Source organism: Actinomyces weissii (assembly GCF_016598775.1).
Taxonomy (GTDB): Bacteria; Actinomycetota; Actinomycetes; order Actinomycetales; family Actinomycetaceae; genus Actinomyces; species Actinomyces weissii.
This window is the reverse complement of the sequence record NZ_CP066802.1, coordinates 288,358-403,700: the sequence shown is the minus strand read 5'-3', so window position 1 is coordinate 403,700 and position 115,343 is coordinate 288,358. Positions and strand designations below refer to the sequence as shown.

The 115,343-nt window shown below is 70.0% G+C and carries 90 protein-coding genes and 7 tRNA genes (1 of these 97 running past the window's edge); 33 read left to right on the top strand and 64 right to left on the bottom strand.

Features of this window, described 5'->3' with window-relative positions; genetic code table 11:
- Nucleotides 1-338: 338 nt before the first annotated feature.
- The 3 genes from JG540_RS01685 to JG540_RS01675 all read right to left on the bottom strand — a co-directional run bounded on the left by JG540_RS01685 (nt 339) and on the right by JG540_RS01675 (nt 6,098).
- A complete protein-coding gene (locus JG540_RS01685; protein ID WP_234042857.1) occupies nt 339-1,763 on the bottom strand; it encodes an NUDIX hydrolase in 1,425 nt (474 codons plus the stop codon).
- 1 nt (nt 1,764) lies between these two features.
- Nucleotides 1,765-3,981, bottom strand: a complete 2,217-nt coding sequence (locus JG540_RS01680; protein ID WP_407648347.1) for an RNA degradosome polyphosphate kinase — start codon at nt 3,979-3,981, stop codon at nt 1,765-1,767.
- A 1,442-nt stretch (nt 3,982-5,423) separates the two neighbouring features.
- Entirely contained in the window at nt 5,424-6,098 is a 675-nt protein-coding gene (locus JG540_RS01675) for a hypothetical protein (protein WP_200276362.1), read from the bottom strand.
- 330 nt (nt 6,099-6,428) lie between these two features.
- Between JG540_RS01675 and JG540_RS01670 the strand changes: the two genes are divergently transcribed.
- The 4 genes from JG540_RS01670 (at nt 6,429) to JG540_RS01655 (ending at nt 8,828) form a co-directional block, all read left to right on the top strand.
- Nucleotides 6,429-6,502, top strand: a tRNA-Lys gene (locus JG540_RS01670).
- A gap of 528 nt (nt 6,503-7,030) precedes the next feature.
- Nucleotides 7,031-7,618 (top strand): Panacea domain-containing protein, encoded by a 588-nt coding sequence (locus tag JG540_RS01665; protein WP_200276360.1) that lies wholly within the window; start codon nt 7,031-7,033, stop codon nt 7,616-7,618.
- Nucleotides 7,615-8,007, top strand: coding sequence for a type II toxin-antitoxin system death-on-curing family toxin (locus JG540_RS01660; protein ID WP_200276358.1), 393 nt, complete (start codon nt 7,615-7,617; stop codon nt 8,005-8,007). Before JG540_RS01665 ends, JG540_RS01660 begins: the two co-directional genes overlap by 4 nt.
- A gap of 704 nt (nt 8,008-8,711) precedes the next feature.
- Nucleotides 8,712-8,828 (top strand): type II toxin-antitoxin system prevent-host-death family antitoxin, encoded by a 117-nt coding sequence (locus JG540_RS01655; protein ID WP_200277965.1) that lies wholly within the window; start codon nt 8,712-8,714, stop codon nt 8,826-8,828.
- A 572-nt stretch (nt 8,829-9,400) separates the two neighbouring features.
- On the opposite strand, the gene JG540_RS01650 is transcribed toward JG540_RS01655, so the two are convergent.
- The 10 genes from JG540_RS01650 to JG540_RS01605 all read right to left on the bottom strand — a co-directional run bounded on the left by JG540_RS01650 (nt 9,401) and on the right by JG540_RS01605 (nt 19,977).
- Nucleotides 9,401-9,658, bottom strand: a complete 258-nt coding sequence (locus tag JG540_RS01650) for a GlsB/YeaQ/YmgE family stress response membrane protein (RefSeq protein ID WP_200276356.1) — start codon at nt 9,656-9,658, stop codon at nt 9,401-9,403.
- A gap of 253 nt (nt 9,659-9,911) precedes the next feature.
- On the bottom strand, nt 9,912-11,420 hold the full coding sequence (locus tag JG540_RS01645) for a DEAD/DEAH box helicase (protein ID WP_234042854.1): 1,509 nt from the start codon (nt 11,418-11,420) through the stop codon (nt 9,912-9,914).
- Nucleotides 11,421-12,582: 1,162 nt separating this feature from the next.
- Nucleotides 12,583-13,197, bottom strand: a complete 615-nt coding sequence (locus JG540_RS01640) for a DUF4870 domain-containing protein (protein WP_200276354.1) — start codon at nt 13,195-13,197, stop codon at nt 12,583-12,585.
- 254 nt (nt 13,198-13,451) lie between these two features.
- Entirely contained in the window at nt 13,452-13,997 is a 546-nt protein-coding gene (locus JG540_RS01635; RefSeq protein ID WP_200276352.1) for a hypothetical protein, read from the bottom strand.
- A 175-nt stretch (nt 13,998-14,172) separates the two neighbouring features.
- Nucleotides 14,173-14,592, bottom strand: a complete 420-nt coding sequence (locus JG540_RS01630; RefSeq protein WP_200276350.1) for a DUF4870 domain-containing protein — start codon at nt 14,590-14,592, stop codon at nt 14,173-14,175.
- Between the two features lie 498 nt (nt 14,593-15,090).
- Entirely contained in the window at nt 15,091-16,128 is a 1,038-nt protein-coding gene (locus tag JG540_RS01625) for an SDR family NAD(P)-dependent oxidoreductase (protein ID WP_200276348.1), read from the bottom strand.
- 81 nt (nt 16,129-16,209) lie between these two features.
- A complete protein-coding gene (locus JG540_RS01620) occupies nt 16,210-17,082 on the bottom strand; it encodes an EamA family transporter (RefSeq protein ID WP_200276346.1) in 873 nt (290 codons plus the stop codon).
- A 167-nt stretch (nt 17,083-17,249) separates the two neighbouring features.
- A complete protein-coding gene (locus JG540_RS01615) occupies nt 17,250-18,191 on the bottom strand; it encodes an endonuclease/exonuclease/phosphatase family protein (RefSeq protein ID WP_200276344.1) in 942 nt (313 codons plus the stop codon).
- Entirely contained in the window at nt 18,191-18,739 is a 549-nt protein-coding gene (gene msrB / locus JG540_RS01610) for a peptide-methionine (R)-S-oxide reductase MsrB (protein ID WP_200276343.1), read from the bottom strand. Before msrB ends, JG540_RS01615 begins: the two co-directional genes overlap by 1 nt.
- Nucleotides 18,740-18,789: 50 nt before the next feature.
- Entirely contained in the window at nt 18,790-19,977 is a 1,188-nt protein-coding gene (locus JG540_RS01605) for a mechanosensitive ion channel family protein (RefSeq protein WP_200276342.1), read from the bottom strand.
- 275 nt (nt 19,978-20,252) lie between these two features.
- Between JG540_RS01605 and JG540_RS01600 the strand changes: the two genes are divergently transcribed.
- On the top strand, nt 20,253-20,591 hold the full coding sequence (locus JG540_RS01600; protein WP_200276341.1) for a PadR family transcriptional regulator: 339 nt from the start codon (nt 20,253-20,255) through the stop codon (nt 20,589-20,591).
- Entirely contained in the window at nt 20,591-21,676 is a 1,086-nt protein-coding gene (locus JG540_RS01590) for a permease prefix domain 1-containing protein (RefSeq protein WP_234042853.1), read from the top strand. The genes JG540_RS01600 and JG540_RS01590 overlap by 1 nt, the downstream gene beginning before the upstream one ends.
- Nucleotides 21,677-21,829: 153 nt before the next feature.
- Here JG540_RS01590 and JG540_RS01585 read toward each other — a convergent pair.
- From JG540_RS01585 to JG540_RS01565, 5 genes are all read right to left on the bottom strand, one after another.
- Nucleotides 21,830-21,902: transfer RNA gene (locus JG540_RS01585), tRNA-Phe, on the bottom strand.
- Nucleotides 21,903-21,953: 51 nt separating this feature from the next.
- Nucleotides 21,954-22,027 (bottom strand) — tRNA-Asp (locus JG540_RS01580).
- A 516-nt stretch (nt 22,028-22,543) separates the two neighbouring features.
- Nucleotides 22,544-22,616: transfer RNA gene (locus JG540_RS01575), tRNA-Phe, on the bottom strand.
- 51 nt (nt 22,617-22,667) lie between these two features.
- Nucleotides 22,668-22,741 (bottom strand) — tRNA-Asp (locus JG540_RS01570).
- Between the two features lie 38 nt (nt 22,742-22,779).
- Nucleotides 22,780-22,852 (bottom strand) — tRNA-Glu (locus tag JG540_RS01565).
- 156 nt (nt 22,853-23,008) lie between these two features.
- Here JG540_RS01565 and JG540_RS01560 point away from each other — a divergent pair.
- From JG540_RS01560 to JG540_RS01505, 12 genes are all read left to right on the top strand, one after another.
- Nucleotides 23,009-23,401 carry a metallopeptidase family protein gene (locus JG540_RS01560; protein WP_200276339.1) on the top strand — a complete coding sequence of 131 codons (393 nt, stop codon included), beginning with the start codon at nt 23,009-23,011 and terminating at the stop codon, nt 23,399-23,401.
- A 199-nt stretch (nt 23,402-23,600) separates the two neighbouring features.
- Nucleotides 23,601-24,449, top strand: a complete 849-nt coding sequence (locus JG540_RS01555) for an ABC transporter ATP-binding protein (RefSeq protein WP_200276338.1) — start codon at nt 23,601-23,603, stop codon at nt 24,447-24,449.
- The gene (locus JG540_RS01550) at nt 24,446-27,010 is read left to right on the top strand and encodes an ABC transporter permease (protein ID WP_200276337.1); all 2,565 of its coding nucleotides are present in this window, start codon (nt 24,446-24,448) and stop codon (nt 27,008-27,010) included. The genes JG540_RS01555 and JG540_RS01550 overlap by 4 nt, the downstream gene beginning before the upstream one ends.
- A gap of 39 nt (nt 27,011-27,049) precedes the next feature.
- Complete coding sequence (locus JG540_RS01545) at nt 27,050-28,312, top strand: glycoside hydrolase family 3 N-terminal domain-containing protein (protein ID WP_234042852.1); 1,263 nt, start codon at nt 27,050-27,052, stop codon at nt 28,310-28,312.
- A gap of 447 nt (nt 28,313-28,759) precedes the next feature.
- Nucleotides 28,760-29,197, top strand: a complete 438-nt coding sequence (locus JG540_RS01540) for a phage holin family protein (RefSeq protein WP_234042851.1) — start codon at nt 28,760-28,762, stop codon at nt 29,195-29,197.
- Nucleotides 29,190-29,774 (top strand): hypothetical protein, encoded by a 585-nt coding sequence (locus JG540_RS01535; protein WP_200276336.1) that lies wholly within the window; start codon nt 29,190-29,192, stop codon nt 29,772-29,774. Before JG540_RS01540 ends, JG540_RS01535 begins: the two co-directional genes overlap by 8 nt.
- Nucleotides 29,771-30,106 carry a DUF3618 domain-containing protein gene (locus tag JG540_RS01530; protein ID WP_234042850.1) on the top strand — a complete coding sequence of 112 codons (336 nt, stop codon included), beginning with the start codon at nt 29,771-29,773 and terminating at the stop codon, nt 30,104-30,106. The genes JG540_RS01535 and JG540_RS01530 overlap by 4 nt, the downstream gene beginning before the upstream one ends.
- Before the next feature lie 166 nt (nt 30,107-30,272).
- Complete coding sequence (locus JG540_RS01525) at nt 30,273-30,479, top strand: DUF3073 domain-containing protein (protein ID WP_200276332.1); 207 nt, start codon at nt 30,273-30,275, stop codon at nt 30,477-30,479.
- A 342-nt stretch (nt 30,480-30,821) separates the two neighbouring features.
- Entirely contained in the window at nt 30,822-31,490 is a 669-nt protein-coding gene (locus tag JG540_RS01520) for a TetR/AcrR family transcriptional regulator (RefSeq protein WP_200276330.1), read from the top strand.
- Nucleotides 31,491-31,500: 10 nt separating this feature from the next.
- Nucleotides 31,501-32,997 carry an MFS transporter gene (locus JG540_RS01515; protein WP_200276328.1) on the top strand — a complete coding sequence of 499 codons (1,497 nt, stop codon included), beginning with the start codon at nt 31,501-31,503 and terminating at the stop codon, nt 32,995-32,997.
- Nucleotides 32,994-35,387, top strand: a complete 2,394-nt coding sequence (locus JG540_RS01510; protein WP_200276326.1) for an ABC transporter permease — start codon at nt 32,994-32,996, stop codon at nt 35,385-35,387. Before JG540_RS01515 ends, JG540_RS01510 begins: the two co-directional genes overlap by 4 nt.
- 3 nt (nt 35,388-35,390) lie before the next feature.
- Nucleotides 35,391-36,296: an ABC transporter ATP-binding protein gene (locus tag JG540_RS01505; RefSeq protein ID WP_200276324.1), complete on the top strand. Its 906-nt coding sequence runs from the start codon at nt 35,391-35,393 to the stop codon at nt 36,294-36,296.
- A gap of 19 nt (nt 36,297-36,315) precedes the next feature.
- Here JG540_RS01505 and JG540_RS01500 read toward each other — a convergent pair whose 3' ends face one another.
- The 4 genes from JG540_RS01500 to gdhA form a co-directional block, all read right to left on the bottom strand.
- The gene (locus JG540_RS01500) at nt 36,316-37,908 is read right to left on the bottom strand and encodes an RNB domain-containing ribonuclease (RefSeq protein WP_200276322.1); all 1,593 of its coding nucleotides are present in this window, start codon (nt 37,906-37,908) and stop codon (nt 36,316-36,318) included.
- Nucleotides 37,909-38,137: 229 nt separating this feature from the next.
- Nucleotides 38,138-38,566 (bottom strand): sterol carrier family protein, encoded by a 429-nt coding sequence (locus tag JG540_RS01495; RefSeq protein WP_200276321.1) that lies wholly within the window; start codon nt 38,564-38,566, stop codon nt 38,138-38,140.
- A 45-nt stretch (nt 38,567-38,611) separates the two neighbouring features.
- Nucleotides 38,612-40,951, bottom strand: coding sequence for a bifunctional metallophosphatase/5'-nucleotidase (locus JG540_RS01490; RefSeq protein WP_200276320.1), 2,340 nt, complete (start codon nt 40,949-40,951; stop codon nt 38,612-38,614).
- Between the two features lie 193 nt (nt 40,952-41,144).
- Nucleotides 41,145-42,482, bottom strand: a complete 1,338-nt coding sequence (gene gdhA / locus JG540_RS01485; RefSeq protein ID WP_200276319.1) for an NADP-specific glutamate dehydrogenase — start codon at nt 42,480-42,482, stop codon at nt 41,145-41,147.
- A 450-nt stretch (nt 42,483-42,932) separates the two neighbouring features.
- On the opposite strand from gdhA, the gene JG540_RS01480 reads away from it, so the two are divergent.
- Nucleotides 42,933-43,880: a hypothetical protein gene (locus JG540_RS01480; RefSeq protein ID WP_200276318.1), complete on the top strand. Its 948-nt coding sequence runs from the start codon at nt 42,933-42,935 to the stop codon at nt 43,878-43,880.
- Nucleotides 43,881-44,023: 143 nt separating this feature from the next.
- Here the strand turns inward: JG540_RS01480 and JG540_RS01475 are convergent, their stop codons facing one another.
- Together JG540_RS01475 and JG540_RS01470 are read right to left on the bottom strand one after the other, a co-directional pair.
- Complete coding sequence (locus JG540_RS01475) at nt 44,024-44,779, bottom strand: CDP-alcohol phosphatidyltransferase family protein (RefSeq protein ID WP_200277956.1); 756 nt, start codon at nt 44,777-44,779, stop codon at nt 44,024-44,026.
- Nucleotides 44,780-45,009: 230 nt separating this feature from the next.
- Nucleotides 45,010-47,343, bottom strand: coding sequence for a glycogen debranching protein (locus tag JG540_RS01470; protein WP_200276317.1), 2,334 nt, complete (start codon nt 47,341-47,343; stop codon nt 45,010-45,012).
- A 403-nt stretch (nt 47,344-47,746) separates the two neighbouring features.
- Between JG540_RS01470 and JG540_RS01465 the strand changes: the two genes are divergently transcribed.
- Nucleotides 47,747-48,376, top strand: coding sequence for an HAD-IA family hydrolase (locus JG540_RS01465; RefSeq protein ID WP_200276316.1), 630 nt, complete (start codon nt 47,747-47,749; stop codon nt 48,374-48,376).
- A gap of 121 nt (nt 48,377-48,497) precedes the next feature.
- Here JG540_RS01465 and JG540_RS01460 read toward each other — a convergent pair whose 3' ends face one another.
- Nucleotides 48,498-48,905, bottom strand: coding sequence for a TM2 domain-containing protein (locus tag JG540_RS01460; RefSeq protein WP_200276314.1), 408 nt, complete (start codon nt 48,903-48,905; stop codon nt 48,498-48,500).
- Nucleotides 48,906-49,134: 229 nt separating this feature from the next.
- Here JG540_RS01460 and JG540_RS01455 point away from each other — a divergent pair, with 229 nt between their 5' ends.
- On the top strand, nt 49,135-50,559 hold the full coding sequence (locus tag JG540_RS01455; RefSeq protein WP_200276313.1) for a glycosyltransferase: 1,425 nt from the start codon (nt 49,135-49,137) through the stop codon (nt 50,557-50,559).
- 859 nt (nt 50,560-51,418) lie between these two features.
- On the opposite strand, the gene JG540_RS01450 is transcribed toward JG540_RS01455, so the two are convergent.
- A complete protein-coding gene (locus JG540_RS01450) occupies nt 51,419-53,263 on the bottom strand; it encodes a phosphoenolpyruvate carboxykinase (GTP) (RefSeq protein WP_200276311.1) in 1,845 nt (614 codons plus the stop codon).
- A 179-nt stretch (nt 53,264-53,442) separates the two neighbouring features.
- On the opposite strand from JG540_RS01450, the gene JG540_RS01445 reads away from it, so the two are divergent.
- From JG540_RS01445 to JG540_RS01435, 3 genes are all read left to right on the top strand, one after another.
- Nucleotides 53,443-54,288, top strand: coding sequence for an LppM family (lipo)protein (locus JG540_RS01445; protein WP_200276309.1), 846 nt, complete (start codon nt 53,443-53,445; stop codon nt 54,286-54,288).
- Between the two features lie 64 nt (nt 54,289-54,352).
- Nucleotides 54,353-54,529: a hypothetical protein gene (locus JG540_RS01440; protein ID WP_200276307.1), complete on the top strand. Its 177-nt coding sequence runs from the start codon at nt 54,353-54,355 to the stop codon at nt 54,527-54,529.
- Nucleotides 54,530-54,691: 162 nt separating this feature from the next.
- Nucleotides 54,692-55,297, top strand: a complete 606-nt coding sequence (locus JG540_RS01435) for a hypothetical protein (RefSeq protein WP_200276305.1) — start codon at nt 54,692-54,694, stop codon at nt 55,295-55,297.
- 129 nt (nt 55,298-55,426) lie between these two features.
- Here the strand turns inward: JG540_RS01435 and JG540_RS01430 are convergent, their stop codons facing one another.
- Nucleotides 55,427-56,713, bottom strand: a complete 1,287-nt coding sequence (locus JG540_RS01430; protein ID WP_200276303.1) for an adenylosuccinate synthase — start codon at nt 56,711-56,713, stop codon at nt 55,427-55,429.
- 178 nt (nt 56,714-56,891) lie between these two features.
- Here JG540_RS01430 and JG540_RS01425 point away from each other — a divergent pair, with 178 nt between their 5' ends.
- On the top strand, nt 56,892-58,286 hold the full coding sequence (locus tag JG540_RS01425; RefSeq protein ID WP_200276301.1) for a hypothetical protein: 1,395 nt from the start codon (nt 56,892-56,894) through the stop codon (nt 58,284-58,286).
- Between the two features lie 181 nt (nt 58,287-58,467).
- Here the strand turns inward: JG540_RS01425 and JG540_RS01420 are convergent, their stop codons facing one another.
- From JG540_RS01420 to JG540_RS01330, 19 genes are all read right to left on the bottom strand, one after another.
- On the bottom strand, nt 58,468-59,112 hold the full coding sequence (locus JG540_RS01420; protein ID WP_200276300.1) for a MusI family membrane protein: 645 nt from the start codon (nt 59,110-59,112) through the stop codon (nt 58,468-58,470).
- A 107-nt stretch (nt 59,113-59,219) separates the two neighbouring features.
- Nucleotides 59,220-60,089, bottom strand: a complete 870-nt coding sequence (locus JG540_RS01415) for a carbohydrate ABC transporter permease (RefSeq protein ID WP_200277954.1) — start codon at nt 60,087-60,089, stop codon at nt 59,220-59,222.
- A 44-nt stretch (nt 60,090-60,133) separates the two neighbouring features.
- Nucleotides 60,134-60,979, bottom strand: coding sequence for a carbohydrate ABC transporter permease (locus tag JG540_RS01410; protein WP_200276299.1), 846 nt, complete (start codon nt 60,977-60,979; stop codon nt 60,134-60,136).
- A 135-nt stretch (nt 60,980-61,114) separates the two neighbouring features.
- The gene (locus tag JG540_RS01405) at nt 61,115-62,488 is read right to left on the bottom strand and encodes an ABC transporter substrate-binding protein (protein WP_200276297.1); all 1,374 of its coding nucleotides are present in this window, start codon (nt 62,486-62,488) and stop codon (nt 61,115-61,117) included.
- Between the two features lie 288 nt (nt 62,489-62,776).
- The gene (gene fbaA / locus JG540_RS01400) at nt 62,777-63,799 is read right to left on the bottom strand and encodes a class II fructose-bisphosphate aldolase (RefSeq protein WP_200276295.1); all 1,023 of its coding nucleotides are present in this window, start codon (nt 63,797-63,799) and stop codon (nt 62,777-62,779) included.
- A gap of 93 nt (nt 63,800-63,892) precedes the next feature.
- Entirely contained in the window at nt 63,893-64,594 is a 702-nt protein-coding gene (locus JG540_RS01395; protein ID WP_200276293.1) for a TrmH family RNA methyltransferase, read from the bottom strand.
- Nucleotides 64,594-65,163, bottom strand: a complete 570-nt coding sequence (pyrE, locus tag JG540_RS01390) for an orotate phosphoribosyltransferase (RefSeq protein ID WP_200276291.1) — start codon at nt 65,161-65,163, stop codon at nt 64,594-64,596. Before pyrE ends, JG540_RS01395 begins: the two co-directional genes overlap by 1 nt.
- A gap of 92 nt (nt 65,164-65,255) precedes the next feature.
- Complete coding sequence (locus JG540_RS01385) at nt 65,256-66,008, bottom strand: TlpA family protein disulfide reductase (RefSeq protein ID WP_200276290.1); 753 nt, start codon at nt 66,006-66,008, stop codon at nt 65,256-65,258.
- The gene (gene ccsA, locus JG540_RS01380) at nt 65,995-66,909 is read right to left on the bottom strand and encodes a cytochrome c biogenesis protein CcsA (RefSeq protein ID WP_234042849.1); all 915 of its coding nucleotides are present in this window, start codon (nt 66,907-66,909) and stop codon (nt 65,995-65,997) included. The genes JG540_RS01385 and ccsA overlap by 14 nt, the downstream gene beginning before the upstream one ends.
- Entirely contained in the window at nt 66,896-68,371 is a 1,476-nt protein-coding gene (locus tag JG540_RS10525; RefSeq protein WP_200276288.1) for a cytochrome c biogenesis protein ResB, read from the bottom strand. The genes ccsA and JG540_RS10525 overlap by 14 nt, the downstream gene beginning before the upstream one ends.
- Before the next feature lie 11 nt (nt 68,372-68,382).
- Nucleotides 68,383-69,078, bottom strand: a complete 696-nt coding sequence (locus JG540_RS01370) for a cytochrome c biogenesis CcdA family protein (protein ID WP_200276286.1) — start codon at nt 69,076-69,078, stop codon at nt 68,383-68,385.
- Between the two features lie 3 nt (nt 69,079-69,081).
- Nucleotides 69,082-69,924, bottom strand: coding sequence for a tetratricopeptide repeat protein (locus JG540_RS01365; protein WP_200276284.1), 843 nt, complete (start codon nt 69,922-69,924; stop codon nt 69,082-69,084).
- Between the two features lie 46 nt (nt 69,925-69,970).
- Entirely contained in the window at nt 69,971-71,362 is a 1,392-nt protein-coding gene (locus JG540_RS01360; RefSeq protein WP_234042848.1) for an ammonia-forming cytochrome c nitrite reductase subunit c552, read from the bottom strand.
- Nucleotides 71,363-71,440: 78 nt separating this feature from the next.
- Nucleotides 71,441-71,998, bottom strand: a complete 558-nt coding sequence (nrfH, locus tag JG540_RS01355; RefSeq protein ID WP_234042847.1) for a cytochrome c nitrite reductase small subunit — start codon at nt 71,996-71,998, stop codon at nt 71,441-71,443.
- Between the two features lie 103 nt (nt 71,999-72,101).
- Complete coding sequence (gene tpx, locus JG540_RS01350) at nt 72,102-72,599, bottom strand: thiol peroxidase (protein WP_200276280.1); 498 nt, start codon at nt 72,597-72,599, stop codon at nt 72,102-72,104.
- 174 nt (nt 72,600-72,773) lie between these two features.
- On the bottom strand, nt 72,774-73,625 hold the full coding sequence (locus tag JG540_RS01345) for an SDR family NAD(P)-dependent oxidoreductase (RefSeq protein ID WP_200276278.1): 852 nt from the start codon (nt 73,623-73,625) through the stop codon (nt 72,774-72,776).
- 121 nt (nt 73,626-73,746) lie between these two features.
- The gene (locus JG540_RS01340) at nt 73,747-74,691 is read right to left on the bottom strand and encodes a carbohydrate ABC transporter permease (protein ID WP_200276276.1); all 945 of its coding nucleotides are present in this window, start codon (nt 74,689-74,691) and stop codon (nt 73,747-73,749) included.
- A 10-nt stretch (nt 74,692-74,701) separates the two neighbouring features.
- Complete coding sequence (locus JG540_RS01335; RefSeq protein ID WP_200276274.1) at nt 74,702-75,673, bottom strand: carbohydrate ABC transporter permease; 972 nt, start codon at nt 75,671-75,673, stop codon at nt 74,702-74,704.
- Nucleotides 75,674-75,812: 139 nt separating this feature from the next.
- Nucleotides 75,813-77,183: an ABC transporter substrate-binding protein gene (locus tag JG540_RS01330; protein ID WP_200276272.1), complete on the bottom strand. Its 1,371-nt coding sequence runs from the start codon at nt 77,181-77,183 to the stop codon at nt 75,813-75,815.
- Nucleotides 77,184-77,544: 361 nt separating this feature from the next.
- Here JG540_RS01330 and JG540_RS01325 point away from each other — a divergent pair, with 361 nt between their 5' ends.
- The gene (locus tag JG540_RS01325; RefSeq protein WP_200276270.1) at nt 77,545-78,348 is read left to right on the top strand and encodes an exodeoxyribonuclease III; all 804 of its coding nucleotides are present in this window, start codon (nt 77,545-77,547) and stop codon (nt 78,346-78,348) included.
- Nucleotides 78,349-78,779: 431 nt separating this feature from the next.
- Here JG540_RS01325 and JG540_RS01320 read toward each other — a convergent pair whose 3' ends face one another.
- From JG540_RS01320 to JG540_RS01305, 4 genes are all read right to left on the bottom strand, one after another.
- Nucleotides 78,780-79,643: a serine hydrolase domain-containing protein gene (locus JG540_RS01320; protein ID WP_200276268.1), complete on the bottom strand. Its 864-nt coding sequence runs from the start codon at nt 79,641-79,643 to the stop codon at nt 78,780-78,782.
- Nucleotides 79,644-79,653: 10 nt separating this feature from the next.
- Nucleotides 79,654-80,445, bottom strand: a complete 792-nt coding sequence (locus tag JG540_RS01315) for an NADPH-dependent oxidoreductase (protein ID WP_200276266.1) — start codon at nt 80,443-80,445, stop codon at nt 79,654-79,656.
- A 532-nt stretch (nt 80,446-80,977) separates the two neighbouring features.
- Entirely contained in the window at nt 80,978-84,799 is a 3,822-nt protein-coding gene (locus JG540_RS01310) for a family 20 glycosylhydrolase (protein WP_200276264.1), read from the bottom strand.
- 318 nt (nt 84,800-85,117) lie between these two features.
- Nucleotides 85,118-89,596, bottom strand: a complete 4,479-nt coding sequence (locus tag JG540_RS01305; protein ID WP_200276262.1) for a beta-galactosidase — start codon at nt 89,594-89,596, stop codon at nt 85,118-85,120.
- Between the two features lie 242 nt (nt 89,597-89,838).
- Here JG540_RS01305 and JG540_RS01300 point away from each other — a divergent pair, with 242 nt between their 5' ends.
- A complete protein-coding gene (locus JG540_RS01300; RefSeq protein ID WP_200276260.1) occupies nt 89,839-90,519 on the top strand; it encodes a 3'-5' exonuclease in 681 nt (226 codons plus the stop codon).
- Nucleotides 90,520-90,725: 206 nt separating this feature from the next.
- Here JG540_RS01300 and JG540_RS01295 read toward each other — a convergent pair whose 3' ends face one another.
- The 4 genes from JG540_RS01295 to JG540_RS10225 form a co-directional block, all read right to left on the bottom strand.
- Nucleotides 90,726-93,929: an exo-alpha-sialidase gene (locus JG540_RS01295; protein ID WP_200276258.1), complete on the bottom strand. Its 3,204-nt coding sequence runs from the start codon at nt 93,927-93,929 to the stop codon at nt 90,726-90,728.
- 346 nt (nt 93,930-94,275) lie between these two features.
- A complete protein-coding gene (locus JG540_RS01290; RefSeq protein WP_200276256.1) occupies nt 94,276-95,379 on the bottom strand; it encodes a hypothetical protein in 1,104 nt (367 codons plus the stop codon).
- On the bottom strand, nt 95,376-95,996 hold the full coding sequence (gene dcd, locus JG540_RS01285) for a dCTP deaminase (RefSeq protein ID WP_200276255.1): 621 nt from the start codon (nt 95,994-95,996) through the stop codon (nt 95,376-95,378). Before dcd ends, JG540_RS01290 begins: the two co-directional genes overlap by 4 nt.
- A 64-nt stretch (nt 95,997-96,060) precedes the next feature.
- Nucleotides 96,061-96,558 carry a TM2 domain-containing protein gene (locus JG540_RS10225; protein ID WP_234042846.1) on the bottom strand — a complete coding sequence of 166 codons (498 nt, stop codon included), beginning with the start codon at nt 96,556-96,558 and terminating at the stop codon, nt 96,061-96,063.
- Between the two features lie 299 nt (nt 96,559-96,857).
- Here JG540_RS10225 and JG540_RS01275 point away from each other — a divergent pair.
- Nucleotides 96,858-96,931: transfer RNA gene (locus tag JG540_RS01275), tRNA-Gly, on the top strand.
- 825 nt (nt 96,932-97,756) lie between these two features.
- Here JG540_RS01275 and JG540_RS01270 read toward each other — a convergent pair.
- Complete coding sequence (locus JG540_RS01270) at nt 97,757-98,488, bottom strand: M50 family metallopeptidase (protein ID WP_200276254.1); 732 nt, start codon at nt 98,486-98,488, stop codon at nt 97,757-97,759.
- Nucleotides 98,489-98,928: 440 nt separating this feature from the next.
- On the opposite strand from JG540_RS01270, the gene JG540_RS01265 reads away from it, so the two are divergent.
- The gene (locus tag JG540_RS01265; protein ID WP_200276253.1) at nt 98,929-99,612 is read left to right on the top strand and encodes a TetR/AcrR family transcriptional regulator; all 684 of its coding nucleotides are present in this window, start codon (nt 98,929-98,931) and stop codon (nt 99,610-99,612) included.
- Nucleotides 99,613-99,805: 193 nt separating this feature from the next.
- Here JG540_RS01265 and JG540_RS01260 read toward each other — a convergent pair whose 3' ends face one another.
- The 9 genes from JG540_RS01260 to JG540_RS01220 all read right to left on the bottom strand — a co-directional run bounded on the left by JG540_RS01260 (nt 99,806) and on the right by JG540_RS01220 (nt 109,354).
- A complete protein-coding gene (locus tag JG540_RS01260; RefSeq protein WP_200276252.1) occupies nt 99,806-100,795 on the bottom strand; it encodes a hypothetical protein in 990 nt (329 codons plus the stop codon).
- The gene (locus JG540_RS01255) at nt 100,792-101,844 is read right to left on the bottom strand and encodes a vWA domain-containing protein (protein WP_200276251.1); all 1,053 of its coding nucleotides are present in this window, start codon (nt 101,842-101,844) and stop codon (nt 100,792-100,794) included. Before JG540_RS01255 ends, JG540_RS01260 begins: the two co-directional genes overlap by 4 nt.
- Complete coding sequence (locus tag JG540_RS01250) at nt 101,841-102,899, bottom strand: vWA domain-containing protein (protein ID WP_200276250.1); 1,059 nt, start codon at nt 102,897-102,899, stop codon at nt 101,841-101,843. The genes JG540_RS01255 and JG540_RS01250 overlap by 4 nt, the downstream gene beginning before the upstream one ends.
- The gene (locus JG540_RS01245) at nt 102,893-103,420 is read right to left on the bottom strand and encodes an alpha-amylase (RefSeq protein ID WP_234042845.1); all 528 of its coding nucleotides are present in this window, start codon (nt 103,418-103,420) and stop codon (nt 102,893-102,895) included. The genes JG540_RS01250 and JG540_RS01245 overlap by 7 nt, the downstream gene beginning before the upstream one ends.
- 2 nt (nt 103,421-103,422) lie before the next feature.
- Nucleotides 103,423-104,439, bottom strand: a complete 1,017-nt coding sequence (locus JG540_RS01240; protein ID WP_200276248.1) for a DUF58 domain-containing protein — start codon at nt 104,437-104,439, stop codon at nt 103,423-103,425.
- Nucleotides 104,440-104,458: 19 nt separating this feature from the next.
- Nucleotides 104,459-105,814, bottom strand: coding sequence for an AAA family ATPase (locus JG540_RS01235; RefSeq protein ID WP_407648331.1), 1,356 nt, complete (start codon nt 105,812-105,814; stop codon nt 104,459-104,461).
- 192 nt (nt 105,815-106,006) lie between these two features.
- Complete coding sequence (locus JG540_RS01230) at nt 106,007-107,146, bottom strand: LmeA family phospholipid-binding protein (RefSeq protein WP_200276244.1); 1,140 nt, start codon at nt 107,144-107,146, stop codon at nt 106,007-106,009.
- Nucleotides 107,133-107,933, bottom strand: coding sequence for an FHA domain-containing protein (locus JG540_RS01225; RefSeq protein ID WP_200276242.1), 801 nt, complete (start codon nt 107,931-107,933; stop codon nt 107,133-107,135). Before JG540_RS01225 ends, JG540_RS01230 begins: the two co-directional genes overlap by 14 nt.
- A gap of 41 nt (nt 107,934-107,974) precedes the next feature.
- Nucleotides 107,975-109,354 (bottom strand): FHA domain-containing protein, encoded by a 1,380-nt coding sequence (locus JG540_RS01220; protein WP_200276240.1) that lies wholly within the window; start codon nt 109,352-109,354, stop codon nt 107,975-107,977.
- A gap of 154 nt (nt 109,355-109,508) precedes the next feature.
- On the opposite strand from JG540_RS01220, the gene JG540_RS01215 reads away from it, so the two are divergent.
- The 4 genes from JG540_RS01215 to JG540_RS01200 form a co-directional block, all read left to right on the top strand.
- Entirely contained in the window at nt 109,509-110,678 is a 1,170-nt protein-coding gene (locus JG540_RS01215) for a variant leucine-rich repeat-containing protein (RefSeq protein WP_200276238.1), read from the top strand.
- A gap of 349 nt (nt 110,679-111,027) precedes the next feature.
- The gene (locus JG540_RS01210) at nt 111,028-112,308 is read left to right on the top strand and encodes an MFS transporter (protein ID WP_200276236.1); all 1,281 of its coding nucleotides are present in this window, start codon (nt 111,028-111,030) and stop codon (nt 112,306-112,308) included.
- 257 nt (nt 112,309-112,565) lie between these two features.
- Nucleotides 112,566-113,789, top strand: coding sequence for a glycosyltransferase 87 family protein (locus JG540_RS01205; RefSeq protein ID WP_234042844.1), 1,224 nt, complete (start codon nt 112,566-112,568; stop codon nt 113,787-113,789).
- A 491-nt stretch (nt 113,790-114,280) separates the two neighbouring features.
- A protein-coding gene (locus tag JG540_RS01200) for an App1 family protein (protein WP_200276232.1) crosses the window boundary here: on the top strand, nt 114,281-115,343 show its 5' portion. Its footprint extends 35 nt past the window's final position; the window shows 1,063 of its 1,098 coding nt (coding positions 1-1,063); it begins with the start codon at nt 114,281-114,283; the stop codon falls past the right edge of the window.

Here is a 115,343-nt window from a genome sequence, read left to right as displayed (position 1 = left end):
CGACGGCGGGGCTGGCCTGGGGGCGACGGCGGGGCTGGCCTGGGGGCGACGGCGGAACCCAAGGCGGGGCGTGCCCCCGACTTGTGCATTTCGGCGCGAGTTGTGCCGAAATACCGCACCACTCGCGCCGAAATGCACAAGTGGAGGCGAGGGGTAGGTGAACATGGATCGCTTGAGGCGCTTGTGGCCCGCGTGGGAGATGCCGCCCACGAGACCGGGACATTCTGTGTTGTCTCAAGAGGGAAGAGCCGCTTCAGTGACGCACCGTCCCCTTCGGTCACGAACCAGCCGAAGACACCCCAGCGAGACGTCCTTATGAGCCACTACTTAGGTCACCCTTACCGGTCTCGTGGGCCATATGTCCCGGTCTCGCGGTACATATGTCCCGGTCTCGCGAGAGGGGGGTGGTGCTGCTCGATAGCAACCACCTGCACCCGACCACGCGATTCTTGTCCGACCGTTTCCAGGCCCCCCGGCGTCAGAGCCTCCCTGCCCTCGCTGCCCCGCTCCGGGCAGCCAGCAGTCTCGGCCAGGTGCAGCACCAGCAGCTCGCCGGTCTTCAGCCACGGGTCCGCGTCTGGCAGGGCCTCCGCCACCGCCGCCGTCGCGTGCTCCGCCACCATCGTCAGCACGGTAGGCAGGGTCGGCCGGTGCAGGCACACCACCGTCACCCCCGCACCGGGTTCCGGGCCACATCCCACCACGACGTCCTGCAAGTCGTCGCGCGCCGTCGCCCCCGCACCAGGTCCCGGGCCACATCCCACCACGGCGTCCTGCAGGTCGTCGCGCGCCGTCGCCCCCGCACCGGGACTATGACTGCTCCCAGCCAGCAGCCTCTCCAGGAAGTCCCGCACCGCCGCGGCGTCCTGGGCGTGGGCTCGCTCGGTCAGGCAGTCCGCCGTCGTCGCCTCCAGCCCAGCCGCCTCCAGGTACGGGCGGACCGTGTCCAGGCAGCGCCGCCAGGGGCTGGTCACCACCTGGGTCACGCCGTAGGCCGCCAGCTCCGGCACGACGGCGTCCGCCCGCTGCTTCCCGGTCGCGGTCAACGGGCGGCTGCGCTCCAGCTCCTCCCCCACCCCGTTCTCGGGGCGGTTCCAGGTGGAGCGCTTGACCGCTCGCGCGTGCCGCAGCAGCACCAGGGTGCGGGTGGCCAGCTGGGCACCCTCCCACAGTCCCACCAGCTGGTCCAGCAGCTCTTGGTCCAGGCGGTGGGTGAGGCGCTGACGGGCCTGCGCCGCCCCCACCCAGGCGACGCCGTCGATCTCCTTGGGAGAGGCTGGCTTGACGGCCCGCTGCGCCCGCCAGGCCGGGTGCCCCGGAGGTACCTCCTGGGCGGCCCAGTAGCTGACCGCCTTGAGGCGCCCGTCAGCCAGCGGGTAGCGGAGGGTACCCAGGGGCCGCCCCAGGACTATCTGCGCACCGGTCTCCTCGGCGACCTCCCGGACGGCGCAGCCGCGCAGGGACTCCCCGGGGTCCAGCTTGCCCTTGGGGAAGGACCAGTCCTGGTAGCGGGGCCGGTGCACGAGCAGCACCTCCAGCCCCGCCCCGGTCTGCCGCCAGACCAGGGCCCCGGCGGCCAGCACCAACTCCTCACGAGGAGCCCGCACCGCCTCCTCACAACCGCCGGGCACCGATCCCTCACGCCCTACCAGCGCTACACCCTCAGGACCGCCTAGCACCAGCTCCTCGCGAGGAGCCCGCACCGCCCCTTCACAACCACCGGACACCGCCCCCTCACGCCCAGCCCGCGCGCCGTCGCCCACCTCAGTGGCTGCCAGCGACGCGGGCGCGGGCCTGAGCCATGAGGGTCGCCTGGATGTCCTCCAGGGGCTGCCCCTGGGAGTCACGGTGGACCCGCTTCCAGGAGCCGTCAGGCTGCAGGTGCCAGGAGGAGACGGCGTCGGAGGCGCTGTGGGTGACCAGCCACTCCAGCTCCTGGAGCATGGTGGGGTCGGTGATACGCACCAGGGCCTCCACCCGCCGGTCCAGGTTGCGGTGCATCAGGTCAGCGGAGCCGATGTACAAGGTGGTGTCGCCGTCGTTGCAGAAGGCGTAGACGCGGGAGTGCTCCAGGTAGCGGCCCAGGATAGAGCGCACCCGGATGTTCTCGCTGAGCCCCGGCACCCCGGCCCGGATGCCGCAGATGCCGCGCACCACGATGTCCACGGGCACCCCCGCCCGGCTGGCCCGGTACAGGGCGTCGATCACGCGCTCGTCCACGATGGAGTTGACCTTGATCCGCACCCAGGCGTCCTTGCCCGCCAGCTTGTTGGCGATCTCCTGCTCGATCAGCTCCAGCAGGCCCCGGCGCAGGGAGCGGGGGGCCACCAGCAGGCGCCGGAAGCGGGCGCGGGGGGCGTAGCCGGAGAGCTGGTTGAACAGGGTGGTCAGGTCCTGGGCGACGTCGCGGTCGGCGGTCAGCAGCCCCAGGTCCTCGTAGCCGCGCGCCGTCTTGGGGTGGTAGTTGCCGGTGCCCACGTGGCAGTAGCGGCGCAGCCCGTCATTCTCCTGGCGCACCACCAGGCTGAGCTTGCAGTGGGTCTTGAGGCCCACCATGCCGTAGACGACGTGCACGCCGGCGCGCTCCAGCTTGCGCGCCCAGCCGATGTTGTTCTCCTCGTCGAAACGGGCCTTGATCTCCACGATCGCCACCACCTGCTTACCTGCCTCGGCGGCCTCGATCAGGGCGTCCACGATCGGGGAGTCCCCGCTGGTGCGGTACAGGGTCTGCTTGATGGCCAGGACGGCGGGGTCGGCGGCGGCCTGGGAGATGAACTCCTGCACGGAGGTGGAGAAGGAGTCGTAGGGGTGGTGCAGCAGGACCTCGTGCTTGCGCACCTCGGCAAAGATGTCACCGGGGGTGGAGGACTCGTGGGCGGCCAGGCCCTTGGGGGTGACCGGCACGAAGCGGGGGTACTTCAGGGCGGGCACGTCCAGGTCGTGCAGGATGTTCAGGCAGCGCAGGTCCAGCGGGGCGGGCAGGGCGAAGACGTCGGAGTCGTTCAGGCCCAGGGCGCGCACCAGGTAGCGGCGCACGAAGGGGCTGATGGTGTCCTCCACCTCCACGCGGACCACCGCCCCGAAACGGCGTCGCTCCAGCTCCTTCTCCATGGCCTTGAGGAGGTTCTCGGCGTCGTCCTCCTCCACCTCCAGGTTCTCGTTGCGGGTGACGCGGAAGGTGTGGTGCTCGATCACGTCCATGCCGGGGAACAGGTGGTCCAGGTGCTCGGCGATCACCGCCTCCAGCGGGATGAGCACCGTGCCCTTGTCGTAGCCCTTGTCGTATGCCTTGTCGGCGCCGTTGGACTGGTCGCGTCCAGGCACCGGCACCAGGCGGGGCAGGGAGGCGGGCACCTTGACCCGGGCGAAGTGCTCCTTGCCGCTGCGCGGGTTGCGCAGGAGCACCGCCAGGTTCAGGGAGAGCCCGGAGATGTAGGGGAAGGGGTGTGAGGGGTCCACGGCCAGCGGCGTGAGGACAGGGAAGATCTGGTTGCGGAAGTAGCGGGACAGGCGGTGGTGCTGCTCCTCGTCCAGGTCCTGCCAGCTGAGGATATGGATGCCGTGTCCTGCCAGGGCGGGGCGGATGTCGTCACGCACCAGGCGGGCGTGGCGGGCGGTGAGAGCCTGGGCCCGCTCGGTCAGGAGGGCCAGCACCTGGTGCCCGTCGAGCCCGGAGGCGCGCACCGGGGTGATGCCTGCGGCGATGCGCCGCTTCAGCCCGGCTACGCGCACCATGTAGAACTCGTCCAGGTTGGAGGAGAAGATCGCGGCGAACCAGGCCCGCTCCAGCAGCGGCAGGTCCGGGTCCTCAGCCTGCTCCAGGACCCGCTCGTTGAAGTCCATCCAGGTCAGCTCACGGTCGGCGAAGCGGTCCTTGAAGTCGCTCAGGGGCGGCAGGTCAGCCTCCGGGTCGGTGACCTCGACCGCGGGGGCGACGGCGTCGGTGCGGCTCCCGGCAGCGTCGTTCTCAGCGGGGGCCAGGCCGTCGGTGGCCTTCTCGCTGGCTGCGTCTGCCGGACTGCTGACCGCCGGGCTGGGGCTGGCTGCCTGGTCCTGCACGGACTCCCGCGGGGCGGCCGCCGGGTCCGTCTCAGCAGCGACCGGTTCCGTGGCGACGGCGGGACCCTCACCTGCCGTGGGACTGGACTCCGGGGTGGTGGAGGTGCTGTCGCCGGTGCTGGGGCCGGAGCCACTGGCGACGCCGTCCTCACCTGCCGGGACGGTCTCGCTGCTGGCGGGCGGCGTCTGCGGGGGGAGGCCGTGGCTGTCCAGGGTCCTGGCGGTGGCAGCCGGGTCCGGGGAGGCGTACAGGGCGGCGCCCACCGGGGGGTGTGCTACCTCGGCGACGGCCAGGACCTCGTCGATGCTGGCGGCCCCGTCCGCGGCGGTGAGCTGGGCCAGGGCCCCGGCCCGGCTGAACACCACGGGGCGCCCCGGGACGATCAGCGCGCCGCCGCCCGCGAAGGCCAGGCGTGGGTTGAAGGTGTCGTCATCCAGGCCGTTCGGCGGCAGGACGGGGCGCGGGTGCAGGTCCGCAGGCGTGGCGCTGAGGGCCGTGTCCCGGACGGACGATAAGGGACCTGCCTCCGGGGCGGGCTCGTCCTGGGGCTCGGCAAAGTCCTCGTCCTCGTACTGGGGGCCGGAGTCGTCCGCGAAGTCACGCGGGTCAAAGGACTCCAGCACGTGCTCCTCCCCCAGCTCCGCCAGGTCAGGGAGCCCGTGGGGCGGGAGCGGGGCAGACGACTCCGGGGCGGCGGGAAGGTCCTGGGCGGCAGGCGTCTCCGGGGCTGCAGGCGGTTCCTGGGCAGTAGGAAGCTCCTGGCCCTCCTCGCCAGCGGGGGCCGGAGCGGGCGCGGTCTCCGCAGTCGGCTGCGGGGCGTTCAGGTCGGTGAGCACCCCGGCCCCGGCGGCGACGGCGTCCAGGTCGTCCGTCTGGACGGGGACCTCAACCACCAGGCCGTGGGTGGGAACAGGCGCCGGGGAAGGCTCTGCGCTGCCAGGCTGCGGGGCGGGCGGCGTCGCCTCTGGACGGTCCTGGGCGGTGGCCTGCGCGCCGGTGTCTACGTCGGCTGCGGTGGGGGCGTCATCCGTCTGGGGCGCCTGCGGGGTGCTTTGAGGGGACGTCTCCGCCGGGCGGGGGGCACGGACCTGCTCTGCCGCGCGCCTGTAGGCCCCTACCCAGTCTCCGGCTACCGGGGGCTGGGCGGAGTCGGCTCCGGCGGAACCGGGCGTGTCGGGAGGGTTGGGGGCGGCGTCGTTGGCGGCAGGAGTCCTCATGCGCCAATCGTGGCATGTACCGGCGGAGTTTGGGGGAGCGAGCCGCTATCAGGACACCTTGGCTGCGGCGAAAGCGCGTCGGGGGCCGTGGCAGGCGTCCTGCACGGGACTAGCCGCGTCAGGAGCGGCCGCACCGGGCGGGGCGGCTAGCTGAGGGTCCCGGCCTGCGCGCGGTGGGCGGCGTCGGCGAGCTCCTGGGCGGTGCTGCGCAGTGCGGAGTCGCGGCGGGTGACGTGGTCGGCCAGGTCGTCGGCGTCGTCGTCGATCCAGGTGTCCTGGGAGCCTGTGGCGAGGGCCCGCAGGAAGCCGGCGGCGAGCAGGCAGACGGGGGCGAGGGCCTGCACCCCTTGGGACTGGCCGCGCAGGACGGTGTCGATCTGCGTGCGCACCTGCTCGGGGGCGGGGGCGCGGCGGGCCTCGGTCAGAGCGGTGTGCAGGCGGGCGAGCTCGGGGGCATCCTCCTGCTGCCCGCTGAGGTCCACGACGGTGGCGTAGCGGCGGGAGACGAGGTCGAGGTCGCGGCGGATCCACTCGCGCAGCAGGAACAGCCGCCACAGGGTGCCTGGGAGGGTGCCTGCCGGGGAGTCGGCCCACAGCTCGGCCACCTCGTCTACCCCTTGGGCGGCGACGGCGACGACGCCTGCGCGCGTAATGGCCAGCGGCTCCTCGCCGGTAGCGGGGGCGTGGCTGGGGGCGTCTGCACCGACCAGGAGCTGGGCGGTGCGGTGGGCGAGCTCGGAGGTGGCGGCGACGTCGGCCGCGCCCTCGATGGACTCCGCGACCTCTGGGTCCAGGCGGGCGGGACGGTGGAACTGACGCATACCGCTATTAAAGCGCGGCTTGCGGGCTCGTGGCAGGGCGGGGTGCGGTGGGGGCTGACGGGAACGGGCGGGGACGGGCGGGGGACGGACCGCCGCCCAGCGGGGAGGCGGGAAGGGGGCTGTGGGGGCGGGCTGATGCCTTGAGCCAAGGAGTACGGGGGGGGTGGAGGCGAGAGGCGGACGGCAGGCGGCGGTGCGGCCAGGCCCGGCAGCGTGGCGGGTGGGGGCAGAGGGACAGGGCGGAAGGTCAGGCGACGGTGCGGCCAGGCCCGGCGGGGAGGCGGAGGAGGGCCGGTGTGGTTATGCTTGGGCTCGCCGCCTCGGCGGCACGCCCCCTTAGCTCAGTTGGTCAGAGCTGCGGACTTTTAATCCGAAGGTCGTGGGTTCGAGCCCCACAGGGGGTACCGGTTGGAATAACGCGGAAACGGGGCGGTGCTGACGAAAGGTGGCACCGCCCCTAGCTGTCTCAACTGACGCTAGCGCACGCTATATCCTCTGTATCCCGAACCGGATGGCTGCCGGTATGGCTGCCGGTATGGCTGCCATCGGATGCCGGGAGACGGAGGGGCGACACGATGGCCAGAGGCAGGGGCGAGGGATCCATCTACCGCGACACCCTCCGGTGCCTGGCGCGCCTCCCTGCCTTCCAGGAGCGCTCCCTTCGCGCTCTCGAGGCCGCACTCGCAGGGTAAGGCGCCGCTACCGGCGCGGTGACGTAGGAGGGGTACGACCCAGGTGAACCGGTTCCCTCCAGTGCCACGTCCGCCATGCTCGACCGTGCCAGATGAGCTCACTGAGGTGCATGCATCTGATGAGAAGATCGCGCACGAATCACGCTTTTTCCCCTGTTCGCGGCACCCGCTGCACCCGTACCATTGAGGAAGCGATGGTGGACACACCACTTGCTGCGCGACAGGAGAGGGGGGACTGCGATGACTATCGCGAACACGCCGTTCAGCGCTACGGTGCCTGCGTCTGCCGAGCTGCTTGCCGCCGCCAAGTACATCAGGGAGCTCGACCCCTACTACACGATGAAGACTCGTGTGCAGAAGCTCCTCTACTTCGTTCAGGGCTCCTACCTTGCGCAGACAGGCAAGTCGATGTTCCGTGAGACGCCTGAGGCCTGGCGGCACGGGCCCGTGTACCGGCCTGTCTACGACGAGTTGACCCACCGCCAGGGCAGCGGGATCGCTCAGGCCAACACCGGCATCCTGACGGACGGTCAGCGCGCTCTCATCCGAGCGGTAGTTGATCGGTACCGTGGCTGCACGGCCAGGGAACTTGTTGACCTCACTCACCAGGAGGGTCCGTGGGCCGACGTCTGGGGTAACCGCGCCGACGATGCCAGAGGGAATGATCCGATCAGCGTCGAGTCGATGATGCGCTACTTCTCACAGCCGGGGAAGGCAACCATCGTGCCCGCAGTGGTGCAGGAGTCCCGCTGGGAGGAGATCCCCGACGGCTGGTTGGAGCAGGAGGAGACCCGCTGGGCCGACCTGCTCGAGCGTCTCGCTTCGTGAGGACTGACGGCGAGCAGGATCTCGTCGAGTTCGCAATCAAGATCAACCGCCGCGCGTGCGGTGCGAGTCACCGCGTGCTCGACGAGGGCAAGTTGCGCGGAGCGTGCGGCCGCCCGTACGCCACCTTCGACGGGGCACCCATCGAGACAGTGATCGCGCGACGCGCGGCGGCGCTGCTCCAGGGCATCAATCAGGCTCACGCTTTCGCCGACGGCAACAAGCGTGTCGCCTGGATGTGCATGCTGTACTTCTTGCGCCGATCAGGGTTAGACGTGCAGGACACACCAGCCGATGAGGCGGAACGGTTTGTTCTTGCGGTAGTCGAACACACCATCGCGTTCGATGACATGGCACGCTGGATCGCCGACCGGGTCATCGAGTCACGGTGAGCACGAGGAGGGGCTCCACACCAACCAGGTGCGGAGCCCCTCGAGGCCTCGCTCGCTGGGTAAGGCGAAGCCAGCCAAGTAGTCAGCGCAGGGTGGCTCGGAAGTCAGCCACGATCCAGGTGGGGACGTCGAGCTCGACGCCGAGGGCGCCGATACTGGGCCCGACGGCGTTCTCGGCGGCCGCGTACTGGCTAGGGGTGAGGAGTCGGCGGGCGACGGCGCGGTTGGTACGGGCCGCGACGTGGCGGGGTCCTGGTGGCCGTCGCGCCCTGCCGCCGCGTGGGCCATCTCGTGCAGGAGGACCGGGGCTGCCTGCCAGTCCTCCAAGCAGCGGCCCAGGAGGATGGTGCGTAAGTCGTGGTGGTAGCAGCCCGCTAGGCCGCCTGGCAGTCTGGTCCAGGTCACGGCCACGCCCATGGTGACGTACTGGCACGTGAAGGTCTCCAGGTCCGGGCGGAACACCTGGCAACAGTATTGCTACCCTCTGACAAGGTTCAGGTACCTGGGCAGTGGTGTAGGCGCCTGGTGGGTGCCCAGTCGCCGTTAGTCACTCTCAGGCCGCCCGCTGGCTTTAGATAGCACTTGGGTCCCCTCTCCCATGTCGTCCTCGTCCCGATCGAGCTCGGGGCGCGCGTTCGTGGTGCCATGGTCGGCGTCGATATTGGCTTCCTGACCAGGCATGACGCGCAGCATGTCTAGCTGTACTGATCGGAGAGCGCATCGGAGTGACCCGCAATGGCCGGTTGACTGCTGTTGTGGTCAGTGTGGCCGATCTGGAGGCACTGGAGGAGCTCAAGATGGCCCAGGACCTGGCCGCCTAGCGTGAGGCCAAGGCCAACGACGACGGCCTGCGCGTCCCCCTAGAACAGCTGCACACCGACCTACGCCCACGACCTACCACGTCAACCTCACCGCAGCAGCCATAACAACCGGTCCCCACCCAGCCGCTTCGGCACGCGCAACCAGATAGCGCCCCGCAAGCCCGACCGGCTGCTCATAGGCCGCACAGCCTCCCTGGTCACCACCTCCCACGGGCCGGCCGCGTGGACGCGCCTGGCCCCAGCGGCGCCGGTGGCTCGCCTCAGCCGCGCAGTGCTCGGCTACTGCGGGACACGCGTCACCCAACGCCTGGTCCTGGGCAGCATGGAGGGCAAGTAGGACCCCCCGCAGCGCCGTCAGGCCTTCCTGGACCGGGCGGAGAAGGCTGGTGCCCGGCAGGCGGAAAGGCTCCGAGCCAGCCAACGCACCCCGTAAGCACCACCCCGCCGCAAGTAAGCGAGACGGCCCCGGCGTCCAGGGAGGGCCAATCCACCCCCCGGACTCCGGAGCCGTCTCATGCAGGTCTGCTAGGTCAGCCCACGCCTACAACGGGCGCACGCTCACTTGCTGCGGCTCACTTGCTGCGGCGCAGCCCCAGGTAGACGCTGATAGCGCCCATGGCGCACACCACGGAGGCGATCCAGCGGATCCAGTCGATGCCAGGGGTCTCAGCCACACCCAGGATCCCGGCGATCCAGCCGCCCAGGAAAGCACCGACGACCCCCAGGGCGATAGTCCACATGGGCGAGATCTGCTCGTCGCCCTTCCTCAGGAACTTGGCGATGACGCCGATTACGCCACCGAACACGATCATGCCGATCAGCTCGCCCATTTGCTCTCTCCGTTCATCTCGCTCCAGGTGCCCGCAGGGCGTGTCCCTGCCCCAGACACCTAAATCTGTCCTTCATGTTCACGCCGACCATACCATGAGAAGTTGAAGCGTCACCGAACCCCGGCCTGCCAACTGGTCGACCCTGCCCGCACCCAGCCCACTCACTGTTCTGCTTCAACGCGCAGCACGGTTCCAGCCACGTCCGGGCTCCCACAAAGCCGACCAGCGCAAGGCAGGTCAGCACAAAGCCGACTCAACGGGCGCTACGGTGCCCGCCACCACGGCGCGTCCCGGCCGCCGGACGCTGGCTGCGCACCTTGCCCCCGCCTTTCGCCCCGGTCTTAGGAGCAGTCTGCCCGCCAGCACGGCCACCGGCGCTACCGGCCCGCCCAGCACCGCCACCAGCAGCCCCGGCCCGCGCCGTACCTCCACCAGTGCTCCCAGCCCGGCCGGCACCACCCTTGGCCCCTGCCCGCTTGGCCGCCGTCGCCGTGCGCTTGGGGGCGTGCCCGCCGCGACCAGCCAGGCCCTTGGCGGCCACCGGCGCCCCACCGCCCTTGATCGCCACGCCCGGCGGCATCTGCTCCACCGGGACGGGCTGCGCCACCTGGCCCACCAGCTCGGCCACGGCGTCGTCGTCGGGGCGGACGCGCTCAAAACCGGCCTTGATCTTGGCCTTCTTGAGCAGCACCTCCACGTCCTTGCGCTGCTCGGGCAGCACCAGCGTGACCACCACGCCGTCCGCCCCCGCCCGCGCGGTGCGCCCGGAACGATGCAGGTAGGCCTTGTGCTCAGCGGGCGGGTCCACGTGCACCACCAGCTCCACGCCGCTGACGTCGATGCCGCGCGCAGCGATGTCGGTGGCCACCATGACGTGCACCTGACCGCTGGCGAAGGCCCCCATGGCCCGCTCCCGGGCGTTCTGACTCATGTTGCCCTGCAGCTCGACGGCGGGGATGCCGTGAGCCACCAGCTTGCGTGCGATCCGGCGGGCCAGGTGCTTGGTGCGGGTGAACAGGATGCGCTGCCCGGTGCCGGAGGCCAGGCGGGTCATCACGCCGTCCTTGGCGGTCTTGTCAGCCACCAGCCAGACGCGGTGCTCCATGCTGGCCACCGGGGACACGGCCGGGTCCACGGCGTGCTGCAGGGGCGAGCTCAGGAACTCCTTGACCAGCTTGTCCACGCCGTTGTCCAGGGTGGCCGAGAACAGCAGGCGCTGCCCGTCGGCGGGGGTGGCGCGCAGGATGCGGCGCACTGAGGGCAGGAAGCCCAGGTCAGCCATGTGGTCGGCCTCGTCGATGACGGTCACGCTGACCTCGTCGAGGTGGACCAGACCCTGGGCCATCAGGTCCAGCAGCCGGCCGGGGCAGGCGACGACCACGTCCACCCCCTTGGCCAGGGCCTGCTCCTGGGGCCGCTGGGAGACCCCGCCGAACACGGTGGTGACGGTCATGTCCACGGCGGCAGCCAGGGGGCTGAGCACCTCCGCGATCTGGTTGGCCAGCTCGCGGGTGGGGGCGAGCACCAGGCCGATGGGATGGCCGGGGCGGGCGCAGTCCTCTGCGGCCAGGCGCTGCACCAGGGGCAGGCTGAAGGCCAGGGTCTTGCCAGAGCCGGTGCGGCCCCTGCCCAGGACGTCCCGCCCAGCCAGGGTGTCGGGCAGGGTGGCGGACTGGATGGGGAAGGGGCTGGTGAACCCGCGGCGGTTGAGGTCAGCGACCAGGTCAGGGTCGACGCCGAGCGCGGCGAAAGTGGTGGGCACGGTGGTCCTGTCGTTCAGGCCGGGCACCCAGGCACCGGGCCTGGGGCGCAGCGGTGCGGTGGTGCCGGTATCAGGGCTCGACGTCGCAGGCCGCCAGGGACCTGCCGGAGCCGGGGCACCAGCCTGGCCGCAGCAGGATGCTGGGCCGGGGACCAATTGTGCCTTGCCGGGAGGCCCTGCGCCATGACCTGGCTCTCCTGCGCGTCACCGGCCCCGCGCTGGACCGGGGCGACCCCTCGTGGAAAGCGGCCCGCGGAAGAATGGTATCCCGTAGAAGGGCATTATCTTGCCCTGGCTGGCCCACACTCCCCCGACCACGCTCAGGACCAGGTGGGCCAGGGACAGCACCCAGATCCCTGATCCCACGATCCCTAAGAGCAGTAAGCCGGTAAGCCAGGCGGACGGTCCTTGCTCTACTGCCACCACGCCTACGACAACAAAGACTCCTTGCAGCAGGAAAATCCCCAAGGTAAATGTCAGCCCCCAGCTGGCGGCCTGCCGGGCCTGGGTCCGCCCGAGCGCAGAACCTTTCCGGCTCCAGAGCAGACCGGCAACCAGCTGCACCAGCCCCGCAGAAATCCCCACGACGTCGGCAATTAGAGACCTGAACAACATTAGCGCAGGAAGCACTAGTATCAGCCCCAGGAACCAGGGAGCAGGGCAGACGCCCTCATTCTGGTTCTGCACACCGGCAGGTGGAAGGGCTGGAATACCGGCAGGCTGAGGGGTGCCCGACTCAGCAGGTTCCCCCAGGGGCACCGCACCGCTCTGCGGGCCGGGCAGGTCATCAGGCTCAGGGGATCCCGCCAGCTGCAGACCGCCAGGCTGCGACGACGACGTCGGGGTCTGCTGCGGCTGGTTGGCGTACTCAGGGTAGGTCATCATGCCTCCAGATCAGGACTGCCCGCCTGGTCAGGCGGGATAACACGACCACCTGGAACTATGTCAGAACCACCTGCCGTACAGGACGGTTGTGGATAACTTTGAAGCAAGCGGAGCGCCCAGGCACTAATGCCCTGATGTGTCAGGGCTGAGCGCTCCAGTCGGTGCGGTGGACGTAGCCGCACTGGCAATGCCCTGATGTGTCAGGGCTGAGCAGATAGGCCAGCACGTGCCCGGGCAGTCCCAGCAGCCAGGACCAGCCCACTACCCTAGGGGCCGCTCAGCGGAAGAAGGGGATCCCGTAGAAGGGCATCGTCTTGCCCTGGCTGGCCCACACTCCCCCCACCACGCACAGGACCAGGTGGAACAGCGTTAGCAGCCCGAGGGCGGCCAGCGGGATACCCAGAGGGAAGAACTCCTTGACCGGCCCGTCCTTCGTGAGTGCAAGGAGCATCCATACGTATGCCACAAACAGCACTAGAGAGCACAGGAGGTAGGTCAGCCCCCAGCTGGCCGCCTGCCGGGCCTGGGCGCGCCCGGTAGTCGCTCCTTCCACCTTCCAGCTCAGACCAGCGATCACCGGGCCCAGCCCCCCAGAAAGCCACCCCACAACAGGAATAGGTACCAGCAGCAGCAACCCCAGGAACCAGGGGACGACACAGTTGACGGTGGCCGGGTCCTGCGCAGCCGGAAGCTGCACGCCTGGAAAGCTGGCGGGATACGGGGAACCTTGGTAGCCCAGCGTGCCACCACCGCCTGGGCCTGCCAGGTTGCCTGCACCGACCTGCGAGTAAGGCGTACCGGCCATCGGGCTGCCTGCTGGCGCAGGGGCGCCTGGCAGGTTGGACGGCGCCACGCCCTGCTGCGGCTGGCTGGGGTAGTCAGGGTAGGTCATCTTGTCTCCAGATCAGGACTGCCCGCCCTGTCAGGCGGGGGAGCGAAACCACCTGACAGTATGCCAAAGGTCCTGCCAGCACGGAGAGCAGCCCTAGCGGGCTTGGAGCATGGCGTAGAAATGCCAAAGGTCCCGGTGGCACGGAGACCAGGTCGGGGTGGTCCAGCGCGTTAGCGCCGTACCACCCCGACAGTATGCTCACGGCCCGCCAGACAGGTGCCCCAGTCCGACAAGGTCGCTATGGGATCAAGGAGCTACTTGCTGGCTCCCTGGACGATCGTGCTCGCGAAGGGGCCGCTACCGGTGGAGGTGACCGGGGCCTGGTCGTCGATCGTCAGGGTGGCGGTAATGTCCTCACCGTCCTTGGCCTGCACCAGCATGTTGGCGTTGGAGGCGTCGAGCACCACGGAGCCGTCGACCTCGACCGTCTTGGTGAAGGGCAGCGGCTCATCAGTCTTCTGCTCCTGGGAGAGGTTGCCGTTGGCGTCGAGGGTGGTGATCGTGATGTCCGCGGTGGTGGCGGAGGAGCTGGTGACCTCGAAGACGATCTTGTGGTTGTCCGCCTTCACGTCCTTGAGGTCCTTAGCGGCCTCTGAGGCCTTGGCCAAGGCTTCCTCAGCCTGCGTGGCCACAGCCGCAGCCTGGGTGGCAGCGGCATCTACCTTCTCCTGGGCAGCGTCCTGGCTGGCTGTCTTACCACAAGCAGTCAGCCCTCCGGCGACCACGACCAGCGTGACCGCACCTACGCAGACCCGGCGGGCAAACGAGGAACGCCCTTTTGCAGAAAGGCTCAAAGACATAGGAGTCTCCTTCGGGATAATGGGGTAGGGGTAGAAGCAGCGGAAGACTACCCCCCCCCGTTGTTTAGCAAGCGCAACCACCAATCAGCTTGCCGCTTTAGCAGATAGGCTCCCTAAGTTCAGGTAGAGCTAAGTGCTGGCGCACCTGAACGGCCTGCCCCGGAACCCGCCTGAGTCAGCGGAAGAAGGGGATCCCGTAGAAAGGCATCGTCTTGCCCCGGCTGGCCCGCACGCCTCCGACCGCACAGACCACTATGTGCAGCAGGAGGAGGACCCAGGTCAGGATCACAAGAAGGTCCCCCCAGGAGAAGGTTTCTGGGCGTCCGCTCCTGACCTGGGCGAGGAACACCCAGATGCGTGCCACCGCCAGCACGAGCATGACCAGGAGGAAAGTCAGCCCCCAGCTGGCTGCCTGCCGGGCCTGGGTGCGCCCACGGGTCGCGCCTTCCATCTTCCAGACCAACCCGGCTACCAGGGGGCCTGCCGCTCCGGCGATCGCCCCTATGAAGGGCAGGGGAAGCATCACCAGCAACCCCAGGAACCAGGGGAAGGCGCAGTTGACGGTAGCCGGGTCCCGCACGAGCGGAACTGGCATGGCCGCGTACCCGGGAGGGTACGAAGCGCCCTGGTACCCCGGCGCGCCCTGGTAACCCGAGGCACCCGGATACCCCGGCACGCTCTCGTAGCCCAGTGCAGTGGGGTACCCAGGGTAGCCGGGCGCAGTGGGGTACCCAGGCGCAGTGGGGTACCCCGAAGCACCTGGGTACCCAGGTGAAGCCGGGTACCCAGGGCCACCCTGCAGGTAGGGCGCACCGGCCAGCGGGCTGCTCCCGGGTCCCAGCCCACCAGCCAGCGGCTCACCTGCTGGCGCAGGACCCGCAGCCGGGGGCGGCGGCACCGGAGTGTACGGCGGCTGGCTGGCGTAGTCGGGGTAGGTCATCATCTCTCCCAGGTCAGGGCCCCACCCTGCCGGGCCAGCAGGGCCACCTGAGAGTATGCCAGCCCTCACTGGCTCACTGCCGCCCGCCCTGAGCACCGGCCGTTCCCGGCGTCCGCCAGGGCACCCAGGCATACACACCGCACCTGGCCGCGGTCAACTGGGCTCCGTGCCGCTCCTGGCCGCCCGGTCCCCCAGGGCGGTGAGCCGGTCCACGAGCGGTGAGCCCAGTGCCTGGCGGGCGGTGCGCCCGTCAACGACCTCGGGGTCCTCCCCCTTGGGCAGCACCCGGCTCACCAGCTCCATGACCCGCACGGTGGTGGACGGGGCCAGGCCGTGCACCCTGGTGGCGACCTTGCTCAGGGCGGACAGGTGGACCACGCGCCTGCCCCGCAGCACGGCGGTGACCATCTTGGAGGCGGCACGCTCAGCGTTCATGGAGAGCAGCGGCAGCGAGGCGCTGGGGGCGAACCAGGCGTACTGCCGGGCCGGGTCCCCAAAGAAGGTGGCCTGCGTGTGGGAGCCGGTGCGCATGAGCCCAGGCACCAGCAGCGTCGAGGTCACGCCGGTTCCTGCCAGCTCGGCAGCCAGCCCCTCGGCCAGGGCCACGGAGCCGAACTTCGCCACCGAGTAGGGCAGCAGCCGGGGAGGTGCGACCTTGCCCCCCACTGAGGCCACCACCCCAAAGCGGCCCCGACCCCGCTCCACCATACGCGGCACCACCGCCAGGGCCAGGTTGACCGGCCCCCACAGCATCACGTCGACGGCTTTCTCAAAGCTCTCGCGCCTGGTGGCCTGCCACGGCCCGACCTGGATGATCCCCGCCACGTGGATCGCCACCTGCACTGGTCCCAGCTCGGTCCAGGCACGGTCCACGAAGGCGGTCACGGCGTCGGGATCAGCGACGTCGCAGACCTGGGCCAGTACCCGCACCCGCTGGTCCACGGCCTGTAGGCGCTTGGCGGCCTGCTCCAGGGTCTTCTCGTTGCGGGCGCAGACGGCCACGTCGAAGCCGCGCCGTACCAGGTCCTTGGCGATCAGCAGCCCCAGGCCCCGGGAGGCCCCGGCCACGAGCGCCACTGGGCGCCTGCGGCGGGGGCGGATGGGGCGGCTGCCGGGGCCAGCGGCGCCGGGGCGGCCTGGGTGCGGCGGGCGGTCCTGTTCACTGTGTTCGGTGGGCTGTGTGCTGCTCATCTGGCTCCCCTTCCTCTGGCCAGGCTAGCGGAAAGGCGGACGGCGTCAGCCCTCTTACCAGTGACAGGTCCCCTCCCCGCCTCAGCGGGACAGGGCCACGGCCACCGAGACCAGCGCCAGGCCAAGCAGCTCCCACACGTTGGGCAGCTGGCGGAGCATGAGCACCCCCACCGCCAGGCTGGTGGCTGGCAGCAGCGCGGAGAGCAGCGAAAAGGTGGCGGTCTGCAAGCGCTTGAGAGTCACCTGGTCCAGCACGAAGGGCACCACCGTGGAGGCCAGCCCCACCCCCAGCACGGTGAGCGCCGTCGTCACGGTGCCCAGGGCGGCCCCGGCAGTGGGCAGGGCCAGCGGCAGGTAGAACAGGGAGCCCGCCAGGCAGGCCACCGCCAGGGAGTCCAGGCCGCTGCCGGCGGCGGCCACCTTGCGCCCCAGCAGGATGTAGCAGGCCCAGGCGGTCCCGGCCGCGAGCGCCAGCAGCACCCCGGTGCGCTGGCCCGCGTCCGTAAGGTCGAGCCCGAGCCCGGAGATGGACACCACCCCGGCCAGGGCCAGGGCGGCCGCCACCCGGGGCCGCCAGCCCCGGCCGGTGGTCAGGGCCACGGCGACCGGCCCCACGAACTCCAGGGACACGGCGGTGCCCAGGGGCAGGTACCTGATGGAGGCGTAGAAGATCACGTTCATGGTGGCGGTGGCGACACCGAACAGCGCGGCGGTGGCCAGGGCGCGGGGTGTCCAGGGGCGCCGCCAGGGCCTGCGCCACGCCAGCAGCACGACGGTGCCGATGCTCACCCGCCACCAGGCCACGGTGGTGGGGGGCATGAGAGCGAACAGGGTCACGGCGAATCCTGCCCCCACGTAGGAGGAGCTGCCGGAGGCGATGAACAGCAGGGGCGCGGGCACGCGGTCGAGCAGACCACGGGCCCGGGCGGTCAGGTTAGGGGCGGGGACGGACATGGGGCCCATTGTGCGCGTCGCACCCCGCTGCCCCTGACTCGCTCCTGCCCTGGGCCGGGTCAGGCCGGGCAGCAGGGGAACGTGGTGGCCGCGCCAGGCCCCAGCGCCAGTGCCACGCACCAGGCCCCGGCACCAGGTCCTCGCGCCAGCCTCCGCACCCGGTCCGCTCAGGCCAGGGGCTCCAGGTCCACCCAGGTGCCCGCGTGGTCGGAGAGCAGGAAGCTGCGGGTACCCCAGCCCACGGCCCGCAGCACCCCGGGGGCGGCGGCTGGCAGGCCGTCAGGCCCGGTGGGCCAGGGGTCGGTGAGGAAGTGGTCGATCCGGTGGTCCGGGCTGCCTGCCGGGTAGGTGTGCCCGGTGCCGACCAGCCGGGCCAGCCCCAGGGCCGCCACCTGGTGCTCGCGCAGGTTCAGGTCCCCGGCCAGCAGGTGGGCGCCGGGCAGACCGGCCAGGGCCCGCCAGGCCTCCGCGAGCTGGCGGCGGGCGGTGTCGGTATTGGTGGCCAGGTGGGTCACCCCGACCGTGACCTGCTGGTCCGCGCCGTCGCCGGTACGGATGGTGGCGGCCAGCATGACCCGGGCGGAGGCGGTCCACAGCCGGTAGCTGCGGGGGTCCCAGGCAGGGCCGCGCCGGGTCCAGGAGGGGGCCCCGCGCCCGAGCCGCTGCACGCGCCAGGCCTCCACCGGGTGGCGGCTGATGATGGCGTTGCCGAATCCCTGCAGGGGCAGGTCCACGGCGGCCCGCAGGGGGCCGAGCGGCTCGTCACCGGGGTCGCGCAGGGCGCTGCCGCGGGGGCGACGGCGCAGCCCGGCCACCGGCCCGGCCCAGGCGGCTGCGAAGCGGTGGTGGCTCATGCCCAGCAGCCCGGCCAGTACCGTGGTCTGGTCCAGCCCGGCCGAGCGGCGCTGGTGGTGGTCCACCTCCTGGAGGACCACGACGTCGGGGGCCAGCTCGCTGACCTGCTCAGCCAGGGCCTCCAGGGCCGCCTGGGCGGTGGGCGGGTGGGCGACGTCCTGCCCGGCCAGGGCCTGGTGGGGCAGCGCCGTGGCCTGCGCGGCCCCGGCCCCGATGGCCCCGTGCTGGAGGTTGAGGCTGAGGACGCGCAGCATCAGTCCTCCTGGTCGGTCTGGTCCGCGTCAAAGCTGAGGCTGATGGAGTTCATGCAGTAGCGCTGCCCGGTGGGGGTGTGCGGGGCGTCGTCGAAGACGTGGCCCAGGTGGCTGTCGCAGCGGGCGCAGCGGACCTCGGTGCGCACCATGCCGTGGCTGGTGTCCCGCAGCAGGGTGACGGCCTCGGAGTCGGAGGGGTCGTAGAAGGAGGGCCAGCCGCAGTGGGAGTCGAACTTGGTGGTGGAGCGGAACAGCTCGGCCCCGCAGGCCCGGCAGCGGTAGACGCCCTCCCGCTTCTCGTCCAGGAGCCTGCCGGTGAAGGCCCGCTCGGTGCCGGCCTCGCGCAGCACGTGGAACTCCATCGGGGTCAGGCGCTCACGCCACTGGGCGTCGCTGAGGGTGGTGGGGTCCACGCCCTCCCCGGCCGCGCCGCCGGGGCGGCTGGCGGCGGCGTGGGCGTCGTCGTCAGCGGTGGCGGGGCTGGTGCCCAGGCCGCTGAGGAGCTGGCGGATACCGTCAAGGGCGTTGCGGGAGGTCTGCTTGCTCATGCCCCCAGTGTGTCACCTGCTCGCCTGAGTCCACCTTACAGCGACCGCCGTCACAGGGGTCTAGCCCCCGGCAGACCGGCAGCCGCGCCCCCGCTGGCGGCCTCCAGGGCCGCGCGGGCGTCCACGCCCGGGTCGGCCTCCACCACCACCCGGGTGCGGGGCAGGGCCTCCGGCACCTCCATCTGCAGCCAGGTGAGCAGGTGCTCGCGCACGTAGCACTGCAGGTCGAAGACGCTGCTGGTGTCCCGCCCGGAGAGCACGATCCGCACGGTCACCACCCCGGCGACGGCGTCGGTGACCTGCAGGCTGGCCTCGCGCCCGTCCCAGCCGGGGGCCTGCGCCACCACCCGCTCCAGCTCGGCGCGCAGGCGCTCCACGGGCACCCGGAAGTCCAGCTGCATGCTGACAGTGCCGGTGAGCTGGGTGCCACGGCGGGAGAGGTTGGAGAAGGGGTTGGTGGTGAAGTGGCTGGAGGGGTAGATCACGCGCCGGTCGTCCCAGATGCGCACCACCACGTAGGTCAGGGTGATCTCCTCCACGGTGCCCTGGTCCAGGTCAGCCTTGACCACGTCACCCACCCGGATCGCGTCGGTGGCGGCCAGCTGCAGGCCCGCGAACACGTTGCCCAGGGTGGACTGGGCGGCCAGGCCCGCGATCACGGAGACCAGACCGGCGGAGGCCAGCAGGGAGCCCATGGCCAGGCGGGCGCTGGGGAAGACCATGGCCGCCCCCGCCAGGCCGCACACGACTATCACCACCTGGATCACGCGGCGCAGCACCTGGGCCTGGGTCTTGATGCGGTTGGCCCGGCGCAGGTCGCCGTCGTCCTCCACGGCGGTGACGATGCTGGCCTCCACGGCCTTTACCAGGGCGACGACGACGCCCGCCCCGGCCAGCACCACGCCCGCCAGCAGGAGGCGGGAGACCAGGGCCACCCAGTCGGGCGCCAGGTGGTCCAGGTAGGCGTACTGCAGGCCCAGCCAGGCGCCGGTGAGCGCCCCACCCAGGTAGAGGGTGCTGCGGGAGTACTTGCGGAACTCTGCCAGCAGGGCGCGGCGGCGGCCCAGGACGGACAGCACCAGGGCCAGGGCCGCGGCGGCGGCCAGGCCGAGCAGCGCCCCGGCCCCGACGCGCCAGGCCACGTACAGGAGGCTGAGGCCTGCCTGCACCACCACCTCCGCAGCCTCCTCCACCGGTCCGGGACTGGGCGTGGGGGTAGGCGTGGCGACGTGCAGCATGCCCACAGGTTAGGGCCTGGAGACACCGGGCAGTGCCGTTGGACCAGCCGTGGGAGCAGGGGGCTGGCTGGCAGCCCTCCACCTAGGGCGGCTCCATGACCGGACCGGCCGTGGGAGCAGGGGCACTGAAGCCGCCCTCGGCTCAGCCGTGCGGGTACGGGCCGTGCTCCTGGTCAGGACCGGGCCGGGACTGAGCCCCCAACCAAGTACACGTTTGCCGTACTACGCCAGCCGTAGTACGCTTGGCGTAAGACATTCGGCAGGAAGGAGCCCCGATGATCAGCGCAGACGCCATACGCGGGTACATCGACCTGATCGTCCTGTCCTTGCTGCAGCACCACCCCTCCTACGCCTACGAGCTGGCCAAGACCATCTCAGAGGTCTCCGGGGAGGCCTACAGCATCAAGCAGACCACCCTCTACACCGCCCTCAAGCGGCTGGAGGCAGCCGGGCTGACCGAGTCCTTCGCGGACGTCTCCGGCTCCGGCAAGCCCCGCACCTACTACCGCCTCACCCCCCAGGGATCCGCCCACCTGAGCGACAAGCTCGCCGAGTGGGAGGACACCAAGAACCTCGTTGACCGTTTTGCCTTCCCCCAGAAAGGACGCTCCTGATGGACGCCATCGACACCTTCCTGCAAGCCATGTTCGCCCCCTACCCCACCAGCCCACGCATGACGGAGGCCAAGGCGGAGCTGCGCGCCATGATGGAGGACGCCTACGCCGACGCCCTGAGCTCCGGCAAGACCCACAACGAGGCCGTGGGCCAGGTCATCACCGACTTCGGCAACCTGGAGGAACTAGCCCCCGTGCTCGGCATCCTGCCGGAGATCCGGGGCGCCCAGGCCGACGGCGGCCCCAGCCCCCTCCAGGGCAGCACCCCCACCCAGGCAGGCATGACAGGTGCGGCAGGCGCCCTAGCCGTGGACGGCTACCCCGTCGTCACCCTGCCCGAGGCCCAGCAGCTGGCCGAGGCCCGCCGCCGCACCGGCAGGCTCCTGGGTCAAGGCGTGGCCCTGTGCGTCCTGGCCGCCATCCCCCTGGCCCTGTCAGACTCCGTCTCCCTGCTGGGGCTGCCCCTGAGCGAGGACCAGGCCGTGACGTTAGGGGCCACCTTGACCCTGGTAATCGTGGCCTGGGCGGTGTCCCTGCTGATCCGCCGCAACCAGGCCTTCGCGGGAGTGCGGCACCTCCTCCAGGGGCGCTTCACGCAGGACCCGATCGTCTCCGCCTGGGCTGCGCGGCTGCGGGTGGAGCACGAGGGGCCCCGCTCGCGGGCGCTCACGATCGCAGTGAGCCTGTGGATCGTCTCGGCCGTGCCCGCGATGGGCACCGGCATCCTCTCCGACGGTAAGGACACCGACTACAGTGGCCTGGGCTTCGCCTTGACCCTGATGCTGGTGGCCCTGGGCCTGCTGGTGCTGCTGCCCCATACCTGGGCCTCCTCCACCCACAGCACCCTCACCGAGGAGGGGCGGCGCCCTGGCGGGGGATCAAGCGGCAAGGCCAACAGCCTCATCGGCGTCGTGGCGGCCGTCTACTGGCCCCTGGTCACCGCAGGCTACCTGTGCTGGTCCTTCCTGACAGACGCCTGGGACCGCAGCTGGGTCGTCTGGCCGGTGGCCGGGCTGGCCTTCGGGGCCTTGTCTGCTGGCATCGGCGCCTGGGAGGAGTACCGCAACAAGCACCCCCGGTCCTGAGGTGCACCGACCAGGGGCGCTCTGGGCTGGTCCTGACTACACACAGACCAAGCACCCTCCGGACTGGTCCTGAGGTCACACCCCGGGCCTTCCCGGCCCACCAGCCGGACGCTGAAAGGCCTCTGGGAGGAACTCCTCCCAGAGGCCTGGCCGTGGCTCCGACCGGCGTCGATCCGGTGACCTTTCGATTTTCAGTCGAACGCTCTACCAACTGAGCTACAGAGCCTCGGAACAACCAACCCGGACAGCTCCACGAAGCTGACCAGGCCGGGATCCGCGACCTTGACGGGACTTGAACCCGCGACCTCCGCCGTGACAGGGCGGCGCGCTAACCAACTGCGCCACAAGGCCTTGTAAGCAGGCGAGACTCTACCGGACCTACGACCCCAGTCCAAGCCGGAGGTACGTCACAGCCCAGTCCCGGAGCCCCGCCCAGGCGTCAGCCTGTCACTGGCGGAGGGACAGAAACCCTCACGCCGACCGCTGCCCCCTCAACTACCGCGGAACCAAGCCAAAAACCTCCTGGTCTCCGCACCAGAAGACCGCTCTAATCCTCCACCAGTGACAAAACACCCCCACCCCGACACCAAAAGCCCCACTCACCGGGCGTGCGGCCAACCCGCCGACACCCCACCCGGCAGGCCGCGGGACAGCCGGATGCACCCACCCAGGCGTCAGCCTGTCACTGGCGGAGGGACAGAAACCCTCACGCCGACCGCTGACCCCTCAACTACCGCGGAACCAAGCCAAAAACCTCCTGGTCTCCGCACCAGAAGACCGCTCTAATCCTCCACCAGTGACAAAATGCGGCCCGCCCCAGAGACGCGACGAGGGCCCGTCACCTTTTGGGTGACGGGCCCTCCGTCGTGGCTCCGACCGGCGTCGATCCGGTGACCTTTCGATTTTCAGTCGAACGCTCTACCAACTGAGCTACAGAGCCTCGGAACAACCAACCCGGACAGCTCCGCGAAGCTGACCGGGCCGGGATCCGCGACCTTGACGGGACTTGAACCCGCGACCTCCGCCGTGACAGGGCGGCGCGCTAACCAACTGCGCCACAAGGCCTTGAGCGGCATAATGCCGGGAATCACTTGCACGATCCGTACCCCCAACGGGATTCGAACCCGTGCTACCGCCGTGAAAGGGCGGGGTCCTGGGCCGCTAGACGATGGGGGCCCATTAGGCCTTGGCGTCGTCGCGCCTCGAACCGGGAAGAACACTATGGGCCCCCAGCCGGACACGCAAATCCGTTAGGCGTGAGCCTGCTCACCACCCCAGCGTATCCCCTGTGCCCCCGCACGCTCCCCCACGGCCCCGTGCCAGGCTGGCCCCATGACCCCACCGGTGCACCTCACGGAGGAGGAGCTCGACGCCGCCGTCGAGGCCGCCCTGGACCTCCTGCCGGAAGAGCTGACCCAGGCCATGGACAACGTGGCCCTGATGATCCAGGACGAGCCCGACCCCGAGCAGCTCACCGACCAGGACTACGACGAGGACGGCCTGCCCACCCTGCTGGGCCTGTACGAGGGCACGCCCCTCACCGAGCGGGACGAGTCCTGGAACCTGGTACTGCCCGACCAGGTCACGGTCTTCGTGGGGCCGCTGTCCCGCTGGTGCCGCAACCGCGAGGAGCTGGTGCACGAGATCGCCGTGACCGTGATCCACGAGCTGGCCCACCACTTCGGGATCGACGACGCCCGCCTGCACGAGCTCGGCTGGGACTAGCCCCACCTCCGGGCTGGCAGTCCAGGCATCTGCGGCAGCCCAGGTACTCCAGGCCACCTGCCCCCCAGTTCCCGTCCACAGGGGCCTCTCGTCGGTGGTGGGCAGGCCGCTGGCCTAGACGGCTCCCGGCCCCTCCCTCAGGGCTCCCTCAGGGAGTAAACCCATACAGGGGCTAACAAGCTGGTGAGACAATAGCCGCATGGATCATTTGAGCCCAGAAGCAGTACCAGCGTCCCGCCCCCAGGGGCTGCGGGCGCACACCCCCGCCGCCGACGCCGTCGTCACCGCACAGGCCCTGACCAAGGTCTACGGGCGCGGGGACAATGCCGTAAAGGCCCTGGACCAGGTGGACGTGAGCCTGGGGCGGGGGCGTTTCACCGCGATCATGGGCCCCTCCGGCTCCGGCAAGTCCACGCTCATGCACTGCCTGGCCGGGCTGGAGCGGGCCACCAGCGGCACCATCGACCTGGACGGCGAGCTGGTCTCCTCCATGAGCCAGCGCCGCCTGACCCGCCTACGGCGCGAGCGCATCGGCTTCGTGTTCCAGGCATTCAACCTGGTGCCCTCCCTCAGTGCCGAGGAGAACATCACCCTGCCGCTGGACATCGCCCACCGCAAGGTGGACCGCGCGCACTTCAACCGGGTGGTGGACGCCGTCGGCCTGCGCGACCGCCTGACCCACCGGCCTGCTGAGCTCTCTGGCGGGCAGGTGCAGCGCGTGGCCTGCGCCCGGGCCCTGGTAGGCCGCCCCGCCGTCGTCTTCGCCGACGAGCCCACCGGCAACCTCGACTCCCAGGCCACCCGCCAGGTGCTCACGATCCTGCGCGAGAGCGTGGACGAGATGGGCCAGTCCGTCGTGATGGTCACCCACGAGCCAGAGGCCGCCGCCTGGGCGGACACGGTGCTGTTCCTGCGGGACGGCAAGGTCGTGGCCCAGATGGACGACCCCGACCAGGAGCGGGTGCTGGACGCCCTGCGTGAGCTCGCCCAGCCCCTGGACCCCGCCTCTGAGCAGCCGCTGGCGTCAGAGACCAGGAGCCAGTCATGACCCGGGTGGCCTGGCGCTCGCTGCGCACCCACCTGGGCAAGTTCCTGCTGACCACCCTGGCGGTGGTCCTGGGGGTCACCTTCCTGTCGGGGACCCTGGCCCTGCGCAACGTCCTGTCCGACACCTTCTCCGCGCTGACCGCCTCCACGCTCACCGCCGACCTCTACGTCTCCGGCGCCCCGATCACGCAGAACGCCGCCAACGGGGGCTGGGCGCGCGAGCCCGTGGAGATGGCCGCCAGCGAGCAGCTGGAGCAGGTGCCCGGCGTCGACTCGGTGCACGCCTTCTCGCCCCTGCAGCTGGTACTCGTGGGCAAGGACCAGGCGCCGGTCGGCACCCTGGGAGCACCGTCCATGGGGGTGCCGATCTACGACGACGAACGCGGCCTGGAGATCGTCAAAGGCACCCGGCCCCGCGGCCAGGGGCAGATCTCCCTGGACTCCGACACCGCCCGCCGCTCCGGCCTGACCGTCGGGGACCGCACGCATATCGTGGTCCTGGGAACGCCGATGGAGGTGGAGGTCGTCGGTGAGTTCAGCTACGGCACCTCCCTGGCGGGGGCCGTGATCGTGGGCCTGGACCCCCAGTGGATGCTGCCGCTGATCGCCCCGGACGGGCGGGTCCAGTCCCTGGAGCTTTACCTGAGCGAGGGGGCGGACGCCGCCCAGGTCAAGCAGGCGGTCTCCGCCGCCATGCCCGCGGGGACCCAGGTGCGCACCCGCGCCGAGGAGCTCAAGGAGCAGAACTCCCAGATCGAGGAGATCCTCGGCTACGTGCAGACCTTCCTGCTGGTCTTCGTGGTGCTGGCCATGTTCGTGGGGTCCTTCATCATCATGAACACCTTCGCCATGAGCGTGCGCCAGCGGCAGAAGGAGTTCGCGCTGCTGCGGGCCGTGGGCGCCTCCACCTTCTCGGTGTTCCTCACGGTGCTGCTGCAGGCCCTGGTGGTGGGCCTGGTGGGCTCGGCCCTGGGAGTGCTGGCCGGGGCCGGGCTGACCCGGCTGCTGGTGGCGCTGCTGGCGGCCGGGGGCATGGAGCTGCCGGGCGGCGTGCCGATGACCTCACAGATCGCGATCACCTCCGTGGCGGTGGGGATGCTGGTGACGGTGGTCGGTGCCCTGCTGCCCGCCCGGGACGCCGCCCTGACCGCCCCGGTGGAGGCCATGCGCCAGGTCTCCGGGGCCAAGGACAAGCCGCTGGTGCTGCGCACCGTGATCGGCCTGCTGCTGACGGCGGCCGGGCTGGCGGGGGTGCTGGCCGCCTGGCACGCCACCGGCCTGGCCAACCGGGGCGCGGTGCTAGGGGCGGGGGCTGGAGCCCTGCTGCTGGGCGTGCTGGTGGTCTCCCCCGTCCTGTCCCGCCCGGTAGTGACTGCGCTGGGGCTGCCCCTGCGGGTGCTGCGCCCGGGCGGACGCCTGGGGGCCCGCAACCTAGTGGCCGCCCCGCGCCGGACCGCGGCGACCTCCGCGGCCCTGGTGATCGGGGTGGCACTGGTCAGCGCGGGCGCCACGGTCACCGCCTCCATGAAGGAGTCCGTGCGCGACGTCATCAACGACTCCATGCACGCCGAGCTGCTGGTGCGGGCCTTCACCGTGAACCAGCTCCAGGCGCTGCCCAAGGAGTACAAGGAGAAGATCAGCCAGATCGACGGCGTGGCCGAGACCTCTGGCTTCCACGTGAGCATGGTGTCGGTGGCCGGGCCGGGCCAGGAGCCCGGAACCTCCCTGGTCGCCGCCGTGGACGCCCCCTCCTACCTGCGGGCCTGGGACCCGGTCATGGTCTCCGGGTCCCTGGAGTGCCTTGACGACTCCCACGTGGTGGCATTTAAGACCACCGGGTTCAAGGAGGGCGACTCCGTGACCGTAAAGGGCCCCACCGGCTCGGTGCAGGCCACCGTGTGCGGCGTATCGGACGCCAAGGGGGTAGGAGCCTCCCTGTACATGAACGCGGGCCTGGCCGCCCAGGTGGGGGACCTGATGGGCGCGCCCGCTGCGAGCGCCCAGGAGCTGCTGGACAACCCCCACGGCCTGCTGCTGACCCTGGAGCCGGGCACGGACCTGGAGAAGGTGCGTGAGCAGGTCAAGGACGTGGTGGCGCCCTCCTACGTGTTCCAGGTGCTGGACCAGGAGCGGATCTCGGACCAGGCGGGCCAGCAGGCCAACCAGATGCTGGCCGTGCTCTACGCGCTGCTGGGGCTGTCGATCGCCATCGCGGTGCTGGGGATCGTGAACACCCTGGTGCTGAGCGTGTCGGAGCGCACCCGGGAGATCGGGCTGATGCGGGCCGTGGGCCTGGGCCGCTCCCAGCTGGCCGGGGTGATCGTGACCGAGTCCGTGCTGACCGCCGTGTACGGCACGGTCCTGGGGGCGGGCACTGGGCTGTTGCTGGCGGCGGCGCTACGCTCATACCTGGCTGACCAGGGGCTCACCGCTCTGGTGATCCCCTGGGGTCAGCTGGTGGGCATGGTCGTTACCGCCGTGGTGGTGGGTGTGCTCGCCTCCTTGTGGCCCGCCCTGAGGGCCACGCGCCTGCCCGTGCTGGAGGCCATCGCCTCCGAGTAGGGGCAGGGTCCCTGACGCCGAGCGAGGAACGAGGTCCTCATGCGCCCTGACATGACCCCCCGCACGCCTTCGCGCCGGAGCCTGCTGGCACTGTCCCTGAGTGCCGCAGGGCTGGCCGCGTGCGGACGCGCTGCTTCTGGCGGGGCGGCGGGTGCCAGCGCCACATCCGCCCCGCCTGTCTCTCCGACGGCGGCCCCACCAGCCTCGGCCACCAGCCTGGCAGCCCCCACGGGTGAGCCCAGCGCGACGGCGACGGCGTCGCCCACCACCACCGCGGCGCCGTCGCTGGAGGGCTGGAGCCTGGAGCAGAAGGTGGGCCAGCTGCTGATGGTGGGCACGGAGGCCACCGCCGCCTCCGGCACCGTGGTCTCCGCTATCACCGAGCTGCACGTGGGCGGGGTGTTCCTGTCGGGCCGCTCGGAGGCGGGGGTGGCCGCGACCCGCGCCGTCGTCGACTCCCTGACGGCCCTGGTGGGGCCGCAGCCCACCCGGACGCCCCTGCTGGTCGCCACCGACCAGGAGGGGGGCGCCGTGCAGGTGCTGCGCGGCCCGGGCTTCAGCCAGCTGCCGGAAGCCACCGCGCAAGGGGAGCAGGGTGCGGGGCTACAGGAGTCGGCCCTGGGCTGGGCGCAGGAGCTGGCCGCGGCCGGGGTGAATATGAACCTGGCCCCGGTGGCTGACCTGGTGGACCTGGCCGACCCGGGCGTCAACGCGCCGATCGGGGCCTTTGGGCGCGAGTACGGCCACAGCCTGGAGACGGTACGCCAGGGGGTGGAGGCATTCGCCGCCGGGATGGAGCAGGCGGGGGTGGTGCCTACCCTGAAGCACTTCCCCGGACTGGGACGGGTGGCGCAGAACACCGACGTGTCCGCCGGGGTCACGGACAGCGTGACCGGCCCGGAGGACCCGGCGGTGGCGCTGTTCGCGGAGCTGGCCAAGGCGGGCAGCAGACGCACGGTGATGATGTCCTCGGCCTACTACACGCTGCTGGACGCCACCCAGCCTGCGGTCTTCTCCGCACGGGTGGTCACCGAGCTGCTGCGCGGCAGGCTGGGCTTCAACGGGGTGGTCATTACGGACGACCTGTCGGCGGCGGCCCAGCTGGCGGCCTGGTCGCCTGGGGCGCGGGCGGTGGCGGCGGTGCGGGCGGGCTGCGACATCGTGCTGGCCTCGGGGGCGCCCTGGCAGGCCAGTGAGATGGCGGCGGCCCTGCTGGCTGAGGCGCAGGCCGACGCTGGCTTCGCCGCCCAGGTGGACGCCGCCGCAGCCCGCGTACTCGCCCTGAAGTCCCACCTCCCCTAACACCCCCCTTTCTTACCGCGAGACCGGGACATCGGTACCGCGAGACCGGGACATATGGCTCACGAGACCGGTTAGGTGAACCTAATCCGGCGGTTTCAGGGGGTGGGTGCGAGGGGCTTGCCGTGGGTGCTCGCTGCTACCCGTCAAGCTTCTCTGCTGGTGCGGCCCGAGTCTCGGTCAACGCTGGGCTGCGCCCGTCCACCCGCCCCGTTCCCCACGCAGGGCGGCCTCAAAGGTGCACCAGGCACTGTTCGCGGCGACCCGTGACCCCGCTCCCCACGCGGGTGCGGCCACCCCCGACACCGTCGGACACCGCCCACCTGCTCGCCCAGCCGGGACATTGCCCGTAGAGTTCCTCCTGTGGCGCAGCGGAACCCCCAGCGCTTGTGAGAGCCTATTTCCTGGTCCCCGTGCGCTACCAACGCATCTCCCAAGAAAGCCGAGATCGTGTCACACCAAAACACCACTCCTCCTAACGCCCAGCCCTCGCTAGGCGAGCTGGTTGCCCGCATCTCTGAGAACGTCTCGAGCCTGGTCCGCGGCGAGATCGACCTGGCCAAGGCCAAGGCCAGGCTCATGGGCACCCAGATGGGCCTGGGGGCGGGTCTGCTCGCTGGCGCAGGCGTCCTGTCCCTATACGGCCTGGGTTTCCTGCTCGACGCCGCCGCCCGCGGCCTGGGCGAGCTCATGCCCTTGTGGGCCGGCAAGCTGGTCGTCGCCCTGGTGCTGTTCCTGGTCGCCGCCGTGCTGGCCCTGGTGGGCGCCAAGAAGCTCAAGCAGGTCAAGCACTCCGTCCCCGCCCCCCAGGAGGGCCTCAAGCAGAGCGCCGAGACACTGAAGTCCTCCCTGATCACCGGTTTCCAGAAGGCCCAGAACCATGAGTGACGCCGCAGCCGCCCCCGCCCCGTCCCTGGCGGACCTGGAGTCCCGCCTGACCAAGCAGCGCGAGGCCCTGGCCCGCGACCTGGAGATGCTTGGCTTCCGCCTGGCCCCGGAGTCGCTCAAGCAGCAGGCCCGCCAGCAGGTCTCCAGCTCCCTGGCCTCCATGCGCTCGCGCGCCTTCGGCTTCCTGAAGCCTGACTTCTCCCAGTCCCCGCTGCAGCTCCTGCGCAGCCGCTTGCCCCAGGGCGACGACGACGCCCAGGAGGCCTGCGCTATAGGCGGCTGCTGCGCCGTCGGCCAGCGCGTAGGCCAGGCCTGGTCGCAGCTGAGTACGCAGGTCAAGGGGATGCTGGGCAGGCAGGAGCCTGAGCCCGCCGCCTACGGCCTGTACGCGGAGGCCGCCGAGTCCACCGGCGCCGAGGCTCCCGCCCCCGCCTGCAAGGACCTGCCCACCCGCCTGCGCCACCTGCTGGACGACGCGAGCGACGGCGACCCCACCGCCTTGGCTATCACCACCGGCGTGGTCCTGTGCCTGGCCGGGGTGAGCACGGTGGCCCTGGTGAAGGCGGTGCGCCGGTGACTCCCAGCGTCCCTGAGGCCAGCGCCGCCGAGATCGAGGCGCGGTTGCAGGCCTCACGGGAGGCCCTGGCGGCCGACGTAGACGCCCTGGCGGCCCGTTTCAGCCCCAAGGGCCAGGCCCGTCAGGCAGGTCGCCGGCTGCGCCAGCGGGCCCAGGGGGCGCTCAGCCCGCTGCTGCAGCACACCGAGGCTGGCCTGCGCAGTGCGGCCGGTGCGGTACGCCAGGCGCAGGCGGGCGACGCCGATGCGCGGCGCCTGCTGGGCGCGGTGGCCGGCTCCGCCACGGTGCTGCTGGCGGCTTTGGCTATCGGCTCACGTGTAGCCCGGGACTGAGGGCCCGCAGAGACGGGGCCAGGGGCTGTGGGTGGTCGGGACCACCTGCGCCGCGCCCCTTACGAATGGCCTTGCCGCACTGTGACGATGTACGGTAGCGCCACGACACATTTGCCCATGAGATGCGCGCCCTGCGCGCCCAGAGACGTTGGAGGGGGTCGAGCCTATGGGGCGCGGCCGTCAGAAGGCCAAGGCGACCAAGGTCGCACGTAAGCTCAAGTACTTCACCCCGGACACGGATTACGCGGCGCTGGAGCGTGAGCTCTCAGCGTCTGCGCCCAGTTCCGGTGACGAGATCGACTATGAGGAGCTGGCCGCTAAGTACGACGTCGCTGACGACGACTGGGATGAGGATGATCGGGCGCAGGCCTGATCCTCTCGTCTGGTAACGGCTGAAGGGCCGTGGGTTCTGCCGAGCCCACGGCCCTTTCGCGCGCCTGGCTGCGCGTACGGGCACGAGCCCCGCCCCCGGGCCTGACATCCGCCGCGCGGGCCTGCCCCAGGCGACGCCGACAGGCTTCCTGAGCGCAGGAGCTGCCGTACAGCCTTGCCAGGAGGGCTGCGGTGGCGCACACTAGAAGCACTAGACCGACGGTCGGTCGGCTAGTTGGCGGGAGAGTACCCACCGGCAGCCGCCGCCTTGCCCCTCCCGCCCGACCCACCCACTGGCCACCCCCCACCAGAGCCACCAGCCACCTTCACCCCAGGAGCAGCCATGAGCACCACCACCTTGAGCGCCTCGGCCCGCCGTCAGCAGATCCTGGACGCCGCCCAGCAGCTGTTCCTGACCAAGGGCTACGAGACCGCCACCGTGGAGGACGTCCTGGCCGCCGTCGGTATCGCCAAAGGCACCCTGTACCACCACTTCCGCTCCAAGGAGGCGATCCTGGAGGCCATCGTGGCCCGCACCTGCGAGCAGGTCGCCCAGCGTGCCCTCCAGGCGGCGCAAGCCACCAAGGACGCCCACCTGCCCGCCCCCCAGAGGCTCATGGCAGTCCTGGCTGCCGCCCGGGCCGACCAGGAGGACATCGACCTCTCCCACCAGCTCCAGGCCACCGGCAACCTGCGCTTCCACCTGATGTCCATGACCCAGACCTTCCGCAGCCTCCACCCGGTCCTCACGCAGGTGGTGGCCGACGGCGTCGCCGCCGGTGAGCTCAGCAGCACCGACCCGGCCGGGGACGTGGAGGTCGTACTCGCCGCAGGCCTTACCCTCCTGGAGGGCGGTGTCTTCTCCCCCGCCGACCTGGACGAGCCCGCGCAGGAGGTAGCGGCCCGCCGCCAGGCCACCCTGGTCCGTACGGCTGCCACCCTCCTGGGCACGGACCCCAGCGCCCTCACCACCCCTGCCCCTCTGCCCTCCCCCACTGGGCCACAGCCCTAGAGGCCCCGCCATGAACCGCCTGCTAGTCCTGGTGCTGGGGTCCTTCACCACCTCGCTGGGCTCCGGCATGACCGCCTTCGCCCTGGCCGCCTGGGCCTACGCCACGCAGGGCACCGCCTCCGCCGTGGCCCTGGTACAGCTGTGCGCCTTCACCCCGATCGTCCTGCTGGGACCGCTGGCTGGCGCCCTGGCCGACCGCCACGACCGACGCACCATGATGCTGCTGGGCGACGGCGGCTCCGCCTTCGGCCTGCTGCTGGTGCTGGCGGCCCTCTCCCGCCCCAGCACGCCCCTGGCGCTGGTGCTCGTGGGCGTGACTGCCTCCTCCTGCCTGGCGGCCCTGACCGAGCCCGCCCTGCGCGCCTCCGTGAACGACCTGGTGCCCGCGGAGCAGTACGCCAAGGCCTCCAGCCTGCTGCAGCTGGCCTCCGCCTCCAAGTTCCTGCTGGCCCCGGTGCTGGCTGGGGCGGTGCTGGTGCGCTCGGGCACCGCCACCGTCCTGTGGCTGGACGTGGCCAGCGTGCTGGTGACCTTGGCCTGCACCCTGTACGTGCGCCGTCGCACCACCTCGGGCACCTCACCTACCGCCGGGCAGGGTGACAGCCTGCTGGCCCAGCTGCGGGACGCCGCCAGCACCTTGGCCCGTACCCCGCAGGTGCGGCGGGCTATCACCCTGGCCAGCCTGCTCACGGTGGTGCTCGGCAGCCTGCAGGTGCTGCTGCCGGTAGTGATGCTGGCCCGCTACGACGTCGACGCGGTGGGCACCACCCAGTCGCTGGCCGCCACCGGGCTGCTGGCAGGGGCCCTGGTGGTAGGGGCGCTGCCCCGGCCCGTGCCCTGGCGGCTGCTGACCGCCGGGACCGCCATCCTGTCCCTGGGACTGCTGCTGCTGCCCCTGGCGGGGAACCTGGCTGGTATCGGTGCCTGCTGCTTCCTGGTATTCGGGGCACTGGCAGCCTGCCAGACCGGTGCGGACCTGGTGGTGCGCACGCGCGTCGGTGACGAGCAGCAGGGGCGGGCCTGGGGGCTGATCGGCCTGGTCTCCCAGCTGGGCTACCTGGTGGCCTACGCGGTGGCTGGACCCCTGGCGGACAGGGGCTTTGAGCCCCTGCTACGGGAGGCGGGCCCCCTGGCCCCCACCCTGGGACCCCTGGTGGGGGTCGGTGCGGGCCGGGGCACGGCGCTGCTGCTGGCGACGACGGGGCTGGCCTGCCTCTCGCTCCTGCCCCTGGCGGCCTCCCCGCTGCTGCGCGGGGTGGTCGTGACCAGCCAGCGGCAGAGCGTCAGCCAGCCGGACCCACCCAGCCAGCCAGGAGCCGCCGACCGGCCGGAAGGCACCGGACAGCCACCTGCCGCTACCCGGCAGCGCGGCGCCAGCAAGCCGAGAACCACCACCCGGCAGCGCGCCGTCGTCGTCCAGCAGACCACCCCCGGGGGCTCTGGGACCTGGCCCGGCCCGAGGGCACAGGCTCCTGCGCAGCACCCTGAGCCGGAAGGGGCTGGGTGACCGTGGGGGCCGTGCTGCTGCGCCTGCTGCGCGCCGACCTGCGCCGCTCCCGGACCGTCAGCCTGGTGCTGGTGGTGCTGGTGGCCGTGTCCACCACGCTCGTAGCCACCGGCGCCGCCCTGGTGGCCCGCACCTACGCCGCCACCAACAGCTTCTGGCAGCAGGCCCTGCCCCCGGACCTGGTACAGATGCACGCCGGACCGCTCACCACGGCACAGGTCGAGGACATCCAGGCCTGGGCCGCCTCCCAGCCGCAGGTGGTGGACGCGCAGGTGCTCACCACCCTGCCGGTGCCCGGCCAGCAGCTGTGGATCGACGGCGTCTCCCAGGCCGGCTCCGTACTGGAGCCCGCCCTGGTGGTTGCCCCTGAGCGTTTCGACCTGCTGGTGGACGCCGCCGGGCAGCCAGTACACCCGGCCCCCGGGGAGGTCTGGCTGCCGGTGCACTACCAGGCGCAGGGCAGCACCCAGGCTGGCGGTGCGGTGCACGTCACCGCCGCCGGACAGGTGCTGGAGCTGCGGGTGGCAGGCTTCGTGCGCGACGCCCAGATGAACCCCTCCCTGGTCACCTCCAAGCGCCTGGTGGTCAACGCCGCCGACTTTGAGCGGCTGCGCCCCCACCTGGCGCCCGAGCAGCTGGTGGAGCTGCGCACCGCCCCGGGGGCAGGCACCGCCCAGGTCATGGACTCCTACCGGCAGGCGGGCCTACCCGCCAACGGCATCAGCGTGGACGCCACGGTGTTCAAGCTCATGAACGGCCTGAGCACCTACCTGCTGGCGGCGGCGCTGCTGCTGGTGGCTGGGGTGCTGTCCGGCGCAATGCTGCTGGCGCTGCGCTTCGCCCTGCTGACGGCGCTGGAGGGGGACCTGGCGGAGATCGCCACCCTCAAGGCCATAGGGGCCCCGGCTGCGGGCACGCGCAGGCTCTACGGCACCAAGTACACGGCCCTGTCCCTGGTGGGGGCCGGGGTGGGGCTGGCGACGGCCTTCCCGCTGACGGCGGTGCTGCAGCAGCCCGTGGTGCTGTACCTGGGGCGCCCCAGCGGGCTGCTGCCGGTGGTGGTCGCCCCGGTGCTGGGGGCGAGCGCGGTGGCGCTGCTGGTGCTGGCCACCAGCAGCCGGGTGCTCAGGCGGCTGGGCCGCCTGGGGGCGGTGGAGATGCTGCGGGCGGCGGCCACCGGGACCACCGCCCAGCACCGGCGTCGTCGCCTGCTGACGCGGCTGTTGGGGTGGCAACGGCCTCTGCTGGCGGCCCTGCCCCGGCGGCGGCACGCGAGCCTGCTGCGCTCGCCACTGGGGGTGCCGGGATTCCTGGGCCTGCGGGGGGCCTTCCACGGCTCGTCCTTGCTGCTGCTGGGCGTGGTGGCCCTGGCGGTGGCGGCGGTGAGCCTGCCGGCCGGGGTGCTGGCCACCATGGAGTCGCCGTCCTTCACCACCTACCTGGGGGCGGGGCGCTGCGACCTGCGGGTGGACGTGCCCGCCGGGGCCGCGAGCGCCACCCAGGTGGAGGAGCTGCTGGCGGGGCGCGCCGACGTCGCCCGGCACACCCTGCTGGTCTCGGAGCGCCACGGGATGCGGGCGCCGGGTGGCCGGTGGGGCAGCGTGCTGGTGCAGTCGGGGGACCATGAGGCCTTCCCCCTGGCCTACGAGCTGGGTCGGGCGCCACGCACGGAGCAGGAGGTGTCCCTGTCCCACAACCAGGCCCAGGAGCTGGCCGTGACCGTGGGAGGCAGCGTGGAGCTGGACGACGGTGCAGGCGTGCGGCTGCTGACGGTCACCGGCGTCTACCAGGACATCACCTTCGGCGGGAAGACCGCCAAGGCGCGGCTGCCGGGGAGCGAGGCGCCCTTGTGGCAGGTCATCTACGTGGACCTGGTGGAGCCGGGGCGGGCGGAGGCGGTGGTCGCAGACCTGGGAACCGAGCTGCCCGGGGTGAAGGTCAGCAGCGTGGAGCAGTTCACCTCCCAAACCCTGGGGGCGACCTCCAGCCAGCTGCGCACGGTGGTGCGGGTGGCGGCGGTGGGCGGCAGCCTGCTGACCCTGGTGGTCACCGCCTTGGCGGTGGTGCTGCTGGTGACCCGGGAGCGGGGGCAGGTGGCGCTGCTGCGGGCCCTGGGGGCCAGCCTGGCGCAGGTGCGGCGGCAGTACCTGGTGCGTTTCCTGCTGCCGACGGCGCTGGGGCTGGTGTCGGGGGCGGTGGGCGCGCAGCTGCTGGGGCAGCCGCTGCTGCGGGTGGTGCTGGGGGCCTTCGGGGCGCCGGGGGTGCGCCTGAGCTCGGATCCTTTGACCTCTTGGGTGCTGCTGCCGGGGCTGGTCCTGGCGGCGGTGTCCGGCGCCCTGGTCCTGGGCCTGCGCCCGCTGGCTGGGGTGGCACTGGTGGAGCAGGAGTGAGTGATGCTTGAGGCGAGCGCGTTGACCAAGGAGTACCCGGGGCACGGGCGGGTGCTGCAAGGCATTGACCTGGTGGTGCCGGACGGGCAGTTCCTGGCGGTGATGGGCCCCTCGGGGTCGGGCAAGTCCACGCTGCTGCACCTGCTGTCCGGGCTGGACCAGCCGACGTCGGGGCGGGTGCTGCTGGACGGGCAGGACCTCACGCGCCTGGCGGAGAAGGAGCTGGCGGCGCTGCGGCTGGGGCGTCTGGGCTTCGTGTTCCAGCAGCCGCGCCTGCTGGCCACCTTGAGCCTGCGGGACAATGTGGTGCTGCCGGCCCTGCTGGCGGGCCGGGAGCCGCGGGCGGTGGTGGCAGCCCGGGCGGAGGAGCTGCTGGAGGAGATGGGGGTGGCGGCGGTAGCGGACCACCTGCCCTCACAGGTCTCCGGAGGGCAGCTGCAGCGGGCCAGCCTGTGCCGGGCACTGGTCAACGGGGCACGGCTGATTATGGGCGATGAGCCCACGGGGGCCTTGAACCGGGCGGCGGCGGCCCAGGTGCTGGGGCTGCTGGGGCGGGTGCACGCCCAGGGGTGCAGCATCGTGCTGGTCACGCACGACCCGCAGGTGGCGGCCTGCGCCGACCGGGTGCTGGCCCTGGTCGACGGGGCGGTGGCCGGTGACCTGGACCTGCGCGAGTACGGGCCGACGCCGGGCGCGGGCGCAGGGCCGGAACCGGGGGCGGCATCCGCGCATCAGGGCCCGGAGGCGCTGGTGCAGGCGAAGGCACCGGTTCCTGACGCTGCCGCGGCACAGTCCGCGCGGCAGGAAGCGGGGCGGGCGGGGCCACGGCTTCAGGGCCGGGCAGGGCAGGAGGCGCAGGCGACCCGGCTGGCGCAGGTCACCAGCCTGATGACGGGGCTAGGCGTCTAGTCCGGGGCCGTGTGGCGCCTCAGGCACGCAGCAGCCTGAAGCGGGAGACCCCCCGGGCAGGGTCGGCCTGCACCAGGCGCGCCCTGACGGTGCCGCCCACGGGCAGGCGCTCCCGGTCCTGCGCCACCACCGTGGACACGACGGCGGGGTCGGCCAGCACGAGCTCGCCCTGGGGGCCGCGCGCGGAGGTGATGACCCCCTCGAAGACCTGGCCGACGCTCCGGCTGAGCACCAGGGTCTCGATGGCGTCCAGCGCCCCGCGCTCCACCGCGTTGGCCCGCCTGCCGGTGGTGGCCATGGTGGCTGGCAGGGTGGGCAGGGCGGCCAGCACCCATTCGGGCACCGCCTGGCCCGCGCAGACGGCCAGGCAGATCTCCAGGCCGTAGCGGTCCACCAGACGGCGCAGGGGTGCGGTCACGTGGGCGTAGGGGGCGGCCACTGCGGCGTGCGCGGCCAGGTCTCCCTGGGGCAACGGCAGCCCCTCCGGCCCGAAGACCGTGTACCCGGCGCCCCGGAACAGCCCGGCCGCCTGGTCCATGAAGGCGGCCTGGGTGGGGACGCTGGAGCTGAGGGTACGCAGCAGCTGGGGGTAGCTCGTCTCCCGGGGCCAGCTGATGCGCAGCCCCCGGGCCACGTACCGCAGGCGCTGGATCGCGGGCTCGGGGGCGGGCGGCATGGTGCGCAGCACCCCGACCCCGGCCTGCAGCATCATCTGGGCGGCGCACACGCCCGTGAGCAGCGAGACCTGGGCGTTGTACTCCTCGGCGGGCCGGGTGGCCCGGAACACCAGGCGGTAGCCGCTGGGGGCGCCGGGGGCCTCGGGGACCTCCTCCACGTCCTGCTCGGGCAGGCGCAGGGAGATGCCGCCCCGGGCGGCCTCCTGGGCCTGGCGGGCCTGTCCGACGGCCTCCAGCAGGCGGGGCAGGTCGGCGGGTGCCGCCGGGGGCAGCGGGGCGACGCCGTCGATCGCGTCCTGCACCTGCTGGTAGTCCAGGCGGACCCGGGAGCGGACCAGGGCGCGTTCCACGTGGGCGGACAGGACGGCGCCGTCGGCGTCGAGGTCTATGGTCCACAGGCAGGCGGGGGTGTCCTGGTCGGGCAGCAGGGAGGCGGCGCCGTGGGACAGCACCTCCGGGTGCAGGGCGGTGGACCGGTCGGGGGTGTAGATGGTCTCGCCGCGGATGTGCAGCTCGGCGTCCAGGGCGCCGCCGGGGCTAACAAAGGTACCCAGGGAGGCGATGGCGTAGCTGACCCGGTAGGTGGTGCCGACGGGCAGCGGGCGGGCACCGGGGCGTGGGTCGGTGGCTGCCTGGGCCTTCGGGGCCGCCGGGGCGGGGGCGCCGTTGAAGCGCTCGATCAGGAGGGCCTGGTCCAGGTCCCGGGAGCCGGGTGGGTCGATGGTGACCAGCGGCAGGTCGCGGGCGTCACGGGCCCCGGCGTCCAGGAAGCGGGCGGCGCCGTCGGCCTGCCAGCTGCGCACGGCCTCCTGGGCCTCGGTCTGGGCGGCGGCCGAGAATCCCTGGGGCACCTCGTAGCGTTGGCGCAGGGCGTCCAGGGCGGCGGTGACTTCAGCGGGTGGGGCCGTGAAGCGGGGCATACGCAAACGGGTCATGGCCCGAAAATAGCGGAGGCGGGGGCCTGTGGGCGCTAGGCGCGGGCCTGAGGGCGCTGCCTGGGTACCACCTGGGCGTCGTTCCCGGGCAGGAGGGGGCGGCGGGCGCCAGGCAGGTGGCGGGAGGGGACTGGCGTGCCCTGAGCCGCCACGGGACGGGTTCACGTGTGCTGAGGCGGTGTCCTCGCCGTGTGCGTGCCCTGATCCGCTACAGGACCGGACTGGTGCCCTAGGCGCGTAGCAGGGGCAGGTAGGCGGACAGGTCGCAGCGCTCCCCCGAGGCCCTTAGGGCGGCTGAGTCCAGGGCCTCCTGCCAGGTCAGTCTCCCGGTGGCCAGGGCCAGCCAGGTGTCGGCGTCGGTCTCCACCACCGACGGCGGGGTGCCGCGCCGGTGGACCGTGCCTGCGACCACCTGGGTCACCCCGTAGGGCGGCACGCGCACCTCGACGGAGCGGCCCGGCGCGCAGGCCGCTAGCTCCTCCAGGGTGAAGCGCACCGCGGTGGCGGTGGTGCTCCGGCCCACGGCGGTGGATGCCTGTGGGCTGGCGACGGCGGGGCCGGTGGCGGCTTGGCGGCCTGCGTCCGGTGGGTTGACGGCGGCCCAGGAGCGCACGGCCTGGGCGCCCTGGGCGGGGTCGATACGACGTCGAGCAGGCATGGCCTGACCATAGCCTGCGGGCCCGCACCAGCCCCCGCCCCAAGTTCAGCTACGGGCGCGTCGGCGTGCCAGCAGCAGCGCTCCCACACCCAGCAGGCCCACGCAGGCCAGCCCCAGGCCCGCGGACACACCGGTGCGCGCGAGCTTGCCCGGCTGGCCGTTGGGCCCCTGGACCACGGGCCCGTTGGTGGGCACCGCCGTCGGCAGGGTCACCCCCGGCGGCTGGGGCTTGTTCCCAGGCTGCCCCCCGGCCTGCGGCTGGCCGCTACCGCCGGGGGCAGCGGAGCCGCCTGGCGTGGTGGAGCCGCTAGCAGGCTGGGCCTGAATCTGCGCGTAGAGGTCCAGCTCGGTGCGCTGCTGGCCCCGGTCCACCAGGTTGATCGCTACCTGGGCGCAGGTGGTGTCTACCGGCTTGCCGGTGCTGACGTCGGTCAGGGTGCAGGACTCGGTGGCCAGCCCCTCGGGCAGGGAGAAGGTGATGCTGGCGCGCCCGGTGTCGGGCAGGCCCGGGGTGAGGCTCAGGTCCACCGGTGCCTGCGCCACCTCCACAGCTGAGCCGTCAGCCTTCTTGGCAGTCAGCAGCACCTGCACCACCTGCCCAGGCTGAGCCTGCTCGCTGGCGGCGGTGAAGCTCAGACCGGCCAGGCGCAGGGTGGTGGTCCCGGCCTGGACGTCGGTGTCGATGTCCACCGCCATCTGGCGCTTGACCAGGCTGGCCTGGGCGGGCTCAACCGCCTTGAGGTACTTGGCGGTGACCGTGCGGTCCAGGATGCCGGTGTTGATCATGGTGGCGGTGCCCAGGGTGTTGAAGCTGTCGCCACCGGCCAGCAGGAAGGTGTTGGAGGCCACCACCACGGAGGCCTCGTCAGCAAGCGGAGCACCGTCCACGTACACCGCCTCGATCACCCGCGCGCGGGCGGCGTCGATGGCGCTGGCCAGCTCCGCAGCGGTCTTGGTCCCGCTGCTGATCTGCTGGTAGTACCCGTTTAGCTCCTCGGAGGCGTCCAGGTTGGCGTACACGCGCACGTTGCTGGACACGCCCAGGGTCAGCCCGGCGCGGGAGGTGGTGGGCTGCCACTGCTCGCGCAGGACCTGCTTGAGCTGGGCCCCGGTGATGGTGGCGTAGGCCATCTCGTTGCCAAAGGGCTGGACGGTGTAGGCCTCGCCCTCGGTGAGCTCACCCTTGAGGTAGTCGCCGCGCACGCCGCCGGGGTTCATGAGGCCGACGTGGTGCTTGCCCGCAGGCTTGATGTCCTGGGCCAGCCAGGCCTGGAAGGAGTCGGCGATCACGTTGGAGGCGGTGGACTCGGTGGAGCGGTTGGCGCCGCTGTCCGTGCCGTCGTTGGTGCCGCGCAGGAAGTCGGTGCCGAGCTGGGCCAGGACCTGGGCGCCTGCGGCCTCGGAGTCCTTGGCGGCCTTGCTCACCAGGGCCTCGACGCCGTAGGCGTCGGTGTTGCAGGTGGAGGTGGACAGGTCCAGGTTCTTGACCACCAGGGGGGTGACCTTCCTGGTGGCGGGGTCGTAGCTCAGGGAGACCTGCCCCAGCTTGAGGCCGTAGTGGTCGGGCTGGATCACGGCGATCTGGTTGCCGTCCTTGCCGGTGACGGTGGCCTCGTAGGGCACGTGGGTGTGCCCACCGACGACGGCGTCCACGGAGCCGTTGAACTGGGGGCCGATCACGTCGGCGTCCTCGTGGGCCAGGACCACGACGACGTCGGCCTCACCGTTGGCGGGGTTGCCGTCCTTGAGCTCGGTGGCGCGGGCGTTGGCGGCCTCCAGGGCCCCGGTTATACGCAGGCCCTTGAGGGCGGACCTGGACACGAGGCTGGGCAGCTCGTCGGTGACCACGCCGATGAACCCGACCTTGAGGCCCTTGACGTCCTTGACGAACACGCCCCGGTCGCCCTCTGCGTCCAGGCCGGCGTTGCCGGTGACGTTGGCGGACAGGATCGGGGCCTGGAGCTCCTTGACCAGGCGGCCGCCCAGGTCGTCGATCCCCTGGTCGAACTCGTGGTTCCCGGCGCTGGTGACGTCCAGGCCCATGGCGTTGAGGACGTCGATGGTGGGCTGGTCCTTGAGGATCGAGGAGATGTAGGCGGAGCCACCCACGTTGTCGCCGTTGGAGACCAGCAGAGTGTCCGGGTCGGCGGCGCGGGCCTTGGCGATCTCGCAGGCCATGGTGACGGCGCCGGGCTCCTTGACGGCACCGGTCTTGGAGTCGGTGACGCGGGCGATGTGCCCGTGCAGGTCGGTGATGCCCACCAGGTTGATGGTGGTGGAGCCGCCGGGGTCCGCCTGGGCGGGGGCGGCCGTGGTAGTGCCGAGCAGGGCCAGGGCAAAGGCTGCTGAGAGGCCCAGTGTCTTGGAGAACGAGGGCAGACGCATGGGAGTCCTTCATTGGGCGGCTGGGGAGAGTCTTTCAAGGATAAGGCCTTCACTCCGGTTCTGCCCGTATCTGGCAGCCTCCGGGCGGAGGGGTGCTGCGGGAGACGGCGCCGCCCGGCACCCCCTTGGGGGTGCCGGGCGGGCGTGGCGGGCGGCGTCGGCGGCGGGCCGCCGGTGCCGGTAGGGTCCCGACTCAGACGACGCCGTGGGCGAGCATCACGTCGGCCACCCGGGTGAAGCCTGCGGCGTTGGCACCCAGCACGTAGTCACCGGGCTTGCCGTACTCCTCGGCGGCGGCCACGCAGGAGTCGTGGATGCCCGCCATGATCCGGGTGAGCTTGTCCTCGGCCTTGCTGAAGTCCCAGTGGGTGCGGCTGGAGTTCTGCTCCATCTCCAGGGCGGAGGTGGCCACCCCTCCGGCGTTGGAGGCCTTGCCGGGGGCGTAGAGGATGCCTGCGGCCTGGAATGCCTCGATAGCCTCTGGGGTGGAGGGCATGTTGGCTCCCTCCGCGACCACGCCGCAGCCACCGCGCAGGAGGGTGGCGGCCTGGTCTCCGTTGAGCTCGTTCTGGGTGGCGCAGGGCAGGGCCACGTCCACGGGCACGTCCCACACCGAGCCGCCGGTCACCAGGCGGGCACCGGGACGGCGGGCGACGTAGTCGGCCACGCGGCCGCGCTCCACCTCCTTGACCTGCTTGAGCAGCTCCAGGTCCACCCCGGCCTCGTCCACGACGTAGCCGGAGGAGTCGGAGAAGGTGATGGGCTGGGCGCCCAGCTGCTGAGCCTTCTCAATGGCGTAGATCGCCACGTTGCCCGCCCCGGAGACGGCGACCCTCTTGCCCTCCAGAGAGTCTCCCTTGGTGGCGAGCATGGACTGGGCGAACAGCACGGTGCCGTAGCCGGTGGCCTCGGTGCGCACCAGGGAGCCGCCCCAGGCCAGGCCCTTGCCGGTGAGCACGCCCGCGTCGTAGGAGTTCTGCAGGCGCTTGTACTGCCCGAACAGGTAGCCGATCTCACGCCCGCCCACGCCGATGTCCCCGGCGGGCACGTCGGTGCTGGGGCCGATGTGGCGGAACAGCTCAGTCATGAAGGACTGGCAGAAGCGCATGACCTCGGCGTCGGAGCGGCCGTGCGGGTCGAAGTCGGAGCCGCCCTTGCCGCCGCCGATGCGCTGGTTGGTCAGGGCGTTCTTGAAGATCTGCTCAAAGCCCAGGAACTTGATGATCCCGGCGTTCACGCTGGGGTGGAAGCGCAGGCCGCCCTTGTAGGGGCCCAGGGCCGAGTTGAACTGGATGCGGAAGCCCCGTTGTACGTGCACCTGCCCGGCGTCGTCGGTCCAGGGCACCCGGAAGATCACCTGGCGCTCCGGCTCCACGATCCGCTCCAGGAGGGCGGCGTCCAGGTACTCGGGGTGCTTGGAGACTACGGGGTCGAGCGACTCCAGGACCTCACGAACCGCCTGGTGGAACTCGGCCTCACCGCGGTTGCGCTGGACAACCTGCTCATAGACCTTCTCGATACGCTCCTGCATGCTTGGACTCCTACTGCCTACCGGTGGGGGGTGTCAGGGCGACGGCGAAGCCGCAGCGGGCCACGCCGACCCTGGACGCTGCTGACAGTCTCCCACTGAGCCGGAAACTGAGAAGAAACATCTCGCTTGGCGGTCGAGTGTGGGAAGGCGGTACGGCCCAGGAGGGTGAGGCGCCGGGTAGCGCAACGCTGCCTCCGGTCCTCGACCGCCTCAGCAGCAAGTGCAGCTATTGCGCCACGCGTGGGCCAGCCCCTGTCCCTGGCCTGGGTCAAGTGTTCCTTAGCCGCGACCACCCGGGCCCGCTGAGCCTCGTCCACTCCGACGGCGCTGCCGTGCCACAGACCACTCACGGCCGGAGCGCGCCTGCTTCCAGACCGTGCAGCGCGCAAAGGCGCAGCCTCCCGGGGAGCCGAGGCGACAGACGGGCCCCGCTTCTGCCAGGCTGCCCCTATGACCCCGTCCGCTCCCCGTCCCCTCGGCCCCCTGGGCCGGTTCCTGGCCTGGCGCTCCCTGCTCTCCGTGCCGCTGGTACAGCGCCGGCTCCTGGACCCGCAGGCCCTGCTCACCGCCAGCGGCGCTGGCCGGGTCGGTGACCTGGGGGCTGGTAGCGACGTCGTGGAGCGCCCGGAGCTGGCCGAGCTGGCCCACGCCGACCCTGACTCCCTGCTGCGTCCCGACGTCCTGGGCTGGAAGCTGGGCAACGCCCTGGACCACGCCGTGGAGCAGCGCACCCGCCTGTGGCTGGCCCAGCTCCCCGCCGCCGACGTGCCCCACCTGGGCCAGGTGCTCGGTGAGGATCTGGTCCACGTGGTAGGTCCTGCGGACGCCGCCGACCAGGTGGTAGTCGGCATCCACCCTGCCGACCTGGTGGTCTCCCTCTCCGACCGGGGCGAGGCGGGCCCATCATTCCTGCGCCAGTGCCTGGAGGGCACCGACACCATGCGCTGCTCGCGGCGCACCCTGGCCGCCATGCGCCGGGCCCAGGTGGCCTTCATCGAACGCACCGTGGCCCGCCGGGCCATGGCCAACCCCGTGTTCCTGGCCTACGTGGCGGTCTTCGCGTACTCCTCGCTGCGGGCCCTGCCGGTGGCTTTCGTGCCCGGCTTCACCGGGCACGTCTGGGTGCTGTGGACCATAGACCTGCTCACCGCCATCCCCTACACCTGGGGGATCCTGGCCATGGTGGCGGGTCGCCGCCTGCGCACCCGCCTGCTGGGCCTGGTGACCACCGTGGTGTCCTTCATGGCGCCCTACGTCTACTTCTGGACCCAGGGCGAGGGCTACCCCAAGGGTGTGGTGGCTGCCGTCATCACCATGATCCTGGGGGCGGCGGCCCTGGAGGGGGTGCGCTGGCTGCGGGACTCGGTGGTCACCCAGGCCCTGCGTGCGCCCCGCTGAGGACCGGCTTACTCAAGGAGCGGTAGCCCCAGGGCAGCAGCCCGCGAGCACTCCCCGCCTGCTCACCGCCTGCGGCTCACGGCCTCTGGGTTCCGCCCGCGGCTCCGCCCCAGGCACCCAGTGCCCGCAGGCGCCAGCGGGCCTCAGCCCTCGGTGGCGCGGGCGACGTCGTCGGGACGGCCCTGCAGGGTGCGCAGCACCCCGATCACCAGGAACCAGCCCCCGCAGGCCGCCATCAGCGCCAGCGCCCCCAGCGGCTGCGCCGGGTAGACGGTGACCATCCAGATGGTGCCCGCCAGCCAGGCCAGCACCAGGCAGATCAGCAGGCTGCGGCGCTTGACCACACGCAGCGGGTGGGGGTAGTGCGTGGGCACCAGGGTCAGCACCGCCAGGACGACCGTCACCAGCACGTTCACCGTGGCAGAGGACTGGAGCACCCACATCATCACCGCCGCCACGTTCCAGGCGGCCGGGAAGCCCACGAAGTAGTTGTCAGCGGACTTCTCCCCCTCGTTGGCGTAGCAGAACAGGGAGGAGACCAGGGCCACCACCGCCAGCACCCCGGCCAGCGGCCTGGGCCCCAGCGGCAGGTGCAGGTACATGAAGGCCACGGGGATGAAGGTCCAGGTCAGGTAGTCGATGATGATGTCGGTCACCGAGCCGTCGAACCACGGCACCGCCTCCTTGATGCGCACCCGCCGGGCCAGGGTGCCGTCCACCCCGTCCACGATCAGGGCGACCGCCAGCCACAGCCACATCATCTTCAGGGAGCCGTGGAACAGGGCGAGCATCGCCAGGCTGGCCCAGACCAGCCCGGACATGGTGAAGAAGTGCACCGCCCAGCCCAGGGCGGCATGGCTGCGCGTCGGCTTGGAGGGCTGGGGGCCCTCCGGGTTCACCGGGGCCTGCGGGGAGTCGACAGCCAGCTGGCTGGTGGGGGCGGTGGTCACGATAGGCCTTCTTTAGGGGCAAGGGGCAGTCGGCATCCTATGGCAGGTGCGCCCCTGCGTTCTCCTGCACAAGTCCCAGACACACGCCACAGTTCTTGCGTATATCCACCCATGCAGCAGACGACGGCGCGGCGCCCAGGGCCTTTCGCAGCCACTGGGCGCCGCGCCGTCGTCGGGGCTCAGGCCCCGGTGGGGTGCTCGTGCCAGACGGTGATGGACCAGGGCTCGACCGTGGCCCCGCCGCCTACGACCTCGCCCTGGCCGACCGGCCAGAAGCTGCCTGCGGCCTCCGCCTGGGCGGAGGTGTCCACCAGGCGCCGCCACTGGCGGCCGGCGTGCGGCTCCGGCACCTGGAAGCCGATCTGCTGACCGGTCATGTTGACCATCATCCAGAAGGACTCCCCGGGGGCGTCGATGTGCGCCGCCAGCGCCCGGTCGCCCTCCGTCGGGAAGCCGTCCCGGCCGGGGGTGTGGAACAGGTAGGAGACGTCGTGGTTGGCGGCCACCATGTCGCCCCAGGCGGCCTGGTGCAGGGCCTGGTGCTCGTTGCGCAGGTGCATCAGGAAGCTGGCGAAGCGCAGCAGGGGGTTGACCTGGGGGTCCGGGGAGGGGAACTCCCCCAGGTTGTCGTGGTAGCTGGCCTCCAGGCCCGGGGCCACGGCCACCCGCTGGGGGGCGTTGGTGGCGGCCATGTCGTAGTTGTTGCGCATGGCCACGGTGTCCAGGGCCCAGGGGTTGTTGTTGCCGTTCTGGGTGCGGCCCAGCTCGTCACCGGCCACCACCATGGGCACGCCGCGCGAGAACATGAGGATGGTCCACAGGTTGCGCAGGCGGGTGCGGCGCAGGGACTGGTCGCCGCCGGAGTCCCAGGACAGGTTGTTGTCGCTGCCGCCGTCGGAGGGGCCGAAGGGGTGGGGCTGGTCGTTGTGCTTGTGCTGGTAGCTGACCAGGTCGGCCAGGTTGAAGCCGTCGTGGGCGTCCACGAAGTTCACGGACTTCTGGGGGCCGCCGTTGTCGGCGAAGTGGTGGTAGTCGCCGTTGAGCATGTCCAGGAAGTCGATGGTGTTGCCGTCGCCCTTGGTGAAGCGGCGCACGGCGTCCCGGTAGCGGCCGTTCCACTCGCCCCAGCCGCGCGGGAAGTTGCCGACCTCGTAGCCCCACAGGTCCCAGGCCTCAGCGACCACCTCGATGTCCTCGGCCTCGGCCAGGGCGGCGATATCGGTGAGCAGGGGGTGGTCGGAGAAGAAGCGGCGCTGGGCGTTCCAGTCCTCCGGGTGAGCCTCGGCGGGCTGGCGGCCCAGCACGGTGGCCAGGTCGAAGCGGAAGCCGTCCACCCCCATGTCCCGGCACCAGTAGGTCAGGGAGTCCAGCACCAGCTGGCGGGCCACGGGCGAGGAGTAGCTCAGCTGGTTGGAGGTGCCGGTGGCGCCGTCCACCATGATCTTGGAGGCGGTCATCTGGTAGTACTCGGCGGTGGCGAAGCCGCCCAGGCTGGTGAATCCGGTGGTGTTGACGTCCCCGCCCCAGTTGCCGCCCTCGGCGGTGTGGTTGTAGACGACGTCCAGGTAGACCTCCAGGCCGGCCTCGTGGAAGGTCGAGACCATCTCCTTGAACTCGCGGGTGGGACCGCCCCAGGACTTGTCGGAGGAGTACTGGCGGTTGGGGGCGAAGAACGACAGCGTCATGTAGCCCCAGGAGTTGGTCTTGCCGGGCTGGCAGGACTCGGAGCTGTTGGTCTCGTGGACGGGCAGCAGCTCCACCGTGGTCACGCCGATCGCCTTGAGGTAGGGGGCCAGCAGGGCGGCCCCCTTGTAGGTGCCCTGGTACTCGGCGGGGATGTTGACCAGGTCCTCGAAGCCGGACTGCCCGGAGAGCAGGTCCGCCAGGCGGGCGGCGGAGGGGTGCCCGGTGAGCTGCTTGACGGAGGCCTCGTAGATCACGGCCCGCTCGGCGGGCAGGGCGGGCTTGGGGGACACAGGCGTGTGGTCGTCGATGACGACGCTCTTGGGCGCGTAGGGGGCGGTGTCGATCTGGCGACGCGGGACGCCGTCCACCAGGTCCCCGCCGGTGCCGAGCACGCCGTCGTTGACGCCCAGCCCAGCCAGGGCGTCGGTGTAGACGTTGTGGGTGACCTCGCGGCCGTAGGGGTCAAAGAGGACCTTGTTGGGGTTGAAGCGGTTGCCCTGCTCGTCCAGGTCGGCGTGGAAGCCGACGGCGGAGCCGGGGGTCCAGCCCTCCTCGTAGGGCCAGTTGGGGCCCCAGGCGCGGTAGCCGAAGAGGGTGCCGGCGGTGGCTCCGGCGATGCGGGCGCGCCACACGCCGTCCTCGCCCCGGGCGGGCAGGAAGGTGGCGGTGGCGCTGGCTCCCAGGGACTCGGGGTAGATCTCCAGCTGGAGGCGGGTGGCGGCGGGGGCGTAGACGGCGAAGGTGGTGCCTGCAGGGTCAGGGTGGGCCCCCAGGGGCCAGCGGGCCTGCCCCCAGGTGGACTCGTCAGCTGCGGTTACTGTGGTCATGCCGCTCATCATGACATCAGGCCGCCAGCGACACCCGCGGAAAGCCCCGCCCCTACGCCCCTGGCGATTTCGCGAGACCGGGACATCGGTACCGCGAGACCGGGACATATGGCTCACGAGACCGGTAAGGTGGCCCTAAGTTCCTGTGGGTAACTGTCCCAGGACCCTCACGGCGGCAGCCAGCCCCACGCCTCACCGCCCAGTGTTCGACGCCGACGCCGCCCGCCCCAGCCCCACCACCAGCGCACCACCGCACCACGCACCTAGCAGCCCCACGGAGACCTGCCCCACAGCCCCCACCCCACCATGAACCCACTACCGCTCGGACGCCACCGGCTGCGGCCCCCGCAACCAGTCCCACCGAGCCGCAGCGCCACCGGCCTCCTCCGGGGAGAATTGCTTCATGCACCACATCATCTGGGACATGGGCGGCACCCTGATCGACACCTACCCGGAGGTGGACCGCGCCCTGTGCCAGGCGGCCTTCGGCGACACCTCCCCCGCCCACCTGCGCGAGGTCACCGCCCTGACCCGCCGCTCGATCGCTGAGGCCACCACCACCTTGGCCGCCCGCCACCACCTGCCCGAGCAGCGGCTCACGGAGGCCTATGAGACCCTCAAGCGCCGCTGGCGCCACCACCCCGCCCCGGTCATGGAGGGCGCCCGTGAGGTCATGGCCCGCGTCAGCGAACACGGCGGCCTGAACCTGGTGGCCACGCACCGGGACCGCACCAGCGCCACGCACCTCCTGGAGGCCCTAGGCCTGCAGGTCGACGACCTGGTGTGCGCCCCCGACGGCCTGGCCCGCAAACCCAGCCCCGCCATGAACCTGCTGCTGCTTGAGCGCCACCAGCTGCTGCCCGAGGAGGTCCTGTGCGTGGGCGACCGGCTGATCGACGTCGCCGCCGCCCGCGCCGCCAGCCTGGCCGCCGCCCTGCTGGTGCGGCCTGGCACCAGCATCACGCTTCCCGAAGACGCCCCGGGCGCGCTGGTGGTCGCGAGCCTGACCGACCTGCTACCCCTGTTCGCCTGAGTTCATGAGGCCGCACCGGCGGCCTGGTGGTAGCCGGGCCGACCGCCTTAAGCACCTGGGTAAAAGGAACCGGCCGGCGCCGTCTTGGCGGCACCGGCCGGATCAGGGGGTTACATGGCCCTCAGCGAAGGTTGGGGTCCTTGGACACCAGGATCATGATGAGCTCGACGAAGGCCCAGATGCCGTTGGCGATCAGCAGCAAGTAGCCGAACAGCACCCCCGCACCCACTCCGGCGGCCGCCTCCTCAGAGATCTGGGCAGTGGTGCTGTCCACGGAGGACAGGCCCGAGATCACGGCGATCATGATGACCAGGATGCCTAACGCGGCCAGGACGATGTGCCCGATGCCCCGGCCCTTCTGGCCCAGGTAGAAGTTGTGCACCCCGAAGCCCCCCAGGAAGAAGGCGAGCAGGGCGGCGGTGCCCTTGGACTTGGGGGCCACCCCAGCGGCGTAGGGGCTGGCTGCGTAGCCGGCCTGCTGGTAGGGGGCGGGCTGCTGGCTGGGCTGTCCGTAGGGGTCGTAGCTCATGGGTCTGTCTCCTATATAGGTGCTTAGGGGGTGAGGGGATGCTGGCCGGGGCTCGAGCACGCGAGCCCCTATGAGCAGGACTATCCTCCAGTGAGTATAGAGACAACACAAAGGGAACTGGTCCCCATACGTGCTCCGACCCCAAGTTCTGCGGGTCCTGCGGGCCGAAACAGCGACACGAGCCTCCCAAAGTGCCCCATGTCACAGCTTTTCAGGGCAGGATCGTTGTATGAGAACCATCGACGTCGCCCCGCTGCCCCTTTCGGACCTGGAGAGCCACCTGGATGAGGTGGCCGTCCGGCGCCTGCGTGGAGGCGTGTCCGCCGCGCACGGCCTCCTGGACGGACGCACGATCTGGGTGGTGACTCCGACCGCCGCGGCCAGCTCGGGCGTGGCGGAGACCGTGGCCCCGCTGGTGGGCCTGACTCGCGGCCTGGGCCTGGACGCCCGGTGGCTGACGCTGGACGCCCCGGCGGAGTTCCGGGACATCGCCGAGCGCCTGCACGCCCATGTCCACGGGCAGCAGGGTGACGGCGGCAAGCTGGGGGACAAGCAGCGTGACATCTACGAGCACGTGCTGGCCTCCAACGCGGAGAACGTCATGGATGACGTGCGTGAGGGCGACGTCGTGATCCTGGAGGACCCGCCCACGGCGGGCCTGGCCAAGGCCTTCAAGCAGGCGGGGGCCACGGTCGTGTGGCGCTGCCACCTGGGCACGGACTCTCCCACTGAGGTGGCCCACCTCGCCTGCGCCTTCCTGGACCGCTACCTGGAGGACGTGGACCTGGTGGTGGTATCGCGCCCCTCCTACCTGCCGGCTTTCGTGGACCCTGAGCAGGCGGCTTTCATCGCCCCGTCGATCAACCCGGAGAGTCCCAAGAACCGGGTGCTGGACCTGGACGAGTCGTGGACCGTGGTGCGCCTGGCGGGGCTGTTCGCGGGCAGGCCTCCTTTTGAGGCGGTGCCGCTGCTACGGGAGGACGGGCGCACGGACGCCTTCCGCAGCCTGGAGGAGAGCGAGCTGGTGATTGTCGGCGGGAAGGTCCCGGAGGGGGCGCGCACGATCACACAGGTCCAGCGTTGGGACCGGCTCAAGGGCGGGCTGGAGCTGGTGGAGGCCTTCGCGGCGCAGGTGGAGCGCTTTCCTGCCAACGCCCACCTGCTGCTGGTGGGGCCGGCCCCCGACCCGGAGAAGGAGCCTGCGGCCCAGGCGGCGCTCTCCGAGATCGTGGAGCGGGTCTCCACGCTGCCTCCGCACGCGGCTTCCCGGATCCACGTGTTCGGTATCCCGGTGCGGGACCGGGAGGTGAATGCCACGGTGGTTAACGCGATCCAGCGCGTCAGTGACGTGGTGACGCAGCGTTCCCTGGTGGAGGCTTTCGGGCTTACGGTGGCTGAGGCCATGTGGAAGAAGCTGCCGGTGGTGGCCTCGGCGGTCGGTGGCATCCAGGACCAGATCGAGGACGGAGTCACGGGGGTGCTGGTAAGTCCTGACGACGTCGACGAGTGGGGCCAGGCCGTGGCTGACGTGCTGGGACTGCCGGAGCGGGCCCGCGAGCTGGGGCTGGCGGCGCACGAGGCGGTGCGCCGCGACTTCCTGCCGGACCGGCACCTGCTGGCGCTGCTGGAGGCGCTCAGCGGCCTGCTTGAGTAGCTGCTTCTGACTGGCGACGCGACCAGCAGTCGTCGATACCGTCATGAGACCGTTTCGTAGCCCTGTGGGTTGCGGAGCGGTCTCTTTCTTGGCCCAGGTACGGCTGGGGCTGCGTGCAGCCTGTGACACTAGTTATCCACAGACCGTATCCACAGCCTTGTGCACAGGTGTGGAGACTTACGCGATGACGCCACTCAGGCTGTGGGAACAGCCCGCAGAGCCCGCTCACAGGCTTGATCGATGCCACCATCCCTCGTCACGAGGCTGCGGCCGCGCATTAACACATCCCTCGTGAATCATGGAAATTTGCTGAAATCCCAACCTAAAGCATCCGCTTGCCTGGATGGCGGCCAGACGGTTGCGCCCGAAAACCAGGTCCGCGGCAGTCCCGGCCCCCGGGGGTACGGGCCCCCTCAGCCTGTATCACTTCGGACTCGATCCGGCCATATTTACATGGCGGTCAATAGAGTTCTCCACAAGCGAGACCACAGCGAGCTACCCCCGCAAACGGCCCTGTGGATACCAGCAGCGGACCACCATGCCCCTGAGGGTCGGTCAGGCCGCCGCAGGCTGGGGCAGGCGGAGCCAGGCCGCCGTAAGCCGGACTGGTGCAGACAGCCAGCAGCGTGTACAGCACGGGGGTAGAGACCGCAGGCCGTCCGTGCCACTGCGCGGCCCCGCACGCCGAGCCGGTCTCCAGCCTCCAAGTGGCGTAGCTGCTGCAAGGCCCGGCTCAGTCGGGGCGCTGCACAGCCTGCGCCGCACCAGCAGCCGCTGCCGCCCCCGGACGCGGACCGCCCTCAAGACACAGGCAGCCCCCGGCCGGACGAACCGGCCGGGGGCCACCCGCTGCTAAGGCTCAGGCCTTGGCGGCGGCGATGCGCTCGCGGAACTTGGCCAGCTGCTCGGTGATCTGCTTGGGCAGCTTGTCACCGAACTTGGTGAAGTACTCCTCGGTGTCGTCCATCTCCGCGGCCCAGGCCTCGGGGTCGATCTCGAAGAGCTTGGCCCAGGTGGCCTCGTCGACGTCCAGGCCCTCCAGGTTGAAGTCCTCGAGCTTGGGGTAGCGGCCGGTCACACCGTCGATGGCCTCGACCTGGCCAGCGGTACGGCGCACGATCCAGTCCAGCACACGGGAGTTCTCGCCGTAGCCGGGCCACATGAACTTGCCGTTCTCGTCCTTGCGGAACCAGTTGACCTGGAAGACCTTGGGGAACTTGTCGCCCAGCTTCTCCTGCATCTCCAGCCAGTGGCCCCAGTAGTCGGCCATGTGGTAGCCGCAGAAGGGCAGCATGGCGAAGGGGTCGTGGCGCAGGGAGCCAGCCTTGACGTCGGTGGCGGCGGCAGTGACCTCGGAGGCCACGGAGGCGCCGATGAACACACCGTGGGCGGCCTCGTACTGCTCGGCGACCAGCGGCACGTTGGAGGCGCGGCGGCCACCGAAGAGGATGGCGTCGATGGCCACACCCTCAGGAGCCTCCCAGTCGGGGCAGATGATCGGGCACTGCGAGGCGGGGGTGGTGAAGCGCGAGTTGGGGTGCGCGGCCTTCTTGCCAGCCTCGGCGTCGGCGGGGGTGTAGTCGTTGCCCTGCCAGTCGATCAGGTGCTCGGGCAGCGGGGCGTCGATACCCTCCCACCACACGTCACCGTCGTCGGTCAGGGCGACGTTGGTGAAGATGGTGTTGGCCTTCATGGTGTCCATGGCCATGGGGTTGGTGTCGTAGGAGGTGCCGGGGGCAACGCCGAAGAAACCAGCCTCGGGGTTGATGGCGCGCAGGGTGCCGTCGGGGCCGGGGCGCATCCAGGCGATGTCGTCACCGATGGTCTCGACCTTGTAGCCGGGGATGGTCGGCTGGAGCATGGCCAGGTTGGTCTTGCCGCAGGCCGAGGGGAAGGCAGCGGTGACGTGGTACTGCTTGCCGGACTTCTCGTCGGTCAGGCGCAGGATGAGCATGTGCTCAGCCATCCAGCCGTCACGCTTGGCCATGGTGGAGGCGATGCGCAGGGCGAAGCACTTCTTGCCCAGCAGCGCGTTGCCGCCGTAGCCGGAGCCGTAGGACCAGATCTCGTTGGTCTCGGGGAAGTGCGTGATGTACTTCTCCTCGTTGCAGGGCCAGGTGGTGTCCTTCTGGCCGGGGGCCAGCGGCGCGCCCACGGAGTGGACGGCAGGCACCCACGGCTTGCCCTCGTTGATCAGGTCCATGGCCGCGGAGCCCATGCGGGACATGATGCGCATGTTGACCACGACGTAGGGGGAGTCGGTGATCTCGATGCCCAGCTGGGAGATCGGGCCGCCCAGGGGACCCATGGAGAAGGGGATCACGTACATGGTCCGCCCGGCGTAGGCGCCGTCGAACTTCTCGTTGAGGATCTTCTTCATCTCGGCCGGGTCGTACCAGTGGTTGGTCGGTCCGGCGTCCTCCTCCTTCTCGGAGCAGATGAAGGTGCGGGACTCCACGCGGGCGACGTCGCTGGGCAGCGAGCGGGCGAGGAAGGAGTTGGGGCGCTTCTCGGGGTTGAGGCGGGTGAACATGCCCGACTCGACCATCTCGGAGGTCAGGCGGTCCCACTCAGCCTCGGAGCCGTCGCAGAAGTAGACGTTCTCGGGCTTGCCGAGCTCCGCGATGCGGGTGGCGAAGGCGATGACGTCCTCAGGAGCGTTGGCCGGCGCGGCAGCGCGGACGTCCTTCTCGGTCACGGTCATGTGAGTCCCTTTCTTGGGTCTTCGGTGACGAATCTTGTTCGGTCGCCCTATATCCTCCCCCATTCGCCGCCTGGATGCACTCCCCTTTGGTCCCAGTAGGCAGTTGTTGCCCTACTCACATGCCCGCCGTCGCCTACCGCCGTTGCCGTCCCTGCGCACACCCCAGGTAGCGTGCTGGTATGAGCCTCCGCCTTGACGCAGCCTCTAGCCCCCGCCTCCTCCGCACCCCGGGCCGTCTGCGACTGCTGGCTGGCCTGCTGGCGACCACCGCAGCCCTGTCAGGCTGCACGGCGCGCATGGACATGGAGATAAAGGCCTCCGGGACCTTCGACGCCGTCATCGAGATGCGGGACACCACCGGGACCGTCTTCGACGCCGTGCAGGCCTGCTCCCCCTACTCCAGCCCGGAGGCCCTGGGCATTACCGGCTCGAGCGGGGCGCAGGTCTCAGCCCGGCCCTTGACGGGTTCGGAGGGCTCTGGCTGCGAGGTGACGGTCACGGGTGTGCCGGTGGCGGAGGTCTCGGCGACCAACGGCACGCCGGGCACAGAGGGGGGACAGCCACTGGTGGTGCGAGAGGGTGACCTGTTCAAGGTCGCCCTGCCGCCGCTGACCGCTCCGGCCCCGAGCCCCGCCCCCACCACTGGCGGCACGCCCGGCGCGGCCCCTGGTGCCGCTCCTGACGGCGGGCAGCCCGCCACCCCGCCAGCCCCTCCGGCGGGCGGCGAGGCCCAGGCACCCACCGGCTCCCTGGCTCAGCTGGTCAGCACGCACCTGCAGATCACCTTCCCGGGGGCGGTGATCGACGGCGGGGGCGGGCTGGTGGACGGCCGCACCGTCACCTGGACCGACCCGGAGGTGCTGGCGGACGGGGTGCAGGCAGCCGGTCTGGCGAAGGCAGGTGCGGGGCTGAGCTTCTGGGAGCGCTTCAAGAACTGGATCGCCGTGGGGCTGGCCTCAGCCGTGCTCGTGACGGGCGCCGTCGTTATCCGGGGACGCCGGAGCCACCGGGGCGCGCGGGCCTGAATCACCGGGACACCTAGAGCGCCACACGCGGGACGCAACTGTGCACCACCGTTACACTCGCCACATGAAGTTCTCTTTCCGCTCCACCATCCGGCGACTCGCCGCAGTTGCCACACTCCCTGCCCTGGCCCTGGGGCTCTCCCTGGGAAGCGCACCCCAAGCCGCCGCGGAGATCATGGGCACCGCCTCGATCCATGAGGAGTTCGTGGTCCACAAGAACGACACCGTCGACCTGACTTAATCCTCCGAGTTCTCAGCGCACGCTCCTAGCCTCTACTGCGAGGAGGACTACATCAAATCGACGAGCCCGAGCGGCGTCACCGACGCAAAGGTCGAGATCGTCGGCAACGCCTGCGTGGTCAGCGCCAAGGCCATTCCCTTGAAGGAGCTGAACAGCGGAAGCATGACCCTCAAGCACGAGGACGGTAAGTTCATCTTCCGGGAGGAGACCGGCCCAGGCTCAAACTTTGGTGACGACGACACCATGAGCGTCGACATCAAAGTCTCCGTGACCTTCCCCGGCAAGGTGCAGAAGGTGAGCGGCGGCGGCGTCATCAAGGGAAACAAGGCCACCTGGACCAACCCTCCTGAGAGCGGGTACGGCGCGGAAGCCAGTGACGGCTCCTTCAACGTACTGCTCTGGGTACTGATCGGTCTATTCGTACTTATCGCCGTCGCCGCCCTGGTGATCGTGCTCGTGGTGGTCTCCAAGCGCAAGAAGACCCCACCCGCAGGGCCGTTCCCCCAGCCGGGCACGCAGTTCCCGGCCCAGCCTGGATACGGCGCTGGCCAGCCGCTCACGGGCACCCCCTACGGTCAGCCGCAGGCCTACCAGCAGCCGGGTATGGCTCAGCAGCCTCCGGTAGCGGGCCAGCCCTACCAGCAGCCCAGCCAGCCCTACCAGCATCCAGGGGGCACCCCGCAGCCCCCCGTGGCGGGCCAGCCCTACCAGCAGCCGGGGTACGGCCAGCCGCAGGGCGGACAAGCGCCCGGTAGCAACAACAGCTAACGGCCACTGACCAGCCCAGCCTCACAGGCGCTAGCGCCGTAGCCCCTGCTTCTGCAGGCTGGCTACGGCGCTAGCCCTTGCTTGGAACGGTTCGGGGGTGCGGGCCTCCGCCCCTCCTACACCCTCACCTCAGCCCAGGAGGCGGTGGCGGGTGATGGTGGCCTCCCGCCCCGCCCCCACACCGATAGCGCTGACACGGGTGCGGGCCAGCTCCTCAATGCGCAGCACGTAGTCCTGCGCCGCCTGGGGCAGGTCAGCGAAGCGGCGCACCCCGCTAATGTCCTCGCTCCAGCCGGGCATCTCCTCGTAGACGGGCCGGGCGTGGTGGAAGCCGGTCTGGGTCAGCGGCATCTCCTCGGTGCGCTCGCCGTCGACGTCGTAGGCCACGCAGACCGGGATGCTCTGGTGGCCGGTAAGCACGTCCAGCTTGGTCAGCACCAGGTCCGTGAGCCCGTTGACGCGGCAGGCGTAGCGGGTTACCACGGCGTCGTGCCAGCCACAGCGGCGGGGCCGCCCGGTGGTGACCCCGACCTCGCCTCCCTCCTGGCGCAGACGCTCCCCCATGGCGTCATGGAGCTCGGTGGGGAAGGGGCCTTCGCCCACGCGAGTGGTGTAGGCCTTGGCCACGCCCACCACGGCGTCGATGCGGGTGGGGCCGACGCCGGTGCCGGTGCAGGCGCCGCCTGCGGTGGGGTTGGAGGAGGTGACGAAGGGGTAGGTGCCGTGGTCGATGTCCAGCATGGTGGCCTGCCCGGCCTCGAAGAGCACGGTCCTGCCTGCGTCCAGGGCCTCGTTGAGCACCAGGGAGCAGTCGATCACCAGGGGCTTGATCCGCTCGGCGTAGCTGAGCAGGTCGTCAGCGATCGCGTCAGGGTCAATGGCTGGCCGGTTGAAGACCTTGAGGAACAGGTTGTTCTTCTGCCCCAGGGCGGCGTGGACCTTCTGGCGCAGTATGGACTCGTCGAACAGGTCCTGTACGCGGATGCCTACGCGGTTCATCTTGTCGGCGTAGGTGGGGCCGATGCCCCGGCCGGTCGTACCCAGCTGGCGGGCGCCCAGGAAGCGCTCGGTGGTACGGTCCAGGACCCGGTTGTAGGAGGGGATCAGGTGGGCGTTGGCGCTGATCCGCAGGGATGAGGTGTCCTTGCCACGCGCCTCGATCTCCGCGATCTCGGAGAACAGGACCTCCAGGTCCACTACCACCCCATTGCCGATGACGGGGACGACGCCGGGGGTGAGCACTCCTGCGGGCAGCAGGTGGAAGGCGAACTTCTCCCCGTCGATGACGACGGTGTGCCCGGCGTTGTTGCCGCCGTTGAACTTGACTACGTAGTCGACATCCTGACCCAGCTGGTCGGTTGCCTTGCCTTTGCCCTCGTCTCCCCACTGGGTTCCGACGACCACGACGGCTGGCATGTGCGCCCCCTGTTCCTTCTGGCGGCATGACGTTCTCTCCGCCAGCCTCAGCGTACCGGAGGAAGGAGGCCCCGGCTCCTGTGAGCCCTAGGTATCCGCCCGGGAGAAGGTTTCCCGGAAGCACCCTGGATGTGTCAAAGGATTGCCAGCGCAACTGATTACCATTATCGTTAAACTTATGAGAACACACCGGATCTTCCACGCTCTCGTCCTACCCGCTTCGGCGGCCCTGGCCCTGACCCTGGCCGCCTGCGGCAGCGCCGCCCCCTCCGCCGACGCGACCGGAGGCAGTGACGGCGCCGAACCGACGACGGCAGCAGACGACGCCAGCCCAACCGCCGCTGAGGCACCGGTGGAGGTCAAGGACCTGGACCCACGCGTCGCCATCGCCTACGAGGGCGGGATCCTGGTGCTGGACACCACTGACGGCAAGACCCTGGCCGACCTCAAGAAGGAGGGCTTCCTGCGGCTGAACCCCGCCGGGGACGGCCGGCACGCCCTGGTCACCTCCGCCACCGGCTTCGAGGTCCTGGACCTAGGCCTGATCCGTCAGCCCCACGGGGACCACTTCCACTACTACACGACCACCCCCAGGCTGACCGGCTCCACCGTGGCCGCTGACAAGGCCGGGCACGTCGTCACCAACGCGGGCCGCACGGCGCTGTTCGCGGACGGCACCGGCACCGTGACCAGCTTCGACGTCGAGGCCCTGGAGGACGGCCAGCTCAGTGCTGAGGAGCTCACGGAGATCAAGACCTCGGCCCCGCACCACGGAGTGGCGGTACCGCTGGCCAACGGCAGCACCCTGGTCACCTCCGGCACGGAGGAGGAGCGCCACACTATCCAGGAGCGCAAGGCGGACGGCAGCGTGGCCACGGAGACCACCGACTGCCCCGGCGTGCACGGTGAGGCCACCGCCCAGGGCCAGGACGTGGCCTCCTTCGGCTGCACCAACGGCTCAGTGGTCTACCGCGACGGACAGTTCCACAAGGTGTCCGTGCCGGAGGAGTACCAGCGCTCCGGCAACCAGTTCGGACACCCTGGCTCCCCCTACGTGCTCACGGACTACAAGACCGTCAAGCCGGTTGAGGGCGGCGACCCGGAGCACCCCACCAAGGTCGGGGTCATCAACACCGCCGACGCCACCACGACCACGGTGGACCTGGGCTCTGCCTACTGGTTCCGCTCCTTCGGGCGGGGCGCCAACGGCGAGGGCGTGGTGCTGACCAACGACGGCAGGCTGAACATCATCGACCTGGCGAGCGCCTCAGTGACCAAGCAGGTGGACCTGGTAACCCCGTGGACTGAGAACGCCAAGTGGCAGGAGCCGGGCCCCAACGTCAAGACCGCGGGGGACTTCGCCTACGTGACCGACCCGACCGCCAAGAAGCTGCACATCGTGCAGATCTCTGAGGGCAAGGTGCTCTCCAGCTTTGACCTGGGCGTGGTGCCTAACGAGATGGTGGTGATCGACGCCGAGGCCGGGCACGACCACACGCACGAGGGCGAGGCCGAGCACGAGCACACTCACGAGGGCGAGGCCGGGCACGAGCACGACCACGACGGCAAGTGACCACCCTGGCGTCCTGTCTCAGCCACAGCGGCTCGGGCAGGGCCCCTGGGTCCCAGCACTTGGCTGCTCAGCCTGATTGATACGTCTCAGGCACGCAGGTGCCCCGCTCGTCTGTTCCGGGCACCTGCCTGTCTAAGGGCCTGCACGCGAGCACCTGCGCGGCACCCTGCTTCGGGCTCCTCTACCGGGAGGCGGCGGCCTCACCCCGCAGCCGGGCCATGACGCCGCGCTGCAGCAAGGCCATCAGGTAGCCAGCGAAGGCCACTCCCAGGATCACCATGAACCAGGCCGCTGCGGTCCGGGCCACCGGCAGCAGCCAGAACACCCCCGCAGGAGCGGCCAGCACCAGCAGGCAGGCACAGGTCAGGTCCAGCCGCCCCACCGCCAGACGCACCGCGTTGCCCAGGTGCGCCCTCAAGGTGTTGTCAAAGTCTGCTGTCAGCGGCACCAGCCACACCAGCACCCCCAGCACCACCACCAGCCCCGCCAGCAGCAGGCCGGTCAGGCCGCCCCCGAGCGTCGCCGACGACGTCGTCCCCAGCAGCCGGGACTCCCACAGGCCCAGGGCCCCCAGGCCCAGCACCGGCAGCCACCAGCCCAGGGACTGCGCCAGCGCCCCTCGGAAGACCTTCCACCAGGTCCGCAGCAGGTAGCCCTCCTCCTCCCGTACCATGCCGGAGACCACCCGGGCGCAGGCCGTCAGCGAGGCCCCTGCCGTCACCAACGGCAGGCAGCCCAGGAGGGTCAGTCCGTTGAGGATCACCAGGTCGGCAGCGGCACTGTAGGCACGGTAGAAGGGCGACTCCAGGTTCAGCAGTCGGGACATAGGCAGATTCTCCGTCAGCTCCGGGGACTAGGACAGTACGCAGGAGGCTGCCCGCCGGGCGCGCGCGTACGCACCACGGCGGGCAGCCTCCGCAGCGGATCCGGGCATCAGCCCTTCACGGCGCCAGCCGCCACACCCTCGATGATGTGCTTCTGGCTGAACAGGTAGAAGATCACGATCGGGATGATCGCCAGGACCAGCATGGCCATCTGGGCACCCAGGTCCTTGTTGCCGTTGGAGCCGGTAAGCGCCTGGATGACGATCGGGATCGTCTTGAAGCGCTCGTCGTTACCGATAACCAGGTAGGGCAGGAGGTAGTCGTTCCACACCCACATGGTGTTCAGGATGGCCACGGTCACGGCGGTGGGCTTGAGCAGCGGCATAACCACCTTGAAATAGGTCTGCAGCGGCGAGCAGCCGTCCATGTAGGCGGCCTCCTCGATCTCCAGGGGGATCGACTTGATGAAGCCCGCGAAGAGGAACACTGACAGCGCTCCACCAAAGCCCAGGTAGAGCACGATCATGCCCCAGGGGGTCGCCAGGCCCAGCAGGTCGGCCACCTTGGAGGTGGGGAACATGACCAGCTGGAAGGGGGCGATCATGGAGAAGGCGAACAGGTAGTAGATCACCGAGGTCCACCAGGTCTTCACCCGGGTGATGTAGTAGGCCGTCATCGCCGTAAGGAACACAATCACCGCCACCGAACCGATGGTGATAAACAGCGACCAGCCGATGGCCCGGGCGAAGCCGGAGAGCTGCAGCCCGGTGGAATAGTTGGTGAAGCCAGCGAACAGGTCTCCGGTGGGCAAGGAGAAGGGGCTGTTGGAGATGTGGAGCCTGCCCTTGAAGGAGTTGAGCAGGATGAAGGCCAGCGGCACCAGCCAGATGAGCGAGAGAATACCCAGCAGTACTACCAGGATGTTCTGCCCGGCCTTGTGGCTGCCGGAGGGCTTGGCGATAGCGGTGGAGGAGGGCATGTTGTCTCCCGTTGCAGGGGTGGTCGCGGTGGTGCTGGAGGTGCTCACGCGTCGACCTCCTTCGAGCGGGTGAGGCGCAGCTGGATCAGCGCGATCACCGAGACGATCAGGAAGAAGATGACGGCCTCGGCCTGCGCCACGCCACGCTGGTTCCTGAGCACGTACATCGTGTCAAAGATGTTCAGCGCCGCCATCTGGGTCTTCTTCAGTGGAGCACCGTTGGTCAGCGCCAGGTTCTGGTCGAACATCTTGAAGGTGTTAGCCAGGGTCAGGAACAGGCAGATGGTGATGGAAGGCATGATCATCGGGATGGTCACGTTGCGCAGCGTCATCCACTTGCCGGCACCGTCGATCTGGGCGGCCTCGGTGAGCTCCGGCGGCACGTTCTGCAGACCAGCGATGTAGATGATCATCATGTAGCCCATCAGCTGCCAGTTGACCAGCAGGATCAAACCAGCCAGGCCCAGACGCCAGTCATTGACGATGGTCTGGCCCCAGTACTTGAGCACGGCGTTGAGCATGACCTGCCAGGTGAAGCCCAGGACGATACCGCCGATCAGGTTCGGCATGAAGAACACCGAGCGGAAGAAGTTGGTGCCCTTGAGCTTGCGGGTGAGCAGGTAGGCCAAGGTGAAGGCACCGATATTGACCGTGATGATCGAGATGATCGAGACGATAGTGGTGAAGCCCAGGGCAGAGATGAAGCCGGACTCTGAACGCAGGGCGGCCGCGTAGTTCGCGCCACCCACCCACTTGGCGTTGTTCAGGTTCTTGAACTTAGTGAAGGACAGGTAGAGTCCCATGAAGAACGGGACCACGAAGGCGATTAGGAACGCCAGGATGGTCGGGCCCGCGAAGATTGGGAAGTACTTTTTCAGAGCGCTGTTCATAATGCCTCTTACCGTTCCCGGCCTCGTTGCCGGGTCAGGAACCGATGTCGCTGGGGTTTAGGGATGGTGACCGATGGCGCCCGGACAGGCTGCCGGGCGCCATCGGTAGGGCCTATCGGCTTAGGAGCGGATATCTCAGAGCTTGCTCTTCTCAGCGGCCCAGCCCGAGACGAAGTAGTCCTTCACCGCGTTCCAGTCCTCGTTACCGGAGGCGTACTGGGCCAGGTGCTGGCCGAGCTGGTTCTTGAACTCCTGGCTCGGGAAGGTCTGGAACACCCAGTTCACAGGGTAGAGGTCGCCGTTGTTGATGAAGTCCAGGACCTCCTTACCCAGCGGGTCAGCCGGCTTGAGGTCAGCGAAGGCCTTGTAGGGGGCCACGGAGACGACCGACTTCTCCACCAGCATCTTGGCGCCCTCGGCGTCGGTGAACATCCAGTTCAGGAAGTCCAGGGTGGCCTTGCGGTCCTCCTCGGGGGCCTCGGCGTTGATCGTCAGGTAGTTCTCGGTGCCCACCGCGATGCCGGACTTCTCCTCGCCCTCAACGCCCACGTAGATGGGCATGAAGTGGATGTCCTCCTCCTTGACGGTGTTGCCGTCCACCTTGGAGATCTGGGACCAGGCCCAGTTACCGTTCTGCACGAAGGCAGCCTTGCCCAGAGCGAACTCGGCCATAGAGTCGGTGACAGCCTTGCCAGAGGCCTCAGAGGGGCTGATGGTGGAGTTGTTGAGGTACAGGTCGAAGATCTGCTTGTAGTTGTCCGAGTAGGTGAACTTGAGCTCCTTGGCGTCAGTCGCCTTCATGTCACGGTACTCGTAGAAGACCGGGTAGTTGGCCAGGTGGGTCTGGAAGCGCCAGTCCTCACCGGGAGCCAGGGAGGTGGCAGCGAAGGCACCGTCGATACCGAGGTCAGCCTTCTTGGCCTGCATGTCCTCGGCAACCTCCTTGAGCTTGGCGAAGCCCTTGATCTCGTCGACGCTCTTGGCCTTGGCGTCCGCCATGGCAAAGTACTTGTCCAGGATGGCCTTGTTGTAGATCAGGCCGTAGCCCTCGGTAGCCAGCGGCACACCGTATACCTTGCCGTCCTCGCCCTTGAGCGCGAAGGACGGGTCCGTCAGGGCCTTAGCGGCCTCAGAGTCCGTGAGGTCGGAGGCGTTCTCCTGCCAGTTTGCCAGGCCCACCGGGCCGTTGATGTTGAACAGGGTCGGCGCCTCGGACTTGACGACCTCGGAGGTCAGGGTCTGCTCGTAGTTACCGGAGGCAGCGGTGAAGACCTTGACCGGCACACCAGTCTTCTCGGTGTAGGCCTCGGCGATGGCCTTGAAGGCCTCCTCCGCCTCAGGCTTGAAGTTCAGGAAGTAGACGGAGCCCGCTGCGGCACCGCCCTCTGCGCCGCCGTCGCCGCCGTCCGACATCTTGCTGTCAGCCGGCTTGGAGCAGGCGGACAGCGTCGCGGCGACCGCCAGGGCAGCAGTACCACCCAGCATCATTCGACGGGAGATGACTTGCATGAGTGTCCTCCTTTGGACATCGGTTGTCACACGAAGGGAATCCGTATGTGGCGACAGCTTGGGACCTGCCGCGCTGGTGTGTTGCGATCACATTGTTGCACAAACCACTGAACTTTGCTGCAAGGCTTGCATAACTGTGTCAGGTCGCACCTGGCCGGGCGCCTGAGAGTACTCTACCTGCCCTTAGCAAGCGGGCCGGTCCCGACCTCCTAGGACGTCGGGACCGGCACTGCGGCACAGAGCCTGCGCGGCTCAATGGCGGTGAGACCGCCTCAGCGGCCCGGTGGCTCAGCGGCGGGCGGAGCCCACGGAGCCCAGGCGCTCGCAGGCCTCGACCACACGGGCGGCCATGCCCTCCTCAGCCAGCTTGCCCCAGGCGCGCGGGTCGTAGGTCTTCTTGTTGCCGACCTCGCCGTCGATCTTGAGCACGCCGTCGTAGTTCCTGAACATGTGGTCCACGATCGGGCGGGTGAAGGCGTACTGGGTGTCGGTGTCGACGTTCATCTTGATGACGCCGTTGCGCACCGCGGTGGCGATCTCCTCGTCGGTGGAGCCGGAGCCGCCGTGCATGACCAGGTCGAAGGGCATGTCCTTGCCGACCTGCTCGCCGACCTTGGCCTGGATGTCACCCAGGATCTCGGGGCGCAGCTTCACGAAGCCCGGCTTGTAGGAACCGTGCACGTTGCCGAAGGTCAGGGCGGTGATGTAGCGCCCGTTCTCACCCAGGCCCAGGGCGTCCACAGCGGCCTTGGCGGCCTCGGGGGTGGTGTAGAGGTTCTCGTTGATCTCACCGGTGATGCCGTCCTCCTCACCGCCGACCGCACCGATCTCGATCTCCAGCACGGTGGTGGCGGCCTTGGAGCGGGCCAGCATGTCCACGGCGATGGCGATGTTGTCCTCCAGGGTCTCGGCGGAGCCGTCCCACATGTGGGAGTTGAACATCGGCTGCTCGCCGCGCTTGGCCTGCTCGGCCTCGATCTCCAGCAGCGGGTGGATCCAGTCAGCCAGGAGCTTCTTGGGGCAGTGGTCGGTGTGCAGGCCGACGACGCCCGGGTAGAGGTCGCCCACGGCGCGGGCGTAGGTGGCGAAGGCGATCGAGCCCTTCACGCGGTCCAGGCGGGAGGAGCCGGACCAGTAGGCGGCACCGCCGTTGGAGATCTGGATGATGCCGTCAGACTCGGCGTCGGCGAAGCCCTTGAGGGCGGCCGACAGGGTCTGGGACGAGGTGACGTTGATCGCGGGGACGGCGTACTTGCCGGCCTTGGCGCGGTCAAGCATGTCGTTGTACGTCTCCTGGGTTGCGATAGCCACTGGGTGCCTCCTGTTGATGGGTTCGGATGCAGTGATGCGTGGATGATTCTGTCACGTTTCACCCCGGCGTGAGCACGGCTGTTGGTCCCGCCCTCAGGAGCTGGGCTCGCCACCGTGCTGCAGCACCCAGGTGTGCATGGCGACGGCGGCGGCCGCCGCGACGTTTATGGAGCGGGTGGAGCCGTACTGGCCGATGCGCAGCAGCTGGCTGGCCCCGGCCAGCAGCTCGGTGCTGATCCCCTCCCCCTCGGAGCCGAAGACCATCAGGCAGCGCTCCGGGAGCTCGGCGCGCTCCAGCAGCCCGGCACCGGGGCCGTTGTCGATGGCCACCACCTCGTAGCCGCGCTGCTGCGCCCACTCCAGGAGCCCGGCGGGCTCGGGGTGGTGGCGCACGTCCAGGTAGCGGTTGGTGACCATGGCCCCGCGCTTGTTCCAGCGCCGCCTGCCCACGATGTGCACCCCGGCCACGTTGAAGGCGTTGGCGCTGCGCACGATAGAGCCGATGTTCAGGTCCTGGGAGACGTTCTCGATGGCGACGTGCAGCGGGTGCGCGCGGGCGGCCAGGTCCGCGCGGATCGCCGCCACCGTCCAGTACCGGTACTGGTCGACGACGTTGCGCCGGTCGCCGTCGCGCAGCAGCTCGCGGTCGTAGCAGGGGTCGGTGGGCCAGGCGGCCTCCCCGCCCGGCCAGGGGCCGACGCCGACCTCCCGCACGTCAGCGGGGGTGTCCACCTCCGGCGGCAGCGGGCCGCCGTCCTCCCCCAGAACCCCGTCTGCCAGATCCCTGACGGTCATCAGGCCAGGCCCAGGTCCTCCAGGCCCAGGGCGGCGTAGTAGGGCAGACCGGCGGCCTCCACCCGCTCCCGGGCACCGGTGTCGCGGTCCACCACCACCGCCACCGCCAGCACCTGGGCGCCCGCCTCCCGCAGGGCCGCCACCGCCTCCAGCGGCGAGCCCCCGGTGGTGGAGGTGTCCTCCAGGACCACCACTTGGCGGCCCTCCACCGCAGGCCCCTCGATACGCCGCTTCATGCCGTGGTCCTTGGCGGCCTTGCGCACCACGAAGGCGTCCAGGTCCAGGCCACGGGAGGCGGCCGCGTGCAGCATGGCCGTGGCCACCGGGTCCGCCCCCATGGTCAGGCCGCCCACGGCCGTGACCTCGTCGGGCCACAGCCCCACCTCCTCCAGCATGTCCAGCATGACGTGACCGATCAGCGGGGCGGCCTCGTGGTGCAGGGTGGCCCGCCGCATGTCTACGTAGAAGTCCGACTCCAGCCCGGAGGCCAGAGTCACCTGCCCGTGGACCACGGCCAGCTCGTTGACCAGCTCGGCAAGACGGGCGCGGTGGGAATCATTGGTGCTCACGGCCCCAGGCTAGCCCCTGCCCCGCCTCCTGGGCGTGTCCCGGACCCCCTGTACCTGGGGCGCCTGGGACCGCCCCATAGGAGCACGCAGGCTCAGCCTCCCTGCACAGACCTGAGCGCCTCAGCCACCTGGGCGGAGCCGAGCAGCCCCACATGCGTCTGCCTTACCACGCCGTCGGCGTCTATGAGGTAGTGGGCTGGCACCCCCATGACGCCGTAGGCCGCAGAGACCTCCTGCGTGCTGTCCGCAACCTCGGTAAAGCGGTTGCCGACACGCCTGGAGTAGGCCGAGACCGTGTCCACGTCCTCCCCGGTGTAGACCACCACCAGCCGGACCGCCTCACCGTGGGCAGCTATGGCCTCCCGCAGGTCCGGCATCTCGGTGCGGCAGCCGCTGCACCAGGTAGCCGCGAACACCAGCCACACCGGCTGGCCCCGCATGGCGGCCAGCGAGAGCTCCTGACCATCCAGGTCCTGGACGGTGAAGTCGGGAGCCTGCTGCCCCACCGCAGGCGGCTGGCCCGCCCCATCCACCTGCACCTGGCTCATGACTGCGGACTCAGCCTGTGCAGGCTCCTCGCTGCTTGGTCTGACGGACCACCAGGCCACGATAGCCACCGCGAAAGCCACGACCAGCAGCACCGCCACCTGGCCGAAGCTGGAGTCGCGCAGCCGCCGCCTCCAAGCAGGTTCCTGCTCCGGGGCTGCCGTGCCCCCGCCGTCAGCCACAGACGTGCCCTGCTCCCCGGCCGGGGCGGCACGCTCCCGACCGGTGTCCTCCGCCAGCGCCTCCTGCGGGTCGGCCTCAGGTGGTTCCCAGAGCGCGTCCTCCTCAGGCGTAGGCATGAAGCCCCCCGAAGAAGAGGTTTCCCAGGTAGGTGAAGACCACCGCCCCGAAGGCCAGGACCAGCAGCCACGCCGAGCGGGAGCCGCGCCACCTGCGGGTCACACGGGCGTGCAGGTAGGCGCCGTAGAGCAGCCAGGTAACGAGCGCAGAGGTCTCCTTGGGGTCCCACCCCCAGTAACGCCCCCAGGCCACGTTCCCCCAGATAGAGCCCAGGATCAGCATGAGCGTGAGCATGGGGAAGGTGACCACCGTGGCCCGGTAGCCCAGGTCGTCCAGAGCCTCCGCCTTGGGCCAGCCGCTCCACCGGATATAAGGGGCCAGCAGGTACATGACTGCCGCGGCGAAGGAGACGACGGCGGCGCCGTAGCCGATCGAGGCAGTCAGGACGTGCAGGGTCAGCAGCGGGGAGTTCTGCAGCGCGGGCATGAGCGGGCTGGGCCGGTAGGACAAGGTGGAGGCGTAGATCAGCATGCCCAGGATCACGGGCAAGGTAATGATGGACACCATGCGCACCCGGTAGCGCCACTCAAAGAAGACCTGCGCCATGAGCATGCCCCAGGCAAAGGCCAGGGCGAACTCGTAGTGGTTAGAGAAGGGTGCGTGCCCGGTGGCCAGCATGCGGGCGAGCATGGAACCGCTCAGCAGCAGGAAGGCCAGCTGGGTGGACTTGGAGGCCCACCAGGCCACCGTGAACCGTTTCACGGGGGCGTGCCGCACACCTCCGGTCACCACAACCTGCCGCTCGGCCCCGCCGGTGCAGACAATCACGTCCTTATCGGCACCAGGTGCGGCGGGTGCCATACGCGCCCCCAAGACAGCCCCCAGGTAGGCGATCGTTGACGCAACCGTAAGTGCTGTTGTTATCAGCAGTAGTGCCTGCGAGTACTCAAGCATCCTCATCACTCCTCTTCCTGTCTCCCGCCATCTTCTGGCTCACGCGTACAGACATCTCCGTGAAGAGCCGGGCAAAGCCCCAGTCCCGGCGGTCCGGGGAGGCCAGCTGCACCAGGGTCTGCCCGTCCTCGACGGTCACGCGCACCCATATGCGCTGGTGACGCAGCAGCATGGTCAGGAAGGTCCCCACGGCAAGCATCCCGAACCCCACCCAGACGATCGGGGTGCCCGGGTCCCTGCGCAGGATCATCCCGGTGAACTGCTTCTCACGCTCAAAGGTGACGGTGTACTCCCCCAAGGACACCGGCACTCCCTGGTCCACCAGCGCCCGCTCCAGCGGGGCAGCGTCCTCCGTCTCCAGCAGCTCCACCCGGACCTGCCCCGGTTCGATCCCTGTGCCCACCTGCCCCGAGGCGGGGCTGATGGCGTACAGGAGCCTGCCGTCGGGCAAGGTGGTGCGCCCGAACACGAAGACCTTGTCCCTGCTGGTCCACTCCAGGGCCACGCCGTCGTGCAGGACCTCCTGGCCCGAGCCGTCCAGCACCCGGAGCACGGCCGCCACCCCGAAGTAGGCCTGGTGGAGCATCACTCCCCCGTAGCTCAAGGGGGAGTTGACGCGGACCTGCTGGGAGGCGACCTCCCGGTCCCCCTCACGCAGCACGACGTCAGCCACGTAGTCCTTGGGGGAACCGTCCGCGTAGTAGGAGTCCTGGAAGGACCGGGCCTCAGCCACCAGGGTGGTGCCGTGTCCGACCGCCTTGGGGTAGCCGACTGTCAAGGTGAACTGCTCGTCACGGAAGCCGCTCAGCGAGGAGACCGTAAAGCCCACCATGATGACGATGAAGGCCGCGTGGGCGAGCACCGTGCCGAAAGGAGCCCAGGCGTGACGGTCCAGGTAGGCGTTCAGGCCGGTGCCTGGCTCTGGCACCAGCACCCGCATCCGGTGCCTCCGGGCGTCCTCACACACCGTCTTGAAGGCGGCCTGCGGGCTGACCGGGGTGGTGAAGTGGGCACGTAGCCGGGCGTGCTCGAAGAAGCGGTCGCTCACCCGCAGGTGCGGGTGGCGTGCAGCCTTCCACAGCACAGGCAGCCGGTGCACGGTACAGGCCGCGATGGAGGCAGCCAGCAGCCCCATGACCACCAGGAAGGGTACGGAGGAGAACATGCTCAGGAAGCCGACGCGTTCCAACGGGCCGGTCCAGCCCCCGAGCACCGGGCGCACCGACTCCAGCCACTGAGCCTCCTGAGCGGCTTCACCCTTGACGGCGGAGGGCATCTGGGGCAGGAGGACGCCTACGAGTGAGAGCAGGCCCGCCAGCAGGATCAGCATCAGTCCTACAACCTTGTTGTAGAGCAGGGTGTAGACCTGGTCGAGCAGCTGACCAGGACTGACAGCAGCCTGCCCGTCCAGGCCGTCAGCCGGAGCGGACTCACCTGTGGCCTTCTGGGACCTGGGCTTCTCAGTCATGGCGGCCCTCCTCACACGCCTAGTCTCGGGACCATGCCGGTCAGGCCCTGCAGCAGGTTGGCGATCATCAGGAACCCGACCAGCACCAGCAGGCCGCCACTGACCAAGGAGACGGCCACGTGATGCCGCCGGAACCAGGAGAAGTGCCGCGTGACCTCCACGGCGCCACTGGCGACCGCGATCAGGGGCAGCCCCAGGCCTAGGCAGTAGGCGCCCATAAGAACCACCCCGGACCAGACCGTACTGCTCGTTGTGGCCAGCGCCAGGACGCCGCCCAGCACCGGCCCTACACAGGGAGTCCAGCCTGCGGCGAACACGGTTCCCAGCAGCAGCGCCTGCCAGGGTGAGGCATGGCCGCTCAGCCTCGGTCCCCTGCCACGCACCACCCGGTCAAACAGGCTGACGCTCAGTATCCCGGCCACGTGCAGGCCCATAAGCACCAGCACTGCTCCGCCTAGGACCCGGGCGTGGAGGACATAGGGGCCCAGGGAGCGTCCTACCAGCCCCAGGCTGGCCCATACCGCCATGAACACGGCGGAGAACCCGGCCACGAAGCTGGTGGCGTTCACCAGGGCGTCCCGCTGGTTCAGCCGCCCCTCTCCAGTGCCGACCAGCTGCCCCACAAAGACTGGTACCACCGGCAGGAAGCAGGGTGAGGCAAAGGACAGCACGCCCGCTAGCAGCGCCACAGGAAAGGTGATCCGCACGGCTCAGCCCCCGTTCCCGGGGCCCGCCGTCGGCTGGGCACGCCCTATGCGCTGCTGGTGCTCGCGGACGTTGGCGGCCATGTCTGACCCAGGAGCGAGCTGCAGCACCTTGCTCCAGCACTCCTGCGCCCGCTGCGGGTCAGGCGGGGTCTTGGCCATGTGCAGGAAGCCCAGGTTGTACCAAGGCTCAGCCGCCTCCGGCCTGACCTCTGCGGCCCGGTCCCAGCTCTGCTCCGCGCGGTCAAAGTGGTTCTGCTGGAACTCTGCCAGTCCTATGGCCAGGAGGGCGTCAAGGTTGTCTGGCTCTGCGTCCAGGACCTCCTGCAGGACAGTGCTGGCCTGCTGGTAGAGCGCCGCCTTGATGTACATGACGCCGAGCTCCTGGCGCGAGGCATGGTCGGCCGGGTCGGCGGCTATCGCCGCCTTGAGCTCCTGCTCCCGCTCGGGATCGACCGGCACGGACTCGTCCAGGCCCTGCAGGTCGGTAGGCATGGCGGTCGAGGCGATATCCGGGTGCCCGGCTGGCAGCACCCCGGAGCTGGGAGAACCGCCTGCACCAGCCTGCTGGACGATCACGACCACGGCCGCGGCCAGCAGGGCCACCAGCACCAGGTTCACCTTGGAGACCCCGGCCCGGTGCTGCGGACTGCTCCGGGTCGCAGCAGTGCGTCTCGTGCTGGTGGAAGGCTCCTCCTCCGCGTCCTCACCCAGCACCTCCGCCACGTCCGCACCCTGGTCCTTGAGCGCCGCCAGCTGTTCGTCGGCCCAGTCGCGCAGCCCCTCGGGAGCGCTGGCCAGGTAGTCCTCCAGCTCCTCCCTGAACGACGGTCTCCTTGGCGGCTTCATGGCCTTACCTCTACCTGTTCATCCTGCTGGGCAGTTATAGGCGTACTCAGGCGTTCTTGGCAGGCATGTGCTGCTCCTGCACCACCGGCCCGTTGCCGTGCTGCGTCTCCACGCCCCGCAGCGCCAGCTGGCCTGAACGGGCCCAGTCGGTGGCCTGGTTGAGCAGCGAGATCGAGTAGGCCGGAGCGTGGAAGCCGCGACCGTTCTCGGAGAAGGAGTAGTCGATGACGAACTGGGCCTTGCGCTGGTAGTCGCGGGCGGACCTGAGCTGGTCCTCGTTGGCGGAGCCGTCCTGGGAGGCGGTCGTGGTCTCGTCGATCAGGGCCTCCAGGGCGGTGAAGCTGACGTTGAGCGAGTTCTGCCAGCCGGTCTGGATGCTGCTTACCCGGGTGCGCATCTCGTCCGCGGTGGAGTGGTGGCAGGTCATGCAGGAGGCGTTGATGCTGGCGTCGGAGACCATCGGGCTCATGATCTGGTGGTTGGACACCTTGGCAGCCCCGTCCCGCTGGTAGGGCATGTGGCAGTCCGCGCAGGTGACCCCGTTCGCAGCGTGTATGCCTTGTGCGTAGGTCTCAAAGTCGGGGTGCTGGGCCTTTAGCAGATCAGCCCCGGACTCCTTGTGCCTGAAGTCGACCCAGCCGATCTCGTCGTAGTGCCTCATGGCGTCGTTGGCGGTCAGCCCGTACTTCCAGGGGAACGTCAGGGTGTTGCCGTCCTTGGTGAAGTAGTACTCGACGTGGCACTGGGCGCACACGTAGGTGCGCATCTCCTGGTTGGTGGCGTCGCGGTTGACGTCGTAGTCGCTGATGCCTTCCAGGGCCTTGACCTTCTTGATGCCCTCCTTGAAGGCTGGGCGGGTGATGGTCAGCTCCATGGTCTTCGGGTCGTGGCAGTCGATGCAGGCGATGGAGCCGGTAGCGTGCGTGGCCGCCTCCTGGTAGCTGAGCCTGTTCATGGCCTCGAAGCCCGCCTGCCGGTCCCCGTTGCCAAGCTTGTCGTAGACCTCAGGCATGGAGGCGTGGCAGTTCAGGCAGGTGCCTGGCTGCTTGAAGGGCTCCTTGGTGCGCTTGGTGTGCTTCTGGTCCTCAAAGGCCCACTCGTGGCCTCTGGGCTCGGTGTAGTCGACGGCGAAGGCGTAGCCGCGCCACATCTTCTGGGCACGGGGCTCCATGTCGATGCGCGATAGGGTGTGGTACTCACGCGGGTCCTCCGCCGTGGGGGAGACCTTGACGAAGTCTCCGTCAGTGTCCTCGGCGGTGCGTTTGAAGGCCTCGTAGTGCTTGGGGAAGTTCTTTCCCCACTCGGCGGGGTCATAGCTGCGGTCACTGAGCTCCACCACCTGGGTGAAGGGCGCCTTGGCCTCCACCTTGTGCTGGAAGATGGTGGTGAGCAGCCACGTGAGGGTGGCAGCGGCCACGGCCACTAGCAGCAGCACCATGACCGGGACCCAACCTCTACGTGGTCCTGTCCAGGTACTGGGGGTCTTGTCTGCGTCTGTGCTGGTACTCATCTTGCATCATCTCTTGTGGCCGACGCCGTCGTGGCAGCGGATGCACGACACCGTCTCTCCCTTGTGTGCTGAGCTGCTGGAGGCCTGATCGACCAGGTCGCCGTGGCAGTGGAGGCAGGCCGCCTCCGTGATCTCACGGTTCCCGTCCCGGATCTGGACGTTTTCTGGATAGTTGCCGAAGGTGAACTTCAAGGAGTGCCAGAAGCCGTTGTCAGCCTTGTTCAGGTACTTGTGCGCAAGGTTGTCGTGCGGCGCGTGGCAGGAGTTGCAGGTGGCGACATCGTGGTGAGGACCTTTGAGCCAGCCCTCGTACTGCTCATTCATAGCGTGGCAGCTGACGCAGGCCTTGGGGTCGTCATGGAAGTAGCTGGTGATACCCGCGTAGTAGGCGGTGAAGCCTCCGACCCCCAGGACCGCGCCCAGCAGACCAGCCAGCAGGACACCGGCCCAGCCCGTAAAGGTCCCGGTGAAGCAGCGCCAGACCGAACAGACGTAACGACGCATCACCCCCACCCCCTTACAGCCAGCCGCCTCTGCCTGCATGACGACGCGACACTGCGTCATCACATCAAGATTAGCACAGCCAGCCTCTGGGGGGCGGAGAATGCGGCTGCCCTCCACCTGATCAGGCAGAGGGCAGCCGAGTGGCTCCAGGTCCGGTCCAGGCTCAGCCCAGGGCGGCCAGGGCGGCGTCGTAGTCGGGCTCGTTGGCGGTCTCAGCCACCTGCTCGCGGTACAGGACCACGCCGTCGCCGTCGAGCACCACCACGGAGCGGGACAGCAGGCCCGCCACCGGCCCGTCAACCATCTTGACGCCGTAGTCGGTACCGAAGGTGGAGCGGAAGGCGGAGGCGGTGACCACGTTCTCCAGACCCTCCGCGCCGCAGAAGCGGGCCGCAGCGAAGGGAAGGTCCATGGAGACGCACAGCACCGTGGCGTCCGTAAGCGAGGCCGCCCGCTCGTTGAACTTGCGCACGGAGGTAGCGCACACGCCCGTGTCGACAGAGGGGAAGATATTCAGCACCACCCGGCGGCCCGCCAACGACTGGCTGGTCACGGGCGACAGGTCCGCCCCGACCAGCTCAAAGGCCGGAGCCTGGCTACCAACAGCCGGGAGCTCGCCAACAGTGTGTACAGGGGTACCGCGGAAGAGGATCTCAGTCATAGGTCAATAATGCTGCCTGCCCCCGGCCAGCACCAGAGGCGCCCCGTGCCTGGGAGCGGCGGCTCCCAGACTCGGCCGCTGGCACCCGCACTACCCGGCGCCCGCGCCTTCACTCCCGGGCCGCGCCCGGGTCGCAGGGAGCCTCGCCGTACCACCCGGCGTGCGAGACCCCGCTCAGTACTGCATACGCTCGTCGCTGTGCCCTGCCACACGGCGCACCAGCCAGCGCGGGGCCACCCGCAGCACCGCGTTGGCCGTGCGGTAGCGCAGGCTGGGGGTGCACAGCACCTGGCCGCGGCGCACCGCCGCGAGCGCCGCCGTGGCCACCTGCTCCACGTCCAGCCAGGCCAGGTCCGGCCAGGCGTCCTCCGGCTTGCCAGCCCGCTGGTGGAACTCGGTGCGGGTCAGGCCCGGGTGCACGCAGGTGGCAGTCACCCCGGTGCCGCGCAGCTCGGAGGCCAGGCCCTCGGTAAAGGTACGCACCCAGGACTTGTGGGCGGCGTAGGTGCCCATGGCGGTCAGGGCCACCATGGAGGAGACGTTCAGGACCGCCCCGTACCCGCGGCTCACCATGCCGGGCACGGCCGCGTGGGTCAGTACCAGGACCGCCCGCACCATGACCTCCAGGGCCGCCAGCTCCTGCTCCAGGCGTCCGCCCACGAAAGGCTGCCCCACCGCGAAGCCGGCGTTGTTCACCAGCAGGTCCACGCAACGTCCCGCCACGTCCGCCGCCGTGTGGGGCGCCACCTCGCAGGGGGCACCCCCCGAGGTCAGGCGCTCCCGGCCCCGCAGGGGCGCACCGGTGCGCAGGCGCTCGGCCACCAGCTCCAGCCCCGCGGCGGTGGCCAGGTCCGCGGGCAGCACCTGCACGCCCACGCCCGCCACCTGGGTGAGCTCCTCGGCCAGCAGCTGCAGACGCTGCTCGTCCCGGGCCACCAGCACCAGGTCGTGCCCCGCCGCGGCCAGCTGCCAGGCCAGCTCCTTACCGATGCCGGAGCTCGCCCCGGTTATCAACGCAGTTCCCACGCGCAGAGTCTAACGGCACCTGCATCAAAGCCGCCGACGGCGGCGCTGACCAGCCCCAGGTACGCGGACGCCGTCGGCACGTGCGCAGCACCGACGGCGTCCCTGGAGGCTGCGTGCAGCCTCAGCCCTTGACCGCGCCCGCGGCCAGACCGGCCTGCCAGAAGCGCTGGAGCACCAGGAACATGACCACCAGCGGCAGTACCCCGAAGAGCGCCCCCTGCAGCACCGCCCCGTAGGTGGGGTTGAAGTAGGAGACCATCCCGTACAGGCCCAGCGTCACCGGCTTGAGCGAGACGTTGTTGGTCACCATCATCAGCGGCAGCAGGAAGTTGTTCCAGGTGGCCACGAAGATGAACAGGAAGATGGTCACCATCGCCGGGGCCAGCAGGCGCAGCACCATGGTGAAGAAGATGCGGAACTCCCCGGCGCCGTCGATCCGGGCGGCCTCCAACAGCTCGTCAGGCACGGAGGCCTCCGCGTACATGCGGCCCAGGAACACCCCGAAGGGGCTCACGCAGGAGGGGATGATGATGGACCAGATGGTGTCGGTCAGGCCCAGCGAGTGCATCACGATGTACAGCGGGATGGTCAGCAGGGAGATCGGCAGCAGCAGCCCCACCAGCACCGTGCCCTGCAGCAGCCGCGCCCCACGGAACCTGAACTTGCTGATGCCGTAGCCCGCCATCACGGAGATGAGCGTGCCCACGACCCCAGCCACCGTGGAGTAGAGGACCGAGTTCGCCACCCACCGCCAGAAGTGCCCGTTGGTCCACTCCATCAGGGCACGGTAGTTTTCAGCCACCGCGTTCCTGGAGAACCACATGCCGTTGGAGGTCAGCAGGTCCGAGTTGGACTTGGTGGCGGATATGACCACCCAGTAGATCGGCAGCAGGAAGTAGAGCAGCACCAGCAGCAGCACCACTCGCGTGACGGTCTTGGCGAGCCTGGAGGGCTCCAGGGCCTGGGCGTGGTCTGTCTGGGACGGGTGGTACTCCCGGCCGTCAGCCAGCCGGGCGACCTTGCGGCCGGAGCCGGCGTCCACCAGGGGGACAGCTTGCGTGCTCATGACCAAGCCCTCACTTCCTGTTGAGCCTGAGCTGGACGAAGGCGTAGACCGCGGCGAGCAGGCCCGCGATCACCGCCATGACGATGGAGACGGCGGAGGCCAGGTGCTGGTCGCCCGGCGAGGTCATCATGGTGCTGTAGGCCAGCATCATGGGGGTGTAGGAGGACCCCATCCAGGCCTGGCTCGAGGCCATGATCGTCGGCTCGTTGAAGAGCTGGATCGTGCCGATGATGGACAGCAGCACCGTCAGCAGGGCCGCCCCGGAGACCATGGGGATCTTGATCCGGGTGGCCACCTGGAGCCCGGTGGCGCCGTCCAGGCGGGCGGCCTCGTAGAGCTCCTGCGGGATGGCCTGCAGGGCCGCCAGGAACACCAGCATGTTGTAGCCCGTGAAGGTCCAGGTGGTCATATTCGCCATCGACGCGAGGATCACGTTCCTGGAGAAGAAGTCCACCCCCAGCAGGCCGGACAGGGGGGAGAGCTGGGGGCTGTAGATGTACAGCCAGACCATGGCGGCCACCACTCCCGGGATCGCGAAGGGCAGGAAGTAGCCCAGGCGGAACACGGTCACCCGCTTGACCAGGTAGGAGTCCAGGACCAGGGCCAGGACCAGGGCCGTGCCAATCATCACGGGGATCTGGAAGGCGGCGTACAGCACCACGCGGCCGATACCCGTCCAGAAGTCAGAGCTGGTGACCACCTGCTGGTAGTTCTCCAGGCCCACGAACACGGTGACGCGCTCGCCGCCGCCGTAGGGACCCCCGCCCGCGACCTTGGACTGGAAGAAGGACTGGTAGACCGAGACCACGATCGGGATCACGAAGGTTGCGGCGAAGAACAGGGCGAAGGGCGCGGCAAAGACCCACCCGAACAGGTTGTTACGACGCTGGCGGGCTCGTACAGCCCGTAGGTTGGCCGCGGTAGGGCCAGGCTGGGCCTTGAGGGCACTGGCCGCTCTTGGCTGAACCGTCTTGGTGCTCATTGAATGGTCCTTGCACAGGGGGCTAAGGGCACAGGCGCGCCCAACGGGAGAAGAGAAGTCCGGTGGGTGGCGCGGCGGCCGCACCACCCACCGGACGGTTCAGGGGCTCACTGAGTGAGGGTGAGCCGGTAGCCGGCCGTCACTCAGCGACCTTGAGGTTCTGCTTCTTGAGCGACTCCACGGCCTCCGTCTGGCCCGCCTTGAAGACGTCAGCGACCTTGGCCTCCCCGGTGGTGACCTTGCCGCCGGTCTCCGTCATGACCTTGGAGGTGGAGGCCCAGGTCGGGGAGAAGGGGAAGTCCGGGTTCATGGTGGCGTTGGCCTCCGCGAGGAAGCCGTAGACGTCCTGGCCGCCCCAGAGCTTCTTGATCTTCTCCGGGGTCTCGGGCTTGCCGGTGGTGGCCGCCACGACCAGGCCCTGGGTGGTGAGGTCCGCGACCTGGGTGTTGAACCAGTCCAGGAACTTGACCGCCTCAGCCTTGTGCTTGCAGCCCTTGATGACGCAGACGGCGGAGCCGCCGTCGGGGCCGGTCATGTCCTTGTCACCGAACTTGGGCAGCTTGGCGACCTGCCACTGGGTCTCCTCCTTGCCGAGGTCGTCGAGCATGAAGGCGGGCTCCCAGCCTGCCGCGACGGTACCGATGAGGCTGCCGTCGGTCAGCTTGGTACCCCACTCCTTGCCCCAGCGCCCGTCAGAGAGCACCAGGCACAGGCCCTCGTCGATCAGGCCCTGGATCACGGTGGCCACCTTGCCGGACTCGGGGGAGTCGATGTTGACCTTCCAGGTGTCACCGTTCTCCACCGAGAACCAGGTGCCACCGGCGGCGGCAGCCAGGCCGGGCAGCATGTTGCCCGCCTCGTCACCCTGCCAGGTCATGATGTACTTGCCCTGCTCCTTGGCCTTCTTGGCGGCTTCCTTCAGCTCGTCCCAGGTGGTGGGTACGGTGATGCCGATGGCGTCGAAGGCGGCCTTGTCGTATACGTAGACGAGCGGGCCGGAGTCCTGCGGGAGACCCACCACGACCTCACCCAGGGTGCACTGGGAGACCAGGCCAGCGGCAAAGTGGTCGGCGTAGCCGCCCTCCTTGATCTCCTTGGCGACGTCCTCCAGGTTGCCCTCGATGTACTGGGAGGCGACGTGGCCGAGGTTCACCTGGGCCAGGTCCGGGGCGTCCCCGGCCTTCACAGCCTGGGAGATCTTGGAGTAGGACTCCTCGGCCTTGCCCTCGAACTTGGTGGCCTCTACCTGGATCTTGGGGTTGTCCTTGTTCCACTTGGCGACGATGTCCGCGACCTTGGTCATACCCTCACCGTCAGGGAGGCGGTGCCAGTACTTGAGGGTCACGACGTCACCCTCGGCCACGGAGTCCTTGCCGTCGCTCATGGCGCTGGTGGCCTCACCGGCAGGGGTGGTCTTGCCGGAGCCGCAGGCAGCCAGGGTGGCGAGCGAGGCGGTGGCGGCACCGCCAGCGAGAACCTGACGACGAGATACAGAAAGTGTGGTCTTCATTGAACCTCTCCTGATGAGTCGGAAACCAAGCCCCGATGCTCGGTCCTGATCGATTGCCGGGGAAAGCAATTGACTCCATGCACACGATAATGAGCGGGGTGGGTGAAAGTCAACAAGACGACGAGAAGCCGTAGGCACCGGGCCCGCTCCGCAGCCGCCTCACGGCACCTCAGGCGGCTTGGCAGCCAGGGCACCTCCAGCGACACCGGGACCGCCGTCGCCCCCCCCGCACTCACCGCAGCGCACGCAGCAACCGCCCCCGGGACCGCCGCCGCGCGCCGTCGTCACCGTGCACCAGCAGCCTGGACGACCGTGGGCGCCCCCACGGCCCAGGCGGCCTCGACCTCGGTACGCTGCGACCATGCGACTAGCCACCTGGAACGTGAACTCGATCCGCACCCGCATTGACCGTGTGCTGGGATTCCTGGAACGGGAGGACATTGACGTCCTGGCCATGCAGGAGATCAAGTGCAAGCCCGAGCAGTTCCCGCACCAGGCCCTGGAGGACGCTGGCTACGAGCTGGCGGTGCACGGCCTGGACCAGTGGAACGGGGTGGCTATCGCCTCGCGCGTCGGCCTGGAGGAGGTGGCCACCGGCTTCCCCGGGCAGCCCGCCTGGGCCAAGGACGAGAGCGCCAGCCCCGTCGTCGAGGCCCGCGCCCTGGGCGCCACCGTGGGCGCTGCGGGACAGCAGGTACGGCTGTGGAGCCTCTACGTGCCCAACGGCCGCGAGCTCAGCCACCCGCACTACGCCTACAAGCTGGAGTGGCTGGCGGCTCTGCGCCAGGCCACCGGGCAGTGGCTCGCCGCCGAGCCCGAGCTGGCGCTGGCGCTGGTGGGCGACTGGAACGTCGCCCCGCTGGACGAGGACGTGTGGGACATGGGGTCCTTTGCCGGGGCCACGCACGTGTCCGCCCCCGAGCGCGCCGCCTTCGCCGCCTTCGAGCAGGTGGGCATGCGTGAGGTCACCCGGGAGCTCGTGGACGGCTACACCTACTGGGACTACCAGCAGCTGCGCTTCCCCAGGAACGAGGGCATGCGGATCGACTTCGTGCAGGCCTCGGCCGCCCTGGCGGCGCGGGTCTCCGGCGCGGCCATCGACCGTTTTGAGCGCAAGGGCAAGGGGGCCTCCGACCACGCCCCCGTAATCGTCACCCTCCGCTGACCAGTCACTCCCGCTTCCCTCCCGTTCTCCGCGAGACCGGGACATCGGTACCGCGAGACCGGGACATATGGCTCACGAGACCGGGACATATGGCTCACGAGACCGGTAAGGGGAGCCTAAGTTGTGGATATCTCGGTCGGGGTGAGGTGGCCGATGGGCTCTCGACGACGGCGGGACCTGCTGCCCGCCACATGTCTCGACGCCGCGCCACCTCCGTCCGCACGAACGCCGCACTGAGGCCGTCTAGCTCCGTCTGCGCTAACGCAGCGCTGAGGCGACCCACCGCCGTCACCCCCGCCGGGCTGGCAGCGTCCGCACGAACGCTGCACCTACCCCACAAAGACGCCTGCCGTCCGCACTAACGCACACCGGCACCACAAACGCCGCCTGCCGCCGTCCGCACGAACGCCGCGCCGCGCCCCGCCGTCGCCCTACAGGCCCAGCACCTCGTCGTTCAGGGCGGGCCACAGACGACGGTGCTGCTCCCCGAAAGGCTCCGCCCCCAGGAACACCGCCTGCCGCCCCGCCACCGGATCCACCCACAGGAAGGACCCGGACTGGCCAAAGTGCCCGAAGGTCTGGGGGCTGTTGCCGCCGCCGGTCCAGTGGGGGTGCTTGCCGCCCCGGACCTCCACCCCCAGCCCGAAGTCGTTGGGCTTGTGCAGGCCGTAGCCGGGAACCACGCCGTTAAGCCCCGGGAACACCGGGGCGCAGGCCTCCGCCGCCAGCTCGGCTGCCACCAGGGTCGGCGCCGCCAGCTCCTGGGCGAAGCGCGACAGGTCCTGCGCGTTACCCGCCCCCGAGTGCGCCGGAGAGCCGGGCACCATGACGCTCGCCATCCCCAGCGGCTCCAGCACCGTCTGCTCCACCCAGGCCTCCAGGGGGGTCGCCGTCGCCTCCTCCAGGCGCTGCCCCAGCAGCTCGATACCGCGGTTGGAGTAGATGCGCCGCTCCCCCGGCGCCGCCCGCAGGACCTCACTGCCGTCAGCCGCCGGCCCGTCCAGGGACACCCCGGAGGCGTGCGCCAGCAGGTGGCGGACCGTCGCCCCCGCCAACGGTGACGACGGCGGCGCGGCCGGGTCGTCCAGGTGCAGCATCCCGCGCTCCACCGCCACCAGGGCGGCCCAGGCGACGATCGGCTTGGTCACGGAGGCGAAGGGGAAGACCTCGGTGGTGCGCCCGGCCTCCAGGACGGTACGCCCACCCTCGGTGACCACCAGCGCCACCGGGAAGGTGAACTGGGCGAGCGTGGGCACCCGCTCCGCCGTCGGCGTGGCCCCGTTGTTCTGGCTCATACCCAGCCCCTTACCGCAGGCACAGGCGCTGCTCGTGCAGCACCTCCAGGACCGGGGACCGGGAGGCGCGCCCGCTGCCCAGGGCGGAGGCGATCTGCTGGCTGAAGGAGTCCACGCGCCGGTTGGCCTCACGCAGGTCGTAGTAGCACTGGACGAGCTGGTCGTACTCGGCGAAGGCGTCGGCGTGGTCAGCGGGATGCGGGTACCTGTCCACCGCGGTGGTGACACTCAGGGGCAGGCGGGGCTTGAGCTGGGGGTCCTGGGCCGGGTGGCCGACCAGCAGTCCCACTACCGGGAAGGTGCGCGCCGGCAGCTGCAGGGCGGAGATGACCAGGCGGGGGTCCCCCAGCAGGGAGCCCAGGTAGCAGGTGCCCAGCCCCAGGGACTCGGCGGCCACCACCATGTTCTGGGCGGCTAGCAGGACGTCCTCCACGGCCTGGAGGAAGAGGTTCGTCGTCTCCAGGGGGGCGAGGTCCGCGCCTGCGCGCTCCCGCAGCCAGGCGTTGCGGTGCAGGTCAGCGACCAGCACGAACAGCTCTCCGGCGCGGCCGCCCACGTAGGGCTGCCCGGAGGCCTGGTGCAGCTGCTCACGGACCTGGGGGTCGAGCACCCGGATGATGGTGCACTGCTGCTGGAAGGAGGAGGTGGGGGCGTGCCGGGCGGCCTCCAGGAGGGTGGTGACCAGCTCCGGCGGCAGCGGCTCCGGGGTGAAGGCGCGGATGGTGCGGTGGGACATGATGCTGCGCAGCGTCTCGTTGGACACCGGGGTGCTTTCCGGGGTGCGCAGGTCTGTTGCGGTCATGTACCGACCATAGCCAGGTCGGGGGCTGGCGACGACGACGACGGGGTGCGCGTCTGCTTGCGGGGCGGTTGTCCACAGGCTGTTCGGTGCTCCCGGATCTCGTGGTGCATATGTCCCGGTCTCGCGGTACCGATGTCCCGGTCTCGCGAGACCGGGACATATGGCTCACCAGACCGGTACGCACCGACCGTTACCCCCCGAAGTCCCACAGAAAACAACCCCCACGCAGACGCCAGAAACCAGCCCCAGAACAGCAGCCACCACAGCACCCCACCGCTGCAACGGTCATGCCACCAACGACGGCACACGACGTCGTCACCCCTGCAAACGCAAGCGCTTACGCGACCAGCCCACCAACGACGGCACACGACGACGTCGCCCCCGGGCAGGTAGCCAGGACACCCACAGAAACGGGCCTGGCGCGGCAGGAACACAGCCCTACCGCGCCAGGCCCGACCGGAACCAAGCAGCCCCTCAGCCCAAGGCGCTCACCTCAGCCCAAGGCGCTCACCTCAGCCCGAGGCAGGACAGGTCAGCCCAGGACGATCACGTCCCTGCCACCAGGCTCCACGCCCTTGACCACCTTCACCGGGCTGGTCCGGGTAATACCCTCCACCACCACCCGCTCGGTGGACGTGCTCGTGAGCTTCTTCTGGGTCAGCACCGTGGTCCCCCGGCGCAGCGCCAGGGTGTCATACCCGTCACCGTCCCAGTCACCAACCAGCACCTGGTCGGTGCTGCGCCCCAGCGAGATCGAGGCGTACACCGGCGCGTCCACCCGGTTGTCCGCATAGAACACCACGCGGGTGCCCACACGCACAGCCCAGCTGTCGTCGCCGTCACCGTCCCAGTCACCATAAAGCAGCTTGCCGTTGCCCTTGGCCTCCACAGCCGACACATAAGCAGGCTTGGCACCCTCCGGCACCACCGGCCCGCCCGGCGCCCCAGTCGGCTTCACCGTCGGCTCAGCCGACGGCGACGCCGACGGAGCAGCAGACGGCGACGCACTCGGCCCCGCCGTCGGCCCGTCACCCGGCTGCTCCCCCGGCTCAGCGCACAGCGCGCCCACACGGATCTCGGCAGCACCCCCGAAGGCGTCACCGTTGTGCGAGCTCAGCTGCGTCATCTTGACGAGCTTGGCCTGCGCGACCTTCTCCGCAGGCAGGTTCACCGCCTGCGGGGAGGCGGTGTCCTCCAGGCGCCCGGAGGCCACCTCGGTCCAGCTGCTGCCGTCCTCAGACACCGACAGCGTGTAGTCCTTCACCCGGGTGTTGGAGAGGTCCCGACGTCCGGTGTACTCGAAACCAGTCACCTTGCAGGTCTTGCCCTGCGGCAGCCCCAGAGTGATGTGGTGGGGGAACTGGTCGCTGCCGCCCTTCCACCTCGTGTGCCAGAAGGACGCCGGGTCGCCGTCGATCGCCGCGGCCGCGGGACCGTTGGGGCGGGGCTCCCCCACCGTCTCTTCCGAGTCGAAGTCCACCAGGGTCAGCTCACTGTGGTCCAAGGCGTTAGCCAGCCTGACCCGCCCACCGTTGACACTCACCTTCACGGTGACGCTGCGGGTGCCGTTGGAGAAGGTCAGGTCCTGGTCCGCACCGTCGTAGACGAAACCGGGGATGTTCACCCACTGCTCCAGGCGGTTGCCGTCCTGGTCCGCCCGGAACCGACCCAGCTCAACGCCACCGATGCTGATGGCGACGTAGCTGCCCGGCTCAAAGCCACGCACCTCCATGAGGACCCGGTCACCGACCTTGAAGTCCGTGTCCGGCACGTTGGCGGTAGCACTGACAGAGGGGTCCCACTCGGCGGGCAGGGCCGTGGCCGTGGCGCCGTCGGCCACGTGGACCACCGTGGTCACTGACTTGCCGCCCACCGTCAGGGTGAGGGTGTAGTCGCCCGCGCTGGCGTAGCGGTGGCTGCCCAGCAGACGGTACAGGCCCGCCGCGTAGTAGGCGGTGCGCGGACGGTCAGCCTTGATGGTGGCCGTGGTGTCGGCGCTGCCGTCGCCCCAGCTGACGGACACGCTGGAGCCCGCAGGCAGGACCGAGGCGGAGCGGCCGTCGGCGTCGTCAACCGTGTCCACCGTCAGCGAGGTGCCGTCAGTCTTGGTGCCCGGCGCGGAGAGCAGGCCCAGCGGCAGGGTCACCTCCTGGCCGGTGGGGGCGGTAAGGCCAGCAGTGCCAGCCAGGTCCACGCCCCAGGTCACCTGGGGGCTGTCAAAGTAGTTGGTGTGCTCAAAGGCCCAGCGGGAGCCCTGGGTGACCATGCGCTTGACGAAGTCGTTTACGTCACGGTCACTCTGCTCGGACCAGCCGATCTCAGCGTGGCTGGCGGCCCGGGCCCACAGCAGGAACTCGGTCTGGTCCCCACCACGCTGGGTCTCGGACCACAGCGGCCCCTCCAGCCCCAGGAGCTTGCTGTCGTCGACCCCGCCGATCACCGTGGCCGGGTCCCAGGTGTAGTAGTGGCGCAGGTCGCAGTCACCGCTGCAGGCCCAGCTGATGGCGATCGGGGTCTTGGGCGTGTACTTCTGGTCCAGGTAGGCGGCGTCGGCCTTGGTCATGAGCACCTTGGCACCCTCACGGGTCACCGCGCGCGTCACGTTCCGGGTGTCACCCACCCAGTACTGGACGCCGTCGCCCGCCTGCAGCGTGGAGGTGGCGATCTCCGACCAGCCCAGACGGTTCTTGCCGGTCTCACGCACGATCTCACCGATACGGCGGACCATCTCGTTGAAGTCAGCGATCCCGTGCCGGGTCACGAAGTCGTGGGACTCGTCGCCACCGACGTGGAGGTAGGGCCCGGGGGTCATGGCCGCCACCTGCTTGAGCACGTGACGCATGAAGGTGTAGCTGACCTCCGAGTCCGGGTCCAGGTAGGAGTATCCCACGCTGCCGGTGCCGTTGGCGGGGGCGGTGGGCTGCTCGCTGGTGCCCTGGTGGGAGGCCCCGGCCGTGTTCAGCTCGGGGATGGCGTGCAGGGCGGCGTTGGTGTGCCCAGGCAGGTCGATCTCCGGGATCACGGTGATGTGCTTGGCCCCGGCGTAGGCGACGATCTCCTTGTACTGGGCCTGCGTGTAGAAGCCGGTGCGGCCCAGCTCGTTGTCTGGGGCCCGGTCGTGGGTGTTCATGGAGGTCTTGCCGGAGACCTCGGTCAGCCTGGTGTAGTCGATGGTGTCACCCTGGACGCGCCCGTCGTTGGTGATCTCGATGCGCCAGCCCTGGTCGTCAGCCAGGTGCAGGTGCAGCGAGCTCATCTTGAGGTCGCCCATCTGGTCGATGATCTTCTTGACGTCCTCCACCGGCAGGAAGGAGCGGGCCGGGTCCAGCATGATCGAGCGGTACTCGAAGCGCGGCGCGTCCTTGATGGAGACGGCGGGCGCCGTCCACACCTGGGTCACTGCCGTGGGGGACTCGACGGCGGGCGGGAAGAGCTGCTTGAGGGTGCGTGTCCCGTTGAACAGGCCGTGGTCGCTGCTGGCGGTGACCAGCACGCCTTCGGAGGAGACCGTCAGGGAGTACGCCTCCTGGGCCCGCCCCTTGCCTACCGCCGGGTCACCGGTGGCCAGCACGATGTCGGTGTCCTTGGCACCGTTGCTCTCCACCACCGGGATCTCGTAACCGGTGGCCGCGCGCAGCTCGCTGGCGAGGATCTCGGCCACCGCGGCGCCCTTGTCGCCCGCGACCACCACGCGGCTGCTGGGGTCCAGGGTGAAGGGCTGCTTGGTGGCCGAGTCGTCCTGGAGGTCCGTGGGCAGGGGCACCAGGTGCAGCTTGGTGTCGGGTGACTGGGGGACCGGGCCGTTCCACACCTCCAGCTCGTACAGGGAGACCCCGTAGTACTGGCCGTTGAAGGGGGTGCGGGCCTCGGCCTGCATCTTGACGTGCTTCCACTGCTGGCCCGCCACCTCTGGCTTGAGGCTCTGGGTGTCTACGGTGCCGCAGGTGGGCCGGATGGTGTCGGTGGCGCGGGTCCACTGGGCGCCGTCGTTGGAGACCTCCAGGTGGTAGGCCGCGGCGCAGGCGGTCTCCCAGTGGATGGTCACGTGGTCGACGGTGGTGGACTGGGCCAGCTCGACGGCGATCCAGGCCTGGTCGCTCTTGTCGGAGGACCAGCGGGAGGCGCCTTCGGTGTTGCCGTCAATGATCGTGTCCGGCTGGAACCTGTCGCTGACCTCGGTGCCGGAGGCGGTCACGCGGGCCCCGGCGGTGGCCAGGGCGACGTTGGCGGCGTCGGCGGCGACGGCGGCCGGGGTGGTGCCTGGTGCGGCGGCACCCACGCCCAGGCCGCTGATGGCCAGGGCACCTGCGACCGCGCACAGGCGCGCTAGTAGGGAGTTGGGTCGGATCCTCATTGTTCCTTCCTAGGGTTGTCGGGGTTAGGGAAGCTTGTTGGGGGCGGGCCCTGTGGCGGGCCTGCTGCGGGGACCTCTGTGGTGAAGCCGGCGCGGGTCCTGGGGGTCTAGGACACGGACACCACTAAGGCTCCCCTTACCGGTTTCGTGAGCCATATGTCCCGGTCTCGCGAGCCATATGTCCCGGTCTCGCGAGACCGGGACATCGGTACCACGAGACCGGTACGTCCCTGGCCGGTCGGGGTCTGGCAGGTGGGTACCGGGAGGCCGGGGCCTGCCTCAGCCCTGGGCCGGGCGGCGGCAGACCCCGGCAGCTGGTCACTGGGTGGTAAGAGTGTCCTTTCCGTCAACCCTCACGACCTTGAGCGGGATCCCCTTGGGAACCGAGCCCCTGGTGGTGGCGGTACTGGTGAGTCGCTCCTGGTAGAAGACGGTCGTGCCACGGCGCAGCGCCAGGGTGTCGCGCCTGTCCCCGTCCCAGTCACCCACGTAGACCTCGTCCGTGGAACGGCCCAGTGAGATAGAGGCGTAGACGGGGGCGTTGACCGTGTTCTCGTTGTAGAACACCACCCGGCTGCCCACGCGCACCGCCCAGGTCCTGGAGCCGTTGCCGTCCCAGTCTCCGTGGAAGACCTTCGCCCGGGAGCTGCCGAGCATCGCGGCCACGTAGGCAGGCATGCTGCCCTCCGGGACGCCAGGCGGGGTGGTCGGCCCGGCAGTGGGCTGCGCACTGGGCGTAGCGCTCGGCTCCGCAGTGGGCTGAGGCTCGCTCGGGGGCACCGGCTGCCCCGGGGCCGCGGGCACCGGCGCCGTCGTCGAGTGGACCGCCTCCAGGGTGATACCCTCCGGACCCGCTCCGGCCTCCTTGGAGGCCACCGCGACGGCGATGGTGTTCTCCCCCTGCAGGTTCAGGAAGCCCTGCGGGACGGTGAAGGAGCTCTGGGGGCCCATGTCACCGATGTAGACCCCCGTGTTCCAGCCGTTGACGAACAGCGTCAGCTGGGAACGGTCGGTCTTGGAGCTGAAGCGAGCGGAGTCCACCCGCAGCCGGAAGGCCGTGTCCTGGCCAGCCGGGACGTCCAGCCGGGCCTTGGCCCGGTACCAGGTCACGCCCGGGGTGGCAGCATGCAGGTCAGTGGCCTGCTGCCAGGAGGAGTCGTCCAGGTCCTTGCCGTACCAGCGGGCCTTCTCCCCCTGCAGCCCACCGTTGTTGTAGATCGTGCCGGAGGGGTTGGCCGGGTCCTTGGCGGAGGCGGCGCCAGCACCGGTGATACGCCAGGTGACCGGCCCCTGGGAACCCAGGCGGGCGTCGTAGAGCCCCCGGTTCTCCTTGGACTGTGAGGTGCTGGTCCAGGCCCCGTTGTTCCAGTCCAGGCTCAGGCCCAGGTTGTTGACCAGCACGGCCACTACCACCGGCTGCCCGGCCTTGACCGAGCCCGCCGGGGACTGCACCTGCTGCCAACCGCCGCTCGCCGGTACCGCCCCGGCGAACTGCCCGTTGACCCAGACCTGTGCGAAGCCAGGGTTGCGGCCCTGGCCCGGGGCCCCCGCAGAGGCCTTGGCGTTGAAGGAGAGCACCGGGTCGTCCGCGGCCGCGGTGTAGTGGGCGCGGTACCACACGGAGCCGTTGTGGAAGCCGTAGTGGTTGGAGTCGAGCACCACGCCCTGCTCGCTGCCAGGCCCCTGGAAGTTGCCGTCGCGGTTCCGGTAACGGACGATCCCCGGGTAGTCCTCAGACTGCTTGGAGGTCTTGTCGTCCGCCAGGGTCCAGCCCGAGTCGTCGTAGCCGGGCTCAGCGTAGGCGTTGTCCTCCTGCTTGACGAAGGACAGGGCCTGCTCAGCCACCGCCTTCGGCCCCTCCAGGCTGCCGGAGGCGACCCCCTGGTCCGGTGCGCCCAGGGCGGCACCGTTCCAGGTGACGGCGGTGGTACCGGACGGGGCCAGGACCCGCAGGCTGGAGGCCTGGGAGACCGAGCCGGTCAGTGCCAGCGTGCCACCGGAGATGGTGGCGGTGCGGGCCAGCTCGACGCCCTCCACGGCCACCGGCACGGCCTGGCCGTCCTTCATGGCGGTCAGCATCCAGGTGGTCTGGGCGCTCTCCCGGCTGATGATCCGCAGGCTCAACGGGCTCTGGCCAGCCGGGGTGACGGTCACCTCAGCCGGTTGGGCCCCGTGGACGTAGTTCAGGCGCAGCTCGCCGCGGGCGGCGTCCCAGGTCTTGGTGGCCCCCTCCGGCAGCGTGACCTGAGGCTCAGCCGGGTAGTGCAGGACGGTCTCGCCGTCGTCGCCAGCCTTACCCACCAGGTACTGGACGGCGCCGACCTCGCTGGTCACCGGGGCCCCGAAGAGCTGGGAGGTGGTGTAGTACAGCTCGTGGCCAGCGATCTTGGCGTCCGCCGTGAGCAGGAGCGCGTCGCGGCCGTGCAGGCGCAGGCTGCTGCCTTCCTTCTGCGGGACGCGGCTCCAGCCGATGGTGCCCTCAGGCACTGCGGGGGAGTCGGAGGGCAGCGCGGAGGCGTCCGGGAACAGGCGCAGGGCGTCCACCGTCACGAAGCTGTCCGAGGAGTCCGGGAACCTGGTCCCGTCCACCGTCACCTTGACCGTGTGCTCAGCCGGGGCGGAGGTGTCCGGGGCGCGCCAGGAGAAGACCGTCTGCCGGGGCCTGGGTCCGTTGGTGGTCTGCTCCTGAGTCTTTCCGGCCTCCTGCCCGTCCACCGTCACGGTGGCGGGCCCGTGGTTCTCCGAGAAGGGGGCGATGATGTCGAAGCCCACCCCGGTGAAGGTGAAGGAGTATGAGTCCCCCGCCTGCCTGGAGAAGCTCTCGTCCCCGTTGATGTCCCCGGCGGTCCAGGACTGGCCCGAGGCGTGCGTCCAGGAGCCGGTGTAGGTGATCTTGCTGGTGTCGGAGCTGTTGACCTCCACCGGCTTGCTGGCGGCCGGGACGGTGACGTCGAAGGCGTCGATGTCCAGGACGTTGCCGGTGCCGCCCCCCAGGTTGGTCACGGTTATGGTGTGCTCCCCCGGCTGCAGGTCGGAGACCTCGAAGGCCACCAGCTGGGTGGGCTTGTTCTGCTCCGTGGCTACCGTGGCGTCGGTGACGGTCTGGGCCGGGCGGTCGTCCACCTGCACAGAGAAGGCGCCGTGGTCGGTGCCGGTGGCGACCACCAGCCGCACCCCGGTGCCCTGGAAGCGCAGGGCAGCGGTCTCCCCTACGGTGCTGGAGCGGGTGACAGTGCCCTGGGCGGCGGTAGCATCCGCCACCTGGGTCCAGCCGCCCTGGTAGCTCACGGCGGCGTGCCGGTCGTCGTGGCTGAAGCCGACGGCGTTTCCGGCCTTGGCCTGGCCCAGGACCAGCGGCAGCGTGAGGCTGGTCTCGCGGGTGTCGTTGGAGTCAGACAGCCGCAGTGCGATGGTCTGGGTTCCGTTGCCGGTGGCGGAGCTGGACTTGTCCGTGGCCTGACGCTGGTAGACGTTTACCCGTCCACCCGGGCTGACGCTGGGCTTGGCGGCCTTTACGGGGTCCATGGAGGCGATCTGGGGGACGGCCTGCTGGTAGTAGCCGATCTCCTTCTGCACGGAGGCCTTGGCAGTCAGCTGGCGGTCCTCGGTGATGCCGGCGCCGTAGTCGTAGGAGGTGAATCCCGACGCCGGGGAGCCGGTCCAGCCCCAGTTGGTGCCACCGAAGGCCATGTAGAAGTTGAAGGCGGTGACGCCGTTGCCGATGTTGTGGACCCCCCACTGCCGGGTGAAGCCCTCGTCCGTGTACTGGTAGCAGTCGGAGGCGTTGTAGCTGGCGCCCCAGGGGGTGAAGGCCCCACCCTGGGACTCGGTGATGAAGTGCGGGGAGCCAGGCGCGAACCGGCGGAAGGACGCCTCCGAGTCGTTGATCGTCTTGCGCGCGGCAGAGCAGTTGAAGCCCACCGGGTAGGTGTCGTAGGCGTAGAAGTCCAGGCCGGTACTGCTGGTGTCGGCCAGGCGTCCGCCCAGGCCCCAGTCGTTGTGGAACAGGGGCACGGTGATGCCGGTGTCCTTGACGTGCTGGGTGAGCTCGGCCAGGAAGGCCCGGTCGGGCTCGTTGCCCTCGGTGAGCTCGTTCTCCACCTGGTAGAGGAGCACTGAGCCGCCGCCGGTGGTGACCTGGTGCTTGGCGATCACCTCGTTGACGGCGGTGAGCCAGGACTTGGAGGCGGCCAGGGCCTTGGCGTCCTGTGAGCGGAGGCCCCCGCCGTAGTTGCTCATGTAGGCGGGCAGCCCGCCCATGGAGATCTCGGCGTTGACGTAAGGGCCCGGGCGGGCGATCACGTACAGCCCTTCCTGCGCGGCCAGGGTCAGGAGCAGGTCCAGGTCCTTGGTGGTCCCGGGAGTGAAGTCGAAGGCCCCGCCCTCCTCGCTCTGGTGCAGCCCCCAGAACATGTACAGGGAGACGGCGTTGTAGCCGTTGGCGCGCATCTTCTGGAAGATGTCGCGCCAGCCGTTGACGTCGGGGATGCGCCAGTAGTGGATCTCACCGGACCAGATGCTCAGGCGCTCACCGTCCACCATGAAGGAGTTCTTGTCGAAGGTGACGGTGTGCGGCCTGCCGTCATTGCCTGGGAAGACGATGCTTGCAGGTGTGTAGCGGTTCACGGCAGACAGTCCTGGGTGGGCGGTGGTGTCAGCAGGGGCGGCGCTGGCCGTGGACAGGCCGGTCCCGCCTAGTGCGAGGGCAGTGCACAGCGCCAGGGCTGCCGCTTTGGAACGACCGGGCCCACCACGTAGGCGCACCCGCGTAGCGGAGGCAGACAGGGGGACGGACATCGTCACTCCTTCGTGATCTGGGATGGGGTTCTTGCCCACTTGCAGGCTTGCCCGGGAGCCGGGGACGCGCCGGGACCTGCCCGCAAGTGTTCTTGTTGCACGGAACCGGTCCAGCACCATTGCCGTGATCGGTTCTGCGCGGTTTCGAAACCTACCATCAATAATTCACAGGTAACAGGTTGATAAGCAGAGTTTGCGGACTTGACCGCCAGGTATCCCTCAGATGGCATAGCATCCGTCAGATGTCCACAGCCTCAGCCGCGCCTACCAGTCACTGTCCACAGGCCGCAAGGGGCTGCACCGGCTTCGCGGTAGTGGACGTGGAGACCACCGGGCTGTCCGCCCAGCGGGACCAGGTGCTGGAGATCGGGGTGGTGCAGCTGGACGCAGCAGGGCAGGAGCAGCAGTCCTGGTCATCCCTGATCGGGGTGGAGGGCCTGCACAACGCAGGCCCCACGGATATCCACGGGCTCACGCTGGCTGACCTGGCTGGGGCGCCCGCCCTCGACCAGCTGCTGGACCTTCTGGCCCAGCACCTGGCTGGCCGGGTGCTGGTAGCCCACAACGTGCGCTTTGACCTGGGCTTCCTGGTCCCGGCCCTGGTCAGCAGCGGGCACCTGCCGCCGGAGCCGTCCCTGCCGCAGGTGTGCACCATGCGCTCGGCCCGCCGCTTCATCACGACGCCGTCGCGTTCCCTGCGCTCCTGCTGCACGGCGGTGGGGGTGCCGCTGGAGCAGCACCACACGGCCCTGGCTGACGCCCGCGCCTGCGCGGGGCTGCTGCGCCACTACCTGCAGGTGGCGGTCGGGCGCGGGCAGGCCGGGCCCTGGGACGAGGAGCTGGCTGCCGCCCAGGAGCTGGACTGCTGGCACTGGGACGCGGCGGCAGCCCGGGAACAGGCCCGTCTGCTGCGCCCCCGCTGAGACTGCCGTCCCGGCAGCGGCGCCCCCGCGTAACCGACTGGGAGGTGGCCTCCAGCCACGCCCTCTCCGCCCGCAGGTGGCGGGAGCAGGAGCCCGCAGGTGGCGGGCAGCAGTCGGGTTGCAGAAAGCACCCGGCCCTGCGCAGGCGGTTGCCGCGCAGGGCCGAGCACTGGCCGCTGGCTCTCAGGCCAGGGCCGGGAGGGGCTTTACTTGGCCAGGACCACCACGTCCTTGCCGTCCTGGTGGACCACCTTCACCGGACCGGCCCCAAGCACCACCTTGGTGGTGGTGGTGCTGGTCAGGCTCTTCTGGAGGTAGACGGCGGAGCCACGGCGCAGGGCCAGGGTGTCCGTGCCGTCGCCGTCCCAGTCACCCACCAGCACCTGGTCCGTGCTGCGCCCCATCGAGATAGAGGCGTAGACCGGGGCGTCGGCCCGGTTCTCGTTGTAGAACACCACCCGGCTGCCCATGCGCACCGCGAAGGTCCTCACGCCGTCGCCGTCCCAGTCGCCCTGGAGCACGGTGCGCCCAGGCACGCTGCGGGAGGCGGCCACGAAGGCAGGCTCCACGACCGGGGCCTCAGGTGCCGGGGTCTCAGGTGCCGGAGACGTCTCAGGTGCGGAGGGAGAGGGGCTGGGCGTCGGCTCCGGCTCCACGGCAGGCGGGGCCGCGACCGTCAGGCCGATCTCACCCGCCACCAGGAACTTGGCGTTACTGCCCGTGGAGTAGCTGTTCAGCGCCATGAAGCGCACGTAGCGGGCGTGGGTGTCCAGCTCGATCCGCTGCAGGGTGTCGGTGTCCGCCAGCGTGCCGGAGGCTACCGGCTCCTCGCTCCAGGTCCGCCCGTCAGCCGAGGTGAAGATCTTGTACTCCTTGGCGCGCCCCATGTTCAGGCCCTGACGGGCCGTGTAGGTCAGGCCCACCACGTGGGGGGTCTGGTCCGCCGGGACGTCAGAGTCCTTGACCTTCAGGTCGATCCAGTGCCCGGTAACCGGGTCGAAGCCGGGGGAGGCGTTCTTCCACTGGGTGTGCCAGAAGGTGTTGGGGTCGCCGTCAACCGCCGCAGAGGCCGGGCCGTTGGGGGCGGTCTCGCCGACCCTCTCCTCGGAGTCCGCGGCCACCGCCTCCGGGCGCACGTCCGGGCCGCGCGTGGCGGTCAGGCTCACGCTCACCTGGGTGCTGCCGCCTTCGTAGACGACCGGGAATACCAGCTCGGCCGGGCCCACGCCCTTGGCCTGCACAGAGAAGGTCAGGACGGCCTGGCCCTGGGCGGGCACCGTCGTCGGCACCTCGCCAGCGGCGGTCACGGTGACCGTCTCGGAGGCGGGAGCCGCCACGCTCAGACCGGTCAGCTCGGTGCCGGTCGGGTTCTTCACGGTCACGGTCACCGTGGTGCCGGTACCCGGGTAGACCGTGCTGGCGGCGGCGGCAGCAGAGGCGTTCGGCTGGGTGCAGTGGTTGCCCACCCAGGCCATGGACAGGTTGCGGTAGAAGATGCCGCCGTAGCCCTGGTCCTCCGACAGCAGACCGATGCTGCCGTCAGCCTGCACCGCGATGGTGGAGTAGCCGGTGAAGGCCTGGTTGAACACCTTGCGCTGCACCCAGCTGCGTCCGTCGTCGCAGGACAGGGAGATGGTCCCCCGGGTGCGGCCGGAGCCAGGAGCGTTGCTGAACAGCAGCACCTGGGCCTTGGGGTCGGTGGGGGCGGCGTTGGGGTAGGCGCGGATGACCTGGCCGTTGTTGGTGGAGTCGGGCAGGTTGCGGTCCACACGCACCTCCCCCCAGGTGCGGCCGCCGTCGGTGGAGTGCGACACCTTGCGGAAGCCGCTGCCCGCGGAGTCACGGGAGTTCATCAGCAGCGAGCCGTCAGAGAGCTCGACCACCTTGTTCTCGTCCATGCCTGCACCCACCGGGGTGCCGACCTGCCAGGTGTCCCCGTGGTCGTCGGAGAACAGGGAGACGGCCTGGAAGGTGTGGTCAGCCCGGCGCACTGTGAACTGCTGCACCAGGCGCCCGGTGTGCGGGCCGTTCTTGATCTGGATCCCCTGGCCGGAGGCCGCGAAACGACCGACGGCGTTGATGCCCTGGTCCACCTCCGCGGTGATGTTCCGGTGGGTCCAGGTGTAGCCGTTGTCCGCCGACACGGAGACCTCGGCGTGCATGATCCGCCGGTCGCTGGCGTCTGTACCGGCCTTGGGCTGGGGCCACCCGGCGTCATAGGACTTCACGTGGAAGTTGAAGATCTTGCCGGTCTGGTAGTCCACCACGTAGGAGGGGTCGGAGTAGCCCTCCTTGGCACCCGTCTCAACACCCTGGTGGATGTAGGTCGGGTCCTCCCAGGTGCGGCCGTTGTCCTTGGAACGCCGCTGCACGATGTGGTTGGGGTTGGGGGAGTCACCACCGAAGTGGCCGTTGTCCTTGGGGCGCTCGTCGTAGGAGGCCAGCAGGTCCCCGTTGGTGGCCACCGCGATCGCGGGGATGCGGTAGTTGTCCGTGCGCGTCGTGGTGACCAGGGCCTGCGCCTCACTGAGGGAGGCAGGCAGTGAGTCGTCCACGCCAGGGGCGGTGCCGGGCTGGGCCGGGTCGAAGGACGAGGCCACAGGCAGCGGGGTTCCCTGGTAGCGCAGGGTCTGCAGGGCAGAGCCGTCCGCAGTCAGGACGGCGCTGACAGTCATGGTGGGGGTCCAGCTGCCGCGGGCGGCGTCCTGCTCGGAGACGGTGTAGGTGATGGGGTTGCAGTTGTAGACCGCCCCGTTACCCGGCTGCAGGTTGCGCCAATTGCACTGGTTGGTCTCCCCGAAGCTGGACTCGGTGACCTCCAGGTTGACGGCCTGGTCCCACAGGGAGCGCAGGCGGGGCACCACGGTGACGACGTCACCGACCTGGTAGGTGTCCTTGGCCGGGGTGACGGTCACGGACTCCACCTGCACCGCGCTGCGGACCGCGGTGGTGGCACCGGTGACGGGCTCGGGGGTGTTTAGCGCCTCCCCCTGGTAGTTGACGGCCTTGACCGTGTAGGAGATCGAGGGCGTGAAGCCTCCGGCGTCCAGGTCCTCCTGGGTGACGGTGTGGGTAGCCAGGCCGGTGCAGTCAGTCTTCTTCTGCTGCGGGGCGACGTTGCGCCACTTGCAGCGGTCCACCCCGCCGGAGAGGTTGGTCTCGGCCAGGTCGAAGGAGCGGGCCTGGTCAGACAGGTTGGTCAGGGTGATGTCGTAGCTGAGCACGTCACCGACCGCGTAGATACCCTGGGGGCTGCCACCCACCTGGGTGATGGTGATGTCCATCAGCCCGTCTTTGGTGGGCACAGCCGTGGCGGTTGTGGCGGGAACTGTCAGCACCGCACCCGCCAGCGCCAAGGCGCTGAAGGTGCCTACCGTGGTGCTGCGCCACAGGGACTTCTCTGTTCGCATACGGAGCTCCAATGGGAACGGGAACTACCGACGTCATCGTCGGCAGCATGCACAGACATAGGATGTCTGACAACAGGAGCACTCTAACGAGAGCCTCTTACCAAATCGAGACCTAAAAACCGCATGATCTTGACCGTGTGGCCTGAGCCTAAGGTCCGCGGCCGGGGCCGACCTTGGGACCAGCTCCGCAGGCACGCCCAGGCGCCGCCCCTGCCCGGGAGCCATCCTGGACGCTTACCCAGCCCTGGGTGACACCCCTGGGCACTTGCCCGCAACCAGCCGAGCCCCAGACAGCCAGGCCCCACTGGCAAACTAGATGCAAGCTGGGCGCAGGCCGGAAGACCCGCTACGCCTCCAGCGCCTCCAGGGACACCAGGAAGCCGCAGTCGTCCACGACCACGCCACCGACCGCCCCCAGCACCGCAGCAGCCACCTGCTCGATCAGCTCACGCACCGCGTGGCGCTCAGCGGCCCGATCCGCAGGCAGGTGCTCGGCAAAAGCGTCCCGGACCTCGACCGGCTGCCAGGTGATGACGTAGCGCAAGGCCCCCGGCCCCGCGGCCCACTCCTCACCAAGCACAGACAGAGGCAGCTCCGTGACCCCCCGGGCTCGCAGCTCGATACCTCCCCAGTCCTGGCGCGCCGGATCAATAGGCATCACCAGGCTGTACCCGTCCAGCTCATCGCCGTCGCCATCAGCACCGTTGGCGGCGCGGCGCTTCTCCTCCTCCTGAGCCAGGGTCCAGGCCGCGTCCATAGCCTCGGCCCCCACCGTGTCCACCAGCCGGTGAGCCTCAGCCTGCACTGCCTCCCGGTCCACCTGTACCTCAGCGGCCAGCTGGAAGCCAGTGGCCACCCCGGGAGAGAAACGTGCCAGCAGGACCTCCGCCGCGTCCGGCGTCAACCACACCGGCGAGTAGACCGCCAGCATCGTGGAGCGCTCCGGGTCAGGGGTGACCACCTGCCCGCCCGGCGCCACCCGCACCGCCCCGGCCAGACGCCGGGCGATGTCCCGCAGCCGCTCCAGGGCCGCCAGCTCCAGGCCGGTGGGCAGCGCCTGCGGGAAACAGTCCATCAAGGCGTCCTTGCCAGCCATGAAGCCCGGCAGCGCGCCCGCCCGCTGCGGCGGGCAGTCCAGCACCATGACCTGGCTGACCCAACCGGGCAGGCCCAGGCTGTCGTGGGTACCCTCGGGAATCTCCCAGGGCCCCAGCAGGCAGGCGCCCGGGGCCAGCTGCAGGCGCCCCGCCCCCACCCAGCCTGAGTGCAGGTCCAGGGAGAGGGCCAGAGCCTCCACCTCGTCGGCGGTGACGTCATCGGCCAGCAGCAGCAGGTGGTGGTCCGCCATCATCCCGGCAGGGAAGCCGTCACTCATCGACGGCGCCCCCAGGTCCGTAGGCAGGGCCAGCACCGGGTCCGTAGCGGGCACGGGGTCCACGCCTGCGCTCATCGCCCCTCCTCCAGCGTCCCCGGCTCCTTGACCGGAGCGGTCTCGATCCGCAGCCTGTGGAAGGACAGGTGCGAGCGGGACTCAGTGGGGCCACGCTGCCCCTGGTAGCGCGAGCCGCTGGCACCCTGGCCATACGGGCGCTCAGCCGGGCTGGACAGGCGGAAGAAGCACAGCTGGCCCACCTTCATCCCCGGCCACAGCTTGATCGGCATGGTGGCGGTGTTGCTCAGCTCCAGGGTGACGTGGCCGGTAAAGCCCGGGTCTATGAAGCCAGCGGTGGAGTGCGTCAGCAGGCCCAGGCGCCCCAGGCTCGACTTGCCCTCCAGGCGGGCGGCGACGTCGTCGGGAAGAGTGATCCGCTCGAAGGTGGCACCCAGCACGAACTCGCCCGGGTGCAGGACGAAGGGCTCATTGGGGCCGACGTCCACCAGGTGGGTCAGACCCGGTTGCTCCACCGAGGGGTCGATCACCGGGTAGCGGTGGTTGTCGAACAGGCGGAAGCAGCGGTCCAGGCGCACATCGATCGAGGCGGGCTGGACCATGCTCAGGTCCAAAGGGTCCAGGACCACACGGCCAGCCTCAAGCTCTGCACGGATGTCACGGTCGGATAGCAGCACGTGCTGATTGTGGCACGCTCCGCCCGAACTTGCCTCCTAAGCGGAGCCCCGCGCCGGGTGCGCCTCAGCTGCTCAGCGGGTAGCCGTCGGCGTCCACGCCCCAGGGCTGGCTGCCGGGGGTGGCCGTGAGGATCAGGACGCCCTCCACCAGGCCCCAGATCGAGCTGACCACAGCCAGGAAGCCGCAGGAGAGCACCGTGATCAGCAGCTGCGCCACCCCCTTGCCGGTCTGCCCCAGGTAGAAGTTGTGGATGCCGAAGGTCCCCAGCAGGATCGCGAGGACCCCAGCAGCCACCTTGGACTTGCCCGCCCCGGCCATCGGAGCGGCCTGGGGGTAGCCGGCAGCGTAGGCCGCACCCTGGTAGCCCGCCTGGTAACCACCGCCGTAAGGCTGCTGGTAGGCCGCGCCATCGGCAGCGTAGGGCTGCTGGTAACTGGTGCCGTCAGGGGCAGCAGGCAACTGGGGCTGCGCGGCGGGCTGGCCGACGGCGTCGTAACCACCAGCAGAAGCGGAGGAGCCGCTGTAGGCGGACGGGGAACCAGAGGAACCGTAAGCGGACATAGCGAACCTCAACTCACTCGTTCGGACTGCATTGTTTGCAGGGGCAATGCCCCCAACGCTAGCCGATCCGCGCCCACCAGGCTGACATGCGACCGACCCTCATCTGTGACTTGGCACCAAGGCAGCGGCTCACCCCTGCCGGACTGGCGCCAGAGGCTGGCACCGACGGCGGGGCACGGCGTCGTAACGGCAGGACGAACGACCTACAGGATGCCGTAGGGCACGGCTCACAGCCCCGATTTGCGGGCGGGAGGCCTCCTTGGGGTATGCTGCTCCCGCACCTCACCTCGAGTGAGCGCGCGGGTGTAGTTCAATGGTAGAACTTCAGCTTCCCAAGCTGACAGCGCGGGTTCGATTCCCGTCACCCGCTCCAAGTGGATATGTTGGAATGACGCCGATTCCGGGCACCCGGGGTCGGCGTCCACTGTTTGCTGGCGCCGCCGTGGACAGAGGGGGCGCCAGCGGGCGTTTTGTCACTGGCGGAGGATTAAAACACCTACCACCTGTTGACCCCAGGAAGGTTTTGGCTTGATTCCGCGGTAGTTGAAGCATCAATACTCGCCCGAGGCCTCCTAGACCTCCGCCAGTGACAGCTCACAGCCGCCCCGCCCCATGATGGGCACCGGGTTCGCAAGCCCATCCAGCACATGGACCGCTATGGGCTTTCCTAAAGGGGCGCACTCCCAGGGCTACAGCCTCCACCCGCCAGCAGCACCCCTGGACGCGACAGACATGACGGGCGGGCAAGACCTTTCGGCATCACCACCAGAGCCAGCCGGAAAGCCAGATCCTGCCGCAGACCCCAACGATGACCAGGAGAAGGTCATCCCCGACCACACCAGCATCGACACCCCCACCAAGCTCCACCGGAAAGCAGCCCCAGCACCTCCCCCAAGTCGGCAAGGCACCCTCACCCAGCGAGCACTCCAACGCCCCACCCCACCTACCAACACCAGGGACCACCCCAACCCCCAGGTCTCAAGGCAACACATCCAGTGCACCAACCCGCACCAAACCAGCTCCTTTGAAAAGCAGGCCGTGCCGCCGGCCTACGCCGTCACGTTCAATCCACAGCCACCCCCAGGTTGTCCACAGAATCCGCAGGAGTGCAGCCAGGTCACCGGTCTCGCGAGCCATATGTCCCGGTCTCGCGGTACAGATGTCCCGGTCTCGCGGAGAAAGAACGGATGGGGCAGGGTCAGGGCCGGAGGGGCAGCGCCGTCTGGAGCACCGCCCAGGTGCAGACAGTGCAGACCAGCAGCCAGCTGCCCACCCACAGCCAGGCAGGCAGCACCGTGATCCGCGCCAGGGTGCGGTGGTCCTGGCCGCCGTCACGCGAACGGGCCACGTCAAGCAGCGCGTCCCAGGCACTCAGCAGCAGCACCACACCCACGCCAGCCAACACCCCCGCACGCAGGGGCAGCAGCGCGTCCCCCCACCACCACAGCCCCAGGAAGAGCAGCACGCACATCCCCACCAGGAGCACCGTCCGCAGAGAACGGGACATGACCAGCAGCAGCAACAGGCCCACGCACAAGACCGCCAGGACCATCCCCGCCCAACCGCGCAGGGCAGCTGCCGTCAGGCCCGCCCCCAGCAGCGCCGGGGCCGGGTATCCCGCCCAGCTGGTAAGCACCCTCCCCAGCCCCCGCTGCGGCCCGCTGGTGACAGCCACCCCAGACAGGTCGCTGGCCACTGTGAAGCCGTGGAAACGCCTGCCCACCAGCACCCCCACGACGGCGTGGGCGGCCTCGTGGACCACCGTCCCCAAGGCGCGGCCCAGGCGGCGGGCACGCGGGACCAGGACGAACAGCACCGTCAGCAGGGGCACGAGCCACAGGCCGCCCAGCGCGGGCGGGGAGGTAGGGACGCTGTGCGCTACCACCGCCAGCCACAGCTCGCGCCAAAGGGATGAGTCCGCGCCAGTCATAGTCGCAGTCTGCCAGGAGCGGGCCGCTCGGGGGCAGTGGAGGGATCAGGCGGCAGCAGGCGAAGGGTGGGGCGCCGCCCCGCCGTCGGACGGGACTGGGCATGGGACGGGCCCGTTCCCTGGGAGGGAACTGGGCCGTGGGGCAGACCTGAGTCGCCGGTCGTCAGGAGTGCTGCTGCCCGTAGCCAGCGGCGTGACTACGCTGCCTGGGCTGGGCGGGCTGCCCCCGCCGTCGGAAAGGCCTACGCCGTCGACTACCCCCTGCTATCCACAAGCAACCGCGACTTATCCACATAACCCACAGGAGGAGGGGCGGCTTACCGGTCTCGTGAGCCATATGTCCCGGTCTCGCGGTACATATGTCCCGGTCTCGCGGAAGGGGCTTGTGATTTGATGACGGAGTTTCGCACAGCGTCAGTTTCCAGGTTAGGGTTGCCTACATGCCGAAGATCATGGGGAACAACTTGGCCGAGCACCGCGAGCGCACCCGCGCAGCCCTGTTCGACGCCATGTCAGAGCTGCTCACGCAGCGGACCTTCGACAAGATCACCCTGTCCGACGTCGCCAACCGGGCTGGCGTGGGCCGCACCGCCGTCTACAACCACTTCACGGACAAGGAGGACCTCCTCCTGGCCTTCATGGACTACGAGACGCAGCAGCACGCCCAGGAGCTGGCCCGGGCCCTGGCCCAGACCCCGGACCCGATCGACCGCCTGCGCCTGTACGTGCGCCAGCAGGCCCTGGTCAAGCGCAGCTACCACTTCCCCGCCAACGGCCCCCTCGCCTCCTCCGTGTCCCGCCCCACCGCCTCCAGGCTGCGCGCGCACGCCGGGATGATGCTGCAGATGCTCGCCCAGATCCTCACCGACGCCATGGACCAGGGGCTCATCCCCCGCCAGGACCCGCGTATCACCATCCCGCTGATCCACGCCACCGTCATGGGCGGCCGCCCCACCCCCACCGACCCTGAGGAGCGCGATGCCTTCCTGGCGGGGCTGGACTCCTACGTGCTGCGTGCCGTCGGCTCGGCTCCGGCGGAGCACGCGGTGCCCTCGCTCAAGCTGCTGCCGGACGCGGAGCGGCACGCCAGCCAGCGCGCCGCCAGCCTGCGCGCCCCTGCCTGACTGGCCCGCGGCAGCGCCCACGGCCACGGAGCCGACAGGCCCGCTCCAGGACCGCACGCACCTGTCATGGCCCAGCCCTCCTGCTGCCCGGCCACAGCGCGGCACAGCCGTTGCGCAACCGGCGAGACAGCCAGATCGAGCCAGGCACCCATACGCTGCGGACTGTCCTCCCCGGTTAACGGGAGCCTGCGTACTACCAGCGGCGCTTAGGCGTCCGTTCCACCCCACCATGCTCCCGCTCCTGCTCGGCGTTACGGCTGGCCAGGGCGCTGGCCTGCGGATCCGGGGCCTTGCTAGGCGTAGGGCTGGCGGAGGCCGATGGGCCCGCCGAGGGGCTGGCGCTCCCGCTCGGGCTGCTGGAGGGCTGCGGGCTGGACTGCCCGCTGGGCGTCGCGCTCGGCTGCGCCGAGGGACTCTGCGAGGGGTCCTGCGACGGGTTCTGTGAAGGCTGCTGCGACGGGTCCTGCGAAGGGCTCTGGGACGGCTGCTGGCTGCTGGAGGGCTGCGGGCTCGGCTGCGCCTGGTTGTCCTGAGCCGGCGGCTCACAGGCCCCTAGGGCCTCCTGCGCCTTGGCAGCGGTCTCCTCCGCAGGCACCGGCTGGGAGGAGGTACGCGCCTGCACGTAGTAGGCGGAGTACAGGTTGCGCCGCACCTTGCACTCGTCACTGTGGGGGTCGGTGACCTGCGTGCCGTCGGGTGCATTGAGGGCCTTACCGCGGGGCACCACCTCCAGGGCCGCGGTCAGGTGCGCCACGGCAGCCTCGCCCTGCTCCGCGAAGACCTCCGCGGTCCCCAGGTTGTAGAGCACCCGCCAGCGGGAGACCCAGGGGTTCAGGCGCTCCGCCAGCGAGTACCGGGCCACCGCCTTGTGGTAGTCCTCGTGCGTCAGGGCGTGCCCGCCCGCGAAGGTCAGGCCGCTGACCGTCAGCATCCAGATGGAGACTACCGCCGCCAGGACCGCGGGCAGCGCCCCCCAGCCCAGGAGACGACGACGGCGCGCCAGCCTGGCCGCGCGGGCCCCGGCGTCCTCAGGGGGCAGCTCCGCCTTGCCGGAACCGTCCTGGTCGGCCACGGTCTGGGCGTACTCCTGGGCGTCCTGCTCACTCATGTGGCCGCGTTGGAAACGGTCGTCGGCCTGCGTGGCGGGGGCAGAGGGGACGGGCGGGGTCTGGGGAGAGGTCACGACTGAGGACTCCTGGTACTCGGGGCCAAGCGGCTCAAACGGCCCTCAGCCCGGGCCAAGGCGGCTACCTCCCAGGTCAGCAGGCCGCAGGCCAGCAGCCCCAAGGGCCACACCACGTAGCGCTGGTGCCGGCTGTCGCGGCGTCCGTCCCCCAGAGCCGCCTGGACGTCCACCTGGGTGAAGGCCTCCGTGCCCCCGGGGGCGCTGCGGTGCACGTAGCGCAGGCCCAGGCCGTCCGCGGCCGCCTGCAAGGCGCTCTCGTCGATCTTGGAGACGCCGTCCTCCCCAGTGACGCCGTCCTTGATGTAAGGAGCCTGCGAGCCCGCCCCGCTGGAGTCGGTGCCGTCAAACTCCCGCATCTTGCCGCCCTGGCTGGTCCCGTAGCCCAGGACCGCGCCGCCGTCGACCAGTGGCTCCAGCAGCTGCCAGCTCAGGCCCGCGCTGGCAGCCTCCTGGGCGGCCGCGCCGTCGTCTGTGGGCTCACCGTCAGAGAGCAGGTAGACCACGCGCACGTCACCCGGCTGCTTCTCGGCGGCCTTGACCAGGGTGCGGGACAGCAGCGGCAGGGCCCGCTCCAGGGAGGAGCCGGTGGACTTGCTGGTCAGCTCCTGGCGCAAGGAGCCGATCCAGGCGGCGACGGCGTCCAGGTCGCTGGTCAGGGGCAGCTCGCGGGCGGCCGCGGAGTCCAGGGCCAGCACCGAGAAGCGTGCCTGCGGGAAGGCCTCCCGGATCGCCGTCAGGTCCTGACGCACCCCGTTGAGGCGCGGCTCGCTGCCGTTCCAGTCCTCCGCGGCCATGGAGCCCGTGCGGTCCACCAGCAGGTAGACCTCCACGTTGCTGACCGTGTCGGCCTGGCTCACGGAGGCAGTGGGCCCAGCCAGCGTCAGCAGGAGCACCAGTGCCAGGCAGGCGCGGCGCAGCAGGGTCAGCCGGGTGCCCCGGTCAGAGCCGGGGCGCAGCAGCCAGCGGCTGGACCACCACAGCAGGCCCCCCAGCAGCAAGGCGGTCAGGACCAGCGCCCAGTAGGGGATCATCGGGTAGAAGCTCATGCCCGCCTCCACGCCATCAGGGCGAGCAGCACGACCACCAGCAGCAGGAGCGTGTAGACCGTGCGCTCTGGCACGTCAGTGACCACCGCCCGGCTGTCACCGTCCAGGATCTGGGCCTGGTCCTGCTCCAGGCGGCGCACGATCCCCCCGGTGGCCTCAGGGTCAGCTACCTCGTAGAACAGGCCGCCGTGGACCTCGGTGACGTTCTTGAGCTCCTGGCGCGCCTCCTTCTCGGTGCTGTCTGCCCCGAAGCCGGAGGCCAGCTCCGGGTCGTAGCCGAACAGGGCGAACAGCTGGATACCGCGCTCAGACACCATGTCCCCGGCCTCGTTGAGGGTGTAGATCTGGTCCCCGTAGAAGTCCTGGACCACGTTGTCCGTGGCCAGGACGATCGAGCGGGACCGGTCCTCGGCCCGCTTCTCGTCAAAGACCAGGGCGCAGGAGGCCAGCCCGTCTCCTGCCAGGGAGGAGCCCTGCACCGACTTGGTCAAGGTCCCCCCAAAGGTGTCCAGGTACAGGCGCTCCTCCTCCTGGGAGGGCCACACCGGGTTGAAGTCCAGGGCCTTGGTGGCCTCGTCGAACTGCTCGCGCAGCAGGTCGTAGTCGTCCGTAAGCGGCACGATGGTCTGGGCGGTCTGGTTCCAGGCCACCAGCGCAACCCGCTCACCGTTGAAGCTGTCCAGCAGCTTGTGGAAGGCCTTTAGCACCTCCACGTCCACCGTCAGCACCGAGGTAGAAACGTCCAGGCACAGGACGATGTCCCGGCTGGCCAGCTTCTCTGAGCGCACGGAGACCTCCACCGGCCGCCCCACTAGTACGCCGGAGGTGATCAGTCCACCGATGGTCAGCACCAGCAGAGCCACGTTCAGCAGGCGACGGCGCACTATGCGCCGCTGCACCAGCGGTGAGCGCAGGAACGGCGCCGAGTTCGCGACCCGCCGCAGCTCGCCCGCACGCGCCTGGCCCGTGGCCTCCGTCCTGCCGAGCCGCAGGGCCAGCAGCCCCACGGTGATCGCCAGGATGAGGATGGCCCAGGGCATCAAGGGGTTCACCATCGGGTGACCACCTCCCGGGCGCTGGTCAGGGAGCGCTCCGCCACCGCCTCCGGCTCACGGTCGAAGGAGGGCTGCTCCCACACCGCCAGCAGCTCCGCCACGTAGCCCAGGGGGTTCGTGTCCAGGGGACGGCCTGCGGCCCGGACCTTGCGCAGGCGCACGATCGCGGAGCGGGGCCCCGCCGTGTCAGCTATGTCCAGGATCTCCAGCACCGTGGAGGACTCGATATCCACCCCGGAGCGTACTCCCGCGAAGCCGCGCAGGATCGCCGCCAGCTCCAGGTGCAGCTCACGCAGCCCCAGCTCGCCGCGGCGGAACCGTCCCTCCACCAGGGCCACCTTCTCAACCCACTGGCTGCGCACCCCCGGGGCCATGGGGATGTCCCCGTAGCCCAGGGAGCGGTCCCGGCGGGTGGACAGGAAGGAGCCGATCAGCCACACGGCTACCAGCAGCAGCAGGATGACCGGGATGATCAGCATCCACAGCGGCATCCCCACAGGCGGGTCAACAGCGATGCGCATACTCAGCGCCTCCCCCGTCCGGCGGCGGCCAGGCGGCGTTGCCGCTCCAGCAGGTCCGCCAGGGAGTCCACCAGCGTCCGCTCGGACTCGACCGTCACGTGCTCGATCCGGCGGCGTTCCAGCAGCTGGGCGACGGCGCGGCGTCGGCCCTCCACCTGCGCCTGCAGGTCCCGGGCCAGGGCCGGGTCCTCCCGCAGGAAGGCAGGCAGCTCGGCGGTCATCTCCACGTCCCGGGCACGCCCGGCCCCCGGCCGCACGGCGACGTCGTCGGCCACCTGCACCACCACCACCTCGTGCTGGGCGGACAGACGGCGCAGCTGGTCGGCCGCGGTCTCGTCAGGGTGGGCGGTGTCGGTGAGCAGGACCACCAGGCACCGGTGGGGGTGCCAGGTGATGACCCGCCCCAGCAGCTGGCGCAGGTCCGAGACCGGCGCGTCCGGACGCAGCTCCGGCAGGTGCTGGGCGTCGGTGGCCGGGGTCTCCAGCTCAGCCCACATGCGGGCCAGCAGCGCCAGCAGCATCTCCGCGTGCTCCGCCCCCGAGCGGGGCGGGCGGGTGAGCATCCGCTGGGAGTCGCCCGCCACCAGGGCCACCGTGTCGCCCCGCATACGGGCCAGGAAGGCGAATATCTCCGCCACCGCCAGGGCCAGGGTGCGCTTGTCCTCCCCGGTGGGGGTCTGGGCGGCCATGGTCCGGCCGGTGTCCACGGCCAGCACCAGCGGCAGGTTGGACTCCCGCTGGTAGCGCTTGATGACCGGCTGCCCGCTGCGGGCAGAGGCCTTCCAGTCGATGTCGGTGACGTCGTCGCCGGGGCGGTACAGGGACAGGTCGTCAAAGTCCTGGCCGTGCCCCACGAAGACCGACTTGTGCCGCCCGTCGAGCAGGCCGGTGGCCCGCCGCAGCGTGGGCAGGCTCAGGCGTCCACGCACGCGGGAGAGCCGGGAGCCCCGGGAGGTGGGCTCGCCCGGCAGGGGCGGCGTCTGCCGCGGGTCCGGCAGCGGGGGCACTACAGCGGTCATGGTCTGCTTCCGGTGCGGGTCAGGGCGTGGGCACCGCAGCGAAGATAGCGTCGATGATCGCCTCGGGGGCGACGTCGTCGGCCAGGGCGTCGTAGGTGCGTACCAGGCGGTGGCGCAGCACGCAGTGGCGCAGCAGGCCCACGTCGTCAGGGGTGACGTAGGTGCGTCCGGCCTGCAGGGCGATGGCCTGGGCGACCTTCATCAGGGCGATGCCGCCACGGGGGGAGGCGCCCACGCGCACGTGCCGGTCGATGCCGGGCACCGGGCGGGGTCCGCCACCACGGGAGGTGTTCACCAGGGCCACGATGTACTGCTTGATTACCGGGTCCACCCAGACGCGGTCCGCGGTGGCCTGGAGCCACAGGACGTCCTGGGTGGTGATGGGGGTGGTGGTGATGGGGGTGGAGAAGGTGCCGCGTGAGATGCGGTCGAGCACGTCGGCCTCCTCCGCGGGCTTGGGGTAGGTGAGCACCTCCTTCATCAGGAAGCGGTCCATCTGGGCCTCGGGGAGCACGTAGGTGCCCTCCTCCTCGATGGGGTTCTGGGTGGCCAGCACCATGAAGGGCTTGGGCAGGGGGTAGACGACGCCGCCGATGGAGGTCTGGCGCTCCTGCATGGCCTCCAGCATGGCGGACTGGGTCTTGGCGCTGGAGCGGTTGATCTCGTCCAGCAGCACCAGGTTGGCGTGCACCGGGCCCAGCTGGGTGCTCATCTCACCGGAGGCGTAGTTAAGGATCTGGGTGCCGATGATGTCGTTGGGCATCAGGTCGGGGGTGCACTGGATGCGGTGGAAGGAGCCGGAGACGGCGGCGGCCAGGGTCTGGGCGGCGGTGGTCTTGGCCAGCCCGGGCACGGACTCCAGGAGGATGTGCCCGCCAGCGATGAGGGTGGAGACCATGGCGATACGCAGCTGGTCCTGCCCGACGACGCGCTCGGCGAAGGTCCGGGTGACCCGCCCCAGGAGCTCCTCGGCCCGGGCCAGGTCATCCGGGGTGGGGGCGGAGTCCTTGCCCTTGAGGTCCTTGCGGGAGGGCCGGGGCGCCCCGGGCTGCGCCGCGGACTGGACGTGGGGGGAGCCGACGGCCGGACTCTGACGCGGCGCAGAGGCCGCCGGGGCCGGGGCTGAGGGCACGGCTGGAGCCGAAGGCACGGCGGGGGCTGCGGGAGCTGAGGGCACGGCAGGCGCGGCTGGAGCAGCGGGCGAGAACGGGGCTGGGGGTGCAGACTGCGCGGAGTGCCCCGGGACGATGCGGCTGGGCAGCACAGTCGTCCGCTCCGAGTCCGGCTGCGCCGTCGCCCTCGGAACCGGCGGGACCGCAGGCGGGACGCGATGGGCGGGCTGGCCGCTGCTGGTCGGGTGTGGCGGGATGGTCATCAGCGCTCCTCGAGGACGGGGCTAGGGGGTGCCCCCACGCAGAATAGGCGACATCACCACCCAGAACACAAGACGACCGCGGGCAGCGCGCCCCATGTACAGGCGGATCGCCTGGGCGGGGCCCCACCACCCCCGTCTAGCGCCCCGTCCGGCAGGTCAGGCAGCAGGGAACCCGCGGGGACAGACGCAGACCTACTTCCCCAGGTTGTCCAGGGCCACGTCCTGCCCGCTGAGCACCACCGACACGCCGGAGGCCGTGGTCTCCACCGACTCCACCTTCAGCCCCTGCGCCAGCGCGCTAGCCGGGAGCACCGTCATGGTCTGTGGCACACCGACCTGCTCCAGGAAGGTCTCGTCGTCGGGCACGCCTACGCCCGACAACAGTCCGCTACTGACCTCCACCTCGGACAGGCTCAGCAGCAGGTCCCCCTGCGGGTCGATCGACAGGGTGCCGGTCGCCGCAAAGGTCGCCGCCGGCACATCCACGACCACCCGTAAGGAGTCTGGCGCCCCTCCCTCAACCTGCTGCAGCTCCACGCCCGTGACCAGCCCGGCGGCGGAGGAGCCACCACCTTTCAGCCGGGCCGCCGCCAGACCGGAAAGCTGCTCCCAGGACAGGGAGCCACCAGCCCGCAGCGAGCTGGCCTGGTGGGGGCTCCTGGTGCCCATACCGGTCACCTGCACCCTGATACCGCTCAAGGTCACGGGCTCCGACAGCCCCTGGGCCTGCGCGGCACCGGCACCCACCTGCAGGCTGGAGGCCGTCACCGTGAAGCCGCGCAGCTCGCCGTCCCACAGCTGGGGCAGCATCCGCTCCGCACCCAGGTCCACCACCGCGTCCGCTGACAGTCCTGGCAGCGCCGCCAGCACCTGCTGCTGCACGGTATGGCGCGCGATGCTCTCAGCCTTGCTCACGGCAAAGGCACCGCCCAGGCAGAGCAGCAGCACGCTCACGGCGGCCAGCCAGCGCAGCGGGCGACGACGACGCCGCGGGCGCGCACCCCGGCCGGTTCCTGTCAGCGGCGCGGTGGCAGCCGTCGGTACCTCATGGCCCTCCCCGGCCTCTCTCCCCCGGGAGCCAAGCGCCTCCGCGACGGGCTCTCCCGTAGAGCCTGGAAGGGCTGACTCAGCCTGCGTGGCTGCGGCCAGGGGCTGCGTCTCCGCGGCAGCCGGTGGGGCTCCGCCGTCAGGCAGCGAATCACCGTGGGACAGGCTGAGGCTGCTGGTAGTGACCGCCAGATCAGGGGTGTCGGCACTGGCAGGCGGAGAGCTGCCGGCCACCGGCAGGCGGGACGGCAGGAGGTGCCCCCGGCCCGGCTCAGGCTCTGGCACCTGAGGCCTCGGGCGTGCCCTGCTCCTTGGCGGCACGGTTGCGTTCCAGCTCCTCGTCCAGCTTGTACAGGTCGTCAGCGGTCACCATCAAGGTGGCCACGGCGTGCTCCACCAGGGCCGTGCGCCGGTTGGAGGCCGCTCCGCCGACGCGCCCGCCCCGCAGGCCCCGCACCCCGACCCGGTCCAGCTTCTCGCACACGTTGTCCAGCTTGCGGTTGAACTTGGTGATAGGCCAGCCCAGGCGGGCCGCCGCCGCCTGGGAGGAGGGGATCTCCGCGGCCCCCGTACCCGCCCGCCGCAGCACCGGCTCAGACAGGGCCAGCACCAGCAGCAGCTGGGAGGGGGTCATGGGGGTGACCCCGATAGTGGCGGTGCCGTTGCCCGGCACCCGTCCCTCCACCATGGTGAAGTGGTCCTCACCAGAGGTGATCAGGTCGATCTCGTAGGTGGTGGGACCAGCGGAGAAGGTCAGGATGATCCGGGGGAATACCAGGGGGATCCGGGCACCCGGGGCGATACGGGACTGGACCAGGGCGTCGCCGTCAGTGAGGGTGGCGGACAGTCGCGTACCCTCGTTGGACACCCACCACAGGCCCTCGGAACGGGCCAGCACCAGGAAGCGACGGTGCAGGTAGGGGTTGTCGTCGATGTCCAGGTCACCACCCCGGCCAATGACAAAGGTGTCCTCCGGGCCGATGCGGTGGATCTCGCCAGAGAAGTCCAGCACCAGCTCGTCTGGTCGCCCTGGGTCCACCTCCGGCAGCTGAGTCCAGGTCATCTCACTCATTGGCTCTCCTTACGTTCCAGATGTCTGCCGCACCCGCCCGCTCACTGTGGAGCCTTAAGCCGCAGCGTCACTCCGTCACCAATATCTAGTAAGTCTCCCACGAACAGGGGCGTCGGCAAGGCAGTGGCGATAAGTACCGGGGCCTCACCGGGGCGGACCAGCACGGTCCCGTTGGAGGAACCCAGGTCGCAGGCCAACACCGTCCACCCGGTGGTGGTGAGCAGCAGGTGGGAGCGGGAGACCAGGTGGGTGGGGCTAGGCACCGTGACCAGCAGCGCCGGGCCGTTCTGCTCCTTGGGGGCCCTGCCCACCACCACGGAGCCGTTGACGGCGATCACCTCGCCGGTGGACACGGCCAAGGTGACCAGGGACGGACGGCGGCCCCGCACCGTGCCCGGGGTGACCGGTGAGGCGCAGCGCAGGCAGGTGATGGAGCCGGGCGGGTTCAGGTGCCCCTCCAGGCACACGGAGCCCAGCACCTCCGGCGCAGGCTCCACAGTCGCCCGGCACTCGGGGGCAGCCTGGCCTCCTGCCACGCCCTCGGCGACCGGCAGGTCTATAGCGCCTGAGTCCCCACCAGCCACTGCGGCCGAGCGGGCCGAACGCGCCGAACGCGCTGAGCGGGCCGAGGCAGGGGACCCGGGAGAGGCAGGGGAGCCTCCCAGGTACGTGGCGGCAGGCTCTTCCGCAACAGGTGCGCTGGAGGCTGGGACCGGCGTCGCCGTCACGACGTAGGCGACCGTCTTGGCCTCGTGCACGGCACTGGGACCGGGGCCGGAGGACCCCACTACCGGTTCCGGCTGCGGCTCCAGTTCCGGCTCCGCCGGAGACTGCGCCTGCTGGGGGAAGTCATCTGGGTCTAACCACACGCCGGTCTCTGCGGAGGCCACGTCGTGGCACTGCTCCGGGGCGACAGGCGTAGGCTGCCCCGCCTGCCCCCTTCCCGGCTTCACCTGCTCCCCCGCTGCGCCGGACGCTGCCTGGCCCGCCCCCGACTGACCGGCTTCTGTCCGCCCCGGCTCCGCAGGCTGCGCTGCCGGCTGGGCGGGGACCTCTACCACCGGTGTCACAGGCTCCTCCGGCTGCACAAGCTCCACAGCCTCCGTCTCCCCCGGAGCAGCTGGCTCCAGAGGAGAGCCTGGCCCCGCCCCGGCCTGACCGGGCTGCGCCGCCCCAAGCTCCAGGCCCGCAGAGAGCTCACGCAACAGGGCCTGCACCCGGGCGGCATCCTGCGGTGAGACACGCGGGTCCAGCACTGCTGTACCGCAGGGAGCCCGCAGCACCCACTCCCGCACCGCCCCCTCCGGTGGTGCCAGCGGCTCCTCGACCTGCTCACCGTCCTGCCCCAGGGCCACGGTGGCGACGGGCACCCCCACCTCACCGGAGTCAGGCGAGACCTGTGTCATGCCGCCCTCACTCATCAAGAATCCTTGTCTGTACCGCGCCCAATAACGTTGCCGTGCCACCACGGTTACGGCTGAGCCTACCGGTTCCGCTGGAAGCCGGTAGGCTCATCCCACCCCACCCGTGGCCCCAGGGGCTGAATCGTCACGGGAGAACCCGAAAGGACCCCAGATGTCGCAGGCACACGACGACCTTGTCGCACGCGCGCAGGATCCCCGGACGCCCCTGACGACCCTGCACTCGCTGGCCCAGAACTACCCCGGCCTCCGGCCTGCTATCGCCCGCAACCCCAGCACCTACCCGGCCCTGCTGGAGTGGCTCGGCTCTCTGGGCGACCCGGCGGTAGACGCCGCCCTGGCTGCCCGTACCGCCCCCGCCAGCGGGCAGAGCACCGTCTCCCTGCCTCCGGTGGGCCTCCCCTCCCGGCAACGCCGTCACGTCCCGGAGACTGCCTCGCAGCCCGCTCCCCCCACCGAGGCCGCCCAGGCGCCCACCAGCAGCGGCACTGCGGCAGCGGCTGGCTCAAGCAGCACCGGAGCGGCTGGCAACGGTGGCACCCCACGCCCCGCCGCCGTCAACACCGCCCCCCAGACCACCAACCCGGAGCCGCAGCCCCAGGCTTCCCGGCCAGAACCGCAGGAGACGGGCTATGACAGCCTGGAGGCGCTGCGGGCCAACGCCGTCGAGGACACGGACTCCAGCAGCACCGGAGACAACATGCTCCCCTGGATGGCGCTGGGCGCAGCCGTGGTGGTGCTGGTGGCGGTCATGCTCATCGTCTTCACCGGCGGCAGCCGACCCGCCCCCGTCGCCGCCCCACCGACGGCCACCAGAGTCCCCGCAGTCAGCCAGCCCCCTACAGCCTCCTCAGCCCCCACCACCGCCGACACCCCCGTGCCGTCACCCTCAGCCCCGCCCACGACCAGCGTCCCCACCACCACCCCCTCAGCCACAGCCACGCCCTCACCCCAGCTCGTGGCCCCCGCTCCACAGGACGCCGTAGACCTGGCCGCCTTCACCGACCCGACCGGGAACATCACCTGCCAGCTCTCCGGCCAGCAGGCCAGCTGCAGCATCAAGGAGCGCAGCTTCGCCCAGGCAGAGTGCCCCGCTGAGGGCGCCTACCAGGCGACAGTGGAACCCGGGAGCTCCCCCTACGGCGCCTGCGTGGACACCTACCAGCCCGCCCCAAGCACCTTGGAGGCCGGAAAGTCAACCACCCAGGGAGACTATGTCTGCACCGTAGGCACCGGCGAGGTCCGCTGCTGGAGCCAGTCCACCGGCCAGGGCTTCAGCCTGGCGGCCGACGGCGCCACCTCGATCGACCTCACCCAGCGCTGAGCCTGGCGATCCTGCCCCAGGACCACAGGCTGGCGTGAGCGCGCGCAAGCCCACCCAGCACCCCCGCTCAAGGACACAGCCGGGCGTGAGCACGCGCAAGCCCACCCAGCGCTAAGCCTCCTGCCCCTGAAGGACGCAGGCACACTCGCGCAGGATCAGGCTCCCCCGGCACCGCCCCGCCAGCCCAGCAGCGTCACGCTAGCCGAAGCCCGGACCGCTTGGACGAGGTCTGCCGCCCAGTGGCGCCACAGCCCGGAACCGCCCCCCTCAACCGCCCAGGGCCCCAGCCCTGCCCCCTTTGACACAGCACACAGCCGGACCCCGGAGGCCTGGGGATAACATCTAGCTGATGGCATCCACGTACGCGCGTCTTCTCAGCAATCCCGGGGCCCTTAGCTTCTCACTCGCGGGACTCGTGGCGCGCTTCCCGATGTCCATGGTGGGGATCTCCACGATCCTGGCCGTGCAGGCCACCTTCGGGCAGTACCAGGCGGCAGGTCTGGTGGCCGCCTCCGGGGTGGTGGCCACCGCAGTCGGCTCCCCGCTGCTGGCCAGGCAGGTGGACCGTCACGGGCAGCGGCGCGTGATGCTGCCCGCCACCCTGGTGTCCGCCACAGGCCTGACCGGCCTGATCGCCGCCAACCACCTCCAGTCCCCGCTGTGGCTGCTCGTGGTCTTCTCCGCCGTGTCTGGGGGCACCAGCGGCTCCTTCGGCTCGCTCAGCCGAGCCCGCTGGTCGCACCTGCTGGACAACCCCGAGGAGATCCACTCCGCCTTCTCCCTGGAGGCCGCCCTGGACGAGGTGGCCTTCGTGATCGGGCCGGTGGTCGCCACCATCCTGTGCACCACCGCACCGCTGCCGGTAGAGAGCGGCTGGGCCCTGTCCCTGCTTATGCAGGTGGTGGGAGCGCTCTGGTTCCTGTCGCAGAGAGCCACCGAGCCACCCACCGCCGCCACCTACCGCGCCCGGCAGGCTGCCGCCGTCGGGAAAGCGGCAGCCAGTGCCGTGGAGGCTGGCATCCAACGGCAGAGCGTGCTGCGCAACAAGGCGGTGCTGGTGGTCCTAGGGGTCTTCCTGTTCGCCGGGGCGCTGTTCGGGGCCAACGACGTCGCCGTCGTAGCCCGTGCCACCGAGCTGGGGGCCAAGTCGCAGGCAGGCATTGTTATGGCCTGCTTCGCCCTGGGGTCCCTGGTGGCGGCCCTGGTCTACGGGGCCCGCGCCTGGTCCTGGCCGCTGTGGCGCCAGCTGCTGGTGGGCAGCGCCGTGCTGGCCGCTGGCTGCTCCACCTTCCTGGTGGCCCACAACCTGCCTCTGCTCGCGGCGCTCATGCTCCTGACCGGCATGGCGATCGCCCCCACCATCACCACCGGCAACAACATCGTGCAGGTCTCCGTGCCCTCCGGCTCCCTGACCGAGGGGCTCGCCTGGGTCGGCACCGCCATCAACGTGGGGGTCTCCCTGGGCTCCTACCTGTGCGGCGTGATACTGGACGCCCACGGCTCCGACGGCGGCTACCTGTTCGTCGCCGCAGCCGCCTGGGCGGCAGTACTGACCGCCCTGGTCGGGCTCCCCTTCCTGCGCCGCGCCCAGCCCCGACGCACCCTGCAGACCAGCCAGCCGGAGGCATGAGCTTGCGCCCAGACCCCCTCCGGCCCCACGCCCCTACCGGCTCCACCGCACCCGCCCGGAGCAGCGGCAGCACAGCACCCCACCAGCAGACGCCGCCCCCGGAAGCACAGCCACCGGCAGGCAGTACCACTACTGAGGCACCCCGCAGCGGTGACCGCCCCGCCACCAGCATCCGCCCGGCGGGGCGCGGCCCCGCCGTCGCCGGGGATGTGGGCCGCGCCATAGCGGGCGGCAGCCACCAGGACAAGGACTGGGCCGTGAGCACCCTGGCCACCGTGCTGGGGTGGGTCCTCCTGACGCTGTCCTGCTACCCCTCGCTAGTCACCAAGGAAGGCGGGGAGCAGTTCAAGTTCGACGCCTGGGTCTACCACCAGGCCCTGACGCACTGGTGGCAAGGCGGCGAGCTCTACCACTGGTGGGCCTTCCCCAAGGACCAGCTCTACCCCTTCACCTACCCGCCCTTCGCGGCCTGGCTGCTGAGCCCCATAGTGCTGGCCGAGAGCCAGGCGGCACAGGTGCTCCTGACCCTGGCCACCCCAGTCTGCACCGCCCTGACCGTGCTGCTCCTGGCCCGCACCCTCCAGCTCCCAGAACGCTGGCTGGGGGTGGTTACCCCCTGGGGCGCCCTAGCCGCATGCCTGCTGCTGGAGCCCTTCAGCAAGACCATCGAGTACGGCCAGGTAAACGTGATCCTGCTGCTGCTGGTGGCCGTGGACCTGCTGGCGCTCCGTCCCGGCGGGGCCCTGGCGCGGCTGGCCCCCGCCCGCGGGGCCCTGTGCGGGCTAGCGGCGGCGATCAAGCTGACCCCCGCCATCGCCGTACTGGTGCTGCTGGTGCGCCGCGAGTGGCGGGCCGCCGTCGTCATGAGCCTGACGGCGGCGGCCGCCACCGGGCTGGGCGCACTGCTCTCCCCCGCGGAGAGCTGGGAGTTCTTCACCCAGGCCATGCTCGACCCCACCCGGGCCGGTGACGCCGAGTACGCGGGCAACCAGAACCTGCGGGCCCTGCTGGTACGACTGGTACCTGCCGCCGTTGAGCGCCCGCTGTGGGGACTGAGCGTGGTGGCGGCGGTCGTGGCCGCCTACCTGCTGGCCCGGCGGCTGGAGCGGCTGCGGGAGCGCGAGTGCCCTGAGGAGCTGGTGCTGCTGACCCAGACCTGCGTGGTGATGACCCTGGGGCTGCTGGTCTCCCCCATCTCCTGGTCGCACCACTGGGTCTGGGGGCTGCCCACCCTGGCGGCCCTGGGGGCGCTCGCCTGGCGGCTGCGCTCACAGGCGCTGCTGGGCACGGCGATCTGCGGCCTGACGCTGCTGGTCATGGCCATGCACTGGTGGCTGCCCGAGCACGAGCACGTGGAAATGACCTGGCCGCTGTGGGCCAAGGTGACAGGCTCCTCCTACACGCTGTGGGCGCTGGCAGCTGGCGTGGTCCTGTGGACGCAGCTGCGCGAGACGCCGGAGGCGGACCCACAGGGGGCCTGAGCGCCTACGAGGTCGACAGAGGACCGGCTGGCGGACAGGCGGAGGCTGGCTGGTAGCAAGACCGGAGAAGAGCCCGACGCCGTCGTCAGGAGAGCCTGGGCAAATCCATAAGTCCATCCGATAGGAAATAGTCAGTCCCATAGCACTACCGCAGGTTCGCCCGAGCACCAGACCCACAGATACCCCTTGAGCCCACAGTCGCGGCAGGAAGTTGTCACTGGCGGAGGGCTAGAACGTTCCCCGCCCCTACCCCAGCCGCAAGAAACCGCGAAATACCAACAATGCCCATCGCGCCCAAGCACCCCTAATCCTCCACCAGTGACAAAACCACCGACACCAGCAGCCCGCCGCGCCACAAACAACGGAACAGGGAACCAAGCAGACCGCCACCGACCAGGCCACCGCCACAGACCTGGCCGGCACGGACACTCTCTGCCTGGCTGGCGCCCCTCCACCCCGTGCTCCCGGAGCGGATCACCTAGGATCGGAGGGTGTCTCTGTCTGACCTGGCCCGCGCGGCAGAAAACCGGTTCCACCGGGGCACCATCCCCGTCCTGAAGCGCTGGGGCTGGCGTCCACGGGTGATCGCCTACACCGGCTACGGCTCCACCTCCAAGGCCCGGGTCATGGCCCGTATGGTGCTACGCCCCGAAGGCGTGCCCGCCGACGGCCCCCTGTTCCGCTCCCTGCCCGAGCAGCTGCCCACCTCCGTGCACCAGGCCGCCGGCATCGCCGCACAGAGGATCGCCGAGGCACAGCGCGGCTGGCGCTCCTTCGTGGACGCCCCCGTGCCCTACCTGCCCGTGACCGTGCGGGTAGGCCAGGCCACCCTGCGCACCCGCGCCGACCGCGGCGGGTACATCGACCTAGTAGTGCCGGGGCACGGCCTGCCCCCCGGCCTGCACGAGGTGGAGGTCCAGGCCACCGGGTCCGCACCGGCCACCGGGTCAGTGCTAATCGTCCCGCCCGGGCCACGCCTGGGCATAGTGTGCGACATCGACGACACCGTGGTCGTCTCCCACGTGCCCCGCATCCTGGTGGCCGCCTACAACCAGCTGGTCAAGTACTCCTCCGCCCGGGAACCTGTGCCCGGCATGGCCGAGCTGCTGACCCACGTGCGCTCCCGCCAGGACGGCGCCCCCGTGATCTACCTGTCCACCGGCGCCTGGAACGTGGTCCCCACCATGCGCTCCTTCCTGCAGCGCCACGGCTTCCCGGCCGGTCCCATGCTCATGACCGACTGGGGCCCCACCAACACAGGCTGGTTCCGCTCCGGGATCGAGCACAAACGCACCCAGCTGCGCCGCCTCATGCTGGACCTGCCGGAGGTGCGGTGGCTCCTGGTGGGCGACGACGGCCAGCACGACCCGCTCATCTACAGAGAGGTGGCGCGCGACCACGCCGAGCGGGTCAGTGCGGTGGCCATACGCCGTCTGACCACCGGGCAGAAGCTGCTGGCGGGCACCATGCCCCTGGAGCCGGAGGCCCACCTGCTGGGGCAGTGCCCAGTCCCGGTGGTGTTCGGGGACGACGGCTTTGAGCTGGCCCGGCTGC

What these genes read in the sequence shown, in the direction of transcription:
- JG540_RS01675 (WP_200276362.1), bottom strand. Translation starts at nt 6,098, where the DNA reads ATGCGTCAGTTCCACCGTCCCGCCCGCCTGGACCCAGAGGTCGCGGAG.
- JG540_RS01665 (WP_200276360.1), top strand. Translation starts at nt 7,031, where the DNA reads ATGACTATCGCGAACACGCCGTTCAGCGCTACGGTGCCTGCGTCTGCC.
- JG540_RS01650 (WP_200276356.1), bottom strand. Translation starts at nt 9,658, where the DNA reads ATGGGCGAGCTGATCGGCATGATCGTGTTCGGTGGCGTAATCGGCGTC.
- JG540_RS01640 (WP_200276354.1), bottom strand. Translation starts at nt 13,197, where the DNA reads ATGACCTACCCTGACTACCCCAGCCAGCCGCAGCAGGGCGTGGCGCCG.
- JG540_RS01635 (WP_200276352.1), bottom strand. Translation starts at nt 13,997, where the DNA reads ATGTCTTTGAGCCTTTCTGCAAAAGGGCGTTCCTCGTTTGCCCGCCGG.
- JG540_RS01630 (WP_200276350.1), bottom strand. Translation starts at nt 14,592, where the DNA reads ATGCCAGTTCCGCTCGTGCGGGACCCGGCTACCGTCAACTGCGCCTTC.
- JG540_RS01625 (WP_200276348.1), bottom strand. Translation starts at nt 16,128, where the DNA reads ATGAGCAGCACACAGCCCACCGAACACAGTGAACAGGACCGCCCGCCG.
- JG540_RS01620 (WP_200276346.1), bottom strand. Translation starts at nt 17,082, where the DNA reads ATGTCCGTCCCCGCCCCTAACCTGACCGCCCGGGCCCGTGGTCTGCTC.
- JG540_RS01615 (WP_200276344.1), bottom strand. Translation starts at nt 18,191, where the DNA reads ATGCTGCGCGTCCTCAGCCTCAACCTCCAGCACGGGGCCATCGGGGCC.
- msrB (WP_200276343.1), bottom strand. Translation starts at nt 18,739, where the DNA reads ATGAGCAAGCAGACCTCCCGCAACGCCCTTGACGGTATCCGCCAGCTC.
- JG540_RS01605 (WP_200276342.1), bottom strand. Translation starts at nt 19,977, where the DNA reads ATGCTGCACGTCGCCACGCCTACCCCCACGCCCAGTCCCGGACCGGTG.
- JG540_RS01600 (WP_200276341.1), top strand. Translation starts at nt 20,253, where the DNA reads ATGATCAGCGCAGACGCCATACGCGGGTACATCGACCTGATCGTCCTG.
- JG540_RS01590 (WP_234042853.1), top strand. Translation starts at nt 20,591, where the DNA reads ATGGACGCCATCGACACCTTCCTGCAAGCCATGTTCGCCCCCTACCCC.
- JG540_RS01560 (WP_200276339.1), top strand. Translation starts at nt 23,009, where the DNA reads ATGACCCCACCGGTGCACCTCACGGAGGAGGAGCTCGACGCCGCCGTC.
- JG540_RS01555 (WP_200276338.1), top strand. Translation starts at nt 23,601, where the DNA reads ATGGATCATTTGAGCCCAGAAGCAGTACCAGCGTCCCGCCCCCAGGGG.
- JG540_RS01550 (WP_200276337.1), top strand. Translation starts at nt 24,446, where the DNA reads ATGACCCGGGTGGCCTGGCGCTCGCTGCGCACCCACCTGGGCAAGTTC.
- JG540_RS01545 (WP_234042852.1), top strand. Translation starts at nt 27,050, where the DNA reads ATGCGCCCTGACATGACCCCCCGCACGCCTTCGCGCCGGAGCCTGCTG.
- JG540_RS01535 (WP_200276336.1), top strand. Translation starts at nt 29,190, where the DNA reads ATGAGTGACGCCGCAGCCGCCCCCGCCCCGTCCCTGGCGGACCTGGAG.
- JG540_RS01525 (WP_200276332.1), top strand. Translation starts at nt 30,273, where the DNA reads ATGGGGCGCGGCCGTCAGAAGGCCAAGGCGACCAAGGTCGCACGTAAG.
- JG540_RS01520 (WP_200276330.1), top strand. Translation starts at nt 30,822, where the DNA reads ATGAGCACCACCACCTTGAGCGCCTCGGCCCGCCGTCAGCAGATCCTG.
- JG540_RS01515 (WP_200276328.1), top strand. Translation starts at nt 31,501, where the DNA reads ATGAACCGCCTGCTAGTCCTGGTGCTGGGGTCCTTCACCACCTCGCTG.
- JG540_RS01505 (WP_200276324.1), top strand. Translation starts at nt 35,391, where the DNA reads ATGCTTGAGGCGAGCGCGTTGACCAAGGAGTACCCGGGGCACGGGCGG.
- JG540_RS01500 (WP_200276322.1), bottom strand. Translation starts at nt 37,908, where the DNA reads ATGACCCGTTTGCGTATGCCCCGCTTCACGGCCCCACCCGCTGAAGTC.
- JG540_RS01495 (WP_200276321.1), bottom strand. Translation starts at nt 38,566, where the DNA reads ATGCCTGCTCGACGTCGTATCGACCCCGCCCAGGGCGCCCAGGCCGTG.
- JG540_RS01490 (WP_200276320.1), bottom strand. Translation starts at nt 40,951, where the DNA reads ATGCGTCTGCCCTCGTTCTCCAAGACACTGGGCCTCTCAGCAGCCTTT.
- gdhA (WP_200276319.1), bottom strand. Translation starts at nt 42,482, where the DNA reads ATGCAGGAGCGTATCGAGAAGGTCTATGAGCAGGTTGTCCAGCGCAAC.
- JG540_RS01480 (WP_200276318.1), top strand. Translation starts at nt 42,933, where the DNA reads ATGACCCCGTCCGCTCCCCGTCCCCTCGGCCCCCTGGGCCGGTTCCTG.
- JG540_RS01470 (WP_200276317.1), bottom strand. Translation starts at nt 47,343, where the DNA reads ATGACCACAGTAACCGCAGCTGACGAGTCCACCTGGGGGCAGGCCCGC.
- JG540_RS01465 (WP_200276316.1), top strand. Translation starts at nt 47,747, where the DNA reads ATGCACCACATCATCTGGGACATGGGCGGCACCCTGATCGACACCTAC.
- JG540_RS01460 (WP_200276314.1), bottom strand. Translation starts at nt 48,905, where the DNA reads ATGAGCTACGACCCCTACGGACAGCCCAGCCAGCAGCCCGCCCCCTAC.
- JG540_RS01455 (WP_200276313.1), top strand. Translation starts at nt 49,135, where the DNA reads ATGAGAACCATCGACGTCGCCCCGCTGCCCCTTTCGGACCTGGAGAGC.
- JG540_RS01450 (WP_200276311.1), bottom strand. Translation starts at nt 53,263, where the DNA reads ATGACCGTGACCGAGAAGGACGTCCGCGCTGCCGCGCCGGCCAACGCT.
- JG540_RS01445 (WP_200276309.1), top strand. Translation starts at nt 53,443, where the DNA reads ATGAGCCTCCGCCTTGACGCAGCCTCTAGCCCCCGCCTCCTCCGCACC.
- JG540_RS01440 (WP_200276307.1), top strand. Translation starts at nt 54,353, where the DNA reads ATGAAGTTCTCTTTCCGCTCCACCATCCGGCGACTCGCCGCAGTTGCC.
- JG540_RS01435 (WP_200276305.1), top strand. Translation starts at nt 54,692, where the DNA reads ATGACCCTCAAGCACGAGGACGGTAAGTTCATCTTCCGGGAGGAGACC.
- JG540_RS01430 (WP_200276303.1), bottom strand. Translation starts at nt 56,713, where the DNA reads ATGCCAGCCGTCGTGGTCGTCGGAACCCAGTGGGGAGACGAGGGCAAA.
- JG540_RS01425 (WP_200276301.1), top strand. Translation starts at nt 56,892, where the DNA reads ATGAGAACACACCGGATCTTCCACGCTCTCGTCCTACCCGCTTCGGCG.
- JG540_RS01420 (WP_200276300.1), bottom strand. Translation starts at nt 59,112, where the DNA reads ATGTCCCGACTGCTGAACCTGGAGTCGCCCTTCTACCGTGCCTACAGT.
- JG540_RS01415 (WP_200277954.1), bottom strand. Translation starts at nt 60,089, where the DNA reads ATGCCCTCCTCCACCGCTATCGCCAAGCCCTCCGGCAGCCACAAGGCC.
- JG540_RS01410 (WP_200276299.1), bottom strand. Translation starts at nt 60,979, where the DNA reads ATGAACAGCGCTCTGAAAAAGTACTTCCCAATCTTCGCGGGCCCGACC.
- JG540_RS01405 (WP_200276297.1), bottom strand. Translation starts at nt 62,488, where the DNA reads ATGCAAGTCATCTCCCGTCGAATGATGCTGGGTGGTACTGCTGCCCTG.
- JG540_RS01395 (WP_200276293.1), bottom strand. Translation starts at nt 64,594, where the DNA reads ATGACCGTCAGGGATCTGGCAGACGGGGTTCTGGGGGAGGACGGCGGC.
- JG540_RS01385 (WP_200276290.1), bottom strand. Translation starts at nt 66,008, where the DNA reads ATGCCTACGCCTGAGGAGGACGCGCTCTGGGAACCACCTGAGGCCGAC.
- ccsA (WP_234042849.1), bottom strand. Translation starts at nt 66,909, where the DNA reads ATGAGGATGCTTGAGTACTCGCAGGCACTACTGCTGATAACAACAGCA.
- JG540_RS10525 (WP_200276288.1), bottom strand. Translation starts at nt 68,371, where the DNA reads ATGACTGAGAAGCCCAGGTCCCAGAAGGCCACAGGTGAGTCCGCTCCG.
- JG540_RS01365 (WP_200276284.1), bottom strand. Translation starts at nt 69,924, where the DNA reads ATGAAGCCGCCAAGGAGACCGTCGTTCAGGGAGGAGCTGGAGGACTAC.
- JG540_RS01360 (WP_234042848.1), bottom strand. Translation starts at nt 71,362, where the DNA reads ATGGTGCTGCTGCTAGTGGCCGTGGCCGCTGCCACCCTCACGTGGCTG.
- nrfH (WP_234042847.1), bottom strand. Translation starts at nt 71,998, where the DNA reads ATGACGCAGTGTCGCGTCGTCATGCAGGCAGAGGCGGCTGGCTGTAAG.
- tpx (WP_200276280.1), bottom strand. Translation starts at nt 72,599, where the DNA reads ATGACTGAGATCCTCTTCCGCGGTACCCCTGTACACACTGTTGGCGAG.
- JG540_RS01340 (WP_200276276.1), bottom strand. Translation starts at nt 74,691, where the DNA reads ATGAGCACGCAAGCTGTCCCCCTGGTGGACGCCGGCTCCGGCCGCAAG.
- JG540_RS01335 (WP_200276274.1), bottom strand. Translation starts at nt 75,673, where the DNA reads ATGAGCACCAAGACGGTTCAGCCAAGAGCGGCCAGTGCCCTCAAGGCC.
- JG540_RS01330 (WP_200276272.1), bottom strand. Translation starts at nt 77,183, where the DNA reads ATGAAGACCACACTTTCTGTATCTCGTCGTCAGGTTCTCGCTGGCGGT.
- JG540_RS01325 (WP_200276270.1), top strand. Translation starts at nt 77,545, where the DNA reads ATGCGACTAGCCACCTGGAACGTGAACTCGATCCGCACCCGCATTGAC.
- JG540_RS01320 (WP_200276268.1), bottom strand. Translation starts at nt 79,643, where the DNA reads ATGAGCCAGAACAACGGGGCCACGCCGACGGCGGAGCGGGTGCCCACG.
- JG540_RS01315 (WP_200276266.1), bottom strand. Translation starts at nt 80,445, where the DNA reads ATGACCGCAACAGACCTGCGCACCCCGGAAAGCACCCCGGTGTCCAAC.
- JG540_RS01310 (WP_200276264.1), bottom strand. Translation starts at nt 84,799, where the DNA reads ATGAGGATCCGACCCAACTCCCTACTAGCGCGCCTGTGCGCGGTCGCA.
- JG540_RS01305 (WP_200276262.1), bottom strand. Translation starts at nt 89,596, where the DNA reads ATGTCCGTCCCCCTGTCTGCCTCCGCTACGCGGGTGCGCCTACGTGGT.
- JG540_RS01300 (WP_200276260.1), top strand. Translation starts at nt 89,839, where the DNA reads ATGTCCACAGCCTCAGCCGCGCCTACCAGTCACTGTCCACAGGCCGCA.
- JG540_RS01295 (WP_200276258.1), bottom strand. Translation starts at nt 93,929, where the DNA reads ATGCGAACAGAGAAGTCCCTGTGGCGCAGCACCACGGTAGGCACCTTC.
- JG540_RS01290 (WP_200276256.1), bottom strand. Translation starts at nt 95,379, where the DNA reads ATGAGCGCAGGCGTGGACCCCGTGCCCGCTACGGACCCGGTGCTGGCC.
- JG540_RS10225 (WP_234042846.1), bottom strand. Translation starts at nt 96,558, where the DNA reads ATGTCCGCTTACGGTTCCTCTGGTTCCCCGTCCGCCTACAGCGGCTCC.
- JG540_RS01270 (WP_200276254.1), bottom strand. Translation starts at nt 98,488, where the DNA reads ATGACTGGCGCGGACTCATCCCTTTGGCGCGAGCTGTGGCTGGCGGTG.
- JG540_RS01265 (WP_200276253.1), top strand. Translation starts at nt 98,929, where the DNA reads ATGCCGAAGATCATGGGGAACAACTTGGCCGAGCACCGCGAGCGCACC.
- JG540_RS01255 (WP_200276251.1), bottom strand. Translation starts at nt 101,844, where the DNA reads ATGAGCTTCTACCCGATGATCCCCTACTGGGCGCTGGTCCTGACCGCC.
- JG540_RS01250 (WP_200276250.1), bottom strand. Translation starts at nt 102,899, where the DNA reads ATGGTGAACCCCTTGATGCCCTGGGCCATCCTCATCCTGGCGATCACC.
- JG540_RS01245 (WP_234042845.1), bottom strand. Translation starts at nt 103,420, where the DNA reads ATGCGCATCGCTGTTGACCCGCCTGTGGGGATGCCGCTGTGGATGCTG.
- JG540_RS01240 (WP_200276248.1), bottom strand. Translation starts at nt 104,439, where the DNA reads ATGACCGCTGTAGTGCCCCCGCTGCCGGACCCGCGGCAGACGCCGCCC.
- JG540_RS01235 (WP_407648331.1), bottom strand. Translation starts at nt 105,814, where the DNA reads ATGACCATCCCGCCACACCCGACCAGCAGCGGCCAGCCCGCCCATCGC.
- JG540_RS01225 (WP_200276242.1), bottom strand. Translation starts at nt 107,933, where the DNA reads ATGAGTGAGATGACCTGGACTCAGCTGCCGGAGGTGGACCCAGGGCGA.
- JG540_RS01220 (WP_200276240.1), bottom strand. Translation starts at nt 109,354, where the DNA reads ATGAGTGAGGGCGGCATGACACAGGTCTCGCCTGACTCCGGTGAGGTG.
- JG540_RS01215 (WP_200276238.1), top strand. Translation starts at nt 109,509, where the DNA reads ATGTCGCAGGCACACGACGACCTTGTCGCACGCGCGCAGGATCCCCGG.
- JG540_RS01210 (WP_200276236.1), top strand. Translation starts at nt 111,028, where the DNA reads ATGGCATCCACGTACGCGCGTCTTCTCAGCAATCCCGGGGCCCTTAGC.